At 54.8% G+C, this 114,432-nt stretch carries 120 protein-coding genes and 1 pseudogene (1 of these 121 only partly in view); 37 read left to right on the top strand and 84 right to left on the bottom strand.

Annotation, left to right across the window (positions count from 1 at the left end):
• Both AACZ86_RS10050 and AACZ86_RS10045 read right to left on the bottom strand, forming a co-directional pair.
• A protein-coding gene (locus AACZ86_RS10050) for a strawberry notch family protein (protein ID WP_100092319.1) crosses the window boundary here: on the bottom strand, positions 1-838 show its 5' end (the start). It extends 3,410 nt beyond the left edge of the window; only the first 838 of its 4,248 coding nucleotides appear in the window; its start codon is at positions 836-838; its stop codon lies beyond the left edge, outside the window.
• Between the two features lie 98 nt (positions 839-936).
• Positions 937-1,845 carry a toprim domain-containing protein gene (locus tag AACZ86_RS10045; protein ID WP_100092320.1) on the bottom strand — a complete coding sequence of 303 codons (909 nt, stop codon included), beginning with the start codon at positions 1,843-1,845 and terminating at the stop codon, positions 937-939.
• A gap of 136 nt (positions 1,846-1,981) precedes the next feature.
• On the opposite strand from AACZ86_RS10045, the gene AACZ86_RS10040 reads away from it, so the two are divergent.
• Positions 1,982-2,647 carry a lytic transglycosylase domain-containing protein gene (locus AACZ86_RS10040; RefSeq protein WP_240616820.1) on the top strand — a complete coding sequence of 222 codons (666 nt, stop codon included), beginning with the start codon at positions 1,982-1,984 and terminating at the stop codon, positions 2,645-2,647.
• Positions 2,648-2,665: 18 nt separating this feature from the next.
• Positions 2,666-2,875: a DUF5818 domain-containing protein gene (locus AACZ86_RS10035; RefSeq protein ID WP_339692025.1), complete on the top strand. Its 210-nt coding sequence runs from the start codon at positions 2,666-2,668 to the stop codon at positions 2,873-2,875.
• A gap of 13 nt (positions 2,876-2,888) precedes the next feature.
• Here AACZ86_RS10035 and AACZ86_RS10030 read toward each other — a convergent pair whose 3' ends face one another.
• The 9 genes from AACZ86_RS10030 to AACZ86_RS09990 all read right to left on the bottom strand — a co-directional run bounded on the left by AACZ86_RS10030 (position 2,889) and on the right by AACZ86_RS09990 (position 14,878).
• Complete coding sequence (locus AACZ86_RS10030) at positions 2,889-4,100, bottom strand: tyrosine-type recombinase/integrase (RefSeq protein WP_339692023.1); 1,212 nt, start codon at positions 4,098-4,100, stop codon at positions 2,889-2,891.
• Between the two features lie 174 nt (positions 4,101-4,274).
• Positions 4,275-6,305, bottom strand: a complete 2,031-nt coding sequence (locus AACZ86_RS10025) for a TonB-dependent receptor (protein ID WP_339692020.1) — start codon at positions 6,303-6,305, stop codon at positions 4,275-4,277.
• 294 nt (positions 6,306-6,599) lie between these two features.
• Positions 6,600-7,475, bottom strand: a complete 876-nt coding sequence (locus AACZ86_RS10020; protein ID WP_339692018.1) for a LysR family transcriptional regulator — start codon at positions 7,473-7,475, stop codon at positions 6,600-6,602.
• Positions 7,476-7,761: 286 nt separating this feature from the next.
• Positions 7,762-8,898 carry a fatty acid desaturase gene (locus AACZ86_RS10015; RefSeq protein WP_339692015.1) on the bottom strand — a complete coding sequence of 379 codons (1,137 nt, stop codon included), beginning with the start codon at positions 8,896-8,898 and terminating at the stop codon, positions 7,762-7,764.
• Between the two features lie 107 nt (positions 8,899-9,005).
• Positions 9,006-10,373, bottom strand: a complete 1,368-nt coding sequence (locus AACZ86_RS10010) for an acyltransferase (RefSeq protein WP_339692012.1) — start codon at positions 10,371-10,373, stop codon at positions 9,006-9,008.
• A gap of 126 nt (positions 10,374-10,499) precedes the next feature.
• Positions 10,500-11,660 carry a Xaa-Pro peptidase family protein gene (locus AACZ86_RS10005; RefSeq protein ID WP_339692009.1) on the bottom strand — a complete coding sequence of 387 codons (1,161 nt, stop codon included), beginning with the start codon at positions 11,658-11,660 and terminating at the stop codon, positions 10,500-10,502.
• A gap of 74 nt (positions 11,661-11,734) precedes the next feature.
• Positions 11,735-12,895 (bottom strand): serine hydrolase domain-containing protein, encoded by a 1,161-nt coding sequence (locus AACZ86_RS10000; RefSeq protein ID WP_339692007.1) that lies wholly within the window; start codon positions 12,893-12,895, stop codon positions 11,735-11,737.
• A gap of 46 nt (positions 12,896-12,941) precedes the next feature.
• Positions 12,942-13,769, bottom strand: coding sequence for an S-formylglutathione hydrolase (gene fghA / locus AACZ86_RS09995; protein WP_339692005.1), 828 nt, complete (start codon positions 13,767-13,769; stop codon positions 12,942-12,944).
• A complete protein-coding gene (locus tag AACZ86_RS09990; protein ID WP_339692002.1) occupies positions 13,769-14,878 on the bottom strand; it encodes an S-(hydroxymethyl)glutathione dehydrogenase/class III alcohol dehydrogenase in 1,110 nt (369 codons plus the stop codon). Before AACZ86_RS09990 ends, fghA begins: the two co-directional genes overlap by 1 nt.
• A 193-nt stretch (positions 14,879-15,071) precedes the next feature.
• Here AACZ86_RS09990 and AACZ86_RS09985 point away from each other — a divergent pair, with 193 nt between their 5' ends.
• A complete protein-coding gene (locus AACZ86_RS09985) occupies positions 15,072-16,223 on the top strand; it encodes an acyl-CoA dehydrogenase family protein (RefSeq protein WP_339691999.1) in 1,152 nt (383 codons plus the stop codon).
• Positions 16,223-17,050 carry a MaoC family dehydratase N-terminal domain-containing protein gene (locus AACZ86_RS09980; protein WP_339691996.1) on the top strand — a complete coding sequence of 276 codons (828 nt, stop codon included), beginning with the start codon at positions 16,223-16,225 and terminating at the stop codon, positions 17,048-17,050. The genes AACZ86_RS09985 and AACZ86_RS09980 overlap by 1 nt, the downstream gene beginning before the upstream one ends.
• A 436-nt stretch (positions 17,051-17,486) precedes the next feature.
• Here the strand turns inward: AACZ86_RS09980 and katG are convergent, their stop codons facing one another.
• Positions 17,487-19,724: a catalase/peroxidase HPI gene (katG, locus tag AACZ86_RS09975; protein ID WP_339691993.1), complete on the bottom strand. Its 2,238-nt coding sequence runs from the start codon at positions 19,722-19,724 to the stop codon at positions 17,487-17,489.
• Between the two features lie 665 nt (positions 19,725-20,389).
• Between katG and AACZ86_RS09970 the strand changes: the two genes are divergently transcribed.
• The gene (locus AACZ86_RS09970; RefSeq protein ID WP_339691990.1) at positions 20,390-20,863 is read left to right on the top strand and encodes a hypothetical protein; all 474 of its coding nucleotides are present in this window, start codon (positions 20,390-20,392) and stop codon (positions 20,861-20,863) included.
• Between the two features lie 519 nt (positions 20,864-21,382).
• Here the strand turns inward: AACZ86_RS09970 and AACZ86_RS09965 are convergent.
• The 5 genes from AACZ86_RS09965 to AACZ86_RS09945 all read right to left on the bottom strand — a co-directional run bounded on the left by AACZ86_RS09965 (position 21,383) and on the right by AACZ86_RS09945 (position 25,990).
• Positions 21,383-22,072 (bottom strand): DUF4197 domain-containing protein, encoded by a 690-nt coding sequence (locus AACZ86_RS09965; protein WP_339691988.1) that lies wholly within the window; start codon positions 22,070-22,072, stop codon positions 21,383-21,385.
• Positions 22,073-22,185: 113 nt separating this feature from the next.
• Entirely contained in the window at positions 22,186-22,713 is a 528-nt protein-coding gene (locus AACZ86_RS09960) for a hypothetical protein (RefSeq protein ID WP_339691985.1), read from the bottom strand.
• 71 nt (positions 22,714-22,784) lie between these two features.
• Positions 22,785-23,576 carry an SDR family oxidoreductase gene (locus AACZ86_RS09955; RefSeq protein ID WP_339691983.1) on the bottom strand — a complete coding sequence of 264 codons (792 nt, stop codon included), beginning with the start codon at positions 23,574-23,576 and terminating at the stop codon, positions 22,785-22,787.
• Positions 23,577-23,588: 12 nt separating this feature from the next.
• Positions 23,589-24,725 (bottom strand): acyl-CoA dehydrogenase family protein, encoded by a 1,137-nt coding sequence (locus AACZ86_RS09950; protein ID WP_339691981.1) that lies wholly within the window; start codon positions 24,723-24,725, stop codon positions 23,589-23,591.
• Positions 24,726-24,796: 71 nt separating this feature from the next.
• Positions 24,797-25,990, bottom strand: a complete 1,194-nt coding sequence (locus tag AACZ86_RS09945; protein WP_339691979.1) for an acyl-CoA dehydrogenase family protein — start codon at positions 25,988-25,990, stop codon at positions 24,797-24,799.
• Between the two features lie 231 nt (positions 25,991-26,221).
• Between AACZ86_RS09945 and AACZ86_RS09940 the strand changes: the two genes are divergently transcribed.
• The 6 genes from AACZ86_RS09940 (at position 26,222) to AACZ86_RS09915 (ending at position 32,857) form a co-directional block, all read left to right on the top strand.
• Positions 26,222-27,058 (top strand): SDR family NAD(P)-dependent oxidoreductase, encoded by an 837-nt coding sequence (locus AACZ86_RS09940; RefSeq protein WP_339691977.1) that lies wholly within the window; start codon positions 26,222-26,224, stop codon positions 27,056-27,058.
• On the top strand, positions 27,055-28,485 hold the full coding sequence (locus tag AACZ86_RS09935; protein WP_339691974.1) for an MFS transporter: 1,431 nt from the start codon (positions 27,055-27,057) through the stop codon (positions 28,483-28,485). Before AACZ86_RS09940 ends, AACZ86_RS09935 begins: the two co-directional genes overlap by 4 nt.
• A gap of 104 nt (positions 28,486-28,589) precedes the next feature.
• Positions 28,590-29,891 (top strand): acyl-CoA dehydrogenase family protein, encoded by a 1,302-nt coding sequence (locus AACZ86_RS09930; RefSeq protein ID WP_339691972.1) that lies wholly within the window; start codon positions 28,590-28,592, stop codon positions 29,889-29,891.
• Positions 29,892-29,900: 9 nt separating this feature from the next.
• Positions 29,901-30,986, top strand: coding sequence for a Zn-dependent alcohol dehydrogenase (locus AACZ86_RS09925; RefSeq protein WP_339691970.1), 1,086 nt, complete (start codon positions 29,901-29,903; stop codon positions 30,984-30,986).
• Positions 30,987-31,002: 16 nt separating this feature from the next.
• On the top strand, positions 31,003-32,064 hold the full coding sequence (locus AACZ86_RS09920) for a phosphotransferase family protein (protein WP_339691967.1): 1,062 nt from the start codon (positions 31,003-31,005) through the stop codon (positions 32,062-32,064).
• Position 32,065: 1 nt separating this feature from the next.
• Positions 32,066-32,857, top strand: a complete 792-nt coding sequence (locus AACZ86_RS09915; RefSeq protein ID WP_339691966.1) for an SDR family oxidoreductase — start codon at positions 32,066-32,068, stop codon at positions 32,855-32,857.
• Positions 32,858-32,870: 13 nt separating this feature from the next.
• On the opposite strand, the gene AACZ86_RS09910 is transcribed toward AACZ86_RS09915, so the two are convergent.
• From AACZ86_RS09910 to rpsM, 7 genes are all read right to left on the bottom strand, one after another.
• A complete protein-coding gene (locus AACZ86_RS09910; RefSeq protein ID WP_339691964.1) occupies positions 32,871-33,488 on the bottom strand; it encodes a hypothetical protein in 618 nt (205 codons plus the stop codon).
• Positions 33,489-33,617: 129 nt separating this feature from the next.
• Positions 33,618-34,130 (bottom strand): hypothetical protein, encoded by a 513-nt coding sequence (locus AACZ86_RS09905; RefSeq protein ID WP_339691962.1) that lies wholly within the window; start codon positions 34,128-34,130, stop codon positions 33,618-33,620.
• Between the two features lie 131 nt (positions 34,131-34,261).
• On the bottom strand, positions 34,262-36,406 hold the full coding sequence (locus AACZ86_RS09900) for a prolyl oligopeptidase family serine peptidase (RefSeq protein ID WP_339692046.1): 2,145 nt from the start codon (positions 36,404-36,406) through the stop codon (positions 34,262-34,264).
• An 86-nt stretch (positions 36,407-36,492) separates the two neighbouring features.
• The gene (gene rplQ, locus AACZ86_RS09895) at positions 36,493-36,915 is read right to left on the bottom strand and encodes a 50S ribosomal protein L17 (protein WP_339691960.1); all 423 of its coding nucleotides are present in this window, start codon (positions 36,913-36,915) and stop codon (positions 36,493-36,495) included.
• Between the two features lie 160 nt (positions 36,916-37,075).
• On the bottom strand, positions 37,076-38,134 hold the full coding sequence (locus AACZ86_RS09890) for a DNA-directed RNA polymerase subunit alpha (protein WP_339691958.1): 1,059 nt from the start codon (positions 38,132-38,134) through the stop codon (positions 37,076-37,078).
• 102 nt (positions 38,135-38,236) lie between these two features.
• Complete coding sequence (rpsK, locus tag AACZ86_RS09885) at positions 38,237-38,626, bottom strand: 30S ribosomal protein S11 (RefSeq protein WP_067198370.1); 390 nt, start codon at positions 38,624-38,626, stop codon at positions 38,237-38,239.
• A gap of 50 nt (positions 38,627-38,676) precedes the next feature.
• Positions 38,677-39,045 carry a 30S ribosomal protein S13 gene (gene rpsM / locus AACZ86_RS09880; protein ID WP_339691954.1) on the bottom strand — a complete coding sequence of 123 codons (369 nt, stop codon included), beginning with the start codon at positions 39,043-39,045 and terminating at the stop codon, positions 38,677-38,679.
• Between the two features lie 395 nt (positions 39,046-39,440).
• Between rpsM and AACZ86_RS09875 the strand changes: the two genes are divergently transcribed.
• Positions 39,441-40,493 carry a succinylglutamate desuccinylase/aspartoacylase family protein gene (locus tag AACZ86_RS09875; protein WP_339691952.1) on the top strand — a complete coding sequence of 351 codons (1,053 nt, stop codon included), beginning with the start codon at positions 39,441-39,443 and terminating at the stop codon, positions 40,491-40,493.
• A 15-nt stretch (positions 40,494-40,508) separates the two neighbouring features.
• On the opposite strand, the gene rimK is transcribed toward AACZ86_RS09875, so the two are convergent.
• The 33 genes and pseudogenes from rimK to AACZ86_RS09710 form a co-directional block, all read right to left on the bottom strand.
• Complete coding sequence (rimK, locus tag AACZ86_RS09870) at positions 40,509-41,414, bottom strand: 30S ribosomal protein S6--L-glutamate ligase (RefSeq protein ID WP_339691949.1); 906 nt, start codon at positions 41,412-41,414, stop codon at positions 40,509-40,511.
• Between the two features lie 3 nt (positions 41,415-41,417).
• Complete coding sequence (locus tag AACZ86_RS09865) at positions 41,418-41,897, bottom strand: RimK/LysX family protein (protein ID WP_339691947.1); 480 nt, start codon at positions 41,895-41,897, stop codon at positions 41,418-41,420.
• A 48-nt stretch (positions 41,898-41,945) separates the two neighbouring features.
• Complete coding sequence (gene gdhA / locus AACZ86_RS09860) at positions 41,946-43,301, bottom strand: NADP-specific glutamate dehydrogenase (protein WP_339691945.1); 1,356 nt, start codon at positions 43,299-43,301, stop codon at positions 41,946-41,948.
• Between the two features lie 132 nt (positions 43,302-43,433).
• Entirely contained in the window at positions 43,434-44,078 is a 645-nt protein-coding gene (locus tag AACZ86_RS09855; protein WP_339691943.1) for an SRPBCC family protein, read from the bottom strand.
• 23 nt (positions 44,079-44,101) lie between these two features.
• A complete protein-coding gene (locus tag AACZ86_RS09850) occupies positions 44,102-44,749 on the bottom strand; it encodes an adenylate kinase (protein ID WP_339691941.1) in 648 nt (215 codons plus the stop codon).
• Positions 44,750-44,804: 55 nt separating this feature from the next.
• Positions 44,805-46,178 carry a preprotein translocase subunit SecY gene (gene secY / locus AACZ86_RS09845; protein ID WP_339691939.1) on the bottom strand — a complete coding sequence of 458 codons (1,374 nt, stop codon included), beginning with the start codon at positions 46,176-46,178 and terminating at the stop codon, positions 44,805-44,807.
• A 200-nt stretch (positions 46,179-46,378) separates the two neighbouring features.
• Positions 46,379-46,933: a 50S ribosomal protein L15 gene (rplO, locus tag AACZ86_RS09840; RefSeq protein ID WP_339691936.1), complete on the bottom strand. Its 555-nt coding sequence runs from the start codon at positions 46,931-46,933 to the stop codon at positions 46,379-46,381.
• 45 nt (positions 46,934-46,978) lie between these two features.
• On the bottom strand, positions 46,979-47,158 hold the full coding sequence (rpmD, locus tag AACZ86_RS09835) for a 50S ribosomal protein L30 (protein ID WP_067198352.1): 180 nt from the start codon (positions 47,156-47,158) through the stop codon (positions 46,979-46,981).
• Between the two features lie 6 nt (positions 47,159-47,164).
• Positions 47,165-47,938, bottom strand: coding sequence for a 30S ribosomal protein S5 (gene rpsE / locus AACZ86_RS09830; protein ID WP_339691932.1), 774 nt, complete (start codon positions 47,936-47,938; stop codon positions 47,165-47,167).
• A gap of 1 nt (position 47,939) precedes the next feature.
• Positions 47,940-48,293 (bottom strand): 50S ribosomal protein L18, encoded by a 354-nt coding sequence (gene rplR, locus AACZ86_RS09825; protein ID WP_339691930.1) that lies wholly within the window; start codon positions 48,291-48,293, stop codon positions 47,940-47,942.
• Positions 48,294-48,296: 3 nt separating this feature from the next.
• Complete coding sequence (gene rplF / locus AACZ86_RS09820; protein ID WP_339691927.1) at positions 48,297-48,830, bottom strand: 50S ribosomal protein L6; 534 nt, start codon at positions 48,828-48,830, stop codon at positions 48,297-48,299.
• 2 nt (positions 48,831-48,832) lie between these two features.
• Positions 48,833-49,228 carry a 30S ribosomal protein S8 gene (gene rpsH, locus AACZ86_RS09815; RefSeq protein ID WP_339691924.1) on the bottom strand — a complete coding sequence of 132 codons (396 nt, stop codon included), beginning with the start codon at positions 49,226-49,228 and terminating at the stop codon, positions 48,833-48,835.
• A gap of 12 nt (positions 49,229-49,240) precedes the next feature.
• Positions 49,241-49,546 (bottom strand): 30S ribosomal protein S14, encoded by a 306-nt coding sequence (gene rpsN, locus AACZ86_RS09810; RefSeq protein WP_176280104.1) that lies wholly within the window; start codon positions 49,544-49,546, stop codon positions 49,241-49,243.
• Positions 49,547-49,581: 35 nt separating this feature from the next.
• Positions 49,582-50,169, bottom strand: a complete 588-nt coding sequence (rplE, locus tag AACZ86_RS09805; protein WP_339691920.1) for a 50S ribosomal protein L5 — start codon at positions 50,167-50,169, stop codon at positions 49,582-49,584.
• A complete protein-coding gene (gene rplX / locus AACZ86_RS09800; RefSeq protein ID WP_339691917.1) occupies positions 50,162-50,485 on the bottom strand; it encodes a 50S ribosomal protein L24 in 324 nt (107 codons plus the stop codon). Before rplX ends, rplE begins: the two co-directional genes overlap by 8 nt.
• A 2-nt stretch (positions 50,486-50,487) precedes the next feature.
• Complete coding sequence (gene rplN, locus AACZ86_RS09795; protein WP_339691916.1) at positions 50,488-50,856, bottom strand: 50S ribosomal protein L14; 369 nt, start codon at positions 50,854-50,856, stop codon at positions 50,488-50,490.
• A gap of 196 nt (positions 50,857-51,052) precedes the next feature.
• Positions 51,053-51,283: pseudogene (rpsQ, locus tag AACZ86_RS09790) on the bottom strand (30S ribosomal protein S17); the annotation flags it as partial.
• 9 nt (positions 51,284-51,292) lie between these two features.
• Positions 51,293-51,511: a 50S ribosomal protein L29 gene (gene rpmC / locus AACZ86_RS09785; RefSeq protein WP_339691913.1), complete on the bottom strand. Its 219-nt coding sequence runs from the start codon at positions 51,509-51,511 to the stop codon at positions 51,293-51,295.
• Positions 51,512-51,516: 5 nt separating this feature from the next.
• Positions 51,517-51,948, bottom strand: a complete 432-nt coding sequence (rplP, locus tag AACZ86_RS09780) for a 50S ribosomal protein L16 (protein WP_067198333.1) — start codon at positions 51,946-51,948, stop codon at positions 51,517-51,519.
• Positions 51,949-51,972: 24 nt separating this feature from the next.
• Entirely contained in the window at positions 51,973-52,674 is a 702-nt protein-coding gene (gene rpsC / locus AACZ86_RS09775; protein WP_339691911.1) for a 30S ribosomal protein S3, read from the bottom strand.
• A 2-nt stretch (positions 52,675-52,676) separates the two neighbouring features.
• Complete coding sequence (rplV, locus tag AACZ86_RS09770) at positions 52,677-53,060, bottom strand: 50S ribosomal protein L22 (RefSeq protein ID WP_339691908.1); 384 nt, start codon at positions 53,058-53,060, stop codon at positions 52,677-52,679.
• On the bottom strand, positions 53,060-53,335 hold the full coding sequence (gene rpsS, locus AACZ86_RS09765) for a 30S ribosomal protein S19 (protein WP_339691907.1): 276 nt from the start codon (positions 53,333-53,335) through the stop codon (positions 53,060-53,062). Before rpsS ends, rplV begins: the two co-directional genes overlap by 1 nt.
• Before the next feature lie 2 nt (positions 53,336-53,337).
• Positions 53,338-54,174: a 50S ribosomal protein L2 gene (rplB, locus tag AACZ86_RS09760; protein WP_339691906.1), complete on the bottom strand. Its 837-nt coding sequence runs from the start codon at positions 54,172-54,174 to the stop codon at positions 53,338-53,340.
• Positions 54,175-54,180: 6 nt separating this feature from the next.
• On the bottom strand, positions 54,181-54,489 hold the full coding sequence (locus AACZ86_RS09755) for a 50S ribosomal protein L23 (RefSeq protein WP_339691904.1): 309 nt from the start codon (positions 54,487-54,489) through the stop codon (positions 54,181-54,183).
• A complete protein-coding gene (gene rplD / locus AACZ86_RS09750; RefSeq protein WP_339691903.1) occupies positions 54,482-55,108 on the bottom strand; it encodes a 50S ribosomal protein L4 in 627 nt (208 codons plus the stop codon). The genes AACZ86_RS09755 and rplD overlap by 8 nt, the downstream gene beginning before the upstream one ends.
• 3 nt (positions 55,109-55,111) lie before the next feature.
• A complete protein-coding gene (gene rplC / locus AACZ86_RS09745; RefSeq protein ID WP_339691901.1) occupies positions 55,112-55,963 on the bottom strand; it encodes a 50S ribosomal protein L3 in 852 nt (283 codons plus the stop codon).
• Between the two features lie 195 nt (positions 55,964-56,158).
• A complete protein-coding gene (rpsJ, locus tag AACZ86_RS09740) occupies positions 56,159-56,470 on the bottom strand; it encodes a 30S ribosomal protein S10 (RefSeq protein ID WP_066744965.1) in 312 nt (103 codons plus the stop codon).
• 122 nt (positions 56,471-56,592) lie between these two features.
• Positions 56,593-57,783, bottom strand: coding sequence for an elongation factor Tu (gene tuf / locus AACZ86_RS09735; RefSeq protein WP_339691893.1), 1,191 nt, complete (start codon positions 57,781-57,783; stop codon positions 56,593-56,595).
• A gap of 152 nt (positions 57,784-57,935) precedes the next feature.
• Positions 57,936-60,029 carry an elongation factor G gene (gene fusA, locus AACZ86_RS09730; protein ID WP_339691891.1) on the bottom strand — a complete coding sequence of 698 codons (2,094 nt, stop codon included), beginning with the start codon at positions 60,027-60,029 and terminating at the stop codon, positions 57,936-57,938.
• Between the two features lie 199 nt (positions 60,030-60,228).
• Entirely contained in the window at positions 60,229-60,699 is a 471-nt protein-coding gene (gene rpsG / locus AACZ86_RS09725; protein ID WP_335662699.1) for a 30S ribosomal protein S7, read from the bottom strand.
• A gap of 22 nt (positions 60,700-60,721) precedes the next feature.
• Entirely contained in the window at positions 60,722-61,093 is a 372-nt protein-coding gene (gene rpsL / locus AACZ86_RS09720; protein WP_067198316.1) for a 30S ribosomal protein S12, read from the bottom strand.
• Between the two features lie 191 nt (positions 61,094-61,284).
• Entirely contained in the window at positions 61,285-62,943 is a 1,659-nt protein-coding gene (locus AACZ86_RS09715) for a hypothetical protein (RefSeq protein WP_339691876.1), read from the bottom strand.
• Positions 62,944-63,100: 157 nt separating this feature from the next.
• Entirely contained in the window at positions 63,101-63,763 is a 663-nt protein-coding gene (locus AACZ86_RS09710; protein WP_339691874.1) for a hemolysin III family protein, read from the bottom strand.
• 498 nt (positions 63,764-64,261) lie between these two features.
• Here AACZ86_RS09710 and AACZ86_RS09705 point away from each other — a divergent pair, with 498 nt between their 5' ends.
• Positions 64,262-66,589: a TonB-dependent receptor gene (locus AACZ86_RS09705; RefSeq protein ID WP_339691872.1), complete on the top strand. Its 2,328-nt coding sequence runs from the start codon at positions 64,262-64,264 to the stop codon at positions 66,587-66,589.
• A gap of 144 nt (positions 66,590-66,733) precedes the next feature.
• On the opposite strand, the gene AACZ86_RS09700 is transcribed toward AACZ86_RS09705, so the two are convergent.
• The 3 genes from AACZ86_RS09700 to AACZ86_RS09690 all read right to left on the bottom strand — a co-directional run bounded on the left by AACZ86_RS09700 (position 66,734) and on the right by AACZ86_RS09690 (position 69,251).
• Complete coding sequence (locus AACZ86_RS09700; RefSeq protein ID WP_339691869.1) at positions 66,734-67,393, bottom strand: TetR/AcrR family transcriptional regulator; 660 nt, start codon at positions 67,391-67,393, stop codon at positions 66,734-66,736.
• A gap of 1 nt (position 67,394) precedes the next feature.
• Positions 67,395-68,642, bottom strand: coding sequence for a cytochrome P450 (locus AACZ86_RS09695; protein WP_339691867.1), 1,248 nt, complete (start codon positions 68,640-68,642; stop codon positions 67,395-67,397).
• 216 nt (positions 68,643-68,858) lie between these two features.
• A complete protein-coding gene (locus AACZ86_RS09690; RefSeq protein WP_339691866.1) occupies positions 68,859-69,251 on the bottom strand; it encodes a host attachment family protein in 393 nt (130 codons plus the stop codon).
• 241 nt (positions 69,252-69,492) lie between these two features.
• Between AACZ86_RS09690 and AACZ86_RS09685 the strand changes: the two genes are divergently transcribed.
• Together AACZ86_RS09685 and AACZ86_RS09680 are read left to right on the top strand one after the other, a co-directional pair.
• Positions 69,493-70,653, top strand: a complete 1,161-nt coding sequence (locus tag AACZ86_RS09685) for a diguanylate cyclase (protein ID WP_339691864.1) — start codon at positions 69,493-69,495, stop codon at positions 70,651-70,653.
• Positions 70,654-70,761: 108 nt separating this feature from the next.
• Positions 70,762-71,559 carry a hypothetical protein gene (locus AACZ86_RS09680; protein ID WP_339691862.1) on the top strand — a complete coding sequence of 266 codons (798 nt, stop codon included), beginning with the start codon at positions 70,762-70,764 and terminating at the stop codon, positions 71,557-71,559.
• On the opposite strand, the gene AACZ86_RS09675 is transcribed toward AACZ86_RS09680, so the two are convergent.
• The 3 genes from AACZ86_RS09675 to AACZ86_RS09665 all read right to left on the bottom strand — a co-directional run bounded on the left by AACZ86_RS09675 (position 71,527) and on the right by AACZ86_RS09665 (position 73,554).
• A complete protein-coding gene (locus AACZ86_RS09675; protein WP_339691860.1) occupies positions 71,527-71,904 on the bottom strand; it encodes a DUF1304 domain-containing protein in 378 nt (125 codons plus the stop codon). The two genes, AACZ86_RS09680 and AACZ86_RS09675, sit on opposite strands and share 33 nt — an antisense overlap.
• Positions 71,905-71,977: 73 nt before the next feature.
• Entirely contained in the window at positions 71,978-72,508 is a 531-nt protein-coding gene (locus tag AACZ86_RS09670) for an isoprenylcysteine carboxylmethyltransferase family protein (RefSeq protein ID WP_339691859.1), read from the bottom strand.
• Positions 72,505-73,554 (bottom strand): type III polyketide synthase, encoded by a 1,050-nt coding sequence (locus AACZ86_RS09665; RefSeq protein ID WP_339691857.1) that lies wholly within the window; start codon positions 73,552-73,554, stop codon positions 72,505-72,507. Before AACZ86_RS09665 ends, AACZ86_RS09670 begins: the two co-directional genes overlap by 4 nt.
• A gap of 257 nt (positions 73,555-73,811) precedes the next feature.
• Here AACZ86_RS09665 and AACZ86_RS09660 point away from each other — a divergent pair, with 257 nt between their 5' ends.
• The 3 genes from AACZ86_RS09660 (at position 73,812) to AACZ86_RS09650 (ending at position 75,888) form a co-directional block, all read left to right on the top strand.
• Positions 73,812-74,648, top strand: a complete 837-nt coding sequence (locus AACZ86_RS09660; RefSeq protein WP_339691855.1) for a phasin family protein — start codon at positions 73,812-73,814, stop codon at positions 74,646-74,648.
• 221 nt (positions 74,649-74,869) lie between these two features.
• Positions 74,870-75,208: an ATP-dependent Clp protease adapter ClpS gene (gene clpS / locus AACZ86_RS09655; RefSeq protein WP_339692044.1), complete on the top strand. Its 339-nt coding sequence runs from the start codon at positions 74,870-74,872 to the stop codon at positions 75,206-75,208.
• Positions 75,209-75,228: 20 nt separating this feature from the next.
• On the top strand, positions 75,229-75,888 hold the full coding sequence (locus tag AACZ86_RS09650) for a DsbA family oxidoreductase (RefSeq protein WP_339691853.1): 660 nt from the start codon (positions 75,229-75,231) through the stop codon (positions 75,886-75,888).
• 3 nt (positions 75,889-75,891) lie between these two features.
• Here the strand turns inward: AACZ86_RS09650 and AACZ86_RS09645 are convergent, their stop codons facing one another.
• The 6 genes from AACZ86_RS09645 to AACZ86_RS09620 form a co-directional block, all read right to left on the bottom strand.
• Positions 75,892-76,692 carry a DUF1295 domain-containing protein gene (locus AACZ86_RS09645; protein WP_339691850.1) on the bottom strand — a complete coding sequence of 267 codons (801 nt, stop codon included), beginning with the start codon at positions 76,690-76,692 and terminating at the stop codon, positions 75,892-75,894.
• Complete coding sequence (locus tag AACZ86_RS09640) at positions 76,689-77,327, bottom strand: lysophospholipid acyltransferase family protein (RefSeq protein ID WP_339691848.1); 639 nt, start codon at positions 77,325-77,327, stop codon at positions 76,689-76,691. The genes AACZ86_RS09645 and AACZ86_RS09640 overlap by 4 nt, the downstream gene beginning before the upstream one ends.
• A gap of 259 nt (positions 77,328-77,586) precedes the next feature.
• The gene (locus tag AACZ86_RS09635) at positions 77,587-77,913 is read right to left on the bottom strand and encodes a PilZ domain-containing protein (RefSeq protein ID WP_339691845.1); all 327 of its coding nucleotides are present in this window, start codon (positions 77,911-77,913) and stop codon (positions 77,587-77,589) included.
• Positions 77,914-78,117: 204 nt separating this feature from the next.
• Positions 78,118-79,077 (bottom strand): cation diffusion facilitator family transporter, encoded by a 960-nt coding sequence (locus AACZ86_RS09630; protein WP_339691843.1) that lies wholly within the window; start codon positions 79,075-79,077, stop codon positions 78,118-78,120.
• Positions 79,078-79,200: 123 nt separating this feature from the next.
• Positions 79,201-79,380: a PspC domain-containing protein gene (locus tag AACZ86_RS09625; RefSeq protein WP_089132939.1), complete on the bottom strand. Its 180-nt coding sequence runs from the start codon at positions 79,378-79,380 to the stop codon at positions 79,201-79,203.
• A 231-nt stretch (positions 79,381-79,611) separates the two neighbouring features.
• A complete protein-coding gene (locus AACZ86_RS09620; protein ID WP_339691837.1) occupies positions 79,612-79,794 on the bottom strand; it encodes a hypothetical protein in 183 nt (60 codons plus the stop codon).
• A 200-nt stretch (positions 79,795-79,994) separates the two neighbouring features.
• Between AACZ86_RS09620 and recF the strand changes: the two genes are divergently transcribed.
• From recF to AACZ86_RS09605, 3 genes are all read left to right on the top strand, one after another.
• Positions 79,995-81,068, top strand: a complete 1,074-nt coding sequence (recF, locus tag AACZ86_RS09615; RefSeq protein WP_339691835.1) for a DNA replication/repair protein RecF — start codon at positions 79,995-79,997, stop codon at positions 81,066-81,068.
• A gap of 170 nt (positions 81,069-81,238) precedes the next feature.
• Entirely contained in the window at positions 81,239-81,835 is a 597-nt protein-coding gene (locus AACZ86_RS09610; RefSeq protein ID WP_339691832.1) for a CHAP domain-containing protein, read from the top strand.
• Positions 81,836-81,875: 40 nt separating this feature from the next.
• Complete coding sequence (locus AACZ86_RS09605) at positions 81,876-82,466, top strand: molybdenum cofactor guanylyltransferase (RefSeq protein ID WP_339691829.1); 591 nt, start codon at positions 81,876-81,878, stop codon at positions 82,464-82,466.
• Between the two features lie 66 nt (positions 82,467-82,532).
• Here AACZ86_RS09605 and AACZ86_RS09600 read toward each other — a convergent pair whose 3' ends face one another.
• From AACZ86_RS09600 to AACZ86_RS09585, 4 genes are all read right to left on the bottom strand, one after another.
• On the bottom strand, positions 82,533-82,799 hold the full coding sequence (locus AACZ86_RS09600; protein WP_339691827.1) for a hypothetical protein: 267 nt from the start codon (positions 82,797-82,799) through the stop codon (positions 82,533-82,535).
• Between the two features lie 675 nt (positions 82,800-83,474).
• The gene (locus AACZ86_RS09595) at positions 83,475-84,695 is read right to left on the bottom strand and encodes a hypothetical protein (RefSeq protein ID WP_339691826.1); all 1,221 of its coding nucleotides are present in this window, start codon (positions 84,693-84,695) and stop codon (positions 83,475-83,477) included.
• Between the two features lie 202 nt (positions 84,696-84,897).
• Positions 84,898-85,842, bottom strand: coding sequence for an XdhC family protein (locus AACZ86_RS09590; protein WP_339691823.1), 945 nt, complete (start codon positions 85,840-85,842; stop codon positions 84,898-84,900).
• 178 nt (positions 85,843-86,020) lie between these two features.
• The gene (locus AACZ86_RS09585) at positions 86,021-88,045 is read right to left on the bottom strand and encodes an NADPH-dependent 2,4-dienoyl-CoA reductase (protein ID WP_339691821.1); all 2,025 of its coding nucleotides are present in this window, start codon (positions 88,043-88,045) and stop codon (positions 86,021-86,023) included.
• Between the two features lie 255 nt (positions 88,046-88,300).
• Between AACZ86_RS09585 and AACZ86_RS09580 the strand changes: the two genes are divergently transcribed.
• Together AACZ86_RS09580 and AACZ86_RS09575 are read left to right on the top strand one after the other, a co-directional pair.
• Positions 88,301-89,725, top strand: a complete 1,425-nt coding sequence (locus AACZ86_RS09580) for an aldehyde dehydrogenase family protein (protein WP_339691818.1) — start codon at positions 88,301-88,303, stop codon at positions 89,723-89,725.
• Between the two features lie 407 nt (positions 89,726-90,132).
• A complete protein-coding gene (locus AACZ86_RS09575) occupies positions 90,133-91,176 on the top strand; it encodes a PAS domain-containing protein (protein WP_339691815.1) in 1,044 nt (347 codons plus the stop codon).
• 6 nt (positions 91,177-91,182) lie between these two features.
• On the opposite strand, the gene AACZ86_RS09570 is transcribed toward AACZ86_RS09575, so the two are convergent.
• Positions 91,183-91,587: a response regulator gene (locus tag AACZ86_RS09570; RefSeq protein WP_339691812.1), complete on the bottom strand. Its 405-nt coding sequence runs from the start codon at positions 91,585-91,587 to the stop codon at positions 91,183-91,185.
• Positions 91,588-92,009: 422 nt separating this feature from the next.
• On the opposite strand from AACZ86_RS09570, the gene AACZ86_RS09565 reads away from it, so the two are divergent.
• Positions 92,010-93,200 (top strand): tyrosine-type recombinase/integrase, encoded by a 1,191-nt coding sequence (locus AACZ86_RS09565; RefSeq protein ID WP_339691809.1) that lies wholly within the window; start codon positions 92,010-92,012, stop codon positions 93,198-93,200.
• 267 nt (positions 93,201-93,467) lie between these two features.
• Here the strand turns inward: AACZ86_RS09565 and AACZ86_RS09560 are convergent, their stop codons facing one another.
• From AACZ86_RS09560 to AACZ86_RS09545, 4 genes are read right to left on the bottom strand one after another with little or no spacing between them, the layout of a single operon-like run.
• Positions 93,468-93,827, bottom strand: coding sequence for a hypothetical protein (locus AACZ86_RS09560; RefSeq protein ID WP_339691807.1), 360 nt, complete (start codon positions 93,825-93,827; stop codon positions 93,468-93,470).
• Entirely contained in the window at positions 93,824-95,002 is a 1,179-nt protein-coding gene (locus AACZ86_RS09555) for a class I SAM-dependent methyltransferase (RefSeq protein WP_339691804.1), read from the bottom strand. Before AACZ86_RS09555 ends, AACZ86_RS09560 begins: the two co-directional genes overlap by 4 nt.
• A gap of 19 nt (positions 95,003-95,021) precedes the next feature.
• Positions 95,022-96,296 (bottom strand): MFS transporter, encoded by a 1,275-nt coding sequence (locus AACZ86_RS09550; protein ID WP_339691802.1) that lies wholly within the window; start codon positions 96,294-96,296, stop codon positions 95,022-95,024.
• A gap of 26 nt (positions 96,297-96,322) precedes the next feature.
• Positions 96,323-98,563 (bottom strand): TonB-dependent receptor, encoded by a 2,241-nt coding sequence (locus tag AACZ86_RS09545; protein ID WP_339691800.1) that lies wholly within the window; start codon positions 98,561-98,563, stop codon positions 96,323-96,325.
• Positions 98,564-98,734: 171 nt separating this feature from the next.
• Here AACZ86_RS09545 and AACZ86_RS09540 point away from each other — a divergent pair, with 171 nt between their 5' ends.
• The 4 genes from AACZ86_RS09540 to AACZ86_RS09525 all read left to right on the top strand — a co-directional run bounded on the left by AACZ86_RS09540 (position 98,735) and on the right by AACZ86_RS09525 (position 102,376).
• Positions 98,735-99,748 (top strand): LysR family transcriptional regulator, encoded by a 1,014-nt coding sequence (locus tag AACZ86_RS09540; protein WP_339691799.1) that lies wholly within the window; start codon positions 98,735-98,737, stop codon positions 99,746-99,748.
• Positions 99,749-99,799: 51 nt separating this feature from the next.
• On the top strand, positions 99,800-100,717 hold the full coding sequence (locus tag AACZ86_RS09535; RefSeq protein WP_339691798.1) for a hypothetical protein: 918 nt from the start codon (positions 99,800-99,802) through the stop codon (positions 100,715-100,717).
• 238 nt (positions 100,718-100,955) lie between these two features.
• Positions 100,956-101,693: a glutathione S-transferase family protein gene (locus tag AACZ86_RS09530; protein ID WP_339691797.1), complete on the top strand. Its 738-nt coding sequence runs from the start codon at positions 100,956-100,958 to the stop codon at positions 101,691-101,693.
• Positions 101,690-102,376: a glutathione S-transferase N-terminal domain-containing protein gene (locus AACZ86_RS09525; RefSeq protein ID WP_339691794.1), complete on the top strand. Its 687-nt coding sequence runs from the start codon at positions 101,690-101,692 to the stop codon at positions 102,374-102,376. Before AACZ86_RS09530 ends, AACZ86_RS09525 begins: the two co-directional genes overlap by 4 nt.
• A gap of 75 nt (positions 102,377-102,451) precedes the next feature.
• Here the strand turns inward: AACZ86_RS09525 and AACZ86_RS09520 are convergent, their stop codons facing one another.
• The gene (locus AACZ86_RS09520) at positions 102,452-102,979 is read right to left on the bottom strand and encodes a helix-turn-helix domain-containing protein (RefSeq protein WP_339691793.1); all 528 of its coding nucleotides are present in this window, start codon (positions 102,977-102,979) and stop codon (positions 102,452-102,454) included.
• Between the two features lie 322 nt (positions 102,980-103,301).
• Here AACZ86_RS09520 and AACZ86_RS09515 point away from each other — a divergent pair, with 322 nt between their 5' ends.
• Positions 103,302-104,507 (top strand): DUF2235 domain-containing protein, encoded by a 1,206-nt coding sequence (locus tag AACZ86_RS09515; RefSeq protein ID WP_339691792.1) that lies wholly within the window; start codon positions 103,302-103,304, stop codon positions 104,505-104,507.
• A 1,679-nt stretch (positions 104,508-106,186) separates the two neighbouring features.
• On the opposite strand, the gene AACZ86_RS09510 is transcribed toward AACZ86_RS09515, so the two are convergent.
• From AACZ86_RS09510 to AACZ86_RS09490, 5 genes are all read right to left on the bottom strand, one after another.
• Positions 106,187-106,828 carry a hypothetical protein gene (locus tag AACZ86_RS09510; RefSeq protein WP_339691789.1) on the bottom strand — a complete coding sequence of 214 codons (642 nt, stop codon included), beginning with the start codon at positions 106,826-106,828 and terminating at the stop codon, positions 106,187-106,189.
• Positions 106,829-106,866: 38 nt separating this feature from the next.
• Entirely contained in the window at positions 106,867-106,935 is a 69-nt protein-coding gene (locus AACZ86_RS09505; RefSeq protein ID WP_339692041.1) for an excalibur calcium-binding domain-containing protein, read from the bottom strand.
• Positions 106,932-107,057 carry a hypothetical protein gene (locus AACZ86_RS09500; RefSeq protein WP_339692049.1) on the bottom strand — a complete coding sequence of 42 codons (126 nt, stop codon included), beginning with the start codon at positions 107,055-107,057 and terminating at the stop codon, positions 106,932-106,934. The genes AACZ86_RS09505 and AACZ86_RS09500 overlap by 4 nt, the downstream gene beginning before the upstream one ends.
• A 625-nt stretch (positions 107,058-107,682) precedes the next feature.
• Positions 107,683-108,063 (bottom strand): SOS response-associated peptidase family protein, encoded by a 381-nt coding sequence (locus tag AACZ86_RS09495; RefSeq protein WP_339691787.1) that lies wholly within the window; start codon positions 108,061-108,063, stop codon positions 107,683-107,685.
• 35 nt (positions 108,064-108,098) lie between these two features.
• Positions 108,099-108,242 (bottom strand): hypothetical protein, encoded by a 144-nt coding sequence (locus AACZ86_RS09490; RefSeq protein WP_339691784.1) that lies wholly within the window; start codon positions 108,240-108,242, stop codon positions 108,099-108,101.
• Between the two features lie 602 nt (positions 108,243-108,844).
• Between AACZ86_RS09490 and AACZ86_RS09485 the strand changes: the two genes are divergently transcribed.
• The 8 genes from AACZ86_RS09485 to AACZ86_RS09450 all read left to right on the top strand — a co-directional run bounded on the left by AACZ86_RS09485 (position 108,845) and on the right by AACZ86_RS09450 (position 114,421).
• A complete protein-coding gene (locus AACZ86_RS09485; RefSeq protein ID WP_339691782.1) occupies positions 108,845-109,759 on the top strand; it encodes an MBL fold metallo-hydrolase in 915 nt (304 codons plus the stop codon).
• A gap of 154 nt (positions 109,760-109,913) precedes the next feature.
• Positions 109,914-110,663: a glucose 1-dehydrogenase gene (locus AACZ86_RS09480; RefSeq protein WP_339691779.1), complete on the top strand. Its 750-nt coding sequence runs from the start codon at positions 109,914-109,916 to the stop codon at positions 110,661-110,663.
• A 36-nt stretch (positions 110,664-110,699) separates the two neighbouring features.
• Complete coding sequence (locus AACZ86_RS09475; RefSeq protein ID WP_339691777.1) at positions 110,700-111,125, top strand: hypothetical protein; 426 nt, start codon at positions 110,700-110,702, stop codon at positions 111,123-111,125.
• A gap of 110 nt (positions 111,126-111,235) precedes the next feature.
• Entirely contained in the window at positions 111,236-111,805 is a 570-nt protein-coding gene (locus AACZ86_RS09470; protein WP_339691775.1) for a porin family protein, read from the top strand.
• 64 nt (positions 111,806-111,869) lie between these two features.
• A complete protein-coding gene (locus AACZ86_RS09465; RefSeq protein WP_339691774.1) occupies positions 111,870-112,427 on the top strand; it encodes an Rrf2 family transcriptional regulator in 558 nt (185 codons plus the stop codon).
• 17 nt (positions 112,428-112,444) lie between these two features.
• On the top strand, positions 112,445-113,095 hold the full coding sequence (locus AACZ86_RS09460) for a response regulator transcription factor (protein ID WP_339691773.1): 651 nt from the start codon (positions 112,445-112,447) through the stop codon (positions 113,093-113,095).
• A gap of 85 nt (positions 113,096-113,180) precedes the next feature.
• On the top strand, positions 113,181-113,573 hold the full coding sequence (locus AACZ86_RS09455) for a response regulator (RefSeq protein WP_339691771.1): 393 nt from the start codon (positions 113,181-113,183) through the stop codon (positions 113,571-113,573).
• On the top strand, positions 113,570-114,421 hold the full coding sequence (locus tag AACZ86_RS09450; protein ID WP_339691767.1) for a PAS domain-containing protein: 852 nt from the start codon (positions 113,570-113,572) through the stop codon (positions 114,419-114,421). The genes AACZ86_RS09455 and AACZ86_RS09450 overlap by 4 nt, the downstream gene beginning before the upstream one ends.
• Positions 114,422-114,432 lie beyond the last annotated feature (11 nt).

Genomic DNA, 114,432 nt, shown 5'->3' with positions numbered 1-114,432 from the left:
CGGTTCCCCGGCGGGCGAAAGATCGCATGATGCGCGCATCCAAACGCAGAGCGCAGGGAGCAGGATCGTTTTTAGCAAATATGGTCGCGTCAAAGCCTTCGGGCATGATCGCGACAAGCCGTCCGCCTGGCGCCAGACGCCGCCAGGCAGAGCGCAAGTGCCGCAGGGCTGAGCGGTAGTCTTTGCCCCGTTCTGCGCTACGGGCAAATGGCGGGTTCATTATGACAAGATTTGGATTGTGGCGCGGTGGAAGCAGTTCGTCGATCAGCTCGCCATCGTGTGAGGAGAGCGGAGCGCCCGGAAACAGCTCGTTTAGACACGCACCGCGCAGGCCGTCGATCTCATTGAGGATTAGCTTCGCGCCAACAAGATGCGGCCAGATGGCGAGAATTCCCGTTCCCGCGGATGGCTCGAGTACGATATCTTCGGGCTTTGTGCCCGCTGCCAAAGCCATAGCCCAGGCAAGCCGGGCGGGGGTCGAAAACTGCTGGAGGGCAATCTGGTCATCATGCCGGTTATGTTGTGGCGGAAGAACTTGCTCCAGAGTTGCGAAGCATCTGTCGGCTTCAGCAAAATCGGAATGGAGTGAAATACCGGAATGATCACGAAGCCACATCAGTTCGGCCAGCTCGATAGCGCAGCCGGACATTTTTACCGACCAACCATCTGTCGCGTCGCTGCTTCCGGTGAAGGTCTTGAATATGGCATTAATGTCTTTTCGTGTGACTTGGGAACTTGTCTCTAGACGACCTGCTATTTCGTGAGCGGCTTTGATTATTATTTCGCTGGCCAGATCCTGTGTATCGTCAAGTTGCAACTGTGCGTTTTGTAGAGTCATGATGGTTTTCCTCCGTTAGGCACGGACAGACCTCAGACGGCCTTCTCGTGCACAAACAGCGAAAAGCCCCCTTTCCTCTGGATCACAGGTGGACCGGGTTAGGTGGAAGCTGCGTTTGCTCGAAACAACTCATTATTCCAGTCATCGCCGCGCCGGCTAGGCCGGCGCGCTATAATGGACCGGCCGGGCATCTGAAAATGTTCACGGGCCTTGGCTTCGGCAAGGTCGCCGCCAGCGTCATGATCCACGAAGAGATAAAGCTGCTTCACGCTTTCCGGGATGGTAACGATCCCAAAGCGCTCATTGCCCAATGTTGCCCAGGTCGGGATGCCGGTCAGCTGCGTCGCGGACATGGCGCTTTCTGTGCCTTCTGCCAATCCCAGAACACCATCTTTGGGTGGAAAAAGGCGCACAGCCCCGGTCCCGAGGGATCCGAGTGCGCGTTTGGGTTTTATGAAATCAGACTGGCCTGAACCATCGGGAAGCAGGAATGTACGGTGAATGGCCATAATATGCGCATCGGTGCGCACCGATGCCAGCATCGCTGGTAGAAAGCGGACATGGCTCTTGGGACCAAGCGGCGTGCGTTCGAGGAAGCGCAATTCTGGAGAAGTAATACTAATCAGGCGCTTTTTGAGATAAGTCCGGGCAATAGTTCCTTGCAGGCGCTGAGCCTGCCGCCAGAGTCGCTGTGCATTGGCGCTCGGCTTTATCTCTTTGGGACTTGTTGCGGGAATTGGAATGGAGCTTCCGCTGAACAGACTGCGCGCGGGCACACCTTGGCGCTCAAAACCCGCAAGCACCTCTTTCTGCGGACACCCCGCAAAACAGTGAAAGAGAATCGCGTTTCGGCCGATACTGACACCAAGCGACGGCGTATTATCATCATGTGCCGGGCAGCAGCACATTCCTTTGTCATTTTTCCAATAGCCTGAAAATTTTTCACAAATCTGTCTGGCAGTATTCTCGAGGGATGATGTGGGATTAGTCAGGACGTTACGGGACATCGAGGAGTTCCTTGCATCTGCGCCAGTTCTCCCCTTCCCGGCAGCCTCCCCTCTTCAACACGTAAGAAAACACTTTCCTACAGCTATATGTTCTATTTATGTTCTCATCCGATTCGATACAAGATGGAGATGAATTTTGGCAAAGAAGCTATCAATGGGACTGCTTACAATAGCGATGTGTTCAAGCGTGACATGGGCGCAGGATGTGAGTTTACAAGAAAGCAATGCCCCCACTGAACGGGAAGCTCTGGATCAACACGCAAGTGAAAAACCCACGTTTCGGTTGTTCCAGCATGGAATTTGGCAACCGGAAAATCAGCTAAAGCCCGTGACTGGAGCACCGACAAATCATGAAGGTACTAAAACCAATCTACAACCAAGAAAGCTTACAGGACTAAGCCGATCAGCCTCGTCAAGGCGGTTTATTTACCTAACCTCCATCCGGGCAGCCGAAAAAAAACACGCCCTACCCTTTGGGTTGCTCGACGCTCTAATTTGGCAGGAATCGCGGTACAATCCTATGGCTGTTAGTTCTGCTGGTGCTGGCGGTCTTACGCAGTTGATGCCTGGAACCGCATTAGACCTTGGGGTTGAGAACCGGTTCGATCCTTCCGCCAATATTGACGGGGGAGCACGGTATCTCAAGCAAATGCTGGATAAGTTTGGGGGGATTCACCTAGCGCTGGCGGCATATAATGCCGGACCTAACGCCGTGCTGAAAGCCAATGGCATTCCCCGATACCAGGAAACACGGAATTACGTAAAGAAGGTCCTTGCGCGCTGGACAGAATCGGGGCTGTAGGACAGAGAACACTTGATCATGAACCATTCAAACTCAAACCGCCTTCGGCTAACCGGTAAACTCATCAAAGGCGAACGCCACTATTTGCTTCAATGCGCAGATGAAAATGTTTGGCGGTTAAACTTTTTGGACGTGAAAACCCCAAAGGACGGCACCCAAGTGATCATTGAAGGCGTTCAGTCCGGTGTTGACGGAATTGATGTGGACTGGGTTGGCGCCAAAAAATGATCAATAGAATTGGCTAATCAAGCAGTTCAACAGCTTTTCTCTTATGCTCGGGTGCAAGATGTGCATAGCGCAGAGTCATTTCGTAATCGCTATGTCCCAGCAGCTCTCTGATCGCGTTTAAATCGACTCCTGCCATAGCCAGGCGTGATGCAAAATGATGCCGCATGTCATGCCAACGAAAATTGACAATTCCCGCCTGTTTTAAGATTGCTGTCCACGATCTTTTCACATTGTTAAAACGCATGCCATCAGCATTTTGAAATACCCTGCCCGATGATTTTGCGCATTGTTTTTGCCAACAGCGAAGAACTTTCAAGCAAGTGCGGTTCATGGGAATATGTCTGGTTTTTCCCGACTTTGCCGTTTCGCCAACAACAGCAATTGATCTCACGGTAAAATCGACATGCTGCCACTTAAGATCGAATACCTCCCCTCGCCGCATACCGGTGTGCAGCGAAAGTACGATCATTGGCTTGAGGTGATCTGTGAACGCCCGCTTCTTAAAGTTAGGAAGTTTACGATAACCGCGTTCACTTCGCCACCGGTTGGCACTGTCCCGTTCACCGCACCTGCGTTCCTCGCGGCGATCTAACGCATCAAGCAGCAACTTCAGTTCTTCATCATTGAGATAGCGAACACGCGGTCTGGTATCCTCTCTTGCCTTCTTCACTTTGGCGATTGGATTTTGTTCAATGATCTCAAAATCGACTGCTCGGTTAAAGACTGCTTTTATCGATGCGATGTCGCGATTGATGGTTGTTGTTTTATTGCCCACAGCAATTCGGCTAGCTCTCCACCGTTCCAGATCAATAACGCTCACATCATCCAATTTTCGTTTCAAAAAACCTTTGAACACGGTTCGGATCCGCTTGATATTTTGCTCGTGTGACTTTTGATGAGATTGAGCCCAGGGTTGGAAAAATAGATCGATAAACTCACCTAGCGTGATTGCCCTCGCGTTTGATCTTTTCTCGTCCATCGGATCAATACCCGAATGATATTGGGAAATTATTTTCTTTGCCTGATTTCTGGCCTGTCCAACGGCCATAGAATCTGCGCGTCCAAGCCGCCAGCGCTTGCCGCGATCATATTCGCAGTAGAATGATTTAATGCCCGAAGGTTGCACCCGAACCAGAAAACCATTTAAACGGCTATCTCTAATTTCATAAGGTCTTTTAGCCAATTTGGCACGATCTATGACAGTCTGTGTAAGCGCAGTTTGCATGACCATTTCCTTTCTATCTCAGCACACGCACTTTTTCTGTAAGTGCAATGTAAGTGCAAAATGATGAAATCTGCCGGGATCAATGAGTACAAAACGGGAACGCTAAAATCAAGCTATCTTTTTGATTTTATTGCAATTATAGTCCCAAATCATACCAAACCGTCCCAGTAAATATCACGCATTAATCAGCTGGAAGTCGATATCCACACCCTTGATCGAGGATTTACCAACGTTGCGGGTGTAGAAGGCGTTATTGCCATCTGTATCGACACCCAGAGCCGCCAATTGCTGCCCTTTATATTTCCAGTAGAACAGCTCCGCGTTCAGCTCGAAGCGATTGTCGAAGAACCGGTTCTTCGACCCGATGGTAAATGCATCGATAAACTCGGGCTCATATGTTTCTCTGCCGCGAGCGAGATTGAAGCCACCGGCGCGGAAACCGTTTTCAAAACTGGCGTAGAGCAGGTTTTCTGGAGTAATGTCATATTCCACCGCAGCGCGATATGTGAATTCCTTGTCGCTATCGGAACGCTGGATGGTATTTGGCGTGATGATCAACAGCGCGCCTGGTCCGAATTGTGCCGGTGCAAAGATGTTGAGCGGACCATAAGGGAATACCTGACCCACACCGTCTGCTCCGTTAGTATTATAGTCGGTTTGCGGGTTTCTGCCGGGGATTGGAAACAGGGCCGGGTCAAGGCCACCGAGCACGTCCTGCAGGGTGAGTCCGACCGGGAGGGTGGGCACGTGGCCGCAGAAAGGAGCCCGACCGACCGGATCCTCGAGGCAAACACCCGCTGTTGCAGTAGCAAATGCATCGATCGACCGGTTTTCAGTGGTGTGCCGCACACCGCCTACGAGGCGGAGTTCGTCGGTCACGTTGAAAGTCGCACGGCCGAAAAATGCAAGAGAATCCGACTGGGAATCAAATGCGTTGTTCGAGACGGTGCCAAACTGGTTGAAAGCGTTCACACCCTCAACTCTCTCGTCGAAATAATAGGCACCCGCGATCCAGTCGACGGGTCCAGTCGACCCCGAGAACCGAGCCTCGATACTCCACTGCTCGGCGGTGTCCTTGTTGATCGCGGCCTTGAACGGAGGCCCGTTAAATATATTGTCGAGCTTTGACTGGCGATAGGCCGGGATCACCACCAAATCGACAGAACCGAGCTCGAGATTCATTTCTGCGCTCACGCCAAGATATTCATCATCGCGCGACGGATAGGCGAAGCCCTGAAATGGCGAGAAAAGCGGAGCCGTCGAGACCGTCGCAAGATAGGCGAGCGCCTCGGGAGTGTGGAGGCCGGTAAATGGCTCTGCTACTGCAGCCGGAGCAGGCTGGAATGCCCATCCCGGTACCGGGGGATCGTCCCGCCCAGGCGTTCCAGGAGGAATCAGTCCATAGGCACCAAAGACATCTGTTCCGGGGCCCGCGCCTTTCTGGGTCGAATAATCGACCGAGAAACGGATATCAAATCCGGGCGCTGGTTCTGCATAGAACTGGCCGCGGAACGCGACATCCTTGGCATCAAATGTGCCATCCGCGTTATAGCCATCATGCTCGTTCACGGCGGCGGAAAGCCGGATCGCGCCGTCGTCACCGACAGCGAGGTTAAGCGCGCCTTCGATACCGAACGCGTCGTAATTACCGTAGGAACCGGAGACATATCCGCTTGTCTCGCCAGGGACTGGCTTGGTCGGGAGCACGTTAATCGCGCCGCCGGTCGCATTGCGCCCGTATAATGTACCTTGTGGACCCTTCAATACTTCGACGACCGCGACATCAAGAAACGAAGCGATGGTCGATGAAGGCCGCCCGACATAAACGCCGTCGACATTGAATGCGACGGCAGGGCTGGTGTAACCGTTGTTGGTAAAATTGCCTACCCCGCGGACGAAATAACCGGCATTCGCGCCGCCGCCCGATGTGACATAAAGCGCAGGAGCAACCGCATTAAGCGTTGTCGCGTCGGCAACACCGGCCCGAGTCAGATCTGCGCCGGTTGCAGCATTGATCGGTATCGCGGCGTCTTGAAGCGACTCTGCTTTACGCTGCGCGGTCACGACTATAACGTCCAGCCCGCCCGATTGCTGTGCACTCTCGTCTACAGCGTTCGTATTATCTTGAGCCGCAGCTGGCGACACAAACATCGCCGAAACCAAAGCCAGTGAAAGCGCTGCCTTGGATACAGACGCATTGTTCATATGGAATTTCATTATTTTCCTCCCCTTAGGTTCTAATTTTTGCCGCTTTAATTACGGCTTGTTTTGATAAAAATCTGAATAAGCGAGACTCATCGACGATGATAATCACTTTCATCGATAGTAATAATCATTTTCGGGAATAGGAAAAATCAATTGTTTTTACCATTTAGCATAAATAATATTTATACCTAAAAAAGCTTATCAGGTTCGGTGAATAATCCAACACTGACAGTGACTTCCGTTGGAAATCTACGCCGTTGTCGGACTAAAACCAGCCCTCGTCAGGCGCGGAAGTCAGGAATTAGTTGTGCTGGCACCAACTTGCTGCAGCCGGCCACGCAGCCAGATCAAGGCTTCATCAGTGGCTCGACTCGCATGATATTGCATCATTTCCTGCATCACCGGCAGTTCGACAGGCGGTTCGGCGGTGATCAGGGAAGCTGCAGGCGCTACGATATTGGCCAACCGCTCGTGCATCAGGGACAGCCGCATCGTGCCCGGGATCAACCAGGGTGCCTGGATGAAGGACGGAGCGGTGATTTCGATCCGCCGCTTTTGAACATGTTCTTGCAGCGCATGTTCAATAAACGTGTCTCGATGTCCGATCTGAACTGCGACGTGCCCGCTGTTGAAGAATGCCTCTACAGTCAAAGGTTGCTGCATCACAGGGTTGCCGGACCAGCCGACGACCACAAACCGTTCTTCAAACAACAGATCGCGTGGATGATCCGGATGCACAAATTGTTCCGGAGAGAGGAGCAGGTCCAGTTCCCCGTTGGTGAGCTGATCAGCAACATCCTGATCGGGAAGGGAGATATCGAGGGTCACGCGGGGGGCCTCCCGTTGCAACACGTCCAAAAGCGGCACAATAAGAACCGTGGTGATATAATCGGAAGCAGCGATCTTGAAGCAGCGGTCTGAAGTGGCCGGGTCAAAGCCCTTCCCGCTCGAAATCAGGCTTCGCAGTTGCAGGATCATATCGGCCACTTTGGGAGCGAGGTAGATCGCCCGCGCAGTCGGGATCATCTTTTTGCCGTGCTGCGTCAGAATGTCGTCCTGAAACGATTCCCTCAGCCGCTTCAATGCCGCGCTCATGGCGGCCTGGGTTACATTCAGCCGGTGGGCCGCACGGGTGACGTTCCGCTCCCGCAACAGCACATCAAAGGCCACAAGCAGATTGAGATCAAAATTGTCTAAACGCATTAAACATAGATATCATTTATTCTAAACTTGATAAATGAAAAATTGAAATGATACCGTTCGAATGTCTCGTCATGGTGCCGCATCGCCATTCATGATCAGACAGGCCGAAGTCGTTTTCAGAGCCCGGACGTCTCCCCCGAACCGGCCCTTTGTTTGAAGCCCAAATCGTCGATCAGAAATTGATACCTTCTGCTACCATATCCTGACCAATGACGAGAGCGGCGGCATTCAACGGGATCGGGACTCAGTCCAATTACGACCGCACAGCGCTTCGGGAGGCCATCCGCGACGCTTCGCGAAAGGAGACCAGCCTTCGCTGACTTTCGTCCCATAAAGCGAGACGTAGCGGCTTGAGTGTCTGAAACACTGTAAAGCGGTTCATATTTCGCAGACCGGGATAGGCCTCTAATACCTCGGGCAGGCGGTAAAAGGGAATGCGGCTGGCCAGGTGATGGACATGGTGGATTCCGATATTGGCGGTAAACCAGCGCAACACCAGCGGCAGATCGAGATGAGAGCTGCCGTGCAAGGCGGCATCGTGGAAGGACCAATCCTTCCCTTCATCCCAGTGCGCATCTTCAAACTGATGTTGCACATAAAACAGCCATACCCCCACCGAAGCGGCCACCAGCAGCACCGGAAAGAATACCATGGCGGTTACGGCAAATCCGAACAGGTAGATAAGCGGAGCCAATATCAGAGCGGTTACGACGTTGGTCGCCATCGCGCTGATCCAATAGGCCCAGCCTTCTTTCATCAGGCCAATGGGAAGCCGGTGACGGAGAAGAAAAAGATAGGCCGGACCGAGACCCAGTAAAACAAGCGGATGACGGTAGAGACGGTATAGAAACCGCTGCATGCTGCTTTGTTCGTAAAACTCGCGCACCGTCAGCGTGTCGACATCTCCCGCACCGCGGGCAGCCAGATTGCCGGTCGCGGCGTGATGCAGCGCATGGGACCGCCTCCAGCAATCATAAGGCGTGAAGGTCAGCACGCCCAGCGCCCGGCCGACCCAGTCATTGCCCGACCGGCTGGGCAAGAACGATCCATGACCGCAATCGTGCTGGATGACGAAAAGCCTGAGCAGCAAAAGTCCCGCCAGCGGTGTCAGGGCCAGCGCAAAAACATAACCTGCTTTGACCGCGACCAGAATGAGCCCGAACAGGCACAGGAAAGGCACAAGCGTGATGGTCAATTCCCAGACGCTTCGGCCTCGCCGTGAGTCTCTGAATGCTCTTAGCTCGCGCATCAGTTTTTGGGGATCGAGCGCGGTGCTTTCGACTTCCGTCTGGCGCGCGGTTGGCTCGTCACCACCGCGACCCTGCGATGGAGCAGAAACGGTTTCGCCGGCACAATCATGGCCCGGCTTTTTTTCTTTGGGAGAGATCACAACCTAAGCCGGTATACAGCCAGCCAGCCATTGTCACGCTAAACCGAGAGGTTATAAAATTAAGTAGCGGACGCGGACATCGACGCAATAACACATGTCACCGCATCCTATTTTGCCTTGCGACGCTCCACGATATCATAGACCGGCCCAAATCTTACAATGCCCGCCCCGATCAGCGGCATTGCGATTATCCACAGTCGAACGCCGGTGATGCCCAACGGACTTGCTATGCTGTACACTGCGGTCGAGGCAAGTCCTGCGCAAATAAGCAGCAGACCGAGGATCAACCGCCAATGCGCTATGGCCGGCTTGGGCGCCTGGCCGGCGATGCTGCCTGGCTGCTCGAACCGCGCGAATATGATGATCAGCGGCATCAACGCCGCAATATAGATGGCGAACCAGATCGGCCGGGCCAGCCACCAGCCAGCGCTGCCGGGAGCTACGTCGAGGCCAAGTCCGCCAAGCAGATAGGCGACGATCATCACCAACACGAATGCGGTCAGGTGCCAAAGATATATCGTCATGATCATGCCATTTAACAGCACCACGCTCGCCCAGATTTTCACCCGGTCCAGAATCCGTCGGCCAGCGGGCTCCAGATACAGGGCGATACCCGTTTGCGTTACGCCGAGCGCCATCAGGGCCAGCGTCGGCGGCATGCTGTTGCTCATAGCTTCGCCGGGGACACCGATCATCGCGACCGGATAAATGCCGGGTCCGACCAATATGATCAACGCTGCAAATCCGGCGAATGCAAACAACAAAGCCCGCGAACGTTTCTCGAAAAACCCGTCGCTCCAGGCAAAGCCCAATTGATGGATGCCCAGCCAGACGAATGCAAAGTTGAACCATTTGATATAAGGAACTTGCGCGGCGTAGGTCGCGCTATCGATCATCACCGCTGCGAGCAAAAGCGCGGCAAAGGACTTTAGCCCCAACCGCCGCCATGCCGCGTACGTATACGGGACCAGCGCGGTGACCATGATATAGACCGCGAGAAACCAGACCGGAATGAGCGCCAGTTCCGCCGCCAGTGACACGATCGGCCGTGGCACACCGGCCAGCGTGCCAAACATCGCGATGACCGTCCACAGCAGGAATAAGGGCAGCACGGGATTGATCAGCCGCTGCAATCTGCCGGTAAACCAGTCGGCATATGTGCCCTCCTTGCGCAGGGTCGCAGACCAGGAAACGCCATTGGAAAATCCACCGACAAGAAAAAACACCGGCATGACTTGAAAGCCCAAAGTCAACCACTGCGACCAGGGCAATATCTCCAGCAAATGTCCGCCGACAACCTCCCCGTCCTGCATATAAGGCGCGGCAACCAGCCAATGGCCGATGACCACGGCAAGAATGGAAAAAGCACGCAGGAAATCGACATAGCGATTGCGTTCTGCAGGCGTTCTCCCCGCAATATCAAGGGCTCGCCCCCACATACCACCTTTGGCGCGACGGTTCTTTCTATCGCTCATAATATACTCCCGGCCTGCGCTAATATTCGTTTACGTTTTGAAGTGTTAAGAAATCGAAAGTACAATTATTCTGGAATTTCGGTGCCAATACATCTTTTGGAGAATCGACGCACTATCACTCCCACTCTAACCAAAGGGCCGGTAAAGATCCTCCTGCGGCCGGGTAAACCACTTCGGCCCGGACGCCGTCATATAGAAATGGTCTTCCAACCGGATGCCATATGCGCCTGGCACAACGATCATCGGTTCGTTGGAAAAGCACATGCCCGTCGCCAGTGGCGTCTGGTCGCCTTTGACCAGATAGGGGCCTTCGTGGATGTCCAGCCCGATGCCGTGGCCGGTGCGGTGCGGGAGGCCTGGCAGGTGATAGTCTGGGCCGAGGCCGTGGCTGAACAGCATATCGCGGGCGGCCTTGTCTACGTCTTCGCAGGGCGTGCCGATGGCGGCGCGGTCGAAGGCGGCTTGCTGGGCCTCTTTCTCCGCATGCCAGAGCCGTTCGATCTCGTTGTCCAGTTTCGACAGGGCATAGGTGCGGGTGATGTCGCTATTATAGCCGTCGATCGTGCAACCGGTATCGATCAGAATCAGCTCGCTCTCCTGCAGCGCCGGGTCGCCCGGGACACCGTGCGGGTGGGAGGTCGCTTCGCCGAACTGGACCGCGCAAAAGCTGTTGCCGCCATCGGCACCGCCGGCGCGGTGCAGGCGGTCGATTTCGGCGATCACTTCGCTCGCCTTCATGCCCGGCTTGATCCACTCGAAAATCTGTTGATGGACCGACAGCGTGAGCTGCATCGCATGGATCATCAGATCGATCTCGGCCTGTGATTTTATCGCGCGCAGCGGCGCGATCACCGACGCGGCAGAGCCACAGAGCACCGGCTTTTCCAGCTGCGCCAGCGCGTCGAACAGGCGCGCGGCATGGCCGTAGGAACATTCAGGATCGAGCGCACATCGCTGGCAGCCAGCTTCCGCCAAAAGCGACGCGATCAGCGCGCAGGGGCATTCATGCTCCTCCCAGAAGGCCATTTCCGAAGCCATCGGGAATTTGGCGCGGATCGCGGATTCCTCGAATTTCGGGCAGATGAAGATGGTGCGGTCCGCCGTGAGCAATATCCCGACAAAGCGTTCGCTTTCATAGAAAGCCTCGGCGAAGAAATAGCGCATGTTGCTGCCCGGGGTGATCAGGATCGCATCAAGGCCATTTGCGGACATCGTCTGGCGGAGATTGTTCAACCGCTGGTCGCGTTCGGCGTTGCCGATCGATGGCGGTCGCGATGCTGTGGTCATGGTCAAATCTCCAATTTGGGCGGGCGCCTCCACTATAGCGGAATTGATCTACCAGCAAACCAATGCGGAAGATATTATGTCCGCTGATAGGCCGCCGATTCCACCGCTGCCAGAACGCGCAGAGCATCGGGGTCTGCAAAAGGGAGAAATTGCATCAGCACCAGCCCCGCGATGTCGCTCGCGGGATCGATCCAGTAATAACAGTTGGTCAGCCCGGCCCAGGACAGGCTGCCCGCCGCGCGGCCATCGGGTCCTGTTTCCGGGTTGATCAGAAAGCCGAGGCCCCACCCGCAATGCATATCGGGAAAGGCATCGAACGAATTGGCGAGCAGCGGCACCACGCTCTCCATCTGTCCCGCTTTCATCCCGCCAATCTGGTTTTTCGACATGGCCGCCACGGTCTCTGCGCTGATGATCCGGGCTCCCTCGAGCGATCCGCGGTTCAGGATCATCCGCATGAAACGCATATAGTCCGCCGCCGTCGAATAAAGACCGCCGCCGCCGGACTGATATTCCGCCGCATCACCACCGCCAATTTCGATGGGAAAGGGAACCAGAGCATCCGCCTGACGGGAGAGCAGCGGAACCCGGCGCTCGCTCTTGTCGGTCGCGACGGTAAAACCTGTGTCCTGCATCGCCAAAGGCGCGAAAATATGCTCCTCCATATAGGCACCAAGCGTCTGGCCGCTGGCGGCCTCGACCGCGCGACCGACCCAGTCGGTGCTCACGCCGTACAGCCAGTCTGTTCCCGGCTCGAACATCAGCGGCGTGGTAATACTGGCGATGCTGGCGGGAGCGACCTTGCCCTGCGCTTTGGCCATATTCGCTTTGGTGAAAGCATAGCCGAGGCCGGATGTATGGGTGAGCAGGTGCCGGAGCGTGATCGCCTTTTTGGCTGGCGCGACAATCGGTGTATCGTCGTCGTCAAAGCCGGTCAGCACATCGGGATTGGCCAGTTCGGGCAGGATCGCGCCGATCGGTTCGTCCAGCGCCAAAAGACCCCGTTCCACCAATTGCATGGCAGCGACCGATGTGATCGCTTTGGTCATGGAGGCGATCTGGAAAATGCCATCCAGCACCATTGGCTTGCCGGTAGCGGGGTCAGAAAAACCCGCTTCCGCCGATGCAAGCACCGTACCGGCATCGCCAATCATCGCGACCGCGCCGGCTACCTGATTGTCGGCCAGCGCCTGATCGAGGGCTTTTTGTAAATCCAGCTGCTGCAATCCGTTCATCCTTTTATGCCAAAATTATCAAAATCGAAGGATGCGCCTGTCGGGATCACAACCGTTCGGCATGCCAGCGTAAATGATCTTCCATATAGGTCGAAATGAAATAATAGCTGTGGTCATAGCCTTCGCGCATATTCAGGCTGAGCTTTATGCCCGCTTTGTCGCAGGCTTCCGCCAAGAGTTGCGGCTTCAGCTGCTCCTCGAGGAAATTGTCGGCGGTTCCCTGATCGACCAATATGTCCGCAACGCGCGCGCCATCCTCGATCAGGGCGCAGGCATCATATTCGCGCCATGCCTGTTGATCGCTGCCCAGATATCCCCCCAGCGCTTTTTCACCCCAGGGGCAGTTGAGCGGCGAAACAATCGGCGAGAAGGCGGACACGCTTTTAAAGCGATCCGGATTGCGCAGAGCGATGGTCAGCGCGCCATGGCCGCCCATGCTGTGCCCGAATATGGCTTGTCGCTCCATGTCGACCGGAAATTCCCGGGCGATCAAGGCGGGCAGTTCCTTCTCGATATAGCTGCGCATGCGAAAATGCTTGGCCCATGGCTCTTCGGTGGCATCGACATAAAAGCCGGCGCCCTGCCCCATGTCATAGGCTTCGTCATCGGCCACCTCCTCGCCGCGCGGCGATGTATCCGGCGCGACGATGATCAGGCCCAGTTCGCTGGCAGCCCGGCGATATTCGCCCTTTTCCATGACATTGGCATGGGTGCAGGTCAGGCCGGACAGATACCAGACGACCGGCAGCTTCGCGCCTTCTTCATGATCGGGAACATAGACTGCGAAAGTCATTTCCGTACCCGTTTCGGCGGACGCATGAGAATAGACGCCCTGCGTTCCGGCGAAACTTCTGTTGGTGGAGACGGTCTCCATTAAAAGACCACCACGCTGCGGATGCTCTCGCCGGCGTGCATCAGGTCGAAGCCCTTATTGATCTCTTCCAGCGACAGCGTGTGGGTGATCATCGGGTCAATCTCGATCTTGCCGTTTACATACCAGTCGACGATTTTCGGAACATCGGTCCGGCCCCGCGCGCCGCCGAAGGCCGTGCCCTTCCAGACCCGTCCGGTGACGAGCTGGAATGGTCGCGTCGAGATTTCCTTGCCGGCTTCGGCCACGCCGATGATGATGCTTTCACCCCAGCCGCGGTGACAGGCTTCCAGCGCCTGGCGCATCACGTCGGTATTGCCGGTGCAGTCGAACGTATAGTCCGCGCCGCCGTCGGTCAGCGCCACCAGATGCTCGACGATATCGCCCTTGATCTTCTTCGGATTGACGAAATGGGTCATGCCGAAGCGCCTGCCCCATTCCTCGCGGTCGTCGTTGATATCGACGCCGATGATCTTGTCCGCGCCGACCATCCGCGCGCCCTGCAGCACGTTGAGGCCGATGCCGCCGAGGCCAAAGACGATGACGTTGGCGCCGGGCTCTACCTTCGCCGTATTGACCACCGCGCCGACACCGGTGGTGACGCCGCAGCCGATATAGCAGCTGGTGTTGAACGGCGCGTCGGTGCGAATTTTGGCAACCGCGATTTCGGGCACAACGATGAAGTTCGAGAAGGTCGAGCAGCCCATATAATGATAGATCGCCTCACCCTTGTAAGACATCCGGCTGGTGCCGTCGGGCATCAGGCCCTGCCCCTGGGTTGCGCGGATCGCGGTGCACAGGTTGGTTTTTCCGGACAGGCAGCTTTTGCACTGGCGACATTCCGGTGTGTAGAGCGGGATCACATGATCGTCGGGCGCCACCGAGGTGACACCGGCGCCGACTTCGCGCACGATACCGGCGCCCTCATGGCCGAGCACGCTGGGGAATTTGCCTTCGCTGTCCAGACCGTCGAGCGTGTACGCATCGGTATGACAAATACCGGTCGCCATGATCTCGACCAGCACTTCGCCGGTCTTCGGACCTTCCAGATCGAGCTCGACAATCTCGAGTGGCTTTTTGGCTTCAAATGCTACGGCTGCGCGGGTCTTCATAACGGGGCTAGTCCTCTGTTGAATGATTTCCGGCCTTGTAAGTCAGACATGCGGGTGTCCGCAAGCGTCACTGGGCTATTTCGTTCCATACTTCTTTGTCCCGCGCCGTTTTGCTTGTCCGGCTTGTCGTGATTGGCAGTTGATCTTCCTGGCGAGATCGGTTCAATGGCAGGTTCACAGGGGAGAACCGGAATTGACGCAGGATTACACGTCCATCCGCGAGGAAGTCGCGAAACTTTGCCGGAAATTTCCGGGAGAATATTGGCGGGCCCGCGACAAGGCGCGTGAATATCCGAGCGATTTTGTCGCTGCTTTGGGCGAAGCCGGCTATCTTGCGGCGCTGATCCCGGAAGAATTCGGCGGCGCCGGATTGCCGATTTCGGCAGCGGCAGCGATTCTCGAGGAAATCCAGGCCCAAGGCTGCAACGGCGGCGCGGTGCACGCGCAAATGTATATCATGGGTACGATGCTCCGCCACGGGTCGGACGAGCAGAAAAGCCAATATCTGCCCAAAATCGCCACGGGCGAATTGCGCCTTCAGGCCTTTGGCGTGACCGAGCCGACCAGCGGCACCGACACGCTGGCGCTGAAGACCGTCGCCAAGCGGGACGGCGATGATTATGTCATCAACGGGCAAAAGCTGTGGACCAGCCGCGCCGAACATAGCGACCTGATGCTGTTGCTCGCCCGTACCACACCGCGTGATCAGGTAGCCAAGCGCACCGACGGCCTGTCAGTGTTTCTCGTCGATATGAACGCGGCGCTCGGCAACGGTCTCACCATCCGGCCGATCGACACGATGATGAACCACAGCACCACGGAGCTGTTCTTCGACAATATGCGCGTGCCCGCCGCCAATCTGATCGGCGAGGAAGGCAATGGTTTTCGCTATATCCTGTCCGGCATGAACGCCGAGCGGCTGTTGATCGCAGCGGAATGTATCGGCGATGCCAAATGGTTCATCGAGAAGGCGACAGCCTATGCCAAGGAGCGGGTCCTGTTCGGCCGCCCGATCGGCCAGAACCAGGGCGTGCAATTCCCGATCGCCCGCGCTTATGCGCAAATGCGCGCCGCCGAACTGCTGGTCCACGAAGGCCTGCGCAAATATGAAGCGGGTGAAAATTGCGGCGAGGAAGCCAATATGGCCAAGATGCTCGCCGCCGACGCCAGTTGGGCCGCCGGCGAAGCCTGCGTCCAGACCCACGGCGGCTTCGGCTTTGCCGCGGAATATGACGTCGAGCGGAAATTCCGCGAGACAAGACTTTATCAGGTCGCCCCGATCAGCACCAATATGATCCTCTCCTATGTCGCCGAACATGTGCTGGGTCTGCCGAGGAGCTATTGATGGCTGACTGGTCGGAGTGGATCGGCAAGAGCGAGACGCGCCACGACGTGATCACGCCGGGCCTGCTGCAACGTTTTTGCGCAACAATCGATACGCCCGTCAGCGACGACGTTCCGCAGGGATTGCACTGGTGCCTCTGCCTGCCCGATGCTCCGACGGCACAATTGGCGGAAGACGGTCATCCCGCAAAGGGCGGCTTTCTTCCGCCCATCCCCCTGCCCCGCCGGATGTGGGCGTCGAGCGAAGTTTCATTCGAACATCCGCTGCAACTGGGCGATGAAATATCGCGCGTGTCGACCGTGGCCAGCATTGAAGAGAAGTCGGGCAAGTCGGGCGATCTGGTGTTTGTCGCTGTCGATCATGAAACACGCGTTGGCGATCGGGTGGCGATCAGGGAGCGGCAGAATATCGTCTATCGCGAGCCTGCCGCGACTACGGTACCGGTCAGCGAGGTCAGCAATGATATTCCAGACTTGCAAGACTGGGACTGGCAGCAGAAAATCCTGCCGTCCGAACCATTATTATTCCGCTATTCAGCGCTAACCTTCAACAGCCACCGCATCCACTACGATCGCCCCTATGCGATCCAGGAAGAAGGCTATCCCGGCCTTGTCGTTCAGGGTCCGCTGATGGCGACATTGTTGCTGAACCTCGCCGCAAGCGAGTTGGGTGCAAACAAGCTCTCCAGCTTTTCCTTTCGCGGACAGGCGCCCGCCTTTGCCAATGCCGCAATATATCTCGTCGGCAAACAGGAGGGCGAGACTATCACGCTCGCCGTGATTGGCCATAACGGCAAAGAGATCATGAGCGCGCAGGCGGCGATCTAGGCTCCGCCCAAGGACGATGCCACCCCCTCCGTTCGTGCTGAGCTTGTCGAAGCACGGTTGCGCGCACTCGTCCTTCGACAGGCTCAGGACGAACGGGAAAGCGGCCGGCGGATGAATGTTTCTCACGCGAAGACGCGAAGGCGCGAAGGGTAGCGCGGCCTTTTTTCTTCCCGGCTTCGCGCCTTCGCGTGCGTTTTGGCGGATGGGATCCCTCTCGGTGGAATGGCGCAATGTTTATGAAACAAGCATAATTTCCCTGAGACCCAACCACACTCTCCGTTCGTGCTGAGCCTGTCGAAGCATGTTCGCGCGCACCCGCCCTTCGACAGGCTCAGGACGAACGGACCAGTCCCGATCGCCCCAATTCAAACCGCATAAAAAAGCCCGGCTGCTGCGGATCACGCGGCCACCGGGCTTTCCCTAATTCAAACGTGACCTAGAAACGGTCGGCGTTCATCACCTTGGTCCAGGCTGCTGCAAAGTCTTCGGCAAATTGCTGGTCCGCATCATCAGAAGCGTAAACTTCGGCTACGGCGCGCAATTCCGAATTGGATCCGAAGATCAGATCGACCGGTGTCGCGGTCCAGACCAGCTTGTCCGTCTCGCGGTCACGGCCTTCGTACAATCCGGCATTGCTGCCCGACTTCGACCATTTGGTCTTCATGTCGAGCAGATTGACGAAAAAGTCGTTGCTCAGCTGTCCGGGATTGGCAGTGAACACACCGCTGGACGACTTGCCCGCATTGGCGTTCAGCGTCCGCAGCCCGCCGACCAGCACCGTCATTTCCGGCACAGTCAGATTGAGCGCGTCGGCCTTGTCGACCAGTGCTGCCGCTGGCGCCATGTCGGCACCGGACGTATAATAGTTGCGGAAGCCGTCGGCCTTCGGTTCGAGATAGGCGAAGGATGCCGCGTCGGTCTGTGCCTGCGTGGCATCGACACGTCCGGGTGTGAACGGCAGGCTGACCTTGTGGCCCGCCTTGCTGGCCGCCTGCTCGACCGCAGCATTGCCGCCCAGGACGATCAGGTCAGCGAGCGAAACCTGCTTGCCGCCGGCAGCGCTCCGGTTGAAATCCTTCTGGATCGCTTCCAATTTGCCAAGCACCTTGGTCAGTTCCGCCTTGTCATTGACCGCCCAGCCGCGTTGCGGCTCGAGCCGTAGCCGCGCGCCATTGGCGCCGCCACGCATGTCGCTGCCACGGAAGGTCGAGGCCGAAGCCCATGCAGTCCGCACCAGTTCGGGTGTTGTCAGACCGGTAGCCAGGATTTTCGACTTGAGCTGCGCAACATCGGCGTCGCCAATCATCGCATAGTCGGCTGCGGGCAGCGGGTCCTGCCAGACGAAGCTCTCGCTCGGTGCATCGGTTCCGACATAGCGCGCCGAGGGCCCGAGATCACGATGAGTCAGCTTGAACCATGCGCGAGCAAAGGACGCCGCAAATTCATCGGGATTTGCATGCCAACGCTCGGCGATCTTGCGGAAACCGGGGTCTTCCTTGACCGCGATATCGGTGGTGAACATGATCGGCGCGTGGGTCTTGCCCGGGATATGGGCGTCTGGAACCATGTTCGCTGCATTGGGATCGCTCGGGATCCACTGCGTCGCACCGGCCGGGCTCTTGACCTTGACCCATTCGAAACCGAACAGATTGTCGAGATACTGGTTGGTAAAGGCAATCGGATTGGCCGACCATGCGCCTTCGAGGCCACTGGTGATCGTATCCTCGGCATTGCCCTTGCCGCATTTATTGGCCCAGCCGAGACCCTGCGCTTCGATACCGGCGGCAGAGGGTTCTGCATCCATACATTCTTCGGGCTTGTGCGCACCATGCGCCTTGCCGAACGTATGCCCACCAGCAATCAGCGCCAGCGTTTCCTCGTCATTCATCGCCATATTGCCAAAGGCACGGCGGATATCGGCAGCGGCCGAAATCGGATCATGATTGCCGTTCGGTCCTTCCGGATTGACGTAAATCAAACCCATTTGCGTTGCAGCAAGCGAGCCCTTGAGATCGCCTTTGCCGTCGCGACGGTTGTCGGCCAGCATCTTGGCTTCCGGACCCCAGAACACCAGATCGGGTTGCCATGCGTCGACGCGACCACCAGCGAAGCCGATGGTCTTGAAGCCCATATCCTCCAGCGAGACATTGCCGGTCAGCACCATCAGGTCGCCCCAGGACAATTTCCGCCCATATTTCTGCTTGATCGGCCAGACCAGACGCCGCGCCTTGTCGAGGCTGACATTGTCGGGCCAGCTGTTGAGCGGTTCGAAACGCTGCTCGCCGCCATCGGAGCCGCCGCGTCCGTCACCGACGCGATAGGTGCCGGCGCTGTGCCAGGCCATACGGATGAAGAACGGACCATAATGGCCATAATCGGCCGGCCACCAGTCCTGTGACGTGGTCAGAACCTTGCGGATATCTTCCTTGACCGCAGCGAGATCGAGTGTGGCGAATTCGGCGGCATAATCGAAGTCCGGGCCGTAAGGATTGGACTGTGCCTCATGCTGGCGAAGCGCCGCGAGGTCGAGCGTTTGTGGCCACCAGTCCTTGTTCGACATGGCACCGGGCGGGTCTTGCACAACCGTTTTTTGGGCTTCGGCCGGACTGGCCATCACCAGCGGCGTCATTGACGCTGCCAGCAAGGCAAAAAGTGAAACCTGTGATTTGAACATCTTTCTCTCCTGTTGAATTCCCGGTTTTTGGTTCTGATAAAAACTCTAGGCTCAATGGAATAGGTGACGAAATCAGTAAATTTCCTGAGAGTAATCGAACCTGTCGATCATCGGCGCACCCGAAGATGCCCGAAGATGATGGTGGGTGGCTTCCGGAAATTGGCAATATCGGGAGAGGAACAGGGGGGATTGATAGGGGCTGAGGCGCGAATGTTATCGGGCTAACTGCAATATTCTATCGGTCGGAAGCAAAGCCCGTCCTCCAAAATAACCTGATCGGCTCAATCCGGAAGTTCAATTTTGAAATTTCCATCGGACACAGCAAAGAAGCTCGGCGGTCGGGTCGCATAAACCGCCGAGCTTCCCCTGGATACCCAACAAATGGGTTTGGTGCGGCATGGGGATAAAACGGAATAAACTGCTCCGTCACATCGGTGCCGCAAGATTTTGTTAACCGAGTCTTATTGCCGACGCTGTGATCCCCATCACTGGTAAAATAAAAAAGCCGCTCGCGAACGACAATGTCCGCCAGTGGCCATATGCCGAATATCTTTATCATATGGGGTTGTTTGGGGGGGGTGGTGCGAAGCCGCCTGCGTGACGAGTAGCGACTTCGCAAAAGCGGTTTAGCCGATATGCACGCTTGTCGTTGTGACCGGAATCACTTGGGCTCGATATCGCAGGGACTGCATTTCATTTGCCGCTTTCACGGGCACGCCTTTGCAGCAGCAGAAAATCAACAACGGGCGCGGAGCAAAAAAACGGGAGCTTATCCGAAGATAAGCTCCCGCTGCGCCTCTGTTGGGGCTGATGTCCTCTTGCGATTCCAGCAGCCGCTTGTTCGGCGTCCGGATCCCGGATCGAATACGTTAATGGTTGGTGGTTATCCACGTTTCCGCTTGCGCTTCTTCGCTTCGGTTTCCAACCCGCATTTGGTCCAGTCACCTGATGATCTTCGTCCGGCTGTTCCGCTCGGGCTTGCGCCTTCCCTTTCCAGTCATTCTCCGATCACCGACCGAGAGATCATTTTCCTTTTCTTGCGAAAAACAAACTGGTCATCTCGACCATCTTCGGGTTCCCGGGCTGTCCTGCGGGTCATTGCTGACTGGTCGCTGGTTCGTCCGTTTGCCTTCCGATGACCTATATATGACTCCTCATGCCGAGTCGCGCCTAGGGGAAAATAGCAAGTTATCCACAGGCAGATCAGTTACCGGTGGAAAACTCCTGCCGATCTGGTGGATAAGATTATACTTCGTGCTGTCGGGGGATTTTTTGCAAATTTTGCAAATATTGTCCGCTGGTCCGGACCTTCATTTGGGAGGGATGGAGGAAGGTCCGGACCTTTGGACCAATCCCGGCGCCAACTTCGGGAGGAGGAGGAGGCGGCAACCGGGATTGTAACTGTTTACCTTAGCCCTGAACCGTCGAAAACAGAACGATGCTGCTGACGGAAATGGCTGCGATAATATTGAAAAGCGTTCTCATGGATTTTCTCCTTTTTACAAACGCCGATCAAACATCTCTTTTCCTGCGTAACTTACGAGGCCCAAATGGTCGCATCGCAAATAAGTTTCAATTGAGAACGCAGCCCGACCAGTTGCACGTTATGCAACTGGTCCAAGGAGCAAAATCCGGGGAATATAGCCTGGGCTTTAGCTTTATTCGAAAATGCCTTTGAATAGCTTCTTACCCTTGTCGAGCGGGTTGCTGCGGAAATTGGCCTCTTCCTTGCCGATATAGGTAAAAATGCCATCCATTGCCTGATCCGTAACGCTGTCGGTCAGGCCGTCACGTGAAAGATCGGTCCCGCCCAGCTTGGCCAGTGAAGAAATCGAGCCGAGCCGTTCAACCTGCTCGTAAGCCCCCAGTTCGACAAGTGCCTTTTCTACCAGCGGCCGGACTTTAACCGCCAGTTCTTCTCCCGACGTGCGCCGGAGATAGTCGGAACCGGCCGCTTCGCCACCGGTTACAATACCGACACCGTCCTGCAATGTGAGACCGTCGATCGCCGAGCGGAAGACGGGTTTGGCTTCGAGTGCTGCCTTGCCCGCAGCATCATTCAACGTCTTGGTAATGTCCTTGGTCAGGCCGGCCTTGCTGGTAAAGCGCAAGATACTCGTCGCCTTCTGCAACGGACCGGGCAGCAATATACGCACCGCTTTGTCCGCATAGAAAGCACCGGGTTCCGAAAGCTTGTCCAGCGCATTGTCGGAGGCATCACCCAATATGCCTTTCACGCCGGAGCTTTGCGCTGCCGCGGGTGTCGCCGCGAAAGTCACGAGCGCCAGCGGAGCCGTTGCCAGAGCGATCGTGGCGAATATTCTACCAGAGGTTTTTCCGTGACGCATGACCATTTCTCCTGAACTATGTCGGAGGGTCATAGCATATTTCACTGGCCCACGCCTGAACCTGGCAAGAAATATCGGTAAAATTGTGCAAATTCGAGATTTTACGGAAACATCTAGCGTTCGGAAAATTCCAGAACGCCTTTGCTTTCATCCCCGGATGATTCCGTCAACTCCAGCGAAAACGGATCGTCTTCAGCGGTTTTACCCGACAAATTTGTCCCGTCGCGCACGACCTTGAAATCATTGCCGGTCAGCTGTGTTTCATACCAGTCGGCCAGCTTGTCGACACCCACTGGCGCGGTGAAACTGATCCGGACCTTGCCACCCTGCCCGCCTGTGTCCTTGATATCAAAACTGGTGACATGGCTGCCGGGATAAAGATCGACATCGTTCATGTCGAAATCGTCGCTGTCGAGCGTGATCGAAGGCAGATCAACTTCCATCGAGAAACCATCCGCCTTGATCGAGAATTTGCTGTCTTTACCGTCGCCGCCGATCTTGATTTTTTCGGCATCGGCCTTGCTGTCGTCGCTAAAGTCGATCGACAGACCGGAACCGTCGCCGGATTCGTCGTCAACCTTGCTGCAGGCAGAAAGGGCAAGCGGCAGTGCCGCGAGTAGAATCAGATTTTTCGTCGACATGCGTATTTCTCCAGACTGTATTGCTATGTTAATACAGTCTGGAGTTCAATCCGTCAAGCCGCAAGCGCTGATCAGGGGTCGATCGACGTTCCGGGGCCTGGGGCATTTACCACACCGCCATCGACGGGAATCGTCGTACCGACGACATAATCCCCGGCAGAGCTTGCGAGAAATACCGCTGCGGATGCCATATCCTCGGGCCGGCCGATGCGTTTGGCAGGAATGCCCTTCTCCACGGCGTCTTCATGATCGCGAGCCGCCTTGTTCATCGACGAGGCAAAGGCACCAGGCGCGATTCCGGTCATGATGATATCTTCCTGCACCAGCTTCGACGCCATTTTGCGGGTCAGATGGATGACAGCTGCCTTGGACGCCTGATAGCTGTAGGTCTCCCAGGGGTTGACCTTCATGCCGTCGATCGATGCGATATTGATAACCTTGGCCGGACGCTCGAAGCTGGCAGCCGCTTTCAGTTGCGGGTGCAGCGCCTGGGTCAGGAAGAACAGGCCTTTGACATTGGTGTCCATGACCTTGTCCCAGCCGGATTCCGGAAAGTCGACATATTCCGCGCCCCAGGCCACACCGGCATTATTGACGAGTATGTCGAGCTTCTCTTCGCGGGATGCGATCTCGGCAGCGAGGGCCTTGCAGCCTTCATAGGTCGAGATATCGCCTTGGATATAAGTGCAATTTTCACCGAATTCGGCAGCAGCAGCTTCGCCCTGATCGGCCTTGCGACCGGAAATATAGACTTTGGCGCCCTGCGCCAGAAAGCCTTCGGTGATCATCGCGCCAATGCCGCGCTGGCCGCCGGTGACGAGAGCAACACGTCCCTCGAGCGAGAAAAGTTTGTTAAAATCCATCGTCAATATCCTTTAATAGCCGTGCATTTCGGCGACGAGATTGGTGTGGTAATTCACATCACCCATGAATTCCTGCAGCGCGCGATCACGCTTCATATAGAGGCCGATATCATATTCGTCGGTCATGCCGACGCCGCCGTGCATCTGGACGCCTTCCTTGACCGAAAGCGCTGTCGCCTTGCCCGCCTTGGCCTTGGCAACCGATACCATCAGCTCTGCACTGGCCGAGCCTTCGTCGAGCATTTGCTGCGCTTTCAAGACTGTCGCGCGGGCGATTTCCATTTCGCTGTAGAGATGGGAAATACGGTGCTGCAGCGCCTGGAACGAACCGATCAACGCGCCAAACTGGCTCCGCCCTTTGATATAGTCGACCGTGATATCCATCGACCCCGCTCCGACGCCCAGTGTTTCGGCAGCGGCACCGGAACGACCGGCGTTCAACAATCGACGCAGGACCGTATCGCCCTCGTCAACCTCGCCGATCACCGCATCGGCGTCGACCAGCACGCCGTCAAACTGGATATGCGCCGCCATCGCGCTATCGACCAGCCGAGCGCTGTCTTTGGACAGGCCAGCAGCATTTGCATCGACGGCGAATAGCGTCAGCCCCTTGTCGTCACCCGCGCTGCCGCTGGTTCGCGCAGCAACGATCAATGTATCGGCCGATCCGCCCTGCACGACAAATTGCTTCTTGCCATCGAGCTTGAAGCCATTGCCTTCGCGCGTAGCGGCCATGCTGATCTGGTCGGGACGGTGTTTCGCGCCTTCGTCAATCGCCAGCGCCAGAACCGTATCACCGGCAATGATGCCGGGGAAATATTTGTCGCGCAAAGCCTTGCCGCCTGCGTTGAGCGCTTCGACACCAGCGACCGCTGTGGTCAGGAAAGGCGAAGGCGTCAGATTGCGACCGATTTCTTCGAGCACCACCCCCGCTTCGACATGACCCAGTCCCAGGCCACCTTCTTCTTCACCGATCAAAATGCCGGTAAAACCCATTTCCGCAAACTGCTTCCACAAATCATGGGAGAAGCCGTCCTTGCACTGCTTGTCGCGAAACTCGCGCAGATGCGAAACCGGTGCCTCGCCCTTCATAAATTCCACAGCGCTGTCATGGAGCATTTTCTGATCGTCGTTCAAATAAAGCGGCATATTCTAGTCCTTATCTAATCCTGTTCGCGGCAAGCTCGCTCGCCAAGCCATTCTGTTCGAAAGTCGCTCCGCTAGGCGCCGGGCAGTCGCAATATCTGCTTGGATATGACGTTCAGCATGACTTCGCTGGTGCCGCCCTCGATACTGTTCGCCTTGGTGCGCAGCCAGCTTCGTGCGGTCATCCCGCCGTTGGTGGCTTCGCTTTCCCATTCAAGCACTTCGCTGCCGCCGGCAGCCATGATAAGCTCGTGCCGGCGTTTGTTGATTTCGGTGCCGGCATATTTCATCATATTGGGCTGGGCCGGATGGCAGAGCCCGGCCTTGAACGTATCGCCAAACCGTTCGGCCATCGCACGGAAGGCGAGCAGTTCGATATCCATATCGGCCAATTGGGCACGGAGCATCGGATCATCCAGTCGGCCCATCGCATCGCGGCCGATCTGGTCAGCAAATTTCGCGCCGAGCGAACCGCCAGCCGACCCACCCTGATCGGAAATCATGCTGCGCTCGTGACCAAGCAGATATTTGGCAACGTCCCAGCCTTTGTTCACTTCATAGACGACAGACGAAACACCCTCGCCATATTCCTTGGGCACTTTGACGTCATCGAAAAATGTTTCGCAGAAGGCCGACTGGCCGGAAATCAGCACGATCGGTTTTGTGGTCACGCCTTCGCTCGCCATGTCGAACAGCATGAAGGAAATGCCCTTGTGCTTTTCATTCTTGTCGGTCCGCGTCAGGCAGAAGATCCAGTCGGCCTTGTCCGCGTAGCTGGTCCAGATTTTCTGACCGTTGATGACAAAATGATCGCCCTTGTCGACCGCGCTGGTTTGCAGCGAGGCCAGATCGGAACCGGAACCCGGTTCGGAATAGCCCTGACACCAGCGAATTTCGCCGCGCGCAATCGGCGGCAGGAAATGCTTCTTCTGTGCTTCGGTGCCGAAATGCAGCAGCGCGGGGCCGAGCATCCAGATGCCGAAGCTCGATAGCGGCGACCGGCATTTCAGCCGCGCCATTTCCTGACCGAGAATTTTGGCCTCGGCGCGTGACAATCCGCCGCCGCCATATTCTTTCGGCCAGTCGGGTACCGTCCAGCCTTTGGCCGCCATGATATCCAGCCATTCTTTCTGGCCGGGCTTGAACGTCGCATTGCGTCCGCCCCAGACGGCATCTTCTTCGCTTACCATCGGTTCGCGCATTTCCGGCGGGCAGTTGGCTTCGAGCCAGGCGGCCGTCTCCGCGCGGAAGGTTTCAAGATCGGACATCACGAATTTCCTTTTAATTGATCAATTAAAGTTGGACTATCATATTTGCGTGGACTGATTCAACGATTCCCTTGACCAGAAGTCAAAAATAATCGGAGAATCCGAAGAAAATTACTGGCACGACCGGTCAGCCGTCTGATTTCCGTAACGGAAACGAACATGGTCAGCACAAGTGATTGACGTTGAAAAATGTCATTGCTTTAATGAAGAAAAAAAAGGGAGCGCAAGAGGATGCGATTTAAAGGCAAGACTGCCGTGATAACCGGCGGATCATCGGGAATAGGACGCAGCAGCGTCGAGCTTTTTCTTCGCGAAGGCGCCACCGTCGTGATGGGCGACATCGATGAAGCCGAAGGCACGGCGATGATGTCGGCGATGGGCGACGGCTTTCTGTTCAGGAAATGCGATGTCACCAGCGAAGCCGAAGTAAAAGCGCTGATGGACTATGCTGCTGAGCAGACCGGCGGCATTGATGTCGTTTTCAACAATGCAGGCGCCGGCGGCCCGCGTGCTCCGATTGACGAAATCAGCGGCGACGACTGGGACTTTGCCATGGCCTTGCTGCTCAAGTCCGTCGCTATGGGTATCCGCCACGCCGCACCGCATCTGAAAAAACGCGGCGGCGGAGCGATTGTCAACACAGCATCCATTTGCGCGTTCCAGGCCGGCTATGGCCCGATTGCCTATTCCACTGCCAAGGCTGGTGTATTGCATCTGACCAAAGTGGCTGCAGCGGAGCTGGCCCGATATAATATCCGCGTGAACGCGATCTGCCCCGGTTTCATCCAGACCAATATTTTCGCCGCGACCGTCGGTGCCAATAAGGAAGAGACACAAGAGATAAATACGGTTCTCGGCCAGGCAGCCGCGAATGCCCAGCCGGTTGCCCGTCCCGGAGTGCCCGGCGATATTGCTGAGGCGGCCGCCTATCTGGCATCTGATGCCGCCGGCTTTGTCACCGGCACGCATTTGCTGGTGGATGGCGGTATGCTGGTCGGCACCGAGGGCAGCTGGAATCCGGAAATACCCGGTATGCTGGATGCGATCCTGCCGGAGCATCTGCGTTGACAGAGGCTCCGGACAAGCTGCCGCTCAAAACCAAGATTCTATATGGCTTCGGTTCCGCCGCATACGGGATCAAGGATAACGGATTTTCGGTCTTTCTGCTTTTCTATTATAATCAGGTGATCGGCATGCGAGCTGATGTCGTCAGTCTGGCTATTGCCATTGCCCTGTTTGTCGATGCCTTTATCGACCCGCTGATCGGCCAGATGACCGACCGGACCAGAACGCCGATCGGACGGCGCCACCCGTGGTTATACGGGGCGGCGCTTCCGATTGCGGCGGCGTGGCTGCTGTTGTGGCATCCACCCGAGGCCAGCGCCACGATACAATTTTTCTATCTTCTGACGATGGCGATGCTCGTGCGGATATCCCTGTCCGCTTATGAAGTACCATCGCTGGCGCTGCTACCGGAACTCAGCCGCGATTATCATGATCGCACCAGCATTTTGCGCTATCGCAGCCTGTTCGGCTGGGCGAGTGGTCTCGGTATCATGGTTCTTGCTTATGGCATCCTGCTGGTACCCAGCGAGAAATATCCCGTCGGGCTTCTCAACATCGATGGCTATTCGACGTTCGCCATCATCGGTGCCTGCATCATGGCTTTTGCCGTTCTGGTGTCGGGTCTCAGCACTCACAAACGGACGGTCGCGCGCTATAAAGCCGAACGCACACCACCGAAAACAGCGGAAGGCTTTTCCGAAATGCTCTCGGCATTCCGTTTTTCACCCTTTCTCTTGTTGATGCTCGCCGGCGTGTTCGCCTTTACCAACCAGGGGCTGTTATTCTCGATGACGCCCTATCTGCTGACTCACGTCTGGGAATTCGGTTCTGCGGAAATGACGCTCTATTCGGCCGTTCTGTTCATCGGGGTCATTCTGGCTTTTCTGCTTGTCACCCCGATTTCCGTACGGACAGGAAAACCGAAAGGCGCGGCGTTTTTTACGCTATTTGCGGTGGTTATCGGGACGGCACCATATTGGCTGCGTATGGCCGGCCTGTTTCCTGAACCCGGATCCCCCTATCTCATCCCCATCCTCTTCACGTTGCTCGTTATCGGAATCGCGGCGAGTATCTCCGCTATGATATTGACCTTCTCGATGATGGCCGATGTCACAGATGCCTATGAATTTGACGCTGGCAAACGCGCGGAAGGTCTGTTCTCTTCGGGCATGTGGTTCATGCAGAAAATGGTTGGCGGCATGGGGATCTTGCTGGCAGGCCTGATCATTTCGTTCATCCAGTTGCCCGCGCAAGCGGTTCCCGGGACTGTTGATCCCGCGATTGTCGACAATCTGGCGTTGATTTTTGTGTCGTTGGTGACGTTGATCGGACTCGGAGGAACATGGGCCTACACTCTGTTCCCTCTGGGCGAGCAAGATCATGGCGAGCGGATATCGAAACTGACGGCGTCGATGCCGCAGGTGAAATGAAGATAGTGGAATAAAAACTCCTCCGACTAACCGTTTTCGCTGTGGCAAAGCCAGACTGCCTCTGATAAGTTAATCGCATAGTTAAAAAAGAAAAGGGCTTGGGTATGGATTTTGATCTCACTGAAAAGCAGGAATATTGGCGCAACCGGGTGCGTGATCATATCGAGACTCACCTACGGCCCCGCATGGCGGATTTCCACAAGGAAGAATCCACTGGCGAGCGCTGGAAAGTTCTCCAGGTCGTCGAGGAAGAGAAGAAGAAGGCCAAGGAAGCCGGCATCTGGAACCTCTTCATGCCGCCAGCCAATCCCAATCTTACCCATATTGACGACGTCTTCGAATTCGAAGGTCCGGGCCTCACCAATCTCGAATATGCCCTGTGCGCCGAAGAAATGGGCCGCGTCGGTTTCTCTTCCGAAGTGTTCAACTGCTCGGCCCCCGATACCGGCAATATGGAAGTTTTCCATCGCTACGGCACTCTGGAACAGAAAGAACAATATCTGCGCCCCCTGATGAACGGCGAAATCCGCTCGGCCTTCCTGATGACCGAGCCAGCCGTTGCGTCATCCGACGCAACCAATATTGAAACCGCGATCGTCCGTGACGGCAATGAATATGTCATCAACGGTCGCAAATGGTGGTCTTCGGGTCTTGGCGATCCGCGCTGCAAAATCGCGATCGTCATGGGCAAAACCACGTTCGAGGGCAGCCGCTACACGCAGCAGTCCCAGATCCTCATGCCAACCGACGCACCGGGCGTAAACATCATCCGGCACCTGCCGGTCTTCGGTTATGACGATGCACCGCACGGTCATATGGAAGTCGAGATGAAGGACGTCCGGGTTCCGGCTGAAAACATCCTTCTCGGCGAAGGGCGCGGTTTTGAAATAGCGCAGGGTCGCCTTGGACCCGGTCGTATCCATCACTGCATGCGGACCATCGGTGTCGCCGAAGAAGCGCTCGAGAAAATGGTCAAGCGCCTGCAATCACGTGTCGCATTCGGCAAACGCCTTTCCGAACACAGCATTTGGGACGAGCGCGTCGCCCGGGCCCGGATCGATATCGACATGAGCCGTTTGCTCTGCCTGAAAGCGGCGGACATGATGGACAAGGTCGGTAATAAATATGCCAAGGCTGAAATTGCCATGATCAAGGTTCAGGCTCCTACCATGGCGCTGAAAATCATTGATGATGCGATTCAGGCCCATGGCGGCGGCGGCGTTTCCGACGATTTCGGACTTGCCCAAGCTTATGCCCATCAACGGACCCTGCGGCTTGCCGACGGTCCGGACGAAGTCCACAATCGCACGATCGCCAAGATGGAATATGGCAAATATGCCGAAACCGCAGACGGCAGCAAGATGAAGGACGAATTTTCTTCAGGTGATCTGGCTGTCACGCGCTAGGAGCAGATAATGAAAGCAGCAGTATTAGTCGAAGCGGGAAAACCGCTCGTCATCGAGGATGTCGTAATCTCCAAGCCGGGGCCGCATGAAGTGTTGATCCGGACGGCGGCCTGCGGGCTTTGCCATTCGGATCTGCATTTTATCGACGGCATCTATCCGCATCCGCTGCCCGCCATTCCGGGGCACGAAGCGGCGGGTATCGTCGAGGCGATCGGCAGCGAAGTCCGCACCGTCGCTGTCGGTGATGCCGTGGTAACCTGCCTGTCGGCCTTTTGCGGACATTGCGAATTTTGTGTGTCCGGCCGGATGTCTTTGTGCCTCGGTGCAGACACGCGGCGCGGTGCAGGCGAGGCACCGCGGATCACCCGCCCCGATGGATCAACCGTCGGGCAGATGCTCAATCTCTCGGCCTTTGCCGAACAGATGCTGATCCACGAACATGCCTGTGTGCGGATCGATCCGGACATGCCGCTCGATCGCGCTGCCGTTATCGGCTGTGCGGTGACCACCGGCGCGGGCACGATCTTCAACGCCTGCAAGTTGACGCCGGGTGAAACCGTTGTCGTCGTCGGCTGCGGTGGAGTCGGACTGGCGACAATCAACGCCGCCAAGATTGCGGGCGCCGGGCGGATCATTGCTGCGGACCCGATCAAGGAAAAACGCGATCTGGCGATCAAACTGGGCGCAACAGATGTTATCGACGCGATGGCTGATGATGCCGCGCAACAGATTGTCGAAATGACCAAAGGCGGCGTCGATCATGCGATTGAAGCGGTCGGTCGTCCGGCATCCGGCGATCTCGCGGTCGGCTCGCTGAAACGCGGCGGCACCGCGACCATCCTCGGCATGATGCCGCTCAGTCACAAAGTCGGCCTGAGCGCGATGGACCTGCTTTCGGGCAAGAAACTGCAAGGCGTGCTGATGGGCGAAAACCGGTTTCCGGTCGATATCCCTCGTCTGGTAGATTTCTATTTGCGCGGGCTTCTTGATTTAGACAGCATTGTCGCGGAGACCATTCCGCTAGAGCAGATCAACGAAGGTTTTGAGAAAATGAAAAAAGGTGATTCGGCGCGGTCCGTAATCACCTTTAGCTAAAGGAATAGGAACTTCCATGAACCCACAGGAAGACATGTCAGGCACGATGGAAGTGCCGGAAAAAGACAAGCTCAACGAAGCAAGTCTGGCGCGCTGGATGGAGTCCAATGTCGAAGGTTTTGTCGGCCCCTTGAGTCTGAGCAAATTCAAAGGCGGTCAATCCAATCCGACATACAAGATCGACACACCGACCACCTCCTATGTGTTGCGCAAGAAACCCTTCGGCAAACTCCTGCCTTCCGCCCATGCGGTGGACCGGGAGTTCCGGGTGATTGCCGGGCTCGACCCTACCGGTTTCCCGGTCGCCAAGCCTTATGGCCTGTGCGAAGATGACAGCGTGCTCGGCACGATGTTCTACGTCATGGGAATGGCCGACGGACGGACGTTCTGGGACGGCACCTTGCCCGACAGCAATCCGGAAGAGCGCCGCGCCATCTATTACGAGATGATCGACACGCTCGCCTTGCTGCACAGCTATGATCCGACCGAACTGGGACTGGAGAAGCACGGCAAGCCCGGCAATTATTGCGAGCGCCAGATTTCCCGCTGGACCCAGCAATATCGGCTTTCCGAAATGCAGGAAATTCCGGCGATGGACAGGCTGATAGAGTGGCTGACCAAAACCATCCCCGAGCAGAAAAGCTTCGGCATTGTCCATGGCGACTACCGGCTCGACAATATGATTTTTGCCCATGACGAACCCAAGGTTATTGCGGTTCTCGACTGGGAGCTTTCGACCCTCGGCGATCCGATAGCGGATTTCGCTTATTGGCTGATGGCCTATGAAATGGAGCCGGAAGGCCGCAGCGGCCTGAAGGGCGTGGATCTTGAACCTCTCGGCATCCCTTCCCGCGAAGAAGCCATTGCCCGCTATTGCGAAAAATCCGGCATGGCCGAGCTGCCGCCGATGGATTGGTATCTCGCCTATAATTTATTCCGGATTGCTGCTATTCTGCAGGGCATTCAGAAGCGGGTTGCCGATGGCACCGCCAATAGCGCCGCCGCGGCCGAAATGTCGGACCGGGTAACACCCTTGGCAGAAGCCGGATGGGAAGTCGCAAAACGCGCAGGAGCATAATATGGATCTCAAGGACAAAGTCGCGATCATCACCGGTGCCGGCAGCGGGATTGGCCGCGCTGCGGCTTTGCTCTTCGCTCAACATGGCGCCAAGGTTATCGCCAGCGACGTTACCGATGCAGTCGAGGACACCGCCAAGGGCTCCGAAGGCAATATCATCGCAATCAAGGCCGACGCCGGATCCGAAGGCGATGTCGAAATGCTGGTAGAAGCTGCGGAACAACGCTTTGGCGACCTGCATGTCTTCTTCGCCAACGCCGGTATCGGCGGCGGTTTTGAAGGGATATTCGACAGCAGCGTTGCCGAATGGCAGGAAGTTCTGCGGGTCAACCTGATCGGACCGTTTCTGGCCTGCAAATATGCCGGCAAGGTGATTGCAGAAAGCAAACATGGGGGCTCGATCATCTGTACCGCCAGCGTGGCTGGCATTCGGTCCGGTGCCGGTGGCCCCGCTTATTCGGCCTCCAAGGCCGGCGTCATCAATCTGGTGAAGGTTGCGTCCCAGCAATTTGCGACATCCAACGTCCGCTGCAATGCAATCTGCCCCGGTATCACCGAAACCGGCATGACCCAGTTCATCTATGACAAGGCCCGGGAGAAGGGCAAGGAAGACCGGCTCGGCTATCTGAACCCGCTACGCCGTGGCGCATCGCCTAGCGAAATGGCGGAAGTTGCACTGTTTCTGGCTTCCGACCGCTCGTCCTATGTCAACGGACAGGCCATTGCGGTTGACGGTGGCCTGAGCGCATCGCACCCGGTCACCCGTCAGGAATTCGGCCGGACTGCAGTATAGTTCGGGAAGCGGCTTATTGCGCAAACGCGAGATTGCCGTTCCCGACCTGAACAAAGTCGACACGGCCCTCGGTCGCGCCGCAGAGGAATGAACGCTCTTCGCTGTTCGACAATTCGCCTTCGACGCGCCAGCCGTCACCGTCGCGGGCGACAGATTCGATGGCGGACACGCGCGCATCGCGACCGGCTTGCCGTTCGGCGGCACTGGAACAAGCATTGATAGCCGATTCCATGTCACCGGTTCCCCGGTCATATCTGCTGTCGTCACGCCTATCGGCGCTCCGATCATCATAGCGCTGGTTTTCGCTGCGATAGTCGCGATCTTCATAGCGACGGTCTCGGCTATTATTGGACGCGGCGCTGGCGATAGCGGCTATGCCGCCGATCACCAATATGCCAGCCAATAGATCGCCACCGTCTATCCCGCCGCGATGACGATGTCCGCGATAACCGCGATTGCCACGATAACTGCGCCAGCCCTGAGCATTTTCATTGTCGGCACTCCAGCCGAGTGCTCCCGCCTCGATCGGCGTAGCGACGCTGGTTCCGGGGTACATCGGCGCTGCCATCGCCGGCGAGAAGCCGGTCAAAACCAACGCTGTCGAAGCTGCAAGAGCTGAAAATTTTGCCATTCTGGCCATAAGAAATACCCCGTATGATGCAGATTCCATAGTCCAAAACCTGCCATTGCCACAAACATAGTTGGTTCAGCCTGTCGCCAGGCTGAACCATTTTGTCTCGGTCAATAATGCACCAGGCTGTTAACGGCCGGCATATTTGAGGCCGCTGAACTGCACGTTGCTCACCCGGTTGCCTTCGATATAGCAAGTGAATTTGCCCTTGTCCGAATAGCTGTTCCGCTGATAACGGCCACGGTTCTGGTCGACCTGAATATTGCCCTTGATCCGGTAGCCGGAGCGGGTCCGGTCGACGTCACGGATATCGGTGACATTGGCCCGGCCACGACGGGTCGCTTCGTTTTCGGCTGCGCTTACACAGCGGTTCACGGCCTGACGCTGGTCGATCTGGCGATAATTATTGCCATAGCGCCCGTTATCATAGCGATCACCGCGATAATTCGCATCGCTATAGCCACGATTCTTGTTGCTCGAGCTCGCGATTGCCGCAATCGCGCCGATGATCGCGACACCGGCGATTACCTCGCCAGCGCTTGGTCCGCCATTGCGGCTGTCCTTGGCCATTGCGGGGGTTGCAGAAACGGCCATTGCAGCAGCAGTAGCGGTTCCGACAAGAGCCTTGTTTAACTTGTTCATGTCGACTGTCCTTTCACACTGCCCGAAACCTTTTCCCGAGCTTGCAAAGCCCTTTTAGGAGAGTCGGCTTGAGTGAAGGCTGAACTGGCCTGACAGGATTCGTTCATGTTAAAGGCTATTTTTATGAACAGCTATTTATCAAGCTGCAAACCGGTCGCGTGAGCCAGAAAGGCGTAGATGTCGGAATATTCCTCGATCACCTTGTCGGTCGGCTTGCCGCTGCCATGACCCGCACGCGTCTCGATACGAATGAGATGGGGCTTGTCGCCCGTATCCAGTGCCTGCAACCGTGCGGTATATTTGAAGCTGTGACCGGGAACGACGCGGTCATCGGTATCGGCGGTCGAGACAATCAAAGCCGGATAGTCGATCCCGCCTTTGATATTGTGATAAGGCGAGTAGGCGAGCTGGGTTCTGAAATCCTGCTCCTTGTTCGGATAGCCATAGTCATCCACCCAATAGCGTCCGGCGGTAAAGCGGTCGAAGCGGAGCATGTCCATCACCCCGACCGCAGCATGACCGGCGGTGAACAGATCGGGCCGCTGGTTCATGACCGCGCCGACCAGCAATCCGCCGTTGGACCGCCCTTCTATGGCCAGTCCGTTTTGCGAAGTGATACCGGTAGTGAGCAGATATTCGCCAGCGGCGATAAAATCGTCAAACACATTCTGCTTGTTCTGCAAGCGACCACCGTCGTGCCAATCCTTGCCATATTCGCCGCCGCCGCGAAGATTGGCCGAGGCAAACACGCCGCCTGCCTTGATCCACGCCATCCAGGCCGGCTTATATTGCGGCAATACCGAAATGTTGAAGCCGCCATAGCCGTAGAGCATGGTCGGCGCGCCTTCCGAGAGATCCTGCCCCTTCATGTGGACCAGGAACATCGGGATTTTCGTCCCGTCCTTGCTCTCGTAGAAGCGCTGACTCACTTCGACCGTGTCCGGATCAAATGGCAGCGACGGAGCGGCCCAGACGGTCGGTTCCAACGATGGCTCGTAACGGAACACCGTCGTCGGCCGGTTGAAGCTCTGAAAGGTGAAAAAGCCTTCGTCGCTCTTCATCGATCCGCTGAGGCTGCCCACCTGCCCCGGTCCGGGCAGGTCGAGCGTGCCGAGCGCCTCGCCGTCAAGATCGAAGACGGACAGCTGGCTCTTTGCGTCGACGAGATAGCTGACGACCAGCCGGTCACCGACGATCATTGCGCCATCGACGACCGCATCGCTTTCCGCAACCAGTTCGGTAAATTCCGGATTTTCCGCGCTCAGATCGGTTTTCACCACCCGCAGTCGCGGCGCATCCTTGTTGGTCACGAAATAGAGCGTGTCACCGGCGCCATCGATCAGTCGCCAGTCATTTTCGAATCCGCTGACCAGCTTGCGCGTTTCCAGCTTCGGCGCGTCCACCTTGACGAGGGTGATTTCATAGCGGTCATCCGTGCCGGAAGATGAGGTGATCACCACCCATTCCTTGTCCGAAGTCAGGTCCGCCACATGATTGAGTTCCGGCTGATCGGGCGTCGCGTAAACCTTCGTATCTTTTTCCTGATCGGTATCGATAAGATGCAGATAAACGGCGTGATTCTCGTTCAGAGACTGGAACGCCTCGCCTTTTTCCGGTTCCGGAAAGCGGGAATAGAGAAAGCCGAAATTCCGGGGCATCCACACCAGATCGGTGAACTTGGCCCATTCGACGGTGTCCGCCTTGACTTCGCCCGTTTTCACATCAAGCACTTTCAGGGTCCGCCAGTCGGAACCGCCATCCTGCACCGCATAAGCGAGCAGGCTGCCGTCACCGGACGGTTTCCACCCGGCCAGAGCGGTTGCCCCGTCGTCCGACCAGCCCGCCGGATCGATGAGAACGCGTTCTTCGCCATCGGCACCATCGCGGACATAGAGCACCGCCTGGTTCTGGCCGCCGCTCTTGCGCTCGTAGAAATATTTGCCGCCGGCTTCGACCGGAATGCCGAGATCGTCGTAATCGAACAATTCCTTCATCGATTGCGCAAGACTGTCGCGGCCAGGCAGCGTTTCGAGATAGGCATCGGTGACCGTATTCTGTGCCTTCACCCAGTCCGCAACCTCGGGATCCTCGCGAACGTCATTCTCGAGCCAGCGATAGGGATCGGAGATATATTCGCCAAATTGCTCGTCAATGACATCAACAGTCTTTGTTTCCGGGTAGGTCAGCGGGTTTTCCTTATTTTCGTGATCCGCGGCAAGCGCGGGAGAAGTGGCGACCAAACCGATGGCCAATGTCAAAATCGTCAGACTGCGCATATTCACCCCGGACAAAAGAAAAGAGGCCGCAAGCTTATCGCTCACGGCCTCTCATATCAATTGAAACTGTATCCTGGATGAAGGACTTAAGCGTCTTCGTATTCATCCTGAACGCTCTGGTCCGGACCGGAGTCCTGACCCTTTGCGTCGACATCGCGGTCAACCAGCTCGATAATCGCCATAGGCGCAGCATCGGAAGCACGGAAACCGGCGCGAATGATGCGGGTATAACCGCCACTGCGTTCGGCATAACGGTCGGCCAGAACTTCGAAAAGTTTCTTTTCCTGGGTTTCATCCATCAAACGCGCATGCGCGAGACGACGGTTGGACAAGCCACCTCTTTTGCCGAGCGTGATCAGCTTTTCGACAACCGGGCGCAATTCTTTCGCCTTTGGTACAGTCGTCATGATCTGCTCATGCTTGATCAGTGCAGCCGCGAGGTTCTTAAGCAGAGCCTGACGGTGGGCACCGGTCCGCTGCATCCGGCGGCCCTTCATTCTATGACGCATAGTTAGTTCCTTCGTTCGTTATGGGGCCGTATGAGGTACCCCGCAGCAGGTTGACTTATGGAGCAACCCATCACCCATATCCGTTAGTCCTGAGCCTGTCGAAGGACGCTTTTCGTCCGATAGGCGTGGTTCGACAAGCTCACCACTAACGATAATTTATTTAACCGAGCAGCTCTTGTTCAAGCTTCTTGGCCATTTCTTCGATATTTTCAGGCGGCCATCCAGGAATGTCCATGCCGAGACGCAGACCCATGCTGGAAAGAACTTCCTTGATTTCGTTCAAAGATTTGCGGCCAAAATTTGGCGTACGCAGCATTTCGGCTTCGGTCTTCTGCACGAGATCGCCAATATAGATGATATTGTCGTTCTTGAGGCAGTTGGCGGAGCGAACGCTGAGTTCCAGTTCGTCGACCTTCTTGAGAAGATAGCGGTTGAGCTGGTTGGCATCGCTTTCTGCCTGGCTCTGCTGAGCGGCCATGCCGATCGGCGAAGACACCTGTTCCAGAGCTTCTTCGAAATGCACGAAAAGCTGCAACTGGTCCTGCAAAATGCGGGCTGCATAAGCAATCGCATCTTCCGGGCTAACCGTACCATCGGTTTCGATGGTGAGGTTCAGCTTGTCAAAATCGAGTTCCTGACCAACGCGGGCATTGTCGACTTTATACGAAACCTGACGGACCGGCGAATAGAGCGAGTCGATCGGGATCAAGCCGATTGGTGCGTCTGCCGGACGGTTGGCGATTGCCGGAACATAGCCCTTACCGACGTTGACGGTCAGTTCCATGTTCAGCGTAGCGCCTTCGTCGAGATGGCAGATGATCATTTCAGGGTTCATGATTTCGATATCGCCGGAGACAGCGATGTCGCCAGCCTTCACTTCACCAGGACCGGTTGCGGAAAGCTGCAAGCGCTTGGCTTCTTCGCTCTCCATCTTCAGAGCGATCTGCTTGACGTTCAGAACGATGTCGGTCACATCTTCACGCACGCCGGGAAGCGAGGAAAATTCATGCAGAGCGTTTTCGATCTTGATCGACGTTACCGCTGCACCCTGAAGCGACGACAGAAGCACGCGGCGTAGCGCGTTACCCATCGTCAGGCCAAAACCGCGTTCCAGAGGTTCAGCAACAAAAGTTGCCTTACGCTTCGGGTCACCGCCGGGCTTGATGTCGAGGACGTTGGGCTTCTTCAGTTCTTGCCAGTTCTTCATATTGACAGTCATGGACTTCCCCTAATGTTCAAAGAGCGGGTTTGGACGTCGTTTCCGCTCTGAATGGTAAAATGTGAGACCGGCCAGATGCCTGCCTCAAAAGCTCAAGCGGTGTTAGACGCGGCGTCTTTTTGATGGACGAACGCCATTATGCGGTATCGGTGTAACGTCACGGATCGAAGTGATCGTGAAGCCAACAGCCTGAAGCGCACGAAGAGCCGATTCACGACCGGAGCCGGGGCCTTTCACTTCGACTTCAAGCGTACGCACACCGTGGTCGGCCGCTTTTTTGCCTGCGTCTTCCGCTGCAACCTGAGCTGCATATGGTGTCGATTTACGAGAGCCCTTAAAGCCCATCATGCCTGCAGAAGACCAGCTTATCGCGTTGCCCTGTGCATCGGTGATGGTGACCATCGTGTTGTTAAAAGTGGCGTTGACGTGCGCTACGCCTGCCGAAATGTTTTTGCGCGCGCTCTTCTTTATGCGCTGCGGTTCGCGTGCCATGTGATCAATTCCTACCTAATATCTTGAAAATACTTATCCAGAGACAAGTCTTATTTCTTTTTGCCAGCAATCGCCTTGGGCTTGCCTTTACGGGTGCGCGCATTGGTATGCGTACGCTGTCCGCGAACTGGCAGGCCTTTACGGTGACGCAGGCCGCGATAGCAGGCCAGATCCATCAAACGCTTGATGTTCATTGCAACTTCACGCCGCAAATCGCCTTCAACCGTATGTTCGGCATCAATCGTTTCACGAATGTGCAAGATTTCCTGATCGGTAAGGTCCTGAACCCGACGGGCCGGATCGATCTTCAATTTTTCAACAATTTCAGCCGCAGCCGTGCGTCCGATACCGTGAATGTAGGTAAGCGCAATGATTACGCGCTTGTTAGTGGGGATATTTACCCCAGCAATACGTGCCAATATATTTCTCCATGCTCCACAAGGACCGATTCGCCGGACCTTATCTCATCGCCAAGTCGTTAAAAACACACCCGAAACGCACAAAACCAGCGGACGCACGAAGGGCGCTGCCGGTTGTGTTGGATTTCGAATAAATGTGAAGTAGGGCGAGTCGGTGTCGCTGTCAACTGTGGAATCGCCTGAGAATCAGCTATTCCTGCCTGCATAAGCCCTTAGTCCCATTGTCTGAAAGACAATAATATTAATAAACCGATGACATATCGCGGATCGGCCCATCTGCGCAGTTTGGCCAAGGCCACTATGCCCCTCCCCCGCCAAGCGCCACCGCTTTGTTCGCGCTTCGCTTTAACGCCGAAATGCAGTAGCATTTCCTGCATATCAACGAGGGGCCTTTTTTGACCAATAGAAACAAATATGATCTGTTCGAAATAGCCGGACAGACGATCGCTCCCGGGAAAATCGGTGACGTCGCGATCCCTATCAGCGATCTCTCCGCGGGCATGCAGGCCAATATGCAAGTGCGCGTCTTTCACGGAAAGCGCACCGGCCCTACGATCTTTGTCAGTGCGGCGATCCACGGCGATGAAATCATCGGCACGGAAATCATCCGCCGGGTGATGAAGAAACTCCATCCAAGCCGCATGTCCGGGACGGTGATATTCGTGCCGGTGGTCAATATGTTCGGGTTCATCACCCACAGCCGCTACCTGCCCGACCGCCGCGATCTCAACCGGTCTTTCCCGGGAACCGAAAAAGGCTCGCTGGCATCACAGCTGGCCAATATCTTCTCGACCGAGATCATCGACCATTGCTCTCTGGGCATCGATATCCACAGCGCCGCCCAGCACCGCTATAACCTGCCGCAGATCCGGATCGCGGCCGGCAATCCCGAGCTCAAGGAACTGGCGCTCGAATTCGGGCCGCCGGTTGTCATAGAGGCGGAATTGCGCCCCGGTTCGCTGCGCGCACTCGCACGGGAAGCCGGCGTCGACATGTTGCTGATGGAAGCCGGCGAAGCGCTGCGGTTCGACGAGTTCTCGGTACTGACCGGAGTCAACGGCATCTTGCGGGTGCTGAAAAAGCTCGAGATGATCGACACCAAGCGGCTCGGCAAGCGCGGCCCCCCCCCCGCCCAGGCAACCCGCACGGTCTGGCTGCGCTCGACCAGAGGCGGGATTTGCCGCCTGATTTCACCCTCCGGCAGTAAAGTGCACAAGGGCGATACCGTGGCCTGCATCAGCGATATTTTCGGCGATGGCGAAGAAGCGATCCTCTCCCCGGTCGACGGCATCGTTATCGGCCACAGCAATCTTCCAGTCGTCAATCAGGGTGACGCTTTGCTCCACATCGCCGAAGTCAGGATCTTCCATACGGTGGGCGAACGGCTGGAGCAGATCGAGGGTGCAATCACCAGCAACCAGCTGCTCGACGAGGACGAGGTTATTTAGCCCGCCGTCCGCGAGCTACCCCTTGCCCTTGGTCTTGGTGTTGCCGGCTTTCGCCTTTGCCTCGATAAATTCGATGATCTGGCCGGCGACATCCTTGCCGGTGGCCGCTTCGATTCCTTCGAGACCCGGAGAGCTGTTCACTTCCATGATCACCGGACCGTGATTGGCGCGCAATATGTCGACGCCAGCCACGTTCAGGCCCATGACCTTTGCCGCGCGGATAGCGGTCGAGCGCTCTTCCGGCGTGATCTTGACCATTTTGGCAGAGCCACCACGGTGCAGATTGGACCGGAAGTCACCTTCCGCGCCGGTCCGCATCATCGCGGCCACGACCTTGCCGCCGACAACGAAAATCCGGATGTCGCTCGAGCCGGCCTCCTTGATGAATTCCTGCACGAGAATATTGACGTTGAGGCCGCGGAAAGCCTCGATCACCGACTTGGCGCTGTTGTTGGTTTCACCCAGCACCACACCAATGCCCTGGGTTCCTTCGAGCAGCTTGATAACCGCCGGCGCGCCGCCGACAATCTTGAGCACCTCGTCGGTCTGCTTCGGATCATGCGCGAAAGCCGTGACCGGCAGGCCCAGGCCATGTTTGGCGAATATCTGCATCGAGCGCAGCTTGTCGCGCGAACGGCCGACGGCGACGCTTTCGTTCAGCGGCCATACGCCCATCATTTCGAACTGGCGCAGCACGGCTAGGCCATAATGGGTGATCGATGCGCCGATACGCGGAATGACCGCATCGAAGCCGGTCAGCGTTTCACCGTTATATAATATGCTCGGGCGATGCGAGGTGATGTTCATCGTACAGCGTAATGTGTTGAGAACCCTCATTTCATGCCCGCGTTCTTCAGCCGCTTCGACCAGGCGTTTGTGTGAATAAAGTCTGGGATTACGTGCGAGCATAGCGATTTTCATAAATTATCTTTCTTCGTGCCGGCCCAGCATCCAGCGCCTGGCGCTGTTAACGAGAAAGCCCCGCTTCAGCGCCCGGCGTCCTATCAGGACCGGAAATATCATTGATTGCCTGTTGGCAAGTGTCATATGCCCGACCCACTCCAGTGGCCCGAGCTTCATGACTGTCTCTACCACATAACGGGTTTGCATGACACCATTGCTACTCTTTATTCTACGCTGTCCATAGACCAGCGCTTCACAATGATAGTCCGGGACACCGGATCCCATCGGGATCGTAAATTTCACATAGGGCTGGCCATCTTTATCAAACGGCTTGATCCGGGTGGCGTGGAGCGAGGACGTCGCTGCCCCGGTGTCGACCTTGGCGTGGAGGTTTTTTACGCCAAATCCAGGCAAATCGATAAGTTCGCACCAGCCTATTTCGCAAGGTTCTTTAAGCTTGGTACGAAGCCGCTTTGCCTTTGGAGTTATTGTCTGCGCCATCGACCATGATCTGGCCGATGGCGCTTTTTTGCGCAAGAAAATTATGTATCAGGTGACACCATATGCAAGCATGGCGTCGGCGACTTTTTTGAAGCCTGCGATATTGGCGCCCTTCACATAGTCGACATAGCCATCGCCCTGATCGCCATATTCGACACATTTGCCGTGGATGCCTTTCATCAGTTCGGTGAGCATTTCGCCGAGCCGCTCATGGTTCCAGCTGATCCGCTCTGCATTCTGGCTCATTTCCAGACCGGAGACAGCAACACCGCCGGCATTGGCCGCCTTGCCGGGGCCGTACATGATCTTGGCATCATGGAAAACGTGGACGCCTTCCAGCGTGGTCGGCATATTCGCGCCTTCCGACACAGCGATAACGCCGTTGGCGACCAGTTCCCTGGCTTCCTCTTCATTAAGCTCATTCTGCGTCGCGCAAGGCAAGGCCAGATCACATGGCACGCTCCAGGGACGAGCGCCTTCATGATAGGAAGCGCCGGTGAAATGGTCGGCATATTCGCTGATCCGGCCACGCGTGTGGGTTTTATGATGTTTGACCCAGTCAATCTTCTCCTGGTCAATACCATCGGGATCGTGGATGAAGCCGCCGCTGTCCGAGAGGGTCAGAACCTTGCCGCCCTGCTTGGTGATCTGCTCTGCTGCATGGGTAGCGACATTGCCGGATCCCGAGATAACGGCAGTCTTGCCAGCGATCGCGTCGTTGCGATGCTTGAGCATATTTTCCATGAAATAGACCGCGCCGTAGCCGGTCGCCTCGGGGCGCATCTGCGACCCGCCATATTCGATGCCCTTGCCGGTCAGCACGCCTTCCCAGCGGTTGGTGATCCGCTTGTACTGGCCAAACATATAGCCGATCTCGCGTCCGCCCACGCCGATATCACCGGCGGGAACATCCGTGTCCGGGCCGATGTGACGATAAAGTTCGGTCATGAACGACTGGCAGAAGCGCATGACTTCGGCGTCCGACTTGCCCTTAGGGTTGAAATTCGCCCCGCCCTTGCCGCCGCCCATCGGCAGTCCGGTCAGCGAGTTTTTGAACGTCTGCTCGAACGCCAGGAATTTCAGCACACTTTCGGTAACGCTCGGGTGGAAACGGATGCCACCCTTATACGGGCCGATCGCATTGTTATTCTGGATGCGATAGCCGCGCTGGACGCGGACATTGTGATTATCGTCTTCCCAGCAAACCCGGAAGGATATCACCCGGTCGGGCTCCGCCATGCGGCGCAATATCTGCGCGCTGTGATACGCTTCCTTGTCTTCGATGAAATCGAAAATATCCATCGCGACTTCGTGAACCGCCTGAACAAATTCAGGTTGTCCCGGATTGCGCTTCTTGACGCCTTCCATGAATGTCGGAAAATCTACATGATCGGAAACGGCCATCGTCTTACCCCTCAAATATTGAATGTCTGCACGACCCGTTATTCGCCGCCAGCCTCCTCAAGCCGACCACAAGTATGAAACCATCATAGTACTATTAAACCACCGACGTAAAGTGTTGAGATCGAGCCGGAATCAGCTCGGATCGTCACCTTCATCAACTGCGCTGGCGCTCTCGTCGATTTGCTCGTCGGCGCCATCCTGCAAACCGGCATCAGCCGCGTCAGGGTCACTGAACAAGGCGGACAGACGCGCGAGTTGCTCGCCGATCACACCGTCCACGGCAGGAGCGATCTGATCCACCGGGAATTCCATGTAACCACCCACTTTATAGGTGAACCGGACTACGGTAGCGTCGCCCTGCGGTTGCAGCTGCACGGTCAGCGTGCCGGTCACAGCTTCGCCCTGCAACGGACCCAGCGCACCGGACATACGGAGCATCTTGCCATTATGCGCGTAAATCACACGCATATGCTGGACGCTGCCATCCGATGATTTGATATTGTCGTCGGACGTGGTCCGGATCAGCTCGCAAAAGCAACCGCCAGCCTGCGGGACGAGATAGAAATTTTCCGCATTGCCGGTCCAGCTATGATCACCGTTCCAGTAACGCGAAGGCGCAATCAGGGCTTTCCAGACCGCGTCGCTATTTCCGGCTATCTCGGTTTGATGCTGTACGGTGAAACCATTCGCGGCGGTGTTGGTCACTTCTGCCTGCGCGGATGTCACGCTGCAAAGCGCTGCCATTCCCGAAATTGCGTGAAATGCCAGCTTCATCATGACCATGTCTCCAGTGCGTTATCTCAGAGCGACAGAACCGCCTCGATCGCGTCGTTGACTTCCGCCATGCTTCCCATGCCGTTCACCTTGCGCACGATACCGCGCGCTTCGTAGATCGGGAGAATGGGCGCGGTCTTGGCGCGATATTCCTTCATGCGGGTGCGCACGGTTTCTTCATTGTCATCGGGACGACGCTTGAATTCGCTTTTGCCGCACACATCGCAAACGCCTTCCTTGACAGGTTTCTTGAATGTGTCGTGATAGCCTTCGCCGCAATTTCCGCAGGTGAAGCGGCCAACAATGCGCTCGACCAGCGCGTCTTCGTCGACAGCAAGCTCGATAACATAGGAAAGGCTGCGATTTCTCGCCGCCAGAATCTCGTCCAGCGACTCGGCTTGCGCGGCTGTCCGCGGATAGCCGTCAAAAATAACGCCCTTGTCGGGGCCAAGCTCGTCGAGCTTGTCGCCAATAATACCGGACACCACTTCATCTGGGACCAGTTCGCCGGCGTCCATCAGGGCCTTGGCCTTCAAGCCAACCTCGGTGCCGGCTTTCACCGCCGCCCGAAGCATGTCGCCAGTGGATAGCTGGACCATGCCATGCTCGTCTTCAAGACGGCTGGCCTGCGTGCCTTTTCCGGCACCCGGTGGTCCCAACAAGATGATATCCATGAATTGCCCCTGTTGTCGTGTAATGATTCTGATCCGGACCTAACGCCTTCCGGCCTTAGCGTCTACGCCGACCACCCTTGAGTTTCGCTTTCTTGAGCAGATCGCCATATTGCAGCGCCAGCAAATGGCTCTGAATCTGGGTCACCGTGTCGACCGTCACATTGACGACGATCAGCAGGCTGGTGCCGCCCAGGAAGAAAATCGGAAGATTGGTTTGCGCCATGACATATTCCGGCAAGACGCAGACCAGCGCCAGATAGGCGGCGCCGACCACGGTGATCCGGGTAAGCACATAATCGAGATAGTCTGCGGTATTCTTGCCCGGACGAATGCCTGGAACAAAGCCACCGTTTTTCTTGAGATTTTCAGCCGTCTCTTCGGGGTTGAAGACAACCGCAGTGTAGAAGAAACAGAAGAAGATAATGCCCGACGCATAGAGCGCCATATAGAGCGGCTGGCCATGCGCCAGATACTGGTTGAGCGTGATGACAAAATCGCCGAACCATGTTTCGCCCGCGGTCGCATTGCCGGCAAACTGGCTTACCGTCAGCGGCATCAGCAACAGCGAAGAAGCGAAAATCGGCGGGATGACGCCTGCCGTATTGACCTTCAGCGGCAAATGGCTGCGGTCGGCCTGCATCACGCCATGCTGGGTGGCACGCTTCGGATATTGGATCAGCACCCGTCGCTGCGCGCGCTCCATGAAACTGATGAACAATACCAGTCCTACCACCATCACGATCAGACCTACAATCGTCAGTGCGTTGATCGAGCCGGTGCGGCTGCCTTCCATGAGGTTGCCGACGAAAGTAGGCATCTGGGCGACAATGCCGGCCATGATGATCAGCGAAATACCGTTACCGATACCGCGGCTGGTGATCTGTTCACCCAGCCACATCAGGAACAACGTACCGCCGACGAGACTGATAACCGCGCCAACGCGGAACATATAGCCGGGCTCGACGACCGCCTGCAGACCCGACTGGGAAGCAAAGCTTTCGAGGCCAACCGCAATGAAATAACCCTGCACGGCGGTTAGACCGACCGTACCGTAGCGGGTATATTGATTGAGTTTCTTGCGCCCCGCTTCGCCGTCTTTTTTGATCGCTGCCAGCGTTGGTGACAAAGCTGCCGCCAACTGGACTACGATCGAAGCGGTAATATAGGGCATAACGCCCAGCGCGATCAGGCTCATCCGCTCTAGCGAACCGCCCGAGAATGTATTGAAGATATCGAGAACGCCGCCACGGGTCTGGTCATAGAGATCAGCCAGAACGACCGGATCAACACCGGGGAGCGGAACGAAGCTGAGCATCCGGAAAATGACCAGCGCTCCGAGCGTAAACCAGATGCGTTTCCGCAATTCGGTAGCCTGACCGAATTTCGATAGACTTAGATTGGCTGCGACCTGATCGGCTCTTGATGCCATGCTTGACTTCCCTGCCCCAAAGTTAGTTTGCAACGCGCCTCTGCTTAGGCAGAGGCCCATCTCCAACTATTGCGTATTGGTGCAATCTCCGGAGATGAATAGCTGCCTTTGCAACTATGCAACCCGCCCCATATCGGATGTTAATCCATCAAAAACAAGGGGCCAGAAAAAGAGGCGCTGAAATCAGCGCCTCTCGAAGATCAATCTTTCTTTTTCGCGCGGTTCGCGGCTTTTTTCTCGCGAGCAGGCTTGGAAGCAACAGCTTTTTTCTCGCCTTTGGGACGGCGTTCGCCACCCGCTGGAAGAATTTCGACTTTGCCGCCGGCCTTTTCAACCGCAGCAACAGCAGCTTTCGAAGCGCCTGCAACGGTGATCGTGATTTTCGCTTTCAACTCGCCTTTGGCAAGCAGACGAACGCCGTCTTTGCCGCCACGGGCCAGACCAGCAGCTTTCAATGTTGCGTGATCGATCGTGCCTTTGCCGTCGAGGCTTTTGCTGTCGATGAACTTCTGGATCATGCCCAGGTTGACTTCCGCATAGTCGGTTCCGAACGGGTTGTTGAAACCACGCTTTGGAAGACGCATGTGGAGTGGCATCTGGCCGCCTTCGAAGCCCTTGATAGCTACACCGGAACGGGATTTCTGACCTTTTTGGCCACGTCCAGCGGTTTTACCTTTGCCCGAGCCGATGCCCCGACCGACGCGCATGCGTGATTTGCGTGCGCCGTCATTGTCTCTAAGTTCGTTTAATTTCATGTCTTGTACTCGCTTTCGCTTTTATGCGCACGGAAGTCTCGGGTGTTACCCTTCGAGAACTTCCACCAGATGATGTACTTTGCCGATCATACCGCGGACTTCAGCGGTATCTTCCAGTTCGGAAACACGGTGCATCTTGTTGAGACCGAGACCGATCAGCGTCTTGCGCTGGGATTCCGGACGACGGATCGGAGATCCGATCTGCTTGATTTTAATTTTGGCCATCAAAGTTTACTCCGTAACTGCCGCGGCATCTGCTGCCACTTCAGCAGCCGAACCGCCAGCACGTGCAAGCAGGTCGGTCACTTTCTTGCCGCGTCGCTGTGACACGGATTTCGGGCTCGACTGATCTGCCAGTGCGGCAAAAGTTGCGCGGATCATGTTATAAGGATTGGCCGTACCGTTTGACTTGGTCACAACGTCGGAAACGCCGAGACTTTCGAAAACAGCACGCATTGGACCACCGGCAATAATACCGGTACCGGCTGGTGCCGAACGGACGGTCACGTTGCCCGCGCCAAACTGGCCAGTGCCATCATGGTGCAGGGTCCGGCCTTCACGAAGGGGTACACGAACCATATTCTTTTTCGCAGCAGCGGTTGCCTTGGTAATGGCTTCCGGCACTTCGCGTGCCTTGCCCTTACCGAAGCCAGCCCGGCCCTTGCCGTCGCCAACCACAACCAGTGCAGCAAAACCGAAGCGCTTACCGCCTTTGACAGTCTTGGAAACGCGGTTGATGTGGACCAGTTTCTCGACCAGCTCTTCGCCGCCGTCATTGTTGCCACGACCACCACGATTATTGTTGCGTCCGCCGCCACGATTGTCGCGACCGCCGCCACGGTTATCACGGTTGCCACCGCCGCCGCCACGGTTTCCACCGCGTGCTGGACGATCGGGAGCGCCACCGGTTTTCGCTTCAGCCGCTACAGCAGCTTCCGGCTGATTGCCTTCGCCAGTGGTGCCCGGCTGTGCCGCGCCTTCTGGTGTTGTTTTGTCATCAGCCATATTAAAACTCCAATCCGCCTTCACGTGCTGCGTCGGCCAGGGCCTTCACACGTCCGTGAAACAGGAACCCGCCACGGTCAAAAATTACTTCTTTAACGCCTGCCTTCTTGGCTGCTTCGGCAACGCGCTTGCCGACATCGGCTGCAGCTTTGCTATCCGCACCGGTTTTGACAGATGACGCTTTGTCGATGGTCGAAGCGGAAGCCAGCGTTTTGCCCTCGGCATCGTCGATAACCTGGGCATAGATATGCCGGCTCGTACGATGGACGGACAAACGAGGCTTTGAGAGCCCGCGCTTCCGCAATTTGCTGCGTACGCGTTGCTGGCGCCGTTTGAACTGAGAAATATTCGCCATGGCTTATTTCTTCTTCCCTTCTTTGCGGAAAATATATTCGCCGCGATATTTAATACCCTTGCCTTTATACGGCTCGGGCTTGCGCCAGCGCCGGATTTCGGCAGCGACCTGGCCAACCTGTTGCTTGTCCATGCCGGTGATTTCGATCGTGGTCTGGTCAGGTGTCTTGATCTCGATACCGTCAGGGATCGCGAAGTTGACATCATGACTGTAACCGAGCTGCAGGTTCAGGTTTTTCCCCTGAGCCGCTGCACGATAACCAACGCCGTTGATTTCCAGCACCTTGGTAAAGCCGCTGGTAACGCCGTCGACCAAATTCTGAACCAATGTACGCTGCATTCCCCAGAACGCGCGTGCGGTCTTCGATTTGTTCGCTGGCTTCACCAGCAAACCACCGTCGCCCAGTTCATAAGTCAGGTCATCAGACATAGGGGTCGAAAGCTCGCCCTTTGGCCCTTTGACCTTGACCAGGCCATCTTCCATCACGGCAGTGACGCCGTCCGGAATAGTTACTGATTTTTTGCCGATACGGGACATGATTAGAATACCTCAGCCAGTACTTCGCCGCCGACTTTCGCCTGGCGCGCTTCCGCGTCAGACAAAACACCTTTTGGCGTCGATACGATTGTTATGCCCAGACCGTTACGCACCCGTGGCAGATCTTCAGATCCGCTGTAGACACGACGACCAGGCTTTGAAACGCGGGCCACGTGGCGGATAGCCGGCTCGCCTTCAAAATATTTCAGTTCGATCCGCAAACCGGGGTGCTTGTTGACCTCTTCTTCGCTGTAGCCGCGAATATAACCTTCGCGCTGCAACACTTCGAGGACGGCACCGCGCAATTTGGACGCAGGTGTTACGACGCTGTCTTTGCGTGCCTGTTGTCCGTTACGGATACGGGTGAGCATGTCACCCAAGGGATCGGTAAAAGCCATATTATCTCTCCCTTACCAGCTTGATTTCGTTACGCCGGGAATCAGGCCTTTATTGGCCATGTCTCTCAGCTCGATGCGGCACAGGCGGAACTTGCGATAATAACCGCGTGGTCTTCCTGTGGTTTCACAGCGGTTGCGCACGCGTGTTGGATTCGCATTGCGCGGAATTTCCGCCATTTTGAGGCGCGCCATCAGACGTTCGGTCTCGTCGAGAGACTGGTCTGCTGCCATAGCCTTCAGTTTCGCATAACGGCCGGCGTATTTCTTCACCATCCGCTTGCGTTTTTCGTTTCTGTTAATGGAACTCAGTTTCGCCATGACTTAAGTTCTCGTCCTTCCGTATAATGAAGCGCTCATGCGGCTTCTTTTTCTTCCGATTGTTCCTCTTTAGGGAACGGGAAACCAAATAATGCCAGAAGCGCACGCGCCTCGTCGTCAGTTTTTGCGGTTGTCGTTACAATCACATCCATGCCGCGGACAACGTCGATGTTGTCATAGGCAATTTCAGGGAAAATGATCTGCTCTTTCAGACCCATGGCGAAGTTGCCACGACCGTCAAAGCTTTTCGGATTCAGACCCCTGAAATCCCGGATACGAGGCATTGCGACAGTCACCAGACGATCGATAAACTCGTACATACGTTCCCGGCGCAAATTCACTTTGCAACCGATCGGCATGCCTTCACGCAACTTGAACGTCGCGATCGAGTTTTTCGCCTTGGTGATGACGGCCTTCTGACCGGCAATCAATTCCATTTCATTGGCAGCAGTCGCGACTTTTTTCTTGTCCTGACTGCCTTCGCCCACACCCATGTTGATCGTGACCATCGAGATACGAGGCACTTCCATGTGGTTGGAATAGTTAAACTTCTCCTGCATCGCTTTGACGATTTCCTCGTCATATTTCGTGCGCATGCGCGGGATATATTTTTTATCAGCCATCGACCTTCTCCCCGGACTTTACAGCGATACGCTGCATCTTTCCGTCTTCTGTCTTTTCAAATCGGACCCGCGTCGGCTTGCCGTCTTTCGGGTCAGCCAGGGCCACCTTGCTGATGTGCATTGCCGCTTCACGTCGTTCCAGGCCACCCTGCGGGTTTGCCTGGGTCGGTTTGCGGTGGCGGATAGCAATGTTGATGCCCGAAACGATGCACTTGCCATCTTTCGGCATTACTTTGCTGACTTCACCAGACTTGCCCTTGTCCTTGCCGGACAGAACAACAACGGTGTCGCCTTTTTTGATTTTTGCGTTGGCCATGATTAAAGTACCTCCGGCGCAAGGCTGATGATTTTCATATGCTTTTTCGCACGCAGTTCACGAACCACGGGGCCAAAAATACGGGTGCCAATTGGCTCCTGGTTGTTGTTCACCAGAACCGCTGCATTGCTGTCGAACCGGATAACCGATCCATCCGAGCGACGAATGTCCTTCTTGGTACGAACGATCACAGCGCGGTGAACGTCGCCCTTCTTGACCTTGCCGCGTGGCGCAGCTTCCTTGATCGACACAACAATGATGTCGCCAACGCCGGCAAAGCGACGCTTCGAGCCGCCCAGCACCTTGATGCACTGCACGCGTTTGGCTCCGCTATTGTCAGCGACCTCCAGGTTCGATTGCATCTGGATCATGGATCCAATTCCTTCTTCATAAACCCGGCGAACCGGGCGTTTCCTACTTCGTCATCCCGGACAAATCCGGGATATTCTAAAATTACTCGGCCGCTGGTTCAGCTGCTGGCTTGACCGGCGCCTTGACCTTTTCGTCTTTCGGATCACTTGCCGTAATCTCGCTGACCGTCGGCGTTGCGACACCGGCTGCTGCACCGACCCGCTCCAGAACTTTCCAGGTCTTCAACTTGGAAATCGGCCGCGTTTCTTCGATGCGCACGGTTTCGCCCATGCTGATCTCGTTATTTTCATCATGCGCGTGATATTTCTTCGAGCGCCGGATGATTTTTCCGTAAAGCGGGTGCTTCACCTTGCGTTCGACATTGACGACAACAGTCTTGTCGCCCTTGTCTGACACAACCGTGCCGGTGAGAATACGTTTTGGCATATCGGTTCCTTACGCCTTAGCTTCTGTGGTCGCCGCGTTCGCACGCTCGGCCTGCAAAGTTTTGATCCGGGCGATCGTGCGACGCACTTCCCGCGTCCGGCTTGGTTTTTCGAGCTGGTTGGTCGCAGCCTGGAAACGCAGGTTAAATGCCTCGCGCTTCAGTTCGCCCAGTTCCGTCCCGAGTTGATCGTCGGTTTTGGTCCGCAAATCTTCTGTCTTAATGCTCATCTACCTTAACCTTCCAGATGTGACGTATCGCCGAGGCGGGCCACAACCTTTGTCTTGATCGGGAGCTTCATAGCTGCCCGCTCGAAAGCGATCGCTGCAATCGGTCCAGGAACACCGTCCAGTTCGAACAAAATGCGGCCTGGTTTAACCCGAGCGGCCCAATATTCTACCGAGCCCTTACCCTTACCCTGACGAACTTCGGCAGGTTTCTTGGATACTGGCACATCCGGGAATATCCGGATCCACAAACGTCCCTGACGTTTGATGTGACGCGTGATCGCACGGCGAGCCGCTTCGATCTGGCGCGCGGTAATCCGGTCAGGCTCCATGGCTTTGAGGCCATAGCTACCGAAATTCAGGCTAGAGCCACCTGGCGCTTTTCCTTTAATCCGGCCTTTGAAAGCCTTGCGGAACTTATGTTTCTTGGGTTGCAGCATGATGCTCTACCTATTCCTCAAAAATCAACGTTGGTGCTGCGGACGGACGCCGGAAGTTTGCGCTTCCACATTCAACCGATCCTGAGCCATCGGGTCGTGACCCAATATCTCGCCTTTGAAAATCCAGACCTTGATACCGATAATACCATAAGCGGTCAGCGCTTCATATTCGGCATAATCGATATTGGCGCGCAGCGTATGAAGCGGCACGCGGCCTTCACGGTACCATTCAACGCGCGCGATTTCCGCGCCGCCCAAACGGCCACCACAAACAATTTTAATACCTTCGGCACCGAGACGCAGCGCAGATTGCACGGCGCGCTTCATCGCACGACGGAAAGCAACGCGGCGGATCAGCTGATCGCCAATGCCCTGTGCTACCAGTTTCGCGTCAACTTCCGGCTTGCGGATTTCGACGATGTTCAAAGAAACGTCGCTCGAGGACATGTCGCTCAATTTGCGACGTAGTTTCTCGATATCCGCGCCTTTTTTACCGATGATCACACCAGGACGGGCCGCGTAGATGGAGATCCGGCAGTTCTTGGCCGGACGCTCGATCACAACCTTCGAAATCGCTGCCTGTGGCAGTTCCTTGAAGATATATTTGCGCATCTTGATGTCTTCCATCAAGAGATCGCCGTAATTGGAACCTTCCGCATACCAGCGAGAGTCCCAGGTCCGGTTGATCTGCAGGCGAAGCCCGATAGGATTACTCTTTTGACCCATGGTTACGCCTCTTCCTCTTCATGCTCGCGCACGACGATGCGAACGCGGCTAAATGGCTTGATAATCTTGGCTGAACGACCACGAGCACGCGCTTTCCAGCGTTTCATCGTGATTGACTTGCCGACGCTTGCTTCGTGAACGATCAAAGCGTCAACATCCAGATTGTGATTATTCTCGGCATTGGCGATGGCAGAAGCCAGAACCTTGCTGATGTCCTTGGCCATCGCCTTTTTCGAAAAGGACAATATGTTCAGCGCGTCGCCGGCCTTGTGACCGCGGATCAACTGAGCAACCAAGTTCAGCTTCTGGGCAGAACCACGAATGGAATTGCCGACAGCCAAAGCTTCATTATCGCCAACGCGGCGGGGTGATGATGCCTTACCCATTATTTCTTGCCTTTTTTGTCAGCGCCATGACCGTAATAGTTACGGGTCGGAGCGAATTCACCAAGCTTGTGGCCGACCATGTCTTCGTTCACCGAAACCGGGATGAATTTCATGCCGTTATAAACGCTGAAAGTCAGGCCAACAAAGTCAGGCAATACAGTGGAACGGCGCGACCAGGTCTTGATCGGTGTACGAACACTGTTTTCCTGCGCGGTTTGCGCTTTTTTCAGCAGGTGGAGGTCAACAAATGGACCTTTTTTGATGGAACGAGCCATGCTTACCTCTTCTTCTTCGCGTGACGCGACCGGATGATCATCTTGTCAGTCGATTTATTGCTACGGGTACGAGCACCCTTGGTTGGCTTGCCCCATGGGGTAACCGGATGACGGCCACCGGAAGTCCGGCCTTCACCACCACCATGCGGGTGATCGACTGGGTTTTTCGCAACACCGCGGGTAAGAGGACGACGTCCTTTCCAACGGGTACGGCCTGCCTTGCCGAAATTCTGGTTCGAATTGTCCGGGTTTGAAACCGCACCAACAGTCGCCATGCAATCGGAGCGAAGATAGCGTTGCTCGCCGCTCTTGAGGCGAACGATAACCATGCCGCGGTCACGACCAACAATCTGGACATAAGCACCGGCTGAACGAGCGATCTGGCCGCCCTTGCCTGGCTTCATTTCAACATTGTGGATGATCGTACCGACCGGCATTTGCGACAAAAGCATCGCATTGCCAGGCTTAACGTCGGTCTTTTGACCGGCAACCACGCTGTCGCCAACGTCGAGACGCTGCGGTGCAATGATATAGGCCAGTTCGCCGTCTTCATATTTCAGCAGCGCGATAAAGGCTGTGCGGTTGGGATCATATTCGATCCGCTCGACCGTAGCAGCCATATCCCATTTGCGACGCTTGAAATCGATCAGACGATAGCGCTGCTTATGGCCGCCGGCGATGCCGCGCGATGTAACATGGCCCTTGTTGTTCCGGCCACCGGTCTTGTTCTTGCCTTCGACAAGCTTTTTGACAGGCTTGCCTTTCCAGAGGCCGCTCTTGTCGACCAGGATAAGACCACGCCGGGCGGGGCTTGTCGGTTTATAGGATTTTAATGCCATGTGCCCTTAAACTCCCGTGGTGATGTCAATGGTCTGGCCTTCGGCCAAGGTGACAACAGCCTTCTTGATGTCATTGCGAGTGTAGGGACGACCCTTCCACTTTTTGGTCTTGCCCTTTTGCACCAGCGTATTGACGTTTTTGACTTTGACATCAAACAACGCCTCGATGGCTGCCTTGATCTGTGGCTTGGTTGCAGTCTTGGCAACTTTGAACACCACAGCGTTATGTTCGCTGAGCAAGGTTGATTTTTCGGTGATGTGCGGGCCGACAATCACGTCATAATGACGGATATCGACAGCTTCTTTTTTAGCCATTGAAGCGCGCCTCCAGCTTTTCTACCGCTGCGCGCGTCAGCACCAGGGTTTCATGGTTCAAAATGTCATAAACATTGGCGCCGGCAGCTGACATCACGTTGAGACGTGGAATATTGTTGGACGCTTTCGAAAAAGCCTCGTTCACAACATCACCGTCCATGACCAGTGCTGACTTGCCAAAACCGAGCTTCGCGATATTGGCCAGAAGCGCCTGTGTTTTGGCTTCCTTCAGATCAATATTTTCAAGCACGATCAGGTTTTCATTTTTGACCTTGTCGCTCAGCGCCATTTTCAGACCCAAAGCACGAACTTTCTTGTTCAGCGAAGGATTGAAGTCACGCTTGCGGGCACCGTGGGCTTTACCACCACCGATGAAGATCGGAGCACGACGATCGCCATGACGAGCTGTACCGCCGCCCTTTTGATTGCCGAATTTCTTGCCGGTGCGGGCAACGTCTGAACGTTCGCGGGTCGGACGGGCCGTTCCGCGAGCCTTTTCACGCTGCCAGTTAACAACACGGTGAAGAATGTCTGCGCGCGCTTCGATACCGAATACGTCATCGTTCAATTCGATGTCGCCTTTGGCCTTTGCGTCGAGGGTTATCACTTTCAATTTCATGGCTTAGCCCTCCTTCCCTGCATCATCTGCAGCATCAGATTTCTCTGCTGCCGGTTTTTCTGCGGGAGCGTCGGCTGCTGCCGCTACTTCTGCGTCGGTTGGACCAACTGGAACTTCGATCGCTGCATCCGCTTCGATCATGCCAGCCGGAGCGTCTTCCGTTTTCGTTTCATCCGCGTTGCGGCGCATGGCACCCGGGAATGGAACGCCTTCAGGAAGAGCGACTTTCACTGCATCTTTAACGAGAAGCCAGCCGCCCTTGGAACCGGGAACGCTGCCGCGTACAAAGATCAAACCGCGAGCGGCGTCTGTACGGACGATTTCCAGATTTTGCTGGGTACGATTTTTCGAACCCATGTGACCGGCCATCTTCTTGCCCTTGAACACCTTGCCCGGATCCTGGTTTTGACCAGTAGAACCGTGGGCACGGTGAGAGATGGAAACACCGTGAGTTGCGCGCATACCGCCGAAACCCCAGCGCTTCATTGCACCGGCGAAGCCTTTACCCTGGGTAACACCCTGGATATCGACCATCTGGCCGGCAATGAAATGGTCTGCAGTTACGGTAGCACCGATGGGGAGCAAAGCATCTTCGCTATCGACCCGGAATTCGGCAACACGCGCTTTTGGCTCAACTTCTGCCTTGGCAAAAGCTTCACGCTGCGGCTTATTAACATTTTTCGCTTTACGGGCACCTGCACCAAGCTGGACAGCAAAATAGCCATCACGTTCTTGATTGCGGGCTCCAACAACCTGACATTCTTCCAAGGAAAGAACGGTAACCGGCACATGCCGACCATCTTCCTGAAACAAGCGGGTCATCCCCATTTTCTTCGCGATCACGCCTGTACGCACGATCAATCTCCTTCACAGAGGCCGAACGAACCATTTCGTCCGGCTTGCCAGCCCAAATTGTCATGCGTCACCCCGTCCGGGCTGTATTGTTCCGAAAATTTCGGAACGAGACGGAGGACGCTGCCCGGTTGAAACCGGCGGTATCCTGTCGTTCGTCTGGATCCCCGCCTGGGCGGGCATCGCTAATCAATTGGCTCAGGCCAGTTTGATCTCGACATTTACACCGGCAGCAAGGTCGAGCTTCATCAAAGCATCAACCGTCTGCGGCGTTGGCTGCACGATATCGAGCAACCTTTTATAGGTCCGTACCTCGAACTGCTCGCGGGACTTTTTGTCCACGTGCGGTCCGCGGTTTACGGTGAATTTTTCTATGTGCGTTGGCAAAGGTATCGGGCCACGGATTAGAGCGCCGGTGCGGCGAGCTGTATCAGCGATATCGCCGGTTGCTTGATCAAGAACTCGATGGTCGAATGCCTTCAAGCGAATGCGGATATTCTGCGTTTCCATGTACCTGTTACCAATGTCAAAGAGCCAAAAATAAACCGCCCCGATTTTCTAGCGAAAAAGGCCGGAGCGGCGAAAAAACTGGCTGCCCGAATCACCGATCCGGGCAGCGAGGCGTTCCTATATTACTTTGTTACGCTGCTGACAACCCCTGATCCAACAGTACGTCCGCCTTCGCGAATAGCGAAGCGAAGACCTGGATCCATAGCGATTGGAGCAATCAGTTTAACACCGATTGTAACGTTATCACCCGGCATAACCATCTCGGTGCCCTCAGGAAGGATCACTTCGCCGGTTACGTCAGTCGTACGGAAGTAGAACTGTGGACGATAGTTGGCGAAGAATGGCGTATGACGACCACCTTCGTCTTTCGACAGCACGTAAACTTCAGCCGAGAATTCTGTGTGCGGCGTAATCGAGCCGGGCTTGCAAAGAACCTGGCCACGTTCAACCGATTCACGGTCAACGCCACGGATCAAGGCACCGATGTTGTCGCCAGCCTGACCGGAGTCGAGCAGCTTGCGGAACATTTCAACGCCGGTAACGGTGGTCTTCGTGGTATCCTTGATACCGACGATTTCGCATTCGTCACCAACATTCACGATGCCGGTTTCAACACGACCGGTAACAACCGTACCGCGACCCGAGATCGAGAACACGTCTTCGATTGGCATCAGGAACGGCTGGTCAACTGGACGTTCTGGCTGTGGAATGGCTTCGTCGACAGCTTTCATCAGTTCAAGAATCTTGTTCTTGCCGATTTCGTCGTCGCGGCCTTCGAGCGCAGCCAGGGCAGAACCGGATACGATTGGAATAGCGTCGCCATCAAAGTCATAATAAGACAGAAGCTCGCGGATTTCCATTTCAACCAGTTCGAGCAACTCTTCGTCGTCGACCTGATCAACCTTGTTCATGAAAACAACAAGCGCAGGAACACCAACCTGACGAGCGAGCAGGATGTGCTCACGGGTCTGTGGCATCGGGCCGTCAGCAGCGTTAACCACAAGAATAGCACCATCCATCTGAGCAGCACCGGTGATCATGTTCTTCACATAGTCAGCGTGGCCTGGGCAATCGACGTGCGCATAGTGGCGAGCTTCGGTTTCATATTCAACGTGAGCCGTTGAAATGGTGATGCCGCGCTCACGCTCTTCAGGCGCCTTGTCGATATTTGCGAAGTCAACGGCAACACCGCCGGTTGATTCAGCAAGCACTTTGGTGATCGCCGCGGTCAACGTCGTTTTACCATGGTCAACATGACCGATGGTTCCGATGTTGCAGTGCGGCTTGTTCCGCTCAAACTTCTCTTTAGCCATTTTATTTTACCTCTGATTTTCTATCATCTTGATAGTCTGCGCCGCGCTTTGGCGAGACTCTCTAATTCTGTCAACACCCTTTTGCCGGTCCGGGGGATTTCCCGTCGGGCCTGCACAAAAGGAAAGCGCATTACCTCGAAAAGGAGTGGCGGTTAAGCCATTTTCTCCTTGATCTCTTCTGCCACGTTGCTCGGCACTTCCTCATAGTGAGAGAATTGCATCGAATATTGCGCACGTCCCTGACTGAAAGAACGCAGCTCGTTCACATAACCGAACATGTTGGCAAGCGGCACCATGGCGTCCACAGCCTGGGCGATACCGCGTGTATCCGTACCCTGGATTTGACCACGGCGAGAGTTAAGATCGCCGATCACATCACCAAGATAGTCTTCCGGAGTGATCACTTCAACTTTCATGATCGGTTCAAGCAATTTGATGCCGGATTTCTGAGCCGCTTCGCGCATTGCTGCACGACCGGCAATTTCAAATGCCAGCGCCGAACTATCGACGTCATGATAGGCACCGTCATAGACACGGATGTCGAAATCGATGATCGGGAAGCCGATCAAAGAACCGGTTTCAGCCGTTTCGCGCATGCCTTTTTCAACTGACGGGATATATTCTTTCGGAATATTACCGCCCTTGACTTCATCGCTGAAGGTAATGCCCGATCCACGCTCGCCCGGAGTGACTTCGAACTTGATACGCGCGAACTGACCGGAACCGCCGGACTGCTTTTTATGCGTGTAGTCAATGTCGACAGCCTTGCCGAGGGATTCGCGATAGGCCACCTGCGGCGCACCGACATTGGCTTCGACCTTGAATTCGCGCTTCATGCGATCGACGAGAATGTCGAGGTGAAGCTCGCCCATGCCCTTGATGATCGTCTGGCCCGATTCGTGATCGGTCGAAACACGGAAGCTTGGATCTTCGGCAGCCAGGCGGTTGAGGGCAACGCCCATCTTTTCCTGGTCGGCCTTGGTCTTTGGTTCCACCGAAAGCTCGATAACCGGCTCTGGGAATTCCATGCGTTCGAGAATGATCGGCTTGTCAGCATCACAAAGCGTATCGCCGGTGGTGGTTGTTTTCATACCCGCCAAAGCAACGATGTCGCCTGCAAATGCCTCGTCAATGTCCTTACGGTCATTGGAGTGCATTTCGAGGATACGGCCGACTTTTTCTTTCTTGTCCTTGACCGAGTTCAGCAACGTGCCTTTTTCCAGCTTGCCGGAATAGATACGGCAGAAGGTCAGCGTACCCACGAACGGATCGTTCATGACCTTGAAGGCAAGCGCGGAGAATGGCGCTTCATCGGACGATGGGCGCGTATCTTCGGTTTCGCCGTCGAGCTTCACGCCCTTGATGGCAGGAACGTCGAGCGGGCTCGGCATATAATCGACAATCGCGTCGAGCAAAGGCTGAACGCCCTTGTTCTTGAACGCGGAGCCGCAAAGCACAGGCACGAAGCTCTGGTTCAGCGTACCCTTGCGGATCAGCGCCTTGAGCGTCGCAGCGTCGGGCAGATTGCCTTCGAGATAGGCTTCCATGATGTCATCATCCTGGTCGACAGCAAGCTCGATCAGCTTCTCGCGATATTCAGCCGCTTCGTCGACCATATCCGCAGGAATTTCGCCATAAGTATATTCAGCACCGAGATCTTCGTTCTTCCAGGTGATCGAGCGTTCGTTCACCAGATCGACGAGACCGACCAGATCCGCTTCCATACCGATTGGCAGATACAGAACAGCAGGCGTCGCGCCGAGGCGTTCCACGATCGAATCGACACAGAATTTGAAGTTGGCGCCGGTGCGGTCGAGCTTGTTGATGAAGCACATCCGCGGCACTTTATATTTGTCAGCCTGACGCCATACGGTTTCGGACTGTGGCTCAACGCCGGCAACACCGTCGAAACAGGCTACCGCGCCATCGAGCACACGCAGGGAGCGTTCAACTTCAATCGTGAAGTCGACGTGGCCTGGCGTATCGATGATGTTGATCCGGTGCTCAGGCCCCTTGCGGTCTTCGGCCTGCCAGAAACAGGTGGTCGCAGCAGAGGTAATGGTAATACCACGTTCCTGCTCTTGCTCCATCCAGTCCATCGTCGCCGCGCCATCATGCACTTCGCCGATTTTATAGGACTTGCCCGTATAGAAAAGAATACGTTCGGTCGTTGTTGTCTTACCAGCGTCAATATGGGCCATAATGCCGATATTGCGATATCGTTCGAGCGGATGGCTGCGTGCCATAGTCTGTACTCCAGTATGTGGGGAACCAAATCAGGCCGCCCTATAGTGAAATGGGCTGAACAATGCCAGCCCCGATTAAATCGAAATCTTGATATAAAGTCCGTCCGTACCGGGCCGGTCAAAGCGCCTCGATCGAGAATGGATTCTCGGGCGAGACATGCCCTTCAACAGGCCCGGGACGAACGGTCTAAATTTCTTACTACCAGCGGTAGTGGGCAAATGCACGGTTGGCTTCAGCCATTTTGTGTGCATCTTCCCGTTTTTTCACTGCGTTGCCACGGTTGTTCGACGCGTCGAGGATTTCACCCGACAGGCGTGCGGCCATTGTGGTTTCGCTGCGGCCGCGAGCGGCAGAGATCATCCAGCGGATGGCCAGAGCCTGCGCACGTTCGGGACGCACTTCGACGGGAACCTGATAGGTCGCACCACCAACACGGCGGCTGCGAACTTCAATGCCCGGCTTGATATTGTTCAGAGCATCATGAAACAATTGCAAAGGATCTTTCTTCGCTTTGGCTTCAACGCTGTCAAAGGCACCATATACGATGCGCTCTGCGGTGGATTTCTTACCATCCATCATCAGGTTGTTCATGAATTTCGAAAGGATCAGATCCTTGAATTTTGGATCGGGTAAAATGACCCGCTTTTCGGGACGACGACGACGTGACATATCTTATAACTCCGAAACTGAATTATTTAGGACGCTTGGCGCCATATTTCGAACGGCTCTGCTTACGGTCCTTGACACCCTGGGTATCGAGAACGCCGCGCAGGACGTGATAACGCACACCGGGAAGATCGCGAACACGGCCGCCGCGGATCAGGACAACACTATGTTCCTGAAGGTTATGACCTTCACCCGGAATGTAGCTGATGACCTCGCGCTGGTTGGTCAGGCGAACCTTGGCAACCTTACGCAGAGCGGAGTTTGGTTTCTTTGGAGTCGTTGTGTAGACACGGGTACAAACGCCACGTTTCTGTGGGTTGGCTTCCATGGCTGGCACCTTGGACTTCGTCTTCTGGGGCACCCGCCCTTTACGGACGAGCTGGTTGATCGTTGGCATAAAGTCTTCACCTTATAGTAGAATTGTCCTGCAAAATGCAGGGGTTACTCTCACCGCTCAAAATAGCGGCAAGTGTTTTGCCTATGTAAGTTTTCTGCGGCGTCGAGCGGAGCCCGAAGAAGCGGAAGCGCGGCCCTTAGACGGGATTCGGGCGGGGGTCAAGGGTTGGGCGACGGTTTGGACTTAAGATATCAACCAATCTTGAACTTTCGCCTAACAGACATTACGCCAAGATAAATAAGTACCACCGAACCGAAAGTTTGAAGCGTAGCTACTGAACGAATAACTATCGAGCTAAAGCTGCTGCCATTCCCTAACAATCGCTCGACCCATTCCTGATCAGGTCCGAAAACTCCGATCGGAAACGTACGGCTAAACGAAAAACTGATGCCTTGCCAAATATTGTCCCAATCAGCAGATGCACTGACCGCTCCATTGTTTGCAATGAAGGCGAACAGAAGACCCATAACAACCGCGCTTATCACTAAGAACGCAAACGGCCGTGGAATAGACAATCCGTAATCTGCTGTAACAGAATAAATGTATGAAAAAATCTTCTCAGGATTAAAGCGGGGAATTGAGTTTCGACGGCTCACCAACTCAAACCTGTGCCAGAGAAACTCTTTATTTGAATTACCATCTATCCTAGCAAGTGTCTGCAAAACCTGACACCCTCCAATAATGCTATCGTAAGGATTTCTAACAAACTGTTTATTTTTATAGGCCACATCAGCGTTTTTTAGTTCAGCTTTAAACTGAACATCCCAATCTTTCTCATCGTGGTTGCTCATAATGACAGCTTCTTTGAATCGTGCATTGGCAAACAGTTGGATGGGCGGAGGTGTATTGCACACTAAATTTAGGCTGTCTGAGAATGTCGTGTCCTCCATCGACGCAGATTCTGGCTCAGCCGATGTCCATGTTGAACTTGCGAACGTACATCTGCAAGAAATGTCACTAGAATTTAACGACATCCAATTTTCGAAAGACAAATTTTCAAAATCGGCGTTATCGCTAATTTGACAGTTCTTGATAGAGAAGCCATCGGAAAACCTACTGGAATTAAGAGATATGCCACCAACAAATGCGCATTTGTAAGCGCAGAAATCGCTACCACAATCTATCAACTCTAAATTTGCGAGCTCTTCAAAATTGCAACGCCAAAATGTCAGCTTTTTGCAGAAAATTGACTCTCCTAAAAAAGTGGATTTTTGAATTGTAGTGTTCGAAAATCGAACCTCACCTAAGAACGTGCATTCATGAAAATAAAGCCGGTCGACGGTACCTGATGGACCGATTCCTTCTTGTCCGACAAATTCTTCAAATAAGCACTCAGTAAAATCTGCTTTTGCCACTACGCCGATGCTTAATGCCGACGGCAAATTACAATGTACGAGACTGCCGACATTGCCCTCAAACACTTTGACTTGGTGACGTTCCGAAAATATCAGCCCGCCGTACTCAACCCTTTTATCATCATGAAAATATGCACCACTTGAATGGGAGTTGGCTGCTACAATTTTCTTAAGCAAAGTGTGTTCTGCTAATAGGCGTTGCTCGTCATCCCAATGCACCTTCGCTGGTGTACCATCTGACCAATAATCTGGCACGTAAGCGACATGATAAACGCCTCTGCCTTCGAAATCGACCAACTCCTGACCCATGTCATCGTCGGCCCGCAGCCCAGCAGTGTTATTTGCTTTCCTCCAAAAATCCTGCAAGTTATCCGATCCAGAATTCCACGGAGCCTTTTTAGACGCGAGGCCATCCCAACTATAGTCTGCCTCTTCCCATTTTTTCAGCCATTCTAGGCGTTCCTTAGAAAGCAGGCTGTGTTGTGGATCAGTCATCAAGCCCAAGCTAAGCCGCTCTAGAGTCTAGATCAAGTCCGAAGTAGCCAATGTTCGCCGCTGTTTTTACACCCGGTTCAATCTACGGTGACAGTGCTCTCTATTGCCAACCGTCACCCACTAACCGACAACCGCACACTCATTGCCCACAGCACGTTTATCCCGCCACCAAAGCCACCCAAATAGCCACAAAGAAACTCGCCCCGCCCATCATGACAAAACTATGCCAGATGGAATAGCGAAAGGGCCGCCCCTTGCGGGCATAGAAGATCGTGCCGAGCGAATAAAAGACGCCACCCGCCAACATCGCCCATAATGATAATGGCGGTAACTGTTCCATCATCTCGGGCACGCCGATAATGCCCATCCATCCCAGACCGAGATAGGAAGCCAGCGACCAGCGCGAATCCAGGTTCTTGCCGAATATCTTGTACAATATCGCGGGAATGGCCAGCGCCCAGACAGTCGTCAGCAGGAAGAGGCTGAACTCCGTACCCGCGAGGACAAAAATCGGGGTAAAAGTTCCAGCGATCGTCAGATAGATCGCCGCATGATCGATCCGGCGCAGCATCAGCCGCCGGTCATGAAAAGGCGACAAATGGTAGAACATGGAAATGACGTGAGAAAATGCAACGCAGACCACATAGGTACCGACCGCCGCGACCGCAGCCGGACCGTCGCCGGCAGCCGCCTGTAACAACAAGGCCAGGCCGGCCGCCAGGATGAACATCAATCCTATGCCGTGGACAATAAAATCGGCGCGGCGTTCCTGTTTATCGGGAGTGGGGTACATCAGGTCACAATCTTTGGAAGGGGGCATTGGAGACGGGATAGCCGTGACAGCATATTTATCGCCAACAGTCACCCACTAACCAACCGCTGCAACCGGCCAGCGGGATCGAAGCCTTCCCTCCCAAACCGTCGAAAATTGCCACTTCCCGCCATATATTTCGCCATTTCGGGCATAATAGGGTTACGCTTTCCCCGCTTTTCGCTGCATTTTTGCACAATTTTGCCCGACCGCCCTACCGGCACCACGCGCGACACAGACAATCATCGCGTTGCCTCCCGGAGTCGCCCGTAAATTAGCCATAAATGAGCCTCCAAATCTTCCAATCCGGTATCTCATATACAGGCTTAAAATCTTGCGGGATTGTTGCGATGGTGTCGTGGGCGGGTCAAAGTCCGCGCTGGCTCCGCCGTCACAATTCCGTCGTGCAGCAGTCGCCGAAACGTCATTCAACCACCGTCAGCCCGTCACGGCCTTGCTGCACTGCACCATCCATTCCAGTGTCGCATATAAAAGGCTGATTCCTTCATGACAAAATTGTCTTCCAACGCCCTCTCCCGCCCCTCGCTGATCGCCCTCGCCTCCGCGCTATTGGCCGTCAGCACCACCCCGGCCCTAGCGCTGACCGGCACCGATGATGTCGCCGAAGAGTCAGACGACAATGTCATCATCGTGACTGCCCAGAAATTCGAGCAGAAGTCGACCGATGTGCCAATCACCATCTCGGCCAATAGCGGCAAGCGGCTCAAGGAGCTGGGCGTATCGGATCTCGACGAACTGTCCAACTATGTTCCCGGCCTCAATATCCAGGAACAGAGCGCCAACAATCCCGGCATCGTCATTCGCGGCATCACCTCCGACAGCGGCTCGGCGCAACAGGCAGCGCGCGTCACGCTCTACTATAACGGCGTCGACATTTCCCGTTCGCGCGGTTCCTATCAGGATATTTATGATGTCGACCGGATCGAAGTCATCAAGGGCCCGCAGGCGACCCTGTTCGGCACCGCCTCTGCCGTCGGCGCCATCAGCATCATCTCGAACAAGCCGGAAGCCGGCTTTTCCGGCGAGCTGTCCGGATCCTACGGCAATTTCAACCAATATTCGGTCGCTGGCCATGTCAATGCCGGCTCTGACACAATCGCCGGCCGTGTCGCTTTTGCCTATAAAAAGCGCGACGGCTACGTGACCAACCTGGCCCCAAACCAGGATGACCTCAATGGTCAAAACCAGCTCGGCGTGCGCGGTTCCCTACGCTTCACGCCGAGCGACACTTTCAACGCCGACCTGATCGTGACCTACGACCGTCAGCGCAACCCGGGCACGGCCTTTATCTCCGGCACCCTGCCGACCAGCGCCGGACCGGCAGATCCATTTGGCGCCGCCGACCTGCGCGGCTCACCTTTTTCGGCAGCAGTGCTGGGCGATGCCAGACTGGGCCTGACCCGCGACGTCTATGACGCCAATCTGACAATGAACTGGGATATTGCCGACGACTGGACAATCACCATGGTCAACGGTTTCCGCAAATTCAACAGCAACGAGGTGTTCGACGCCGATGGCTCCGCCGCCTATTTCCTCGAATTTGCCGAGGACGCCAACGGCGAACAGGGCAGTCACGAAACCCGCTTTGCCTACACAAGCGACACATTCCGTGGCAGCTTCGGCTGGAACTTGTTCCGCGAAGACAGCAATCAGCGGGTCCCCTTCTCCACCGATGAAGTGACCTATTTTCAATGTCTCGCCGGTATCGTCGTCCCCGGCGTGCCCTGTGTCGATGCCAATGGCGTGCCCGCCGGAGATGCGATCACTGCGCTGACCAACGGCGCGGTCGGAGCAGTGCCTTATCAGGCCGTGTTCGAAAATCTCGGCAAGAATGACAGCTATTCCGTGTTCGCCGACGGCACCTGGATACCGACCCCCAGCCTCGAGATGACCGCAGGCGTCCGCGTGTTGATCGAAAAGCGCCGCTCCGGCTATCGCGCGACCGCACCCGGTTCGTTCTTCACCGGCTCGCCGCCCTTCCCGCTCACCGACACCGCTGGCCAGACCTTCCGCACGGAAGACAGTTTCTCCGCGATCTTGCCGCGCTTCAACATCCTCTACCGCTTCTCCGATGATATCAACGGCTTTGCCACGGTCTCCAAAGGCCGTCGCTCGGCGACGGTAAACGCTGGCGCGACCGCTACCGCTACCGGGCCGGTCGGCAATTTCACCGACATCGCGCCGGAAATCGTGTGGAACTATGAAGTAGGACTGAAAGGCGCGGTTGGGCCGGTATCCGGTTCGCTCGGTGTCTATTACCAAACCTATGAGAATTTCCAGGTTAGCGTGAACGATCCGGCCAACCCGGGGACCTCGATCACACGCAGCGCTGGCAGCGCGACCAATTTCGGGGTCGAGGCAGAAGTCAATATACGTGCCGCTGACTGGCTGAACCTGTTTGCCAATATCGGCTTTATTGATGGTGGTATCGCGAATGACCCTGAAAATGGCAATCTTGCAGGGGCACGATTCCGTCTCCAGCCAGAGGTCCAGGCGGCCGGCGGCTTTACCGTCGACTATCCGATCAACGACAGCACCCGCTTGTTTGCCACACCAAGCGTAACCTATCGCAGCCGGGTATATTTCGAAGCCCCGAATTCCAGCCTGATCAGTCAACCCGGTGTAACTCTGGTCAATCTGCGGGCCGGTGTATCCTTTGCAGACGAGCAGTTCGAGATTGCCGGATTCGCACGAAACCTGACCAATAAAAACTACCTGCTTGATGCTGGCAACACCGGCGGTGGATTTGGCATCCCGACATTCATCCCGGCCGAACCGCGCTTTTACGGCATTCAGGCCAGCGCAAAATTCTAGAATATCAATTGTCTGCTGCCGGCGGCCCATCTCCTATATCCGGGTGCGGATTGAGGCGATGGGCTATCTGGCTCCAAACCCGGTCCAATCACGGTGACAGTTTACCGAATGCACTGATCACCCGCCAACCGACATCGTCATCAATCAGGCAGCAACGCTCTGGATCGGTCCCTCACCCACTTCGATCCGTTCGATCGATCCCTTCAAACGCTCGACCGCTTCGGGAAGCAGCTTGTGCTCGAACAGGGTGAGATGCCGCAACAAGCTGCTGCGCACCGCGCCGCCGCCCTGCTCTATCGAGGCGCCCATCTCGCGATAATGGTCGAGACCATAGCGAAGGATGATCGTGGCGTTGATCGCCAGGTCGGCCAGCCGGTCCTCCTGCCAGTCGAGCAGGCCGGCCGCGACAAAGGCCTGTAAATAGACATGAAATTGCTGCTGCGTCCGCTCGATCCAGCCGCGGGCGCCGCGCCGGACGATCTCGTCATGCCCGCCATAATCACCCTGATCGCGGTAGAGGAAGCGATATTCCTGAAACTCCCAGATCAGTGCCTGCAGCAGGTCGCCATATTCGTCGACGATATCCGCGCCAGCCGCCGGCAGCCGCGACAGCCGCTTCTCGATGTCGACCGCAAAGCCCTCGCTGATCGCCGACAGGATCGCCCGCCGGGTCTTGAAATGATACCAGAGATTGCCCTCGGCCATGCCGAGATGCTCGGCCAGCGCGGCGCTCGACACATTGCCATAGCCGCGCTGGTTGTAGAGCCGCCGCGCCTCGAGCACGATCCGGTCGCGGGTTTTCAAATCAGTAGCGCTCCAGCTTGACCATCATCTTGCGATAACCGTGGACGAAACAGGCAGGCACCCGCTCCGGTTCCTCGAGCACATTGACCCGCAGCCGCCGCTTCGCCATTTCCTCGAGCAGCACATGCAGCTGCAATTCGGCCACTCGCGCGCCGACGCAGCGGTGGATGCCATAGCCGAAAGACAGATGCCGCCGGGCATTGTCGCGGTCGACGCGGATGCTGTCGGGGTCGTCGAAAATCGTCTCGTCGCGATTGGCGGAGAGATACCAGAGCACGACCTTGTCGCCCTTTTTCATCGCCACGCCGTCCAGTTCGGTATCTTCCATCACCGTCCGCCGCATATGCGCCAGCGGCGTCTGCCAGCGGAGCAGCTCGGCCACCGCATTGGGGATCAGCGACGGATCAGCCTCCAGCTTCGCCCGCTCTTCGGGAAACTGGCTGAGGCCGTAGGCATATGCGCTCATCGAGTTGCGGGTGGTGTCATTGCCGCCGACGATCAGCAGGATCAGATTGCCGATAAATTCCTCGGGCTTCATCTCGCTCATCGATTCCGACTGCATCATCACCGAGATCAGGTCCTTGCCCGGCGCTTCGCCCGCCTTGCGTTCCCACAATTTGGTGAAGGCCGCCGCCATTTCCATGGCATATTCATTGCGCCGCGCGATGCCGTTTTCTTCGTGGATCAGCTCGACATCGCCGAGCTTGTTCGACCATAAAGTCAGCTTGTCGCGCTCTTCCCAGGGGAAATCGAACAATTTGGCCAGCATCCCGGTGGTCAGCTCGATCGACAGTCTCTCGACCCAGTCAAAGGCTTCTCCGACCGGCAAAGAGTCCAGCACTTCGCCGGTGCGCTGGCGCACTTCGTCCTGCATCGCCTTGACTTCGCTCGGCCCGAAAGCCGGAGCGATAGTCCGGCGCTGCGCCGTATGCTGCGGCGGATCCATGGCGATGAACTGCGGCTGGCGAAATTCGTCCGGCAACAGGCGATCAGTATAGAAGGCGATCGATATGCCGCCATATTCATAGGATGACGAGAAAATCTTCGGCAGTGCCTCGACATTGACGATCGGTTTGTAGGTGGAGACCGACCAATAAGGCCCGAATTTGGAATCCGGCACATATTGGATCGGAGCTTCGGCGCGCAATTTGCGAAACGGCTCCTGCCAGCGATCCTCCGCATAGAGTTCCGCCAGCGAAACGTCGACCGGTTCGATCGACGCCTTTGTTGCTTCCAGTACCGTTGCCATAGTCTTCCCCCTCCAGAGATTTTGCACGACTCATTGTGTTTAGGGTGATAACCCTAAAATGGTTCTGATGCAAATTTGCCTTGGAGGGCGGCGGCGCCCGCACAACCCCCTTCGTTATCCTGAACCCGTTTCAGAACCTCCAGAGATCGCGCACCGACGCGCGAGGTCCTGAAACGGGTTCAGGATGACGGGTAGTTGGTCAGGATGACGCAGCCGCTATTGCGCCAGCGACTTCTCGATATCGGCAATCGGCGAATTGGTCAGTGTCTTGGCCTGCTCCAGGACGATCTTGTCGCTCACTTCCTGATGCAGCAGCGGGCGGATCTCGCCGAGCGTGTCGGGATCGGCGATCAGGATCAGCCGTTCAAATGCACCCTTGTGTGAGCGTTCGTAGAGTTTCTCGGCGATGATCTTGGAGAAGGTCGCCTCCATGCTTTCCCGGGGCGATTGCTCGGACGGGGATTTGCCGGAGGGGCCTTGGTCGGCCAGATCGCCGGGGGTCCAGTCGCCGTCATGTTCCAGCGCGCCGCTCCTGATGTAGAATGTCTTCGCCTCCCTGCCCGTCGCGATCACTGCAAATGTTTCTTCCGGAAAATTCAGCATAGCCATATGGTAGTCCTCTCTAGGTTCAGACCATCAATGCGCGACCGGTCGAAAGGTTGCGGTTCAGGCTTGCCGGGAGGCCGGACAGGCGCGGGGGGAATTTCGGCGCGGGCCTGCTTTTGCGGGCCATTCAGGCAGCGACAGACGGGCGTTTGTTAACCCTATTTTTACAAGCGAGGCCTAGTTGGAATGAAACAGTCACTCTGCTCTTGTGGGATAGTCTTAAGACATGGTGTTAACGCCGCAAATGGAAAAAAACTGGCGGACATCCTGGCAAACCCCATGGCGTTCACCAAAAATCCCGGAAGCCATCCGGCCGGCGGTCGAGGAAATGCAGCTGCAGCGGGCGTTGACCCATGTGCCGATGATCTATCTGGTCGCCATATTCAATCTGGTGGCGGTGATGGTCCTGTCCGCGCACGAAGGGGTCGAGCCCGTCTATTATGGCTGGATGGGCCTAATGGCGGTCGGCAGTCTCGCGCGGATGATCGTCTGGATGCGCTATCCGAGAAAGCCGGAATCGGCGGCACAGACGCAAAAGATACTCAGGAACCTCTCCGTCCTTGCGGTCGGCATTGTCTCCTTTCTCAGCATCTGGTCGGTTTTGATCATCTCAACCGGTATTTTCGCCAACCAGATGTTCATTCCGATGTCGCTGGTTTTCGGATCGACCTGCATCGCCCATTGTCTGGCCTGCCTGAAAAAACCGGCCGTCACGGTTCTCGTCCTCGGCGTCATTCCCTCTGCCGTGGCGATGATATTGGCGGGCGGTTTTGACGACATGATCATGGGATGGAGCATGATCACGATCGCGCTGCTGATGATCCGGTTCATCATCGACAGCTATAACCAGATCATCTCCGGCCTGATCATGCGGCATACGATCTGGAAACAGGCGCATAGCGATCCGCTGACCGGGCTGGCCAACCGCCGCGCGATGATGAACCACCTGCGTCTGGCAGAACAGGCTTTTGCGAGGCACGGCAGCGGTTTCGCGGTGGCCCTGCTCGATCTCAACCAGTTCAAGCAGGTGAATGATAATCTGGGACATGATATCGGTGACCGGCTGCTGGTCGAGGTAGCCGAGCGACTGAACCGGAGCAGCGCAGCAGAAGAGATTGTCGGGCGGCTGGGCGGCGACGAATTTCTGATCTTCATGCCCAATGTGACAGCACACGATCAGGCGGCAGCAAGAGCAACCGCCTATCTTTCCGGCTTTGCCAGACCGGCCCATATCAACGGGCATGTCCTGACTCCCTCCGCCAGCGTCGGTATCGCTGTCCAGACGCTGGACGGCACCGGCACCGAGCAACTGCTCAAGGCCGCCGACGGCGCGCTCTATCATATGAAGCGGGCGGGCAAGAATGCGGGCGGATATCCGGGAAGCGGCTTGCGCAATATTGCGTGAGACAGCGCAGGCCAAACCAGCGAGGCCGGTTGGGCACAGCCCGGAAAATCGCCCAACCTGCAACCAATATCATCCTTCCCGGTTTTACCATGACAAAGCCTGTCCGTGATGGCCGGGCGTATCTGTCCAAAGACACGTACTGCGCCAGTCGTCCTGCCATCCTATGACCGGCCCAAAGACCAGCGGAAAGCGGAATCCATGAAAGCCATATTCGTCCTTATCGTAGCAATTGCCTTTGCCGTTGCGCCCTTTCTGTCGCCGGAATTCGGCGGAATTGATCCGGACAGATATCCGGTACCCCAGTTGAACCCGCCGGTTCAGCCGGTAGGATGGGCCTTCAGCATCTGGGGCCCTATCTATCTGTGGCTGGTGGCCCACGCGCTTTTTGGTGCCTTTAAATTCAGGCAGGACGCGGAATGGGACAAGGGGCGCATTGCATTGATGCTGTCACTGGCGGTCGGCACAATCTGGCTTCCTGTCGCGCTTGCTTCGCCGATATGGGCGACCATCTTGATATGGATCATGTTGATCGCCGCCCTGATTGCACTATATCAATTGGCCAATGCTGCGCCTCCCTGGATCGCCCGCTGGCCGGTCGCCCTATATGCTGGCTGGCTTTCCGCCGCGTCCTTCGTGTCCATCGGACTGCTGCTTGCAGGATATGGCTTTGTCGATGAATTTGCAGCGGCGGTGATCGCGCTTGTTTTGGCGACCGGCTTCGCAGGCTATAACGCGTATCGCCTCGGATCATGGCCCTATGCCATTGCCGTGTCCTGGGGGTTCATTGGCATTGCGATCGCCAATATCGATTCCGCAATAATGTTGACGGTCGCGGCCGGAGTCGCGACAATTGTCGTCCTGGGCCTGACGGCGTTACCGCGTCTTCCGCACCGGCAACCACAATAGCAATATCCCGATCACCGCCGGGCCGGCCTGCACCAGTGCGATATCGGCCGAGACCCGCCAGGCACCGAAAATACCGGCGGTGGTAACGAACAGCAGAAAAGCAGTCGCGACCTTGCGCTGCCACTCGGCATCGCGAATGAACAGCGACCAGATCAGGCCAGCCGCGAGACAGAGATTATAGATGCCCTGATTGGCGGCCATGGCGGTGGTCGGTTCAAACAGGCTGGCCGGAAGGTCGGGGAAAGTCGCAGGCCCCTGCCCTTGCCACGCGAATATCCCGAACCAGGCTATATAGAGATGCAAGAGAGCGATCAGAACGATCATGATCTTTGCCAGTCTGGACATGTTGCGACTCCCCAAGCCTTCGCTCTTATAGATTGTAAAATTCCAGCTTGTAAAACGGCAAGCGCAATTTTGGTTAGCCGCGCTCGCCAAGCACCTGGTTCTCGACGCCGATCCGGTGGCGCAGCAGCATGGCGTTGAGAATCGAAAAGACCAATGCCACCCACGGCAGACCGAGCATCAGCGGGACAATCGCGATTTCCAGCACCACCACCAGATAATTAGGGTGGCTGATATATTTATACGGCCCCCGCTTCACGCGATCAAAATGCGGCGCCGAGATGATCCTTGTGGTCCACCAGCGGCCAATGCTGGCGAGCGTCCACACGCGCAGGACCTGCGTGGCGACGAACAGAGCCAGCATCGCAGGATGGATGACATGCTGCGGGTCGACCAGCAGCGCAATCACCGCAATCCACGCGCTGTGGAGAAAGATGAAATAATGATAATGGTCAGCACCATATTCCTGCCCGCCCTCGCCGAGCAGACGCCGGGTGTTGCGATTTGCGTGAACCAGCTCGCCCAACCGCTGGACGACGATGTAGACCAGCACCCAGGTCACCAGCGTAGGACTGGTCATGAAAATCGCGCCGAGCGGACCGGTCATGCGGCACCCTGCGGATCGAGGATACCGACCGCCGCGGTAAAGCCCGGCCCGAGCGCGGTGAGCAAGATCGGCTTGTCCGGCTTCTGCGCAAGCAGCTTTTCGAGCACGAACAGCACCGTCGGCGAGGACATATTGCCATGCTGTCGCAGGATCTCCCGGGTTGCCGGGATGCCAGCGATCTCGGGCGCGAAATAGGCTTCTAGCGCTTCCACCACCCTGCCGCCGCCGGGATGGCAGGCGGGTTCGGCGAGATCGGATTTTTCGAGCCCCTGCGTTTCCAGAAACCCGTCGCAGAAAGGCGCGAAATCCTTTGTCACGAAGCTCGGGATATCGCGGGCCAGCACAAGATCGAAGCCGGTGGTTCCGATATCCCAGCCCATCATGTCGCGGGTGTCGGGCCAGGTCTTCTGCTCGAACGCACCGAAGCTGGGCGCGCCGGCCGGTGCGGCCTTGCCGCTGACCACCGCAGCAGCACAGCCGTCGGCGAACAGGGCTGTTGCGATCATATTCTTCTTGTCAAACTGGCTATAGTCATAAGACAGGCTACACAGTTCCAGCGAGATCATCAGGACATTCTGCCCTTCACCCGCCGCCGCCAGATCATTGGCCAGCCGCAGCCCGAGCACACTGCCGGCGCAACCATAGCCGAATACAGGGATCGCCTGGGTCGAAGGATCGAAACCCATCGGCTCGATCATCCGGCTGGGAATAGAAGGTGTCATCGTGCCAGTGGTCGAAATCATGATGATGGCGTCGATATCGGGGGGCAGTAGCGCCGCTTTGTCCAGCGCATCGCCAGCGGCCTTATGCGCCAGCCGGGTTCCGACCTGATCATAAATAGCCGCTCGCCCCGTCCAGCTACGCGGCTCCAGATAGTAATCCGCCTCGCAGGCGAGATACCGCCGATCAATACCGCTATTGCCAAGTATCTGTTCCAGCCGCGCGGGTAGCGCCGATCCCCTCGCCTTGGCCAGCACCGCCAGTACCTCGGCCTGGGTGATCCGGTGATCGGGAACGGCAGTGGCGATGGATTTCAATACAGGCATAGAAAACTTTCAGTGATCATATTGACCCTGTTACAACAGATACGGCCTCGAAACACAGAAATCTGGTGCATTGCACCATAGCATGTATGTCCGATGCCTGAGAAATGCAGAGCCTTAGAAACACCCGATCCAAAAAAATAGCTATAACACGGTGACCTCTATCCCGATTTACAGTTTATTGTGCACTGCACCATTTTTCTTGACATCGGCTATCCCATCCCTTATTTGTGCACTGCAACATAGAAGTGAGATAACCGATGGCTGATACGAAAAACGAAACATCTACTGCTCCGGCAGCAAAAGTAACCGGCTCGCTCTCTGCTGAAGCCGCTTATTCTGCAGCGGCATCCGCGACCACTCTGTCCGACAAACCGGCGTCAGAAGCTGCGATTGTCGAGCGGACCGAAACCCATAAGCCGGTGGCTACAGCTGCTAAACCGGCAACAGCGGCACAGCCTGCTGCCAAAACAACCGCAGCAACCAAGCCGGCAACAAAGAAGGTCGTCGCAAAGCGTAAAGTCGCTGCGAAGCCCGTTGCCAAAACCACATTGAAGAAAACGACCAAAGGAACCAAGAAAATGGCTACCACCAAAACCACCGCAACCAAACGCGTTGTAAAGAACACCAAAGCGGCCAACACAAAGGCTGCGAACACCGCCAAGAAAACCGCTGACAAGCTCGGCTCGCGCTTTGAAAAGTTGACCGCCGAAGCGCAGACTCGCGCCAAGGCTGCTGCTGACCGTGCTGTTGCGCTGTCGAAAAATGCTGTTGAATTCAACCGCGAAAATGTTGAAACCCTGCTCGAAAGCGGCAAGATTGCTGCAAAGGGCGCTCAGGAAATCGGCAAGACCAACGTGAAATATACCCGCGAGAATTTTGTTGAAGCCAGCCGCGCCCTGCAGGGCCTGTTCAGCGTTGCGACGCCAAAAGACATGTTTGCAAAGCAAGCTGACTATGTCCGCAGTGGCCTGGACCGGGTAATGGACCAGACTTCGAACAACGCCGACGCCGTCGTCAAGCTCGCTGGCAAAGCTTATCAGCCGATCGCTGATCGCGTCAGCGAAATCCGCAAGGAACTGAAAGCAGCTGCTTAAGCCGCTCTTTCCTGGAGATTAAAAAAGGACCGTTCCGTTGGAGCGGTCCTTTTTATTTGCCTTTTGTTAACACCCATAGCCGCAAAAGCTGTGGAAACTATCAATCCCCCACTTGCCCTCGGGGGTAAAAATACCATATCCTGAGGCTAATGATGAACCAGCAGATTCTTTCACCCGCACAGAAACCTGACCGGCCAAGCCGCGCCAGCGTCCATCCGGTCATGGGCGACGATCCGGACAATGGATCAGGTGACAATGATGACGACACAAATCTCGGCATCGCAACCAAGACCCGGGCCAAGACCAAGAAGCCCAGCCCCTATAAGGTCCTGATCCTCAACGACGATTATACGCCGATGGAATTTGTTGTCCTCGTTCTGAAACGCTTCTTCAACATGGACATCGACGAAGCAACGCGCGTCATGCTCCACGTTCACCAGAAGGGAGTCGGGGTTTGCGGTACGTTCAGCTACGAAGTTGCAGAAACCAAAGTCACGCAAGTGATGGATTTTGCCCGTAAAAACGAACATCCGCTGCAGTGCACGCTTGAGAAAGCCTGATAATAATCAAGGAAATCCCCATGTCCGATATACCTGTCATCACTGTGGACATCGTCTCCGATGTGGTCTGCCCATGGTGTATCATTGGATATAAGAAGCTTGAAAAAGCCATGCAGCAATTTGAAGGCAAGGCCCGTTTTGAACTGGCGTGGCATGCCTTTGAACTAAACCCTTCCATGCCGCCGGAAGGCCAGGACATCAGCGAACATATGGCCCAAAAATATGGTGCCACGCCCGAACAAAGCAAAGCCAATAGAGAGCGTCTGCGCAATGCCGGGAGCGAACTGGATTTCGAATTCAGCTATGGTGACAATATGCGGATGGTGAACACATTTGATGCGCATCGCCTGCTCCACTGGGCTGGCGAAGCCGGAAAACAAACGGCCTTGAAACTGGCTTTGTTCAAAGCGCATTTTACCGATGGCAAGAATGTAAGCGATCACGAAACGCTGGTTTCTGTCGCAGCGTCTGTTGGCCTGGACGAGAAGCGGGCCCGGGATCTGCTCAGCACGAACCTATATGCCGACGAAGTACGGGCTACCGAAGCGGAATGGCAGGACCGTTTCATTACCGGCGTACCGGCCTTTATCTTCAACAAGAAATTCATGGTACCGGGTGCTCAGGAAGCTGATGTTTTTGCCAATATTATCGAGAACAAATTGCTCCAGAAAGCTGCCTGAGCTTCACTTTTTCCCAGGCGGCATCGGAAAGAAGCCGGACGTCCGCTCGATATAATCGACATAGTCGGGGCGGTTCTTTTTCAGGCTTTTTTCCAGCAAAGGTGCTCCGCTCCATTTCATCAGGGTGAAGCTCAGGAACAGAGGCCCGACCACCGCGATCCAAACCGGCCAGCCGGTTTGTGCGGCCACCAGCCAAATTCCCCACCAGGCACAAAAATCACCGAAATAATTAGGGTGACGGGTATATTTCCACAAGCCGCTATCCAGTACCTTGCCTTTGCTGCCAGGGTTCGATCGGAAGGCTTTGAGTTGCATGTCGCCGATCGTTTCAAAGGCGATTCCAACCACCGCGATGACAACGCCGATAATGGCGACAGGGCCAGCTGAAGCAGGGCCAGCCAGCAGAATACCAAGCTGGGCGGGCAGACAGACGATAAAAAGCAGCGGGATTTGCGTCACCCATGCTTTCAACAGCGCCGCTTTGGCGAAGCCCATCCCCTGTTTTTCCATGGCCCGGCCCATTATCTTTTTATAACGGGGATCGACCCCTTCCTTGCGCCAGCGCAAGAACAGGTGTGTTCCCAGCCGGATCCCCCACAAGGCTGTCAAAGCCCAGATTATATAGGCTAATGATCCGGGATTCTCAGACTGGATGAAAGAAGCGCTCGCCATGATAGCCATGCCATAAGCCCAGAAGGCATCAATGAATGACACGTCGCGGATGCGAACCGATATCAACCACAAGCACAGCATGATAGCGACCAGCAGAGCAAAATTCAGACCCAGGGCTGTCAGTATATTCACTTTGGCTCTCCTGCCTTTGACTTGCCGCTCGCACTTCCCGGATCGGTCGAGACAATATCACGCATTGCTTTCTCCGGATATTTCGGGGTCACGCTGTGATAAAAATCGCTGAGTATCTTCATGTCCGCTTTATAATCCCCCGAGGGCATGAACGATGGGCCCAAACCCCCTGTCTTTTTCTGATAGTCCATCAGACCAATGATCAAAGGGACTTTCGCCTGGAGCGCAATATAATAGAAACCGGTCCGCCATTGCTTGCCTGCGCCGCGCGTGCCTTCGGGCGGAATTGTCAAAAGGAAATCGTCGCGCCGCTCGAATTCCCGGACCATCGCATCTACCATATTGTGGGATTTAAACCGGTCCACCGGAACACCGCCCAGACGCCGCATCATGTCGCCCCAGGGCCATTTGAACAGAGTGTCCTTGCCGATCCAATAAGACGAAATCTTGAGCTTGTTGAGCAGCCCGAAATAATAAAGGAAATCCCAGTTGCTGGTGTGGGGTGCCGCTATGATGACTGCTTTTCTGGGAGGCGGGTTTTCCTGCACCGCAGTCCAGCCGTTAATCGTAAACATGAATACGGAAAACCGGCGGACAATTTCCGACAACCAGCTCGGTTCAATCTCGTCGTGCACGCATCCTCCCTCTCGCGGGACCGGATGCCGCGATGATCGAACGACCATAAGTCTATTTTCAGACTGCGCAACGACAGATATCGGCAACGCATTAATCCGGATGATATAGAGCAGATCTTCCGCAGGCCGGTTCTCCAGACTCGAGAAGAACCTTTCCGACCCCTCCCCTTTTGCACCCGCTCCGTGAACCGGACCAACGGGTTGAAGACAGCGATCGTGCGTTAGCGGTTCGTATGGCGGGCGAGATGGGCCAAGCCGACTATTCGGCTGCTATTTGCAAGGAAGGATATTTGGCGATGATATGGTTATAGACGGCCGGATGGAGTGATTGGGCAAATTCACAACCAAAATAGTCGCCATCGCGCCAACATATCTTGCTCTCCAAGGCGGCGAATGACGGCAGTTTCAGAAAAATTACCTTTTCACCGGTCAAGCGAGTCAGGCAGCGCATCCGGAACCCGGTGATTGACAGATCCAGAATCATTGCATCAACGCTACCCAAGCCTGGCTCGCGGACGGAAGCGGATATTTCAACGTCGGTTCGCTGTGAGGCGCGAGGATCGCGCCGCTTCGATATATCATTCATTGGACCGCCCTATCGTTCATATTGCCCCCAATTTTCGAATATAATGCAGGCTCGCCGATGGTATTTTCCGGTACCATCACTTTCATGACCAGATAACCGAATGCCTACAAACAAAGATTAACAAGAGATGTTTATTCAATCGTTAACAGAGATGGGAGTTTTTTGGGTAAATGACGGAAATTCATTGAATAATATAAGCTCTTCTCAGTCCCGGTCACCGCAATCGACCTGGCACAGATCGGCCTCTTCGTCCTCAAGCTCGATCTGGATCGTGATGTGATGGATAGAGAATCGAATCTTCATTTCCCTTTGCACCTCGGCGAGGAAACCTTTCCCGGGATGGCCATGTGGTAGAACCAGATGGGCGGTCATTGCGGTTTCGCTCGTGCTCATCGGCCAAATATGCAGATCATGGACGGCTTCGACCCCTTGCAACGACGCAAGATATTCGAAGACTTCTTCGACATCAATATCACGCGGCACACCCGCTAGCGACATCCGGACCGCTTCGGACAGCAATCCCCATGTACTCCAGAATATCAAACCGACGATCAGCAGGCTGAGCAAGGGATCAATCCAGTTTATTCCGGTAAAATAGATGACAATGCCACCAACCACGACCCCAGCCGAAACGCCGGCATCCGCCATCATATGCAGAAAGGCTCCGCGTATATTGATGTCATCCTTCTGCCCGCGGATGAAAAGCATCGCGGTCCCGAAATTGATTATGATTCCCAGCGAAGCGACGATGATGACGGTGGTAGAAGCGACGGCACTAGGTGCGCTGAAACGCTCGATCGCTTCCCAGGCGATGGCCCCACAAGCTACCAGCAGAAAAAGTCCGTTCAGCAAAGCAGCCAGAATGGACGATCCTCCCAGACCATATGTAAATTGTTTGCTCGGTGGGCGTTTTGCAAGTTCGGCGCCAGCCCACGCAACGGCCAATCCCAGAACATCGCTCAGATTATGGCCAGCATCCGCCAGGAGCGCCATCGATCCAGCCAGCAAGCCGAATACCACTTCAACGATGATATAAATTATATTGAGCGCAATGCCCAAAGCGAAAGCGCGACTGAAATTTTTCGGCATATGACCGTGCGGACCATGACGATCATGATGGCTGTGGGAGGAATGCCCGTGGCTATGTTGATGACCTGCGGACATTCACGCTCCGACAATGACAATGCAAACTCTACGCTCTAATTACACGGACTAGCCCGAGCGGTCCATATTTTATTTCCATATTTTCCGTATGTTATATCATCTTCGGATGAATTGATGTCGGGATCAATCGACGATCAATCCAATCGCCAGATAGATGATGATTGCAGAACCAAAGCCAAAGATCGTCGCGAGAACGAATATGATCCGCAACAGATTTGCATCCATACCGCTCCAGTTTGCGAGACCTGAACAGACGCCCATGAGCTTGCCGTTCGCCTTGTCGAGTTTCAGTTTGTTTTTCATAGGACGATCACTTTCTTTGTTCGATGAAATGGGTTCCGGCCAATTGCGCGGACGGGTTTCGCTGCTTTTAATGTTGCCCGCCATCATACAAGCAATGCTGATGCGTTCTGGAAGGCCGGCATTACGCTGGCACCGATGAATAGGCTTGCCGTTGCAATGGCACCAAAAGCGGCGAGAAACGAATTTTGAAAACTGTGGGACATGATTTATCTTCTCTTTTCTTGAGCTGGGTTAAGCGATGATCGAAGCTGTGTTGCCAACGGCCGGGCCGACACTCGCGCCAACAAACAGGGCGGCGGAAAACAAGGCGGCGACGGCGGCGGTCAGACTGTTGGAGATATTCGAGAACATTGTGATACCTTTCGATTTGAAACTGCGTTTCGCGTCATTGCGAAGATATCCAATACATTGCATAGCCCGTGCCAATTTACATATATGGTTATATTCCAATAGGTTGCGTTCATCTCCAACTTGAGTGCAATACATCAAAAACCTACACTTGGTGAAAATTACTAATTTTTGGGTTTCGTGAACAATAAATGAATGAGCCAAGCCCCCCCCCTTCCGAATTTACTTCTCTTTAAAAGCGGCAAAAGCTAGTGCAAGGCTCTGCCATGAACCTGTCCCAGCTTACCTTGCACAACTTTCGCAACTATCCCGAATTGCGTCTGGCGGCTAAACCGGGCTTCATGGTTTTCAGCGGCGAAAACGGTGCTGGAAAAACCAATATCCTGGAAGCCTTGTCCTTGCTCGCACCAGGTCGCGGACTCAGGCGGGCTGCGCTGCGCGACATGGCTTGCCAAACGGGAACGGGGAATTTCGCTGTTGCGGCGCAGTTGGGTGATATCCAGATTGGGACCGGCACGGATTCAGATGCGCCCGAACGTAGAAAGACGCGGATTAACGAAGCCGCTGCCCCGACCAATGATCTGGCAGAATGGCTTTCCATATTGTGGCTAACCCCTGCAATGGATCGCTTGTTCACAGAAGGAGCCGCCGGGCGACGAAATTTTCTTGATCGACTGGTTATGGCGCTAGAACCTTCGCACGCACGGAACTGTGCCCGATACGAAGCGGCACGGCGCGAACGGAACCGGCTGCTTGCGGATGGCTATCGGGCGGACAAGGAATGGCTGGAGGGACTCGATGTGCAACTCGCGCAATTCGGTTCGGCCGTCGCAGAAGCCCGCGATCGAATGGTATCGGCACTGAACGCGAAGCTGGAACAATCAGACAGCAAGATATTTGCCACACCGATTTTGCAAATTGCAGATGATAGACTGCACACGGAGCAACAACTCCATCAAATGCTGCAACAGAACCGGTCTGCGGATCGGGCAGCAGGCCGGACGTTGCGCGGACCACATCGCGCAGACCTCACCGTATTCCATGCAGCGAAACAGCAACCAGCCGAGAAATGTTCAACCGGTGAACAGAAAGCGTTGCTGTTCTCCATCGTCCTGGCCCACGCGGATTTAATCGCCGATCGGCGCCAGAGCCGGCCCATCCTGCTACTTGATGAAGTGGCGGCCCATCTTGACCCGCAACGCCGGGCAGCCCTTTTTGACAAGCTGGCAGAAAGAGGCGGGCAAGTCTGGCTTACCGGAACAGAACCGGCGTTGTTCAAAGACATTCCGGACAGCGCACTGCATTTCGAAGTCTCGAACGGAACCATCAAAGAACGATAAATTGCCGGCCAGTTCCTGGGTGATTTACCGATAATTAACCATATTCTTTAGCGTAGACTTTGCGACCGACGTTTATGCTGATCCCGATGAATGCAACAGCCCTGACAAATTCTGCCACTCTGCTTCGGAATGCGATCATTCCGATTCTTTTGGTTTTGCAGGCGGTTTTGATGCCTACCCCGGTCAAGGCCAACGATTATCTCCAGTGCGTCCCGTTCGCCAGGGAACTGAGCGGCATCCAGATTTATGGCGATGCGCATAGTTGGTGGGACCAGGCGGAGGGCGTTTATCAACGGGGCACGCAGCCGGCCGAAGGCGCGGTGCTGTCGCTGCCCGGTTACGGTTCGATGCAGCTGGGCCATGTCGCTGTCGTTCGCAAGATTGTCGATAGCCGCAATATATTGATCAGCCATGCCAACTGGTCCCCGATCGACGGCCGGCGCGGGCAGATCGAACGCCGTGTCGCCGCGAGAGACGTGTCGGCCAACAATGACTGGAGCCTAGTCCGCATCTGGTATGCCCCCATAGCCGAGCTCGGCACTACCGCCTTTCCGGTCAATGGATTCATCTATCCCAAGAATCCGGCAAAGCAAAGCGGTCGGCAATGGGCTTCTGCAAAACCGGCACCCCGGACTCAGGCTCCGAATCGAACACTTTTTGACCGGCGCCTCAAGGCAGAACTTGCTCAATCTGCGGAAGGAGAACGCTCCGATAGCGCAGGCCAGGTCGACTTGATCGGGGAATTGCTGGACAGTGTGGGCAGCTGAGGCCAGATTGGAGCATGATGCTTCAACCGGAACCTCTCGCATGACCACAGATCCCTTTACCTGCCTGGTGATTCTCGCAGGCGGGCAGTCGACTCGGATGGGCAGCGACAAGGCGGTCATCACGCTCGGCGGACGCCGGATGGTCGATATTCTGATCGACAGATTTTCCGGGAAGACCGACCATCTCTTTCTGTCCGCTTCACAGGACTACGGCACCGGCCTCTCGCTGATCAGCGACAACCCAGACTTCCCCGGCGGACCTGTCGGCGGCATTTTCACGCTGGCGGATAGATTGCCAGAGGTACTGCCCGGCCTTTCCGGATTTGCGACGGTTCCGGTCGATGCACCACACGCACCGGCCGATCTGGTCGAACGCCTTTCGACGAGCGGAGGCTGCGCGGTGGCCCAGGATGACCAGCGCATTCATCCGACCTTTGCCTATTGGCGCTGCGATATCATCAACAGCATTCGCGCCACCCATGACCCCGGCGAACGGGCGCCGTCCCTGCAATGGCTTGCCCGGCAATCGGCAGCGCAAGCCGTGACCTGGTCCGACGAAACGCTGTTCATGAACATCAACCGGCCGGAGGAGCTGGCGGCGGCGGAACGTGACAAAACAGCCGGCGCTTGAGGGAAGCACCGGCTGCATTTAATTCGGTACTCACGCTTCTTCACCGTGAGTATTGGCAATTACCAATTAGTCGAGACGACGGATTTCAGTCTTGGTCAGGCTGGTCATCAGCTTGCCTTCGTTGTTCGAAAGCGTCGAAGCTTCGATCCGCCGCACTTTGCCTTTGTAGATTACCAGAATATCGCCAGCGTCGGTTACGCGGTTCACTTTGGCGACACTCGAACCAGTGGCGTCATAAAGCCGGTCGTTGCGTTCCGCTTCGGCAGCGGATGCAGCAGGGACGGTAAAAGACAGCGCGGTGGCTGCAAGGATCAGGGAGGATATTTTACGCATGGTTTATTCCAATGTTTTGAGAATGATGATCAAACTATGCCCCGCCAAAAATAAGTTGCAATATGAAATGTTGCACCTGCGAGTTCATTTTTTGCAATTGACCGGAAAAAGGCTGAAACAAGGGAGGAGACCCACCTTGTCTCTGCCCCTACCAGGCAATCCGTTAGCTAATTTGCTAGCCCGATAAAATTCCATTGATCGATGATGCCCGGCTTTTGTCTTTTCGACTCTTCATGCGCGATCCAAAGCCAAAAATCATCGCCCGGCTCCGCGCTTGGAACTTTACAGGGTAGCCCCTGTTTATTTTCTGTAAACTTTGCCCCAAGCCCGCATGTTTCCTGCATTTGTAGGTTGCGAGGACGGTCGACAGTGTAAACTTCCAAATGCCCTGGGAAATTGGCGCGCCTGTAATATGGAGGCTAGCGAAATGATTTTGCGCTTATCCAGGTTGTCAAAGAGCCTGCCCCGTATCTGTCCCGGTACCGGTGGTAACGATAAGTGATGGGGACGGGTGTAGGAAAGGACATTTCGAACAGCTAATCGGGCATATTTGCGATCGGCCTGTGAGATCCGCAGCAATAGGGCACCGGAAAGATCACCGTCATTCGCCTGCCAACAAAAAAGGATGCCCCGAAATATCGGAGCATCCTCATTTGTCGAATATGAGAAACGGACTTAGCTAAAGGCCGGCTCCAAGGGGCGCGGTGCCTGCATTTCGCTGTCCATCTTTCTGCGCGCTTCGCCTACAGACGCTTTCATTTCGGTCAGCTTGCGATCAAGCAGACGCGCACGTTTCTGGCGCTTCGATCGTGTCAGGAAGGGGTTTTGCGCAGTCGGCATTGCGTCAACATTCCTCGTAAAATATCCTTCCGGCCGGGACAGGTCTGCTTCGCCCAGATAAGGCCTCGGAGCTGAGGCAACACGCCGCTCGCCAATTGTCACGCCATTACCGGTTCTGCCACGCGGCACTTCAAGTTCCGGCAGGTTCGCGACAAAATTTTCAAATGCGACCTTGGTTTTGACTTTGCTATCGACCGTCTGCGCTGTGACCTGCTCGCTATCCACCTTTGGTGTGATCGGGTCTTTGCGTAACTCAGGCATGATCGCTTCGTTCATCGCAGCAGGAAGGGGATCTCTGCTGCGGATCTCAGCAGCAGTAGCCTGCCCCTTACTTTTGCGACGGCGACCGACTGCATAGGCACCGGCTCCGCCAACACCGAGCAAGGCTGCAAGCGCGGCGAGCAGGCCCCAGTCGGCATTGCTCTCACCGGTGGATGTGTCGGGTGAGGGCGCAGCTTCCGGCGGTGCAGTTTCGCCATTCGGGATCGCCGCTACCGGCGCGCCCGCGCCAATGGCCAGATCGGGTGAAAATCCGGCTGCCGGATCAGTAATTGGTTCCGGAGCGGTAGCTGCTATGCTGGTGGCAGCGCTATTCGCCGAGCTTTTGGTCGGGCTAGGTGACGCCTTGACCGGCGGCTTGGCAGTCACAACTGCTGCCTTTGCTGCAGCAGCCTTGCGAGCCTGCTGTTCGCTCTCGATCTGCGCGAGCGCTTCGGGAGCGACCGTCTGCGCATCAAAGCCACCCTTGCGCGCCAGATCATCGGCCCGGTCTGTGGTGACGGGTGGCGTTGTTTCCGCCTTGGCCGCAGGAGAACTGCTAGCGGGAGGTAATGCCACGGTCGGGGCCATCGTCGAGGATGGTGCCGGCTTAGGTTGCGGGGCCGCGGCCGTCGGGGCCGGCGCGGGTGCCATCATATCTGGTGCAGTCACGCTCTGGGCATGGGCAGGTGTGGCAACCATACCGACCGAAATCGCCAACATGCTTATCATGGACAGGCGGCCAGCAGATTTAACCGGAAAGCCGCTATCGATGGGTGCATTTATATTATTGGTCATCTCATTTCTCCTAATGTGTCGAGCAATCAACGAATGCCGTCGCCATTAGGGTCCCTTGTCAGGGCCACTATGAGTGAAAACGGAGATGAATGGAGTTTCTGAACGCTCTATTCACATAGCATTCAGCGGAATGACCCGCTCGTTAAACTGGGGTTCATCCAATTCTGTAGGGGTTTTGCTGAATAGTTGGCCTGGAGATATTCTATTCTGTGAAATTTCGGTGATAATGCTCCACCACTTGCGCCAGAGTCGATAATGCGAGGGTAGCGGGGTCCCGCGTTGACGGGATCAGCCCTATCGGTGCAACCATCCGGGCACTGTCCTTTACCGAGACACCTATGTCTTCCAGATATTGCAGCCGGAGGGCGTGGGTTTTGCGGCTGCCCATTGCACCTACATAAAAGGCCGGCGACGAAAGCGCCTGTTTCATCAAGCGGGTTTCCCAGTCGTGATCATGAAAATAGAATATACAGGCGGTCCAAGGGTCGGGATCGAGCAGCGGCGTCGCCGCCGGCGTTTTCAGAATATGGGCCGTTCCGGCCAACCTGCGAACCTGATCAACCACCACCGGGTCTGGTGATAATATCGAACATTCGATGCCATAGCTCGCGGATAGCCCCACCAAGCTTTCAACCGACGGGCCGTGTCCTGCTATGATGATTCTGGCAGCCGGAAGGTGATGGACGAGAAGTTGCGAACCGGCGCGCTCAACCGCTATCCTGTTTGAACTTTGCGCTTCGCATTGGATGTCGGTGCTTTCAATATCGAGCACAATTGTGAGCGGTTCGCGGTCCCTGATCCGGTCAAATATATCGGCAGTGCTGGAGCCGTCGATTATCGGAGTAAAAAGCAAGTCGATACTACCGCCGCACGGCAAACGAATATCGAGATAAGGTGAGCCTGCCCCGAACCTGATTTCCCGAGGCTTCCCGCTGTTGATCACATCCAGCGCTTCGGAAACCACCGCCGCCTCCACGCAACCTCCGGAAAACGAGCCCGAGAATGATCCGTCTTCTGCAACCGCCATATGCGCACCAGGATTTCGCGTCGATGCGCCGGTGACCGCCGTCAGCGTCACCAGAGCCGTTTTCAGGCCGCTCTCTGCAGCCAAGGTCAGGAAACGGAATATCGGTAGAATATTGTTCAAAAAATATGGTCCCGCCAGTCGCCCGAATGCAGACGACGGACCTGTCCATGCATCAAACCGGTAATCGGTTCAATTGCTATGGGAACAGTGGCATGGTTTCTAACCACTTGAAGCAATGACGCGATCGACCATAGCCTCCCGGGCACATGCTCTCACCAATCGCTGGACCGTCCCTGCTTCAAATCGCAGCAGCCATTTCCGACGCCTGCTTGATCGCCGCCTTGGCATCCAGTTCGCGGGCTTCAAATGCGCCGCCGATCAGGTCAGCAGTCAGGTCCAATGCAGCGAGACCGTCATATAGATCCCGCCTGGGAAGCTGGCCGGCGCAGAGAATGACAGTATCCACATCCAGAAGAATGGGCTTGTTGTCCACGGTGATATGCAGACCCGCATCATCGACCCTGTCGTAGTGCGCGCCGTTTATCATGTTGATGCCACGCCGCGCCAGCGACAGGCGATGGGTCCAGCCCGTCGTCTTCCCCAGACCGGAGCCGACCCTGCTATCCTTGCGCTGGATCATGGTAATCTCGCGAGCGGAACGGGCCACAACCGGTTCGACGCCAGTCACCCCGCCCCGGGGATGGTTGTCAAAATCGACGCCCCATTCCTTTGCAAAAACATCACGGTCAACCGCACCGGATGGACCGGAATGGCTGATCAGCTCACAGATATCAAAGCCGATCCCGCCGGCCCCGATTACGGCAACCTTGTCACCGACCGGCTTCTTTCCGGTGATGACATCGATATAGCTTACCACCTTGGCGTGACCGATGCCGTCGATTTCCGGCATTCTTGGTGTGATGCCGGTCGCGATGATAATATCATCGAAGGCCTCCGCCTGCAGCTGAGCCGGGCTGGCATAGGTGTTGAGCCGCACATCGACTCCCAGCACCTCGAGCATCCGGGCAAAATAGCGTAGCGTTTCGTAAAATTCTTCTTTGCCCGGAATCTTCTTCGCCAGATTGAACTGGCCGCCGACTTCAGACGATGCTTCGAACAATGTAACCTTGTGACCGCGTTCGGCAGCAACCGTCGCGTATGCGAGACCCGCAGGTCCGGCACCTATGACGGCGATGCGTTTCGGTGTTGGCGCAGGCAAATAGTTGAGCATCGTCTCGTGACAGGCTCTGGGATTGACCAGACAGGACGTCAGCTTCCCGGAGAATGTATGGTCAAGACAGGCCTGGTTGCAGGCAATACAGGTGTTGATTTCATCCTCGCGCCCTTCAATTGCCTTGCGCATGAAGGCGCTGTCGGCGAGCATCGGACGGGCCATGGACACCAGATCTGCGTCGCCGCGTGCCAGCACTTCTTCTGCGACATCCGGCATGTTGATCCGATTGGAGGTGATCACCGGAACATTGAGCTGTTTGCGCAATCGTCCCGTAACCGAAGTGAATGCAGCGCGCGGAACCATCGTGGCAATCGTCGGGACCGCGCTTTCGTGCCAGGTGAAGTGGGTGGATACGATGTTTACACCGACCTTTTCCAAAGCTTTGCCGAGAGTGACGACCTCGTCCCAGCTCATCCCGCCTTCCAGCATGTCCATCGCCGCAATACGGAAGATCAATATGAAATCCTCGCCAACCGCCGCGCGGGTCCGCTCGACAATTTCGACGGCAAATCTTATGCGGTTTTCATAGTTTCCACCATATTCATCTTCCCGCAAATTAGTTTTCTCGACCAGAAAGGTCGAAATAAGATAGCCCGCCGATCCGATGATTTCGACGCCGTCATAGCCGGCCTTTTTTGCCATCACCGCGCATTGCACATGATCGTCGATCTGCTTTTCAATTCCTGCCTTGTCGAGTTCATTGGGAACATAACGCCCAATCCGAGATTTTACCGCCGAAGGTGCCACGCAATCCGGATTGTGCGCGAGCGGTCCTGAGTGGAGTATCTGCATACAGATTTTCACATCCGGAGCGGCCTGGTGGACAGCGTCGGTTACCAACCGGTGCTTCGCGGCCTCCTCGTCACTCGACATCGTGGCACCGCCGTGTGACGATTCCTGATTGGGCGCAATCCCGCCGGTAATGATCATACCGATGTCATTGGCAGCCCGTTCCGCGAAATAGGCGGCCATCCGTTCAAAGCCGCCCTCGATTTCCTCGAGACCCGTGTGCATCGAACCCATTATCGCGCGGTTTTTGATGGTGGTGAAGCCCAGATCGAGCGGCTCTAACAGCTTTGGATAGTTCATATCCCTCTCCTAGGGTCAATAAGCGAAAGTCCCAATATATAAAAATGCTAGCCAGGCTCGGTCTCGCTACCGGTCAACCAGTGGCGCTGTCCTCGAGGTCGGTCGAATGATCGTATCAACCGCCATAACCGGGCCCAACATCCATAATTCTCTTATATCTGCTATGGATTATGCTAGGTGACGGTCCATAAGAATGCGACGATCTAACCAGACAGTTAAAAGGCGCGCTGCAGCGCGGACCCGGGAGAGTGTGACATGCAAAAATATCTACAACATTATATCAACGGACAATGGGTTGATTCTATTGGCGGCACTTTGCATTCGGTCATCAACCCGGCGACCGAAGAACCCTGTACGGAAATCACCCTCGGCACCGAAGCCGATGTCGATGCGGCGGTAGCGGCGGCGAGAACCGCGTTTGAAACCTATAGCCAGACAAGCCGCGAGGATCGTCTCGCGCTGCTCGGCCGGATTGTCGAAGAATATAAAAAGCGGATCCCGGATATCGCGCGTTCGCTGGCAGAAGAAATGGGCGCCCCGCTTAGCCTGGGCGCTGCGGCACAAGCGCCAGCTGGCATTGGGGGCTTCATGGGAACGATTGCCGCACTGGAAGAATTCCAGTTTTCCCAACGGCAGGGCGACAATACCATTGTCTACGAACCAATGGGCGTCATCGGCATGATCACGCCATGGAACTGGCCGCTGAACCAGATTGTATTGAAGGTGGCCCCTGCCCTTGCCGGCGGCAGTACCATGGTGCTGAAGCCATCGGAAGAATGTCCGGGCAATGCCGCTATTCTCGCCGAAATCATGGATGCAGCAGGCGTGCCCGCTGGCGTCTTCAATCTCGTCCTGGGTGATGGCCCGACAGTCGGCGCGCGCATCGCAGCGCATCCCGATATCGATATGGTCAGCTTCACCGGCTCGACCCGTGCCGGTATATTGGTTGCCAAGGCGGCAGCGGATACCGTCAAGCGTGTGCATCAGGAACTGGGCGGAAAATCGCCCAATCTGGTTCTGCCCGGAGCGGACCTCGAGACGGTATTGCCACCGACGGTCGCCGGGGTGCTGATCAACACGGGGCAGAGCTGCATCGCGCCGACGAAAGTTCTGGTGCACAGCAGTCAGGCTGACGCAGCGACCAAAATGATCAGCGACATATTCGCCGGGCAAGAAGTCGGTGACCCGCTGCAGGAAGGCGGACATCTCGGACCTGTGGTGAACAAGGCACAATATGACAAAATCCAGGACCTGATCCAGTCCGCGATCGATGAAGGCGCGACGCTGGAAACCGGCGGCACCGGCCTGCCGACCAATGTAAACCGCGGCTATTATATAAAACCAACCGTATTTAGCGCCGTGAACTCCGGCATGCGGATTGCCAAAGAAGAGATTTTTGGTCCTGTCATTACCGTCATGTCTTATGATGATATCGATGCTGCGGTCAAAACCGCGAATGATACCGAATATGGGCTGTCCGCGGTTATTTCGGGCGATCCTGCCGAAGCGGCAAAAGTGGCGCCGCGGTTGCGTGCCGGGATGGTGGCGATCAACAATTGGGCTCCCTCTCCGGGCGCTCCTTTCGGTGGCTATAAACAGTCCGGCAATGGTCGCGAAGGCGGCGCTTACGGGATTAAAGACTTTATGGAAATGAAATCGATCAGCGGCCTTCCCGCCTGAGCCGATAACCGGATCCAGTGATCGGTCGGCAGTCGCAGCGGATGGGCCTGCGTCGCCGACCGATCATGGCCGGACCTGCGATCTGACAGCCGCGTCCGGCGAAACCAGCCAACCGCACCGGATCCCTTGCGGATCATCGAGCACGGTCGTGCTTCCTTCAGGAAGTCGGGCAAAGCGGATGGCTGCGGTTTTCCGTCCTGCCATAACAACCGGTTAGCAACTGCCGCGAGTTGGCTCGCTGAAAAGATTTCAATTAGCCGGAAAAACTTTTATTACATTTGCTGAAAATGAACTAAATTGGCTCCCTGCGTTATTATGTCATATAATCTGACGATCGTTGAACGCCATTTCCAAAAAGCCAGTGAAAGCTGTTTATGCCCACCCGTAGCCAAATCAGAAATTTCATATTGAATGAATATCGAGACCGTCAGGCAAGCGACGCCCGGCTTCAGGAGCGAGGCGCGTTGCAGCTGAGCGGCGACGCTTTCCACGCGCTGGCCGACACGATGCCGCAGATGGTCTGGTCGACTTTGCCCGACGGTGACCATGACTATTATAATGCCCGCTGGTATGAATTTACCGGGGCCCCCGCCGGATCAACCGATGGCGAGGCATGGGCGGACATGTTTCACCCGGACGACCAGCCAGAAGCCTGGAAAAGATGGAATCACAGCCTGACGAGCGGCGAGCCCTATGAGGTCGAATATAGGCTCCGGCATCACACCGGACAATATCGATGGGTGCTGGGGCGTGCGCTCCCGATTCTCGGACCCGATCAAAAGATACAGCGCTGGATCGGTACCTGCACGGATATTGAAGATGCCAAACAGGCTGCAAGCCAGAACGAGATTCTGAGCCAGGAACTCAGCCATCGCATCAAGAATATTTTCGCGATAATCTCCGGTTTGATCAGCATGACCGCGCGCGGCGACGAGAATTTCCGCGAGCCTGCGGAAACGCTGAAGGGCCGGATTGCCGCGCTCGGCCGGGCCCATGAATATGTCCGTCCGCATAATGATAAAGCCCAGGCAGAGATCGGCAAGGTCACAATCCGCCATTTGCTGTCCGAGATATTTGCATCCTACCCCGCTTTTTCGGAGAATAGGCTGCTGATTTCCGGCGGCGATATAGAGGTGAGCGACCGCGCCGCAACGCCGGTTGCGCTCGTCTTTCACGAGCTGGCTACCAATTCGATGAAATATGGGGCGCTTGCCGCCGACAAGGGGCATGTGGATCTGATGATAGCGCGCGATGGCGACATGATCCTATTCAATTGGTCGGAAAGTGGCGGACCTGCCATCCCGGCTCCGCCTTCCCATTCCGGATTTGGATCAAAACTCGTCGAAATGTCGGTTACCCAGCAATTGGGCGGGTCGATCGAAAGACATTGGTTGTCGGACGGATTACAAATAAATATGTCCGTACAGGCCTCGCGCATGGCCGGAAGCTAGTCGGGCTCAATTGAAGCGCTTCATCCTCGGCGGCGGCTCGACTTCGTCACCATTGTTCGAGACCTCCACCAGATAGTTCAAAACATCTTTCAGCAAGTCAATTTCGACCGGCTTGGTAACCGCGCCAAGCGTACCTTCGATTCCGTCTCCCAACTGCTTTGGATTCGCGGTGACAAAGACGACCTTCACCCCGAATTCATTGGCCAGGCGCGAGCCGATAACCGGGCCGGTTGGGCCGTCGCTCAGATTGACGTCGACGAGCGCGATTTCCGGCTTTTTGGCTACCAGTTCGATCGCAGAATCCGTGTCGTCGGCGACGCCGATACAATCATATCCCAGATTGCCGACAATCTGCTCCATTTCCATGGCGATGAGAAATTCGTCTTCGACGATCATGATTTGATGGTTCATTGAGATAGCCTGTTTTAGTCCGTTTGCTTTCATAACGCAGCAAACCTGCGACTGGTTCCCTCCAATAGACAGACATTTTGGATATAAAGGGCGGAGGACGGCGAAACCTAGCCCCATATCCCGAACGCAAGAAAGCCCCGCTGGTATCAGCGAGGCTTGTAGTGGTTTGTAATATTGGGGTTTGTTGGTTGCGGGAGTAGGATTTGAACCTACGACCTTCAGGTTATGAGGGCCCAGCTTCACCCCTACTTTCCTTTGCGCATAGCTACGCAATAACCCTTATTTTCAATAGCTTAGCTTGACTGTTTGCCGTTGTTTTGGCTCAGTAGCTACGCAGACTTTCGCACCGGTTCTCATCCTCTTGCTTACTATATGCTTACAGTTGAGACCCTCGAAAGCCGGCTGGTAACAGGAGGCTGAAAATGACGAAGCTAACCAAGCGGATGATTGAAGGATTGAAGATAAAGGACAAGGACTATTTTGTTTGGGAGAGCGAGCTTTCTGGTTTTGGCGTTCGCGTATTTCCCACCGGCCGAATTAAGTTCGTATTACAATATCGGCATGGCCGGACATCACGCCGTATGTCGCTCGGGCAATATGGCGCGCTGACGGTCGATCAGGCTCGAGGTTTAGCGATCGAGAATCTGGCGAAGATACGCAACGACATCGACCCACTGCAAGAAAAGCGCGAGCGCCGCACTGCTCTAACCGTAAATGAACTCGCCTCGAGATTTGACGATGAACACTGTGCCGTCCATCTCAAAACCAGCACAGCAAAAGAATATCGGCGCAACCTTAAGCTGTTCATCCTTCCTGCTATTGGCTCATTACGGATTACTGATGTCACTCGAGCCGACATCTCCAAATATCATCATGATTGGCGACACCGGCCGTATCAGGCAAACCGCAATCTCGAGATTATATCCAAGATATTCAACCTAGCTGAGCTTTGGGGGTTGAGACCTGACGGCACAAACCCGCGTCGCCACATCAAAAAATATCCCGAGAAAAAGCGCGAGCGCTACTACTCGGCAGGCGAGCTGCGATCCATCGGGCGGGTACTCAGCGAAATGGAAGATGAACATATCGAGCTACCATCCGCCATCGCAGCTGTTCGACTGCTGCTATTTACCGGCTGCAGGCTCAACGAAATCATGAAACTCGAATGGCAGTGGGTCGACCTCGGCAATTATGCGTTAAACCTCCCTGACTCCAAAACTGGCGCAAAGACAGTGCACCTTGGTCAGGCGGCGGTGGATGTGATTGAGCAAATTGACCGCCATCCCGACAACCCATATGTTATCGTTGGTCGTAACCCTGGAGCACATCTCACTGACCTCCAGCCGTTCTGGCAACGTGTGCGCGGACGGGCTGGACTTAAGGACGCGCGCATTCATGACTTGCGGCATACTTTTGCCTCGGTCGCGGTTAGCAACGGCATGAGCCTCCCAATGATCGGCAAGCTACTTGGGCACACGCAGGTTCAGACCACGGCCCGCTATGCCCATTTGGCGACAGAGCCGATTATCGCAGCGGCCAACGATATCACGACTCTGATTGCTGAAAGCCTGAAAGCAGCCGAGCGGCAGGAAGATGGTTCAACTCTTAGCTGACTATCGAGCGCTTCTCGTACTGAAATTGTGTTCTCAAGCTCACTTTTGCTGAACAATTCACTCGCGCTCTAACGGCAACATTTGGGCCGGAAGCAGTCACTGCGATCACGCCGAGAAACAAGTCCGCTTATATTTCTTGGAAACCCGACAGCCGACAGTCCGTTATTGACCCCACCGGAATTGAGTTTGCGCGCCTGAAGTGATCCTCATCACATAACTACCGTCTGAGCACTGCGGCCTTGGCTATTCAGCTGATCGCCGATTGGATCAAGTTCCCGGAGGAACCGGATCATCGGTATCGCTAGCGTTATCATTCACGGGTTCATTTGATGTCACGCTTCGAAACAGATTATTGATCATTCTTGTTCGCATTTGTTCCAGCTCAATCGATTGGTCGGGTGACGGTTGCCAATGTTTAAGTTTTTGTTTGAGATCTGGATCCAATTCGCAGAGAATCTCCCCGTGCAAATACAGCTTCTCCTTCACAATCCAAAGTTGCGAGGAAAGCTCCATGATCATCGTGAGCAGGTGATCAACGCCGCCAGTGTCGAAAAACTGGGGACGCTTCCCGGGAGCCTTTTTCAACAAATCCAGAACTTCGTGCTGCTCTTTGGAATATTCACTCATGATTTAACCAACCCAAAACCGAAATATCGAAAATCGCTACTCATACGTCCTATCTTGTCATCAAATTGATATTCTTGGTCTAGATCTTTCTCGAAATCTTCGTGCAAATGGGTGAAATATTGTGGGATGGTAAATTGTGAATAGTTTGCCCAATCGAAACCACTATCGGCAAGCAATAATCGAAGATCGGCATCCCTAAACTTTCGATAATAGGGTTCGCGATTATAGTAGCAGTCCCAATCTAGGTAGAATTGGTCATACGGTTCCAACATTTTGTTTGGCGGCAATTCCATCGTAATCAGGAGTCCCCCAGGTTTCAGCACGCGATATGCTTCGGAGAAATACTTCACAATATCCTTCAGTGGCAACTCATGCAGAAACTGCGATGAAAAGATTATATCGAATGAGCAATCCTCATACTGGAGTGCTGTAGCGTTCATTTGCCTAAAATTGATCGGTACACCCAAACTTACGGCACGAACATGACCGTATGTGAGCATTGATCCTGACACATCGATTGCATGGACCTCCGCATCAGGGAAATTCTGCGCCCATGGCACCGTATGATGTCCGATTGTACAGCCGCAATCGAGAATCTTTTCGGGTTTTAGATGCGGGAATTTATGCGTGACATAGCGTGAAAAGGATTGCCCAATATCATCCATTTCGGGACCAACCATTCCGGCGGTAAAAACCGTCAGACCGTTGTCATAAATAGCTCCGGATAAAAGGTCTGTGTCTGACACGTAGCCGCCCGGCATCAAATGAACATCGAGCTTCGCTACGTTAGTCGGGATTTCCAGTGAGCTGTCTAATGTGAGAGAGCCCGTCGGCTCCCTCTTGAATTTTTCGGCAGTTTTTCGAAGCTGCTCAATGTTTTGCGAAATCCCAGGGATGACCGATCGCCAAGACATCTCTTGGGCATTATAACGCACACCGCTGTAAATCTGAAATAACGTATTTGTGCGCATAGCTGTGTGAATGTCATCCTGGCTGATGTCGACTTCGCCGTTCATTCGTTGCAGCTTGGGAGCGATGGCCTGCTCATATTCGCTGCGCATGGCTTTGGCGAGATCATCGAGAACAAAACGTCGGAGGCTGACAACGAAATCTTGGGCAGACCTGTCATCGGGCGTCAGGTCGAATTTTAAATCATGTGCGAGTGAAATAGGCATCGTGCTACTCTCCCATTTTTTACTTAGTTTGAAACAAAAGAGGCTTGGATCCTTCTGCATTCATGCGCGGCATCAACGTGATCGCTAGTGCCGATATGAGTAGTGCTGGGGGGACTATAATGGTGAACGTAGTTTGCCACCCCAAACTCGGAACCAATTCAGCTACCAACACCGGAAAGACAGCCATGCTTCCACTGACACAGGCAGTGCCACAGACTGCTGCCGCCGTCGCGCGCATTTCTTCGGGGAAGTTTTCGAGAACGTAAGTGATCAAAATTGCAGAGGTACCGTAGAAGAAAATGCCCATGACAGCAAAGGCGATAAAATCTTGCCAGAAAGTCTGAGGCAACCACAGCATTGTCGTGACAAAGACGGCAGCTAAAATGTTCCACAGAATGATAGTTTTTCGCCGGCTTAGCAAATAGGTGCCTACTGCCGCGGAGCCAAGATAGCCGATGACACTGATGCCGTATCCGGAGCCTACTATCAGGGCAGAGTTTGCCAAGCTATAGCCTCGGACTTCATTTAAAAAGGTTGGCAGATAAAAGGCCGTTGCGGCCACTGCGCCAGCATTAAAGAAAAAAGCGCAGGCGCACAAAATTGTTTTCCGTCGATGCGCGGGATTGAAGAGCGCTATGATAGGAAGGCTGGCTTCATTATGCTCTACTTTCTCGATCTTGCGCCGTGCACCGAACTCGTTCTTTGGCAGAAAATATCCCAAAACGACCGCGATGGGAGCAATCAGAAAACCGACGAGGAAGAGAGTGCGCCATCCCAATTGATCAATCAGCGGGGAAACAATCAATGACGATAAAAGCCAACCCAGCGGGTAAGCACATTGCAGAACTGCAACTGACATTGCTCGCCATTTTAGCGGTGAGGCAGCTAGCACTATTGAGCTGGTAATTGGTGAAAGCGCCGCACTAAGGCCGAAACTCGCGATCCTTGATGCCGCAAAGCCAAACAAGCCGGGCACTAGGCCCTGAACTCCCACCAGCACTGCAGAGGTGCCCAAGCAAAGAGGCAACGTCCAGCGTGCGCCAATAGTATCGGTTAATACACCTACTCCTATCGGCAAAACCATGCCCGCTATGAACGAAAGTGATATAATATAACTGATGCCAGAGAGACTTAGTCCGAATTCATCTCTGATTTGTGGGACTACATAGCCAAATAAAGACTGGTCCAGATTGGTGAGTAACCATGCTGTAAAGGCGATTGCTAAAACTAAGGTTGCATATCTGCCCTCTACAGATTTTTCTTGATCTGTCTCTAGATGGATGCGTTCGGTCAATCGATTTTCTCCTCGAGATATAGAGATCAGTAGTTAAACCGTGCTGTCACCGTAAACCTGCGAGGGTCGTTAGCAAAAATCTGACCCAGCAATTCCTGAACAACATACACATTGTTTGTGCAGTTTTTGCAGCCGAAACTGAGTTCCCACTTTTCGCTAGGTGGCGTCCAACTGAGTTGGGCGTTTACAGTCGTTTGCCCTCCCACACTTCCTGCTAAGGTATTGGAAGGACCTGTTTCGTATGAACTGGTATATTGCGCATCTGCCGCTAGCGTCAATTTGTGCTCATTTGCTATGTAGACGCTGCCGACAAGGCCAACCTGGGCAGTAACGTCCGGTGTTCTTTGCAGTTTGGGACCGAGTGAGGCAGCGATTGCAGCAGCGCTAAGCTCCTTGTATTTTGCATCGGTCAAGCCAACGTTTGAGAATATGGTCAGATCTTCCACAATGCGGACGGATCCTTCAAGCTCTAACCCTTGAACGAGAGAATCTGCTGCATTTAAGGTTATGAAATCCGTCGAGCCCGGAAGAATTCCAGGGACTTGCAGGTCGGAATATTCGGCTCTGAACAGCGTTGCGTTGAGGCGCCCACGACCATCCCAGAAGTCGGTTTTCAGACCCAATTCGATGGATTTCACATATTCCGGGGTGAACGCTACAAATCCTCCGGGTGCAAAAGCGCGTGCATTCCATCCTCCCGATTTAAACCCTTCAGTGTACGACGCAAACACTAGCGTGGCTGGATCAATCTCATATTGCAATGCGACACGCGGTGTGAACCGGTTCACATTTAGCTCCAGGGGTATACCCGCGACCGCGAGATCACTGGTTACGACAGGCGCGCCGAAGAACTGACCATTAACAGCAAAGTCTTTTTTCTCTGACGTAAAACGTCCGCCAAGCTGCAGCCTTAGATCGGGTATGATAGTATAGTCGATTTGCCCGTAGACGGCGAACGAACTCGTGCCGTTATCGATTATACGGTCCGCGAAAACGACGGGGATTTCATCAGCGAAATCAACCGTGTCTATCACCGTTGTGTTGTTAGACTCATCGAGATAAAATATGCCAACGACATAATCCAGATCGCCGTTCAACGTCTCACCAGACAGTTTTACTTCCTGAGTGAACTGCTCGTGCGTTCCAAGGTTTGAAAGATAAAAATTTGAGCCAAATCCACCACCAAGGACTGGCTGGTTGGTGTTTGCAAAGTTATCCAAATTGAACTTCTGGTTAATTCGGGAGTATCCGCTTATAATGCTAAAATTGCCTATACCCGTTTCAATGCCGATATTTGAAATAAGAAGAGTGGATTCGACTCCACTATAAAGGCAGTTTTGTGCAGCCCAGGTTTGTATAGCACCTTGTGGCTCACAGGCACCTGCTTCATAGAGGCCCGTCAGTAGATCGCCGGTTGCCGGGATTGGGAATACTGTAAAGGGCCCTCCGGGTCCGTCTTGTACAATGCCAGGAACGCCTAGACCGGTCTTTTCTGAATTTATGTACTGCGCGGAAATGTCCCAGGTAATTATGTCATTAGGCAGCGCGCGAAGAGCAATGCGGCCGCCCCACGAGGTTTCGCCATTTAGATTTTCCGTCAGAGGGCTCTTTAAATACCCGTCGTCTTCGACGCCAAAAGCACTGACGCGAAGCATCAGACCATCCGTAACCGGGGCATTCAGTGCTCCATTGAAGCTTCTGCGGTTGAATGAACCATATGTAAGCTCTCCCTCGAAACCAAATTCGTTGGTGGGCTTCTTGGAGATTATGGATACTGCCCCTGCTGTAGTGTTTCGACCGAACAAGGCTCCTTGCGGCCCGCGCAACACTTCTACACGCTCGACGCCAGAAAGCGCAATTTGATTGGCATTCTGGCGGGCGATATAGACTTCATCAATATATGTACCAACAGGAAGGTCAAATGTTGAGATGGATTCTGTGCTTCCTGTTCCCCGTAAAAAGTATGTGACTGACGTTCCAAGAAGTACATTATTAGCACTCACCAGATTGGGGACGCTGCGAGACAAGTCTATTGTGTTCGAAATCTGTCGCTGCTCGAGCAAGTCAGAGGACAAAGCGCTTACCGTGACAGGGATGTCCTGAACATTCTGTGAGCGCCGCTGGGCGGTGACAATGATTTCCTCAAGTCTTGGCCCTGCTTCGCTTTCAGGCCCAATTGCTTGCGCGTATGCGCCTTCGGTCGTGACTGCAAAGTTTGCCATCACCATGCCCGCTAGCAGTGTGCGCTTCGATTTCCAATTCAACATACCCCAATAACCTTCCATTGTTTAAAACAATTTATATATGTCTATTTTGTAAAAGCAACAAAAAATATTTGCTTTAACGCTACTGAGTTGTTTATGAGGGAATCGACTTGATGAAATGGTTTTTCGAAAAGGTGTGATTCAGCAATAATAAGATCGGAGATGATGTGCGGTATGGCTTTTATTGGCTTCGATAAAGCTGGCCTCCTCGTCATTCGGCTACGGCGTTTACGAAAATTTGGTTATTTAGCGGGTGAGGACGGAATTATGGACATTGTGAACGTGTCGCGTTTTTTAGCGGTAATAGAGGCAAAAAGCTTTGCTGGAGCGTCCAAATCATTTGGGGTTACGCCGCAGGCCATTGCTTTTTCGATAGCCAAGTTGGAAGCAGAGCTGGGAGTGAAGCTGTTTCAGCGAGAATCCGGTGGAGTAACCACCCCGACCGAATATGCGTTGGCACTAGAGGCTCATGCGCGTAATTTGGTTGTCAACGAACGATCCGCCTATAAGGCCATCCAATCTCTCAGGGAGGCCGAAACCGGCTGGCTCCGTTTGGGAGTTGGCGAGACCATGACCGGCTCAACTATAGCGCAGCTTATTTCCGACATGTGTGCTGAGCGCCCGGATGTGAACATTGCAATCATTGAAAACTATACCGACCGACTCATAACTAGAATGAAGTTGGGAGAAATAGATCTAATCGCTGGCGCGCCGATAACAAATATCGATCACGCGGACAGTTTGCATCAGCATGTTCTCTTTGAATCGACGGACATCGTTGTGGCGCGGAGCAGACATCCTCTGGTGGGCAAAAAAGACGTTGGCCTAGAAGATATGCAGCAATATCCTTGGGTAGTACCCTATGCGAGGCGGGATGCTCATGACGCAATCGTAAAGGCATTTCTCAATGCCAATCTGGATCCACCGAAATCCTTTTTGTTCTCGGATGCTCCAACTTTGGGCCAGGCGCTGATTCAATCGCGTGACTATCTGTTCCTGTCACCGCCCGACATGGCCCATCTTGAGCCAGGCGGAGGTATGGCGCGCGTCTTCGCTATCGAGCCCACGCTCACGCGTTCTGCATGTTTGATTTACCCCAATGACCGGCCACTTTCTAACCTCGCAAAAGTGGCGCGCGATAAAATTCTAAATACGAAAACCTGGCATCAACACACTGGAGCGACATGAGCAATCAACGCTCGATCACAGTGGAACACTAGAGAAGATAAGGCACCCTACATGACTAAACTGGCTAAGCTTGGAAAAATTCGATGCGCTACTATCGTTTGCGAAAATGCAGAAAGCGCGGCTGCGCTTTATCAGCGAGCGCTCGGCTACAAGTTCATAGAAGATGGTACAATCTCCACACCTCTTGCCAATAGTTGGGGTGCCGGCAAAATGGCGGGAGCGAAGTTTGTCATTATTGGACCTACCTCTGATGCGGATTGTCTCATCAGGTTTGTTGAAGACGCCTCTATAAAACCGCTGACACCCTATTTAACCGGCGGTTGGACAGCACTCGAATTTACCGTAAAAAACAGCGATTCTGCCATAAGGAATCTCTCTGAATGCGGGTTCGACGTGCTCGGTCCAGCAGAGGATCTAGAGTTTTCAGAAGGTGCGCTGCGGGCAGGGCAGGTTAGCGGGCCCCATGGCGAAGTCTTGTATCTCACTCAGGTAAACCGACAGTTGGACAATTACGTCCTTCCACCTGCACGCTGCGATGTGGATAAAATTTTCATTGTTATACTGGCGGTAAATGATGTCGATGAAACCATGATCCAGTATAATTCCCGCTTCGGCTCTCCGAAGAAAGACACGTTCGAAGCGGCTGTGCCATTCATCGCGGATTATCATTCTATCGATCAGGCTCACGAGTTTTACGTCGGGACGGTCGAACTGCAAGATGAGAATTATATTGAAATTGACGGTATGCCGAAAGCGGTCGATGCAAGACCGTGTGTGCAGGGTTGTCTTCCCGGTGGAATCTCGATGATGACCTTTGAAGTAGAGTCTGTTCAGCCGTTCGAGGCGCTGGCACGCGGCGTGCCAGCTAATAGCAATTCTCGACTATATACGGGCCAACCGAGCTTAGCCTTTACCAGTAGTACCGGTGAATGGATAGAAGTTGTCGGGCCGCGGTCCGTCACGACATGATTGACAGCTTTGACACCCAAATCGATCGACCCCTTTGGGGAGTACCGGTGTGTTGCGGGTAAGATCGTTTCAAGTACTATTTTTTGTCTGACTGGATCACGGACTGCTCACAAAAAGTCGCTTGAAGCCCGAGGGGTAGGATTGCAGTCGAAGTATTGCTGTAGATATCGCATTGTCGCGGTCTCATGCTTCAGTGCAATTGAAAATTTTGCAACACCTTGTTGAAAGGAACAAACTGATGATCAGGCTATTCTATTCCCCGTTTCATACATTCGTCCATAAGGTCCTCGTGACCGCTCATGAATGTGGCCACTGGGACAATATCGAATTCATCGCGACTTTTCCGTTCAAAAATCTCGATGGCGAAGACCAAGACGATGCCTATGATCTGACCGCTATCAACCCGCTCAGCAAGGTGCCGACGCTGGCAACCGAAACAGGGCAGGTCATTTATGGCAGTCAGGCCGTTTGCGAATATCTGGACTCGATTTCGGTTGCCAGACGCATGTACCCCAAAGCGGGCCCTGAACGCTGGGATGCCATCACCCGGCTGGCCACAGGTGATACGATATTTGAAACAACCGTGCAGATGGTTGCCGAGCAATGGCAGCCCGAAGAGCAATGGAACATGAGTGTATTTCAGCGCTTATGGCCAAAATATATAGCAGCGCTTGATAAGCTGGAGCAGGACGCAAAAGCTGGCTGGTCGACGTTTGATGTTGGCCATGCATCCATGCTGCACGCGATCAGCTATCTCGGATTTCGGGTAGAATTTTACGATGCGAAAGACCCCATCCATCCCGATTTCAATTGGCGCGAGAACCGGCCGGCATTGTCCGATTGGTATGATGAAGCGATCGAAAGGCCTTCGGTAAAATCCCATTATAACAAGGACTATGAAGGCGATACCAGTCCTGAACGTTGCCAGCAGGCGATTCAAGAAGTGCTCGCGCTACAGAAGGAACATGCACGATGATCGATTTTTATTATTGGCCGACGCCCAATGGGCATAAAGTCTCGCTCGCTCTGGAAGAGATGGAATTGGACTATACGGTCAAGCCGATCAATATCCTTACTGGAGAGCAGCATAGTCCCGAATTTATAGCAATTAGCCCCAATAACCGGGTGCCGGCCATTGTTGATCATGATGGTCCCGATGGAAGTCCGCATGCCATTTTTGAATCGGGAGCGATCCTTCTCTATTTGGCGCAAAAATACGATAAATTCTGGCCGTCCGATCCGGTCGAACAGTCGCTGGTGACCCAATGGCTATTCTTTCAATGCGCCAATGTCGGGCCAATGTTCGGTCAGTGCGGCTATTTTAACGGCTATGCTGCGGAACGCGTAGAGCACGGCATCAATCGCTATTGCGGAGAAACAAAGCGGCTCTATGGCTTGATCGACCGGCGGCTGGGCGAGCAAGCATATCTGGCGGGTGAAAATTATTCGCTGGCCGATATGGCGACATTCCCCTGGATGATGGAAAAGCAACAAAAATTACACGGAATTGATGTGTTTGAATTCAAAAATGTTCAGCGTTGGCTCGCTGAGATTGACAGTCGACCCGGTGTACAGCGCGGCTTGCAAGTGATGGCAAACGACATGAAGATCGGAAACCCAACCGACGCTGCACGGGGCGCTTTTTTCAATCGCAGTTAGAGTTCAACACATGTCCGAATAATGATATCCTGAGTTCATCATGCAGTGTCATTCTGATTGGCAATCGAAGATTGCTCACCGACGCACAGCGAAGCCGAATGAGTCATAAGCCAGCAGCTCTTTCTTGAGCACGCCGCGTGTTTGTACGAACAGGCTTCGGTAGATTGTCTCATGGGATATCTGATTGGACACTTGGCCGGGATATTGTGTTTTGAGCCATCCTGCAATCTGCTGCGGCGACCAAAACCGCTTAAGCTTGAGGGCAACAGTCCGCCGTAACACCGGATTGCCAGCCAGCTTACACAACTTGAGGGGGTGCGCCCGGTTCCAAGCCGCCTTGTCAGATGCCGCCGCTCGATATCGAACTGCCCCGCCACCGCGTCTAACTTCACGGCTGATCGTTGATATCGAGCGCGGCAACTGCCGTACGATCGAGCGCAATGACACTCCGATCTGAAGGCCGCGAGATATCTCTTCTCGCTCCGCCAATGTCAGTGCCAGGCGGGATCGCTTACGTTCCAACGGACGAATGCCACCCGTCCGAGATTTCAACGGATGTATCGAGAACGAGTCTCTTTCAAAACTACGTTCGATACTGCTCATCGACTCCCCCCGCTGCCAGCGATGCCATATCTCTCGCTTTTGCACAGCACTGAAATAAATTCGCTTCCTCTGCTTCATATCCAACACTCCATCTTCTCTCAAAAGATGAAAGTGTTGCGTCGATCAGTTGAAATCACCGGCGCAAAACAGACATAATATCTAGTTCCTGATATTATCCGAAAGTGAGGCATTTCCTGCAGTGTTTTCTTCAAAATTTACCTCGACCATTAAAAATGTTTGTGCTCATCAGTGACCTAAACATACAATTACGATATCAACGTTACCTACGACGAGATTTATAAAGATGAAGTGGTAACTAAAAATGCCCTCACGCCCCAGAGCAGGAACAAAACCGGAAACGAAGTCCACAAAATCTAAGCCCGCCCGTAAGTCGCCCGCGCCGCGTAATCTTGTGATTATGCTGGATGGAACAGGCAATGAACTGGGGCGCAATCTTTCCAATGTCTTGAAGCTCTACCGCATCGCGCAGAAAAACGAACAGCAGCTGGTCTATTACAGCCCGGGTGTTGGTACAATTAGCCGGATCAGTCCGTGGCAGCGGTTCCGCCAGAAACTCGTCGGTGTTCTAGGTCTGGCCTTTGGCTTTGGGCTCGATGAAAATGTACTCGGCGCATACCGTTTCCTCGTTGAAAATTATCAAAATGGCGACCGAATCTATTTGTTCGGGTTCAGCCGGGGCGCCTGGACGGCAAGAGTTCTCGCTGGGTTTATTCATTTGATCGGGCTTCTGGAGCCTGAACAAATCAATATGAGTGACAGCGCGCTTGGAACTTACAAGAAAGCGGCGAATGACAACCAGCTTGATCTGGCATGGCACTTTGCCCGCGTGATTGGAGCACGCCGGGTTCCGATTGAGTTTATCGGTGTCTGGGACACTGTTGCCTCGGTTCTCGTGCCGCGACCTGACCGGTTCTGGATACCAAGCCTCGAAACATTGCCATATACACTTCAGAACCCCTCGGTGGCACGGTTCCGGCATGCACTGGCGATTGATGAACGTCGCCGCATGTTCCGCGTCGCAAAGTGGAATGATCCGCAGAAATTCGAACCAAATCCATTCAACAAGAGCATGACTAAAAATCAGGATATCAAGCAGGTCTGGTTTGCAGGCGTCCATTCCGATGTAGGCGGCGGTTATCCGGAGAAAGAAAGCGCCCTGTCCAAATATCCGCTTGTCTGGATGGCCGAAGAGGCCAAGAAAGCAGGACTCAAGATTAGCACCCAGATGCTCAATCATCTAGCTTACGGAAAACCGCGCAAAGGCAGCAAGCATCAATATGAACCGCCCTCACCGACCGGGATGCTTCACAGATCGCTGACGACCGGCTGGTGGGCGCTGGAAATCATTCCAAAGAATAAGAAATATCGGGAGTGGAAGCGCTGGTCGCTATTTTGGCACTACTTCCCTTGGGCGGAACCTCGGCGGATCGGAGAAGCAGAAATCCACCCCTCGGTTGATGAGCGGAAGAACGCATTACCTGATTATCGCCCCGTAAACGCGCCGTGACGGCTTAGCATACTAGCGCTTTCCTAAACAAAACCTACTCGGCAACTAGGCCGTATGCGCCCTCCCGATCTTGAAGAGTTGACCCTCGGACTTTTCGTTTTCCTGCTGGTTTTGCCAATGGCATATTGGTTTATGCGGGCGTTGTTTGCTTTGATACTGGGTTTGTAAAAAGGTATAAGTACCGGCGAATTGGAGTCGACCGATGAGATACAGCAGGCGACATTGCCCTGCCCCAATATTTAGAAGGAAATCATCTTTTTTGGAGATGTCGTATGTCGGTGGACCAAACTAGAGCATAGAGAATGGTCGATTGAAGAACTCGCCCACAAACAAAATTGCCGACCCACATTATTTGCTCGCCTGATCCGATTGAACTATCTTGCACCTGACATCGTGACGGCCATCCTCGACGGCACCCAGCCCACAACGTTAACGCGCAAAATTGTGCTCGAGTCGAATATTCCGACTGACTGGGCTATACAGCGCCAGCTGTTCGGGTTCTCGGCACCGGAAAGACGGATCGCCGCTCAACAGCTCTTTGGGCGGGGAATGTGGCCGACGGCCACAAAGTAGTTCGCAACCTTAAATAGAGCGAAACAGCAAGAAATGTTAGCTGTTTTGCTATGTTTTGAACGCCAATAATTTGCAATTCTGGTCGCCATAACTACGCGACCGGCCTCTGATAGGCTCTGCGTAACTCTCTACTCACCCCCCTAGTGAAGTTTCGCGGATTTGCTTTTTTTAGTCCCTCGCCGGTCTTTTTCGGAACGGGCCCAAGGTTTAAAATCCCCCCCCTTCCAAGTTACACTTATCCCTCACAGCTAAAACCATCAGAGGCGTTCTGTTCCAGCCGCAGCAATATGTTTTGAGGGCGCGCATGCTATTCGCATGCGCGCTGAACCTACCGACAAAACATGGGAAGCGTGCGTTTCAGAAGGGCCCCGACGCTTCGCGATATCGGAGACTACACGTCGGCGCCCTTCTCAACTGATAGAGCGTCTTACTATTTTGTAGATGATCACTGGTGAAGTCGGAGCTCAGGGCATAGAACGACCAACCCCTGTCACGATGACTAGGTTGGTTCGTTCCAAACACGATCGAGATGCTCACCGGAGCCAGCCGTCGCACGTGGACGCGCGCAATGCCGACACGGCTTGCGTGCTTGATAGCTGCTTACGAAACTGTGCCGTTCCGGAGATCCCCGCTCTATCTTTCGAACTCGGGCTTCCGCTTTGATCTCACCCCTTCTGGTAGCGGAAAACTAGGGCGCATCCCCAAAAGTTTTTAGCCAAACAAATGCGCCAATCGCGGCCCGTCAGCCGCAAAGCAAATTGGATGTTCAAACTTTGGAAATGATGGTGGACGACTTAGCTAAGAATATCTGTGCCAGGACAATCACAAGGCGTCTCCCGCCTGTTCGCGTAACTTTTCGCAGCGCTCAATTTCTTCTAGCCGATAAAGTACTCGGTTACCGACCTTTAGATATCCTGGGAGTTTGCGCTCATAGCGCCACCGCTCCAAGGTTCGTGGACTGACATGCCACCGATTGGACAGTTGATGTTGATTTAGAAACGGACTGGAAGGCCCTTTATTGACTGGCATACTCAAAGCTCCTCATTGGTTTGAGGAGATCTCCAGTAAACAGGCTCAAACTGGAGAGTCTATTGGACGGTCCAACTTTATTTTGTGAAGGCTAAGTAAGATTTTTTTATCGTGCTGGGTGAAACCCCTTCTTCCTTCGCAACCATTCGATATGCCTGCTCTTTGTTGGGATTCGTTCTAAGTCTCTCAGCCACCCGGCTAGCTCGCTTTTCAAGCGACCAGCCCTGTTTGTCTTGCGCTGCTTCACGTAACCCTGACAAATGTTTCTTGCCGTAGATTGCGAACTCATTCCAATATTCAGAAATTCTGAATTCGTTTATCAATTCGCCCATCAAAAGTGCGCGGTTTGCAGCTTCCCATGACCTTCCAGATTCTGCGCAGCGTTCCACTATTGTTGCGTAGGTACATATCTCCTTTAAATACCATCCTTCACTTACGCGGTATTGCAGCCACTGCTGTTTTCCGTTTTCATAGTATATTTGACCAGAATGCTCTGCTGCCCAGCGCGCTTCTGCTTCAGCTCTGAGTTCGTCAAGCCGAACGCGGCATAAATTGATAAGTTGAGAATTTCCATGCCATGGCGAGTTCAGTCGATCGCCTAAACTCTCGAACCATTCGCGCATGGGCTCCATATCGTCTGGGTTATCACCCTCGAACACTGTCTTGTCTTCAGATCTTGCGGTTAATCCCTCGCCCCTCTTAACGGTAACCTTTTTCATAGGATCACCATTGCACCACAAATTTTCTTATCGAAAATTTACTCACAGCCAACTCCATCGTTGTCACGGTCAAGATGCGAACCATAGCCGCGTTGACCTCTCCTCACCGGAGCAGCACCGGCAGCACGGGCAGCCGCACAATTTGGATAATAATCACTGCCGCTGGACTTGGCACGGACAGGTCCAGACGTAGCGCCATGACAGTGCCGCCCGCCGTTTTTACGGTCATTGTGACAACCATCCGCAGCTAAGCCTCCACCATGAGCTCCAGCCGGCAACGAAACACCGCCGAGCGGCAACAGCAGACCTAGAACCAAGATTCTCAAATTTAGCATCGTTGGCTTTTCCAGTATTTTTGCCATTTCAGTGCAAAGCCTCCTGTGATCATCGCACACGAGATGTCGCCAACCTTAGGCGAACTGCACCAAGCAGCTGTTCGGCTGCCCCCTGCCCCGCCTAACGATTGGCAAGACGATACCGGTCCCTTTATCTGAATGTGACCGTGGGGCCCAGCTCCGGTCGGCCGGCCAAGCAACTTAACTAGACCATCTCTTGCTTCAATGCCGGTTGCGGTGGGACAAGGGTGTCCGGTCCTACAGCTATTATCAATCTCGCGTGCAGCGATACCAGACAATCTGATTCTCGGTCCTTCAGCGCACCATATAGGACCGTCTCCGTCCCACACAGCAACTGGAGTGCAGTCGAAGGCCTGACCGGCCGGAACTACAGAACTCGCTAAAGCGAGGTACACGCTTATCATCATTATCCGGCCCTACCTTGTAGTCGGCGGCTGGTCAAAACGTTGCGGATAAACCCCGTACATTGCCAAATACGCACGTATTTATGCGAGACCCTCACTCGACGATTTCCATAGCGTCTGCATCAAAGGGCTTTGCGAGACTCACCGCGTCATCATAGCCTGCCGATAACCAGCCGCCATAATCGTCAGGCTTAAGAATTACGGGCATAGCTTTGGGATGAATAGGTTCCACCAAGCTATTCGGTTCGCAGGTCAAGAACGCCATGCGCGGACCAGTATGAGTTTCCCGCCATATCCCTGGGAACGAAAACAGTGGCTCATCTTTTAAACCAAACCAGACCTTCTTCTTACTGTCCTTCTCACCAGTCCATTCGCAAAACGCAGTGACAGGAACAAGGCAGCGTTGATCCGGATCGATCAGCATGTTCTTCCAGAAATTACTGGTGAGATTGCGGACATTGGTGATCGGACGCATTCCTTCTTTCCAGCCGGGCACACCCCATGTCATGTTTACCAGAGAGAGAGCCGGTCGCCGGTTGCCGTCAACACCGGGGCTTCTTGATCCGGATAAATCGCGTCGTAGGATGGAATATTAGACCGGCTGCCTTCAAACTCGCCGAACAGCTTCCATATCTCGTCAGCAATTGACGTCATCGGGTAGAGGGTAAACCGTCATATTGATATTGCCGAGCGCATTGCACTCTTTAGACAATTCCATCCTAGGTTCGATCAGAAGCAATATAACCAAGCGAGCGGGCCGGTCAGGACGGGGGGGATTGATCGGCCCGCTCGACGCACCATAAAGGTGCGGATAGCCCGAGGTTCTTAGTCGGGAGGGGCAGATGCCTGCGGGCTGGCAATGGGCTTTACTATTTTAATAAGATGCGCGCGATCCTACCGACGGCTCGGCTAATCCATGCCAACGGATAGGTGTACCTCGACCTTCCTTCAGTCATCGCCAAGAATTTTGCCATTAGACGTTCTTCTCGCCTTCGGTTCTGCAACCTCGTTGGAACTGGCGCGCTTCAGCACGCTCTCCGCGAAGGTCAAAGGACAGGCACATCATTCGATTGAATTCGGGGTGACAGTGACAGTGGCATTGCCAGGCTTTGAGGAGAGCATCTGTTAGCTACTTGTTCTTGTGAGCCTATCTGACCGTATGGCCCAGACAATACTTCGACTTAATCGACCCAGAAGGTGCTGCTGCATATCCTGATATTCGCCGCACCATTGACGGCAGTCGAAAGGAATCAAAAATGAAACACGAAAATATTTCCAATCCCTCGGAAGTGGGTGCCCAAGATCTTGTCCCATCGCGCTACGCATTGAGTATCGGCGATCTCGATGTCCTCATCGTCAGTGATGGCGTTCTGCCGATACCTACAGAAACCATGTCCACCAACGTGGGATCTGCTGCGCGTGAAGCCTGGTTTGACAAAATGTTCCTGGGTCCTGACATGTTCGATTGGGCGCTCAACGTCCTAGTTGTCCGTAGCGGCAAGCAAACTATTCTAGTCGATGCCGGACTTGGGGGCCAGTTCCCCGGTTTTCCGCGCGCAGGGCAGTTTCCTAAACGGCTTGACGCCGCTGGCATTCCGTTGGAATCGATTACCGACGTGGTTATTACCCATATGCACATGGATCACGTGGGCGGGTTACTGGTCGATGAGGTCAGGAACAGGCTGAAGCCCGATGTTCGGATCCATGTAACCTCCACAGAAGTTGAGTTCTGGAAGAATCCGGATTTCTCCCTGACGACAATGCCATCGCCGATCCCGGACGTACTCCGTTCTACCGCCGCGCAGTTCGCCGAGAAATATGGCGACAGAATACATAAGTTTGACGACATGCTCGAAGTGGCACCTGGGGTGACTGCGAAGATGACCGGCGGCCATACACCCGGTCACTGCGTCGTTCGGGTAGAATCCAACGGCGAGCGACTGATGTTCGCCGGCGACGCATTGTTCCCGGTCGGATTCGATCACCCGGACTGGCACAATGGTTTCGAACATGATCCGGAAGAATCTGTACGGGTTAGAATTGACCTGCTTAATGAGGTAGCTGAAACTGGCGAACTGCTGGTGGCCACTCACTTGCCTTTTCCCTCCTTAGGCCACGTCGCATCCGAAAACGGGGCCTTTCGTTGGGTAGCCTCGCCCTGGAACTACTGATCGCCAACCAATCCGACCAGGGCGCCTGCTGACAATCGCGTGAGCGGGCGCACCGCCCGGAAACTCCTGTGCAGAATGGCCCGATGGAATCTCAACCTACTGAACCACGACCATTACCTAATTTCTGAAAACAACCCATTTTAAAAGGTGAACTATGACTAATCTGAATGGAAAAGTTGCTGTAATCACTGGCGGCAACAGCGGCATAGGCCTCGCCAGCGCGAAACTTTTTGCCGAGCGAGGCGCTCAGGTGGTGATCACCGGGCGACGCCAGCAAGCGCTGGATGAAGCGGTGCAAGAAATTGGGCCGCTCGCTATCGCTATTCGTGGAGACGTAGCCGATCCCAAACATCATCGCAAAGTCGCTGATATAGTTCGCGACCGTTTTGGCGCTGTTGATATTTATATCGCCAATGCAGGCATCAACACGATCACCTCTTCGGCGGAGGTCTCAGAGGATGAGTTTGACGCCCAATTCGGAGTCAACGCACGTGGCACTTTCTTCGGCGTGCAGGCGATTAGTCCGGTGTTGTGCGACGGAGCTTCTATAATCCTTCTCGGTTCGCTCGCAAGTGACAAGGTTCTTGACGGCCACGCCGTCTATGCTGGAACCAAGGCGGCAATTGGCGCTTTTGCGCGAAGCTGGGCTCTCGAATTCAGCAAACGTAACATTCGCGTGAACATGTTGAGCCCAGGTCCGACCAAGACCGCAATACTCGAAAAGCTGGGCGTCCCACCCGACGAACGCGAAGCATTTTCCGAGACGATGGCAAGTGCCATTCCACTGGGCCGACTAGGCCAACCCACTGAACTTGCCCACGCTGCGCTCTTCCTAGCCACTGATTCAAGCAGTTTTGTCACCGGCATCAATCTGCGGGTCGATGGCGGTATGGCCCTGCTCTGATCGTATCGTATCCATCTATTCCAAAAGGAAACCCTGATGACTCCACTTCCAATCGATCCTGCGATCCATGATTTGATCCACAATGTCGTTCATGTCGGCAGTGCATATGACGTTGAAGGCATGGAAATGCTTTATACAGCCGACCAAATTTTTCTGATACTGGGCAGTGACGGCGCGGTGACACGCGTGCGCCGCGATGATTCAATTGCCGAATTCCGGTCTCGGCGAGAAGACGGAGAGGAACCTCTCTCGACCGAACATCGCGTACTCCATGTGGAGCAGCAAGGTAATCACGCTACCGCGATTCTCTATCGGCGGATGAGCCCCCATGCCCCGCCCGCGATGTATGAACTTCGGATGCGCAAAGATTCTGACGCCTGGTTGGTCGCCGGCGAAACGGTGACGCCTTGGCCAGGCGGCATCGACGGCAACTTCCTCCCCCCGCGTCGGAAACCGGCCTAACCCCGAATGAACCCGCCCGGTCAAAGCAGGGCGCTTTCATATTCTAATATTAAGAGAAAGGTAAATTTATGGACTATTGGAAACTCTCCCTAACGCTCAGTGCGACACTAGTGACAGCTATTGCAATGCCTGCGGCGGCCGAAACCTTTGACGGACCCTACGTCGGTGCCCAAGCAGGTTGGATCAAAAACAAAATCGGTACGCTCGAAACTAGTATTGGCAACCCGCAAGTCGATCATTCGCGGGACGCAGCGACGACGGGCATATTCGTTGGTTATAATGTGCGGCCGACGAGCAGCATCGTTCTATCAGCCGAAGCCGCGGTCGATTTCGGTATTGATGACGATGTGACAGGCTCGCAGAAGGATGCCACGGCGATGATCAATCCGGAATATGGATTCGATCTCGGAATTCGTGCAGGCTATTTGGTTACCCCCAATATCCTTGTCTACGGACGCGGCGGTTATGAAAATATCCGGGCCTCGATCGACTTCCGCGATATTAACGGGTCGCGTCATGACAAGGATAATTTTGATGGCTGGACCGTGGGGGGTGGCATCGAACGCGCGATCACCGATCATATTTCAGCGCGCGTCGAATATCGCTACAGCGATCTCGGCGGCAGCGGTTCCAAGTTCGAGCAACATAAGGTTCTCGCGGGGGTCGCCTGGCACTTTTGACCGAACTACCCGAATTTGAGGCTTGAAAGGGCGACAGCCAATGCCAAGGCAAGGGAGCAACCTCTTGCCTTGGCAAACGCGGACTGATATAGTCTACGTTATGGCACATCTTACTGTCAGCGTTGAATATGGTATGCATTGTTTGCTTAGCTTGCTCGATGCGGGCGATCATCCCCGGAGCGCCCGAGATCTGGCCCAGTTTCAGGGTATTTCACCAACTTACGTGGCAAAGATTTTCTCTAAACTCCAAAAGGCGGGCATAGTCGAAGCTGCTGAGGGCGTTCGCGGCGGATATCGCCTCGCCCGTCGGCCAGAGACAATAACTGTCTTGCAACTGGTCGACGCGATCGAAGGGCGAAAGCCACTTTTCGATTGCCAGGAGATACGCAGTCGCTGTGTGCTGTTTGAAGACCCGGCACCGGATTGGGCAACGCGCGGCGTATGTTCGATTCATACTATCATGCTCAAGGCCGAAAAAGCAATGCGGGACACGCTTGCGAGTGAAACGCTTGCCGATATTGGTGGGCGGGTTGAGCGCAAGGCACCGATTGGTTTCGGAAATGAAACAAAGACATGGTTCTCCAGGCGGATCGCTGAACGACGAACTGGAAATCCAGTATAGGCAAAGGAGGTCAGGTGATGAATAGCACTGGGACTGTAGAGGATTGCCCGGTAGTCTTCGTTGTTGATGACGACGAGGAAGTACGAACAGCAATTGGCGAATTAATGCTTTCGGTCGGAATCGAGGCAGTATGCTGTGCTACGACGCGCGAGCTATTGGACTCCCCACTGCTTGATCGTGTTGGGTGCATCGTCCTCGATGTTCGTATGCCGGGAGCCAGTGGCCTCGACCTCCAGCAACATCTTGCATCCGCTGGCATTTCCAAACCGATCGTGTTTCTGACCGGCCATGGTGATATTCCCATGTCGGTTCAGGCAATGAAGGCAGGTGCCATTGATTTTTTGACAAAGCCCGTTCGTGATCAAACGCTGCTGGATGCGGTCACGACTGGTATTGAACGCAATATCGCGGACCGGGCAGATGCGCGTGCAGTCCAGAAGCATCTTGAGCACTATCAGACGCTGACTCCGCGCGAAAGCCAGGTTATTCGCGAAGTCGCTATGGGCCGCCTCAACAAGCAGATCGCTTATGATCTTGGCATAACTGAAATCACCGTGAAGCTGCATCGCAGCAATGTGATGCGCAAGATGGAAGCCCGGTCGGTAGGCGAATTGATCCGTGCATGGGAACGGCTGCCTCTTGATATACGCGAACCGGTCGGCACCTAGTCTTTCGTATGGTTATAATGGCTTCCTCGTTGCGCGACATTGTCGATCCTGGCTCCAGAAGCCGCGTGAAAGAGGATTTTGCACTTTGCCTGAATTGCCGACTGTCGCGATTGTAGAGGATGATGAGGCTGTGCGCCAAGCTTTGGCAGACCTCATGATAGTTTCGGGGCTTCGCTGTCACCAGTTTGGTGATGCGGGTTCTTTTCTTTCAGCCCTGTTAAACCGCGATTTCGACTGTTTGGTGACCGACATCCGTATGCCGGGAATGAACGGGATCGATCTTATTCAACGCCTGCACGAAGAACGTGTTGATCTGCCCGTAATCGTCCTATCATCCGTTCTCGATTTATCGACACGTATGCATGCTATCTCGCTTGGGGTCCGTGCTTGGTTTTGCAAGCCGGTGACTGATGACCGGCTCCTTAGCGCTATCAATGCCGCGATCGGTGGCGGCCCCTCATCCAGGGGGAAGCCATGAATTCTGAACTTCTAGATACATTCGCGCAATATGAGTCCGGGATCGCCGAGATCGCATCCGAAAGCATTGTCGTTCTCGATGAAGCTGGAATAATACGCTATTGGAACCCAGTCGCGGAACGGTTGTTCGGATGGCCTGCGCTCGCGGTTCGTGGCCGCAATGTCGTGGAGTTGTCACTATCACCTGCCGACGAGAAGCGTTTCTGGTCGCAGATGCTGCAGGAAGGTTCGTGGCAGGGACGAATTTGTCGACAAACCCGTGATGGCAAAGTTATCAACGTGGATGCGCGGCGATATTTGTGGCGGGGCGCGGCGGGGCAGCCTAGCCATATCGTTGAGTTTTCCGGGCAGGCAGACGCAGGGGATGTATTGGCAAGTGGGGTCGGGCCCTTTCCGGACCATTCAATGGCTGCAAGCTGGGAAATCGACATTTCGTCGGCAACGTCGATATTGGAGAAAATTGCGGCAAGTAGCAGCTTTGCAGAAAAAGCGGAACTGGACGACCTCTATAACAGTCTCGTCGAGATGGCTCGGATCGTCGAGGTGAACGAACGTACTGCGAGACTTGTGGGGGGCAATCGAGGTAAAGCGCTCATGGTCGGTCAGTCGGTAGCGGCTTGCTGGCCGGTGGGAAGCCGCACGATACTCGCCGAGCTTATCGTTGAGGCGCTCGCGTCTTCTGATGGAAAGACCTGTTGTCGCCAACTTGCCTCGGACGGCATATTGCGGGATCCGCTAGTAACAGTATGGAGCGGAGAGAGGAGGCGACAAGGACACTTGTTCATTGCCGTGAGTGGTGCCGCAGATGTAAGCGAGAGCTGTAGGCCGCCTTGCGCGTTGTGCCATTGAAGGGTTGAAGG

Source organism: uncultured Parasphingorhabdus sp. (assembly GCF_963975735.1).
In the GTDB taxonomy this organism is placed as follows: Bacteria; Pseudomonadota; Alphaproteobacteria; order Sphingomonadales; family Sphingomonadaceae; genus Parasphingorhabdus.
The sequence above is the reverse complement of the archived record's forward strand: the minus strand, read 5'-3'. Positions and strand labels throughout refer to the sequence as shown.

Coding starts and splice junctions, on each gene's coding strand:
- AACZ86_RS10045 (WP_100092320.1), bottom strand. CDS start 1,845: ATGTCCCGTAACGTCCTGACTAATCCCACATCATCCCTCGAGAATACT.
- AACZ86_RS10035 (WP_339692025.1), top strand. CDS start 2,666: ATGAACCATTCAAACTCAAACCGCCTTCGGCTAACCGGTAAACTCATC.
- AACZ86_RS10030 (WP_339692023.1), bottom strand. CDS start 4,100: ATGCAAACTGCGCTTACACAGACTGTCATAGATCGTGCCAAATTGGCT.
- AACZ86_RS10025 (WP_339692020.1), bottom strand. CDS start 6,305: ATGAACAATGCGTCTGTATCCAAGGCAGCGCTTTCACTGGCTTTGGTT.
- AACZ86_RS10010 (WP_339692012.1), bottom strand. CDS start 10,373: ATGAGCGATAGAAAGAACCGTCGCGCCAAAGGTGGTATGTGGGGGCGA.
- AACZ86_RS10005 (WP_339692009.1), bottom strand. CDS start 11,660: ATGACCACAGCATCGCGACCGCCATCGATCGGCAACGCCGAACGCGAC.
- AACZ86_RS10000 (WP_339692007.1), bottom strand. CDS start 12,895: ATGAACGGATTGCAGCAGCTGGATTTACAAAAAGCCCTCGATCAGGCG.
- fghA (WP_339692005.1), bottom strand. CDS start 13,769: ATGGAGACCGTCTCCACCAACAGAAGTTTCGCCGGAACGCAGGGCGTC.
- AACZ86_RS09990 (WP_339692002.1), bottom strand. CDS start 14,878: ATGAAGACCCGCGCAGCCGTAGCATTTGAAGCCAAAAAGCCACTCGAG.
- AACZ86_RS09980 (WP_339691996.1), top strand. CDS start 16,223: ATGGCTGACTGGTCGGAGTGGATCGGCAAGAGCGAGACGCGCCACGAC.
- katG (WP_339691993.1), bottom strand. CDS start 19,724: ATGTTCAAATCACAGGTTTCACTTTTTGCCTTGCTGGCAGCGTCAATG.
- AACZ86_RS09965 (WP_339691988.1), bottom strand. CDS start 22,072: ATGCGTCACGGAAAAACCTCTGGTAGAATATTCGCCACGATCGCTCTG.
- AACZ86_RS09960 (WP_339691985.1), bottom strand. CDS start 22,713: ATGTCGACGAAAAATCTGATTCTACTCGCGGCACTGCCGCTTGCCCTT.
- AACZ86_RS09955 (WP_339691983.1), bottom strand. CDS start 23,576: ATGGATTTTAACAAACTTTTCTCGCTCGAGGGACGTGTTGCTCTCGTC.
- AACZ86_RS09950 (WP_339691981.1), bottom strand. CDS start 24,725: ATGCCGCTTTATTTGAACGACGATCAGAAAATGCTCCATGACAGCGCT.
- AACZ86_RS09945 (WP_339691979.1), bottom strand. CDS start 25,990: ATGTCCGATCTTGAAACCTTCCGCGCGGAGACGGCCGCCTGGCTCGAA.
- AACZ86_RS09940 (WP_339691977.1), top strand. CDS start 26,222: ATGCGATTTAAAGGCAAGACTGCCGTGATAACCGGCGGATCATCGGGA.
- AACZ86_RS09930 (WP_339691972.1), top strand. CDS start 28,590: ATGGATTTTGATCTCACTGAAAAGCAGGAATATTGGCGCAACCGGGTG.
- AACZ86_RS09925 (WP_339691970.1), top strand. CDS start 29,901: ATGAAAGCAGCAGTATTAGTCGAAGCGGGAAAACCGCTCGTCATCGAG.
- AACZ86_RS09920 (WP_339691967.1), top strand. CDS start 31,003: ATGAACCCACAGGAAGACATGTCAGGCACGATGGAAGTGCCGGAAAAA.
- AACZ86_RS09915 (WP_339691966.1), top strand. CDS start 32,066: ATGGATCTCAAGGACAAAGTCGCGATCATCACCGGTGCCGGCAGCGGG.
- AACZ86_RS09910 (WP_339691964.1), bottom strand. CDS start 33,488: ATGGCAAAATTTTCAGCTCTTGCAGCTTCGACAGCGTTGGTTTTGACC.
- AACZ86_RS09905 (WP_339691962.1), bottom strand. CDS start 34,130: ATGAACAAGTTAAACAAGGCTCTTGTCGGAACCGCTACTGCTGCTGCA.
- AACZ86_RS09900 (WP_339692046.1), bottom strand. CDS start 36,406: ATGCGCAGTCTGACGATTTTGACATTGGCCATCGGTTTGGTCGCCACT.
- rplQ (WP_339691960.1), bottom strand. CDS start 36,915: ATGCGTCATAGAATGAAGGGCCGCCGGATGCAGCGGACCGGTGCCCAC.
- AACZ86_RS09890 (WP_339691958.1), bottom strand. CDS start 38,134: ATGACTGTCAATATGAAGAACTGGCAAGAACTGAAGAAGCCCAACGTC.
- rpsK (WP_067198370.1), bottom strand. CDS start 38,626: ATGGCACGCGAACCGCAGCGCATAAAGAAGAGCGCGCGCAAAAACATT.
- rimK (WP_339691949.1), bottom strand. CDS start 41,414: ATGAAAATCGCTATGCTCGCACGTAATCCCAGACTTTATTCACACAAA.
- AACZ86_RS09865 (WP_339691947.1), bottom strand. CDS start 41,897: ATGGCGCAGACAATAACTCCAAAGGCAAAGCGGCTTCGTACCAAGCTT.
- gdhA (WP_339691945.1), bottom strand. CDS start 43,301: ATGGCCGTTTCCGATCATGTAGATTTTCCGACATTCATGGAAGGCGTC.
- AACZ86_RS09855 (WP_339691943.1), bottom strand. CDS start 44,078: ATGATGAAGCTGGCATTTCACGCAATTTCGGGAATGGCAGCGCTTTGC.
- AACZ86_RS09850 (WP_339691941.1), bottom strand. CDS start 44,749: ATGGATATCATCTTGTTGGGACCACCGGGTGCCGGAAAAGGCACGCAG.
- secY (WP_339691939.1), bottom strand. CDS start 46,178: ATGGCATCAAGAGCCGATCAGGTCGCAGCCAATCTAAGTCTATCGAAA.
- rplO (WP_339691936.1), bottom strand. CDS start 46,933: ATGAAATTAAACGAACTTAGAGACAATGACGGCGCACGCAAATCACGC.
- rpmD (WP_067198352.1), bottom strand. CDS start 47,158: ATGGCCAAAATTAAAATCAAGCAGATCGGATCTCCGATCCGTCGTCCG.
- rpsE (WP_339691932.1), bottom strand. CDS start 47,938: ATGGCTGATGACAAAACAACACCAGAAGGCGCGGCACAGCCGGGCACC.
- rplR (WP_339691930.1), bottom strand. CDS start 48,293: ATGGCGAATATTTCTCAGTTCAAACGGCGCCAGCAACGCGTACGCAGC.
- rplF (WP_339691927.1), bottom strand. CDS start 48,830: ATGTCCCGTATCGGCAAAAAATCAGTAACTATTCCGGACGGCGTCACT.
- rpsH (WP_339691924.1), bottom strand. CDS start 49,228: ATGGCTTTTACCGATCCCTTGGGTGACATGCTCACCCGTATCCGTAAC.
- rpsN (WP_176280104.1), bottom strand. CDS start 49,546: ATGGCGAAACTGAGTTCCATTAACAGAAACGAAAAACGCAAGCGGATG.
- rplE (WP_339691920.1), bottom strand. CDS start 50,169: ATGGCTGATAAAAAATATATCCCGCGCATGCGCACGAAATATGACGAG.
- rplX (WP_339691917.1), bottom strand. CDS start 50,485: ATGGCCAACGCAAAAATCAAAAAAGGCGACACCGTTGTTGTTCTGTCC.
- rplN (WP_339691916.1), bottom strand. CDS start 50,856: ATGATCCAGATGCAATCGAACCTGGAGGTCGCTGACAATAGCGGAGCC.
- rpmC (WP_339691913.1), bottom strand. CDS start 51,511: ATGAGCATTAAGACAGAAGATTTGCGGACCAAAACCGACGATCAACTC.
- rplP (WP_067198333.1), bottom strand. CDS start 51,948: ATGCTGCAACCCAAGAAACATAAGTTCCGCAAGGCTTTCAAAGGCCGG.
- rpsC (WP_339691911.1), bottom strand. CDS start 52,674: ATGGGTCAAAAGAGTAATCCTATCGGGCTTCGCCTGCAGATCAACCGG.
- rplV (WP_339691908.1), bottom strand. CDS start 53,060: ATGGGTAAGGCATCATCACCCCGCCGCGTTGGCGATAATGAAGCTTTG.
- rpsS (WP_339691907.1), bottom strand. CDS start 53,335: ATGGCTCGTTCCATCAAAAAAGGTCCATTTGTTGACCTCCACCTGCTG.
- rplB (WP_339691906.1), bottom strand. CDS start 54,174: ATGGCATTAAAATCCTATAAACCGACAAGCCCCGCCCGGCGTGGTCTT.
- AACZ86_RS09755 (WP_339691904.1), bottom strand. CDS start 54,489: ATGGCTAAAAAAGAAGCTGTCGATATCCGTCATTATGACGTGATTGTC.
- rplD (WP_339691903.1), bottom strand. CDS start 55,108: ATGAAATTGAAAGTGATAACCCTCGACGCAAAGGCCAAAGGCGACATC.
- rpsJ (WP_066744965.1), bottom strand. CDS start 56,470: ATGGAAACGCAGAATATCCGCATTCGCTTGAAGGCATTCGACCATCGA.
- tuf (WP_339691893.1), bottom strand. CDS start 57,783: ATGGCTAAAGAGAAGTTTGAGCGGAACAAGCCGCACTGCAACATCGGA.
- fusA (WP_339691891.1), bottom strand. CDS start 60,029: ATGGCACGCAGCCATCCGCTCGAACGATATCGCAATATCGGCATTATG.
- rpsG (WP_335662699.1), bottom strand. CDS start 60,699: ATGTCACGTCGTCGTCGTCCCGAAAAGCGGGTCATTTTACCCGATCCA.
- rpsL (WP_067198316.1), bottom strand. CDS start 61,093: ATGCCAACGATCAACCAGCTCGTCCGTAAAGGGCGGGTGCCCCAGAAG.
- AACZ86_RS09715 (WP_339691876.1), bottom strand. CDS start 62,943: ATGACTGATCCACAACACAGCCTGCTTTCTAAGGAACGCCTAGAATGG.
- AACZ86_RS09710 (WP_339691874.1), bottom strand. CDS start 63,763: ATGCCCCCTTCCAAAGATTGTGACCTGATGTACCCCACTCCCGATAAA.
- AACZ86_RS09705 (WP_339691872.1), top strand. CDS start 64,262: ATGACAAAATTGTCTTCCAACGCCCTCTCCCGCCCCTCGCTGATCGCC.
- AACZ86_RS09695 (WP_339691867.1), bottom strand. CDS start 68,642: ATGGCAACGGTACTGGAAGCAACAAAGGCGTCGATCGAACCGGTCGAC.
- AACZ86_RS09690 (WP_339691866.1), bottom strand. CDS start 69,251: ATGGCTATGCTGAATTTTCCGGAAGAAACATTTGCAGTGATCGCGACG.
- AACZ86_RS09685 (WP_339691864.1), top strand. CDS start 69,493: ATGGAAAAAAACTGGCGGACATCCTGGCAAACCCCATGGCGTTCACCA.
- AACZ86_RS09680 (WP_339691862.1), top strand. CDS start 70,762: ATGGCCGGGCGTATCTGTCCAAAGACACGTACTGCGCCAGTCGTCCTG.
- AACZ86_RS09675 (WP_339691860.1), bottom strand. CDS start 71,904: ATGTCCAGACTGGCAAAGATCATGATCGTTCTGATCGCTCTCTTGCAT.
- AACZ86_RS09670 (WP_339691859.1), bottom strand. CDS start 72,508: ATGACCGGTCCGCTCGGCGCGATTTTCATGACCAGTCCTACGCTGGTG.
- AACZ86_RS09665 (WP_339691857.1), bottom strand. CDS start 73,554: ATGCCTGTATTGAAATCCATCGCCACTGCCGTTCCCGATCACCGGATC.
- AACZ86_RS09660 (WP_339691855.1), top strand. CDS start 73,812: ATGGCTGATACGAAAAACGAAACATCTACTGCTCCGGCAGCAAAAGTA.
- clpS (WP_339692044.1), top strand. CDS start 74,870: ATGGGCGACGATCCGGACAATGGATCAGGTGACAATGATGACGACACA.
- AACZ86_RS09650 (WP_339691853.1), top strand. CDS start 75,229: ATGTCCGATATACCTGTCATCACTGTGGACATCGTCTCCGATGTGGTC.
- AACZ86_RS09635 (WP_339691845.1), bottom strand. CDS start 77,913: ATGAATGATATATCGAAGCGGCGCGATCCTCGCGCCTCACAGCGAACC.
- AACZ86_RS09630 (WP_339691843.1), bottom strand. CDS start 79,077: ATGTCCGCAGGTCATCAACATAGCCACGGGCATTCCTCCCACAGCCAT.
- AACZ86_RS09625 (WP_089132939.1), bottom strand. CDS start 79,380: ATGAAAAACAAACTGAAACTCGACAAGGCGAACGGCAAGCTCATGGGC.
- AACZ86_RS09620 (WP_339691837.1), bottom strand. CDS start 79,794: ATGCAATGTATTGGATATCTTCGCAATGACGCGAAACGCAGTTTCAAA.
- recF (WP_339691835.1), top strand. CDS start 79,995: ATGAACCTGTCCCAGCTTACCTTGCACAACTTTCGCAACTATCCCGAA.
- AACZ86_RS09610 (WP_339691832.1), top strand. CDS start 81,239: ATGCCTACCCCGGTCAAGGCCAACGATTATCTCCAGTGCGTCCCGTTC.
- AACZ86_RS09605 (WP_339691829.1), top strand. CDS start 81,876: ATGACCACAGATCCCTTTACCTGCCTGGTGATTCTCGCAGGCGGGCAG.
- AACZ86_RS09600 (WP_339691827.1), bottom strand. CDS start 82,799: ATGCGTAAAATATCCTCCCTGATCCTTGCAGCCACCGCGCTGTCTTTT.
- AACZ86_RS09595 (WP_339691826.1), bottom strand. CDS start 84,695: ATGACCAATAATATAAATGCACCCATCGATAGCGGCTTTCCGGTTAAA.
- AACZ86_RS09585 (WP_339691821.1), bottom strand. CDS start 88,045: ATGAACTATCCAAAGCTGTTAGAGCCGCTCGATCTGGGCTTCACCACC.
- AACZ86_RS09580 (WP_339691818.1), top strand. CDS start 88,301: ATGCAAAAATATCTACAACATTATATCAACGGACAATGGGTTGATTCT.
- AACZ86_RS09570 (WP_339691812.1), bottom strand. CDS start 91,587: ATGAACCATCAAATCATGATCGTCGAAGACGAATTTCTCATCGCCATG.
- AACZ86_RS09565 (WP_339691809.1), top strand. CDS start 92,010: ATGACGAAGCTAACCAAGCGGATGATTGAAGGATTGAAGATAAAGGAC.
- AACZ86_RS09560 (WP_339691807.1), bottom strand. CDS start 93,827: ATGAGTGAATATTCCAAAGAGCAGCACGAAGTTCTGGATTTGTTGAAA.
- AACZ86_RS09555 (WP_339691804.1), bottom strand. CDS start 95,002: ATGCCTATTTCACTCGCACATGATTTAAAATTCGACCTGACGCCCGAT.
- AACZ86_RS09545 (WP_339691800.1), bottom strand. CDS start 98,563: ATGTTGAATTGGAAATCGAAGCGCACACTGCTAGCGGGCATGGTGATG.
- AACZ86_RS09540 (WP_339691799.1), top strand. CDS start 98,735: ATGGCTTTTATTGGCTTCGATAAAGCTGGCCTCCTCGTCATTCGGCTA.
- AACZ86_RS09535 (WP_339691798.1), top strand. CDS start 99,800: ATGACTAAACTGGCTAAGCTTGGAAAAATTCGATGCGCTACTATCGTT.
- AACZ86_RS09530 (WP_339691797.1), top strand. CDS start 100,956: ATGATCAGGCTATTCTATTCCCCGTTTCATACATTCGTCCATAAGGTC.
- AACZ86_RS09525 (WP_339691794.1), top strand. CDS start 101,690: ATGATCGATTTTTATTATTGGCCGACGCCCAATGGGCATAAAGTCTCG.
- AACZ86_RS09520 (WP_339691793.1), bottom strand. CDS start 102,979: ATGAGCAGTATCGAACGTAGTTTTGAAAGAGACTCGTTCTCGATACAT.
- AACZ86_RS09515 (WP_339691792.1), top strand. CDS start 103,302: ATGCCCTCACGCCCCAGAGCAGGAACAAAACCGGAAACGAAGTCCACA.
- AACZ86_RS09510 (WP_339691789.1), bottom strand. CDS start 106,828: ATGAAAAAGGTTACCGTTAAGAGGGGCGAGGGATTAACCGCAAGATCT.
- AACZ86_RS09500 (WP_339692049.1), bottom strand. CDS start 107,057: ATGACCGTAAAAACGGCGGGCGGCACTGTCATGGCGCTACGTCTGGAC.
- AACZ86_RS09495 (WP_339691787.1), bottom strand. CDS start 108,063: ATGCGTCCGATCACCAATGTCCGCAATCTCACCAGTAATTTCTGGAAG.
- AACZ86_RS09490 (WP_339691784.1), bottom strand. CDS start 108,242: ATGACGTCAATTGCTGACGAGATATGGAAGCTGTTCGGCGAGTTTGAA.
- AACZ86_RS09485 (WP_339691782.1), top strand. CDS start 108,845: ATGAAACACGAAAATATTTCCAATCCCTCGGAAGTGGGTGCCCAAGAT.
- AACZ86_RS09480 (WP_339691779.1), top strand. CDS start 109,914: ATGACTAATCTGAATGGAAAAGTTGCTGTAATCACTGGCGGCAACAGC.
- AACZ86_RS09475 (WP_339691777.1), top strand. CDS start 110,700: ATGACTCCACTTCCAATCGATCCTGCGATCCATGATTTGATCCACAAT.
- AACZ86_RS09460 (WP_339691773.1), top strand. CDS start 112,445: ATGAATAGCACTGGGACTGTAGAGGATTGCCCGGTAGTCTTCGTTGTT.
- AACZ86_RS09450 (WP_339691767.1), top strand. CDS start 113,570: ATGAATTCTGAACTTCTAGATACATTCGCGCAATATGAGTCCGGGATC.